The sequence below is a fragment of the Nonomuraea roseoviolacea subsp. carminata genome (assembly GCF_024172185.1).
GTDB lineage: Bacteria > Actinomycetota > Actinomycetes > Streptosporangiales > Streptosporangiaceae > Nonomuraea > Nonomuraea roseoviolacea.
In genome coordinates, this window is record NZ_JAMZEC010000001.1 from 3844641 (window position 1) to 3957292 (window position 112652).

The following is a 112652-nucleotide window of genomic DNA, read 5'->3' on the forward strand; positions in this document are numbered from 1 at the left end:
GCCGTCCAGCGCGCCCGGCGGGCGGGGGCCCGCTCCACCGAGGCCCGCTCCACCAGGGGCCGCTCCACTAGTCGCCCTCGTAGCGCTGCTCGCGCCACGGGTCGCCGTACTCGTGGTATCCGGCGCTCTCCCAGAAGCCGGGCCAGTCCTCGTTCAGCAGCCGGATGCCGCGCACCCACTTGGCGGACTTCCAGAAGTACAGGTGGGGGACGAGCAGCCGGGCCGGGCCGCCGTGGACGGGCGCCAGCTCCTCGCCGTCGTAGCGGTGGACGATCCACGCCTTGCCGTCGAGCAGGTCCTCGACCGGCAGGTTGGTGGTGTAGCCGCCGTACGAGTGGACCAGCGCGTACTCGGCGGCGCTCTCCACGTCCTCGAAGAGCACGTCGAGCGAGACGCCCTCCCAGTGGGTGTCCAGCTTGGACCACTTGGTGACGCAGTGGATGTCCACGGCCGGCCGCTCCTGCGGCAGCGCCATGAACTCCTCCCACGACCACCGGCGGGTCTCACCCGCCTCGGTGTCGATGGCGAACTCCCATCGGTCGGCCGGCACGCGGGGCGTCGGCCCGGCCGACAGCACGGGGAAGTCCTCGACGAGGTACTGGCCGGGCGGCAGCCGGTCGCCGCCGGCTCGGGGCCGGCCGCGAAAGCCGCGCGAGACGATGGCCACGGCGCCTCCTTCTGACACTCTCCCGCCATTCCATCACGGGCCCGTTCCAAGATCCGCAGGGGGCGCATAGCCTGGGTCGCGGGGCGCCGCCATCGGGAGGAGCAGGGCCGTGAGCGACCGCAAGCCGTACGGGGTGAACTTCGAGTCGTGGATCGACCGGCAGATCCGCGAGGCGGAGGAGCGCGGCGAGTTCGACGACCTGCCGGGCAAGGGCAAGCCCCTGCCCGATCTCGACAAGCCGTACGACGAGATGTGGTGGATCAAGCAGAAGCTGCGCAGCGAGGGGCTGTCCATGCCGCTGCCGCCGACGCTCCAGCTCCGCAAGGACGCCGAGGAGGCGCTGGCCGAGGCGCGCGCCGCCCGCTCCGAGCGGGAGGCACGGCAGGTGGTCGAGGAGATCAACGCCCGCATCCGCGAGGCCATCCGCACCGGGCTGTCCGGCCCGCCGCTCAACCTCCTCCCGTACGACGTGGAGAAGGTCGTGGCGGAGTGGCGCGCGGCCCGCTGAGACGCCTGCCGCCGGGTCCTGGACCGACCGCGCGACGGCGCTCACAATCGGGGCCATGGGCGTGGACGAGGGCAGGGACGAGGGCAGGGACGACGGCGGGCACGTGGGGGCGCGCGCGCCCCGCCGGGAGGACGCCCGGCTGCTGACCGGCCGGGCCAGGTACGCGGGCAACGTGCGGCTCCCCGCGACGGCCCACGCGGTCGTCGTGCGCAGCCCGATCGCGCACGGGCGGCTCGCCAAGTGCGACACCGACGCCGCGCGCGCGGCCGGCGGGGTGCTCGACGTCATCACGCCCGCCGACGCGGCGGACGTGCGGCTGCCGTGCGTGACGCTCGCCGTCGGGCAGCGCGACACCTCCTACCCGGCCATGGAGGAGACGGTCCGGTACGTGGGGCAGCCGCTCGCCGTGGTCGTCGCCGAGACGCCCGAGGCCGCCGCCGACGCCGCCGCGCTGCTGGACCTCGACCTGGACGAGCTGCCACCGGTCGTCGACGTGGAGCGGGCGCTGGAGGCGGACGCGCCGATCCTCCACCCCGACTGGGGCTCCAACGTGCTCACCGACTCGGTCCTCGGCGACGCCGACTGCGAGGAGGCCATCGCCGGCGCCGCGCACGTGGTCGAGCTGGCCTTCCGGTACGGCCGGGCGTCGCCGTACCCGATGGAGCCGCGCGCGCTCGTCGCCACGTACGCCGACGGGGAGCTGACGATCCGCACCTCGACGCAGGCGCCGCACCACGTGCGCGACCACGCGGCCGACGCGCTCGGGCTGACCCACGACCGGGTGCGCGTCGTCAGCGGCGACACCGGCGGCGGGTTCGGCGGCAAGGAGCACCTCTACCCCGACGAGGCGCTGGTCTGCCTGGCCGCGATGCGCCTCGGCGGGCGGCCCGTGCGCTGGACCGAGTCGCCCGGCGACCGGCTGGTCGCCACGCTGCCCGCCCGGGCCGCCCTGCACCGGGCGCGGCTGGCGCTGGACGCCGACGGCAGGTTCGTGGCGTTGCACGCCGACGTCGTCGGCGACATCGGGGCGCACCCGTCCAACGTCGGCATCTCGCCGTTCTCGGTGACCGCCATCCTGCTGCCCGGCCCGTACCGGTTCGACCGGGCGGCCGTACGGGTGCGCGGCGTCGTCACGACGACCACGCCGACCGGCTCCTACCGGGGGTTCGGCCAGCCGGAGGCCACGTACACGCGGGAGCGGCTGATCGACGAGGCGGCGCGGCGACTCGGTTTCGACCCGGTGGAGCTGCGGCTGCGCAACCTGCTCGGGCCGGAGGAGCTGCCGTGCGTGTCCCGGCTCTACCAGCCGTACGACTCGGGCGACTACCCGCGCGCCCTGCTCACGCTGCGCGACCTGGTGTCCGAGGGCGTCGGGAGCGGCCCGGCGTCCGCGCGGGGCGACGGGCGCAGGCGGGCCGTCGGGTACTCCTGCCACGTCGAGGCGACCGGGCTCGGGCCGTCGAAGGACATGAAGACCACGGGCCAGCTCGCGGGCGGGTACGAGATCGCGGTGGTGCGCATGGAGCCCGACGCCTCGGTCGTCGTCGCCTCCGGCGTGGCGGCGATCGGCCAGGGCATCGAGACGACGCTGGCCCAGCTCGCCGCCGACCGCATGGGCGTCGACCCCGGACGGGTGCGGGTGGTGCTGGGCGACACGGCGGCCACGCCGTACTCGCCGATCGGCTCGATCGCCAGCCGCTCGCTGGTCGTCGGCGGGGCGGCGCTCACCCAGGCCGCGACCCGCCTGCGGGACAAGATCCTGGCCATCGCCGCCCACCGCCTGGAGGCCGCGGCCGAGGACCTGGAGATCGCCGGCGGGACCGTACGGGTCAAGGGTGACCCGCGCGCCGCGCTGACGCTGCGCGAGGTCGCCACGTCGGCGTGGCGCGGCTGGGACCTGCCCGAGGGCGCCTCGCCGGGGCTGGAGGAGCGGGCCGTCTACGACCCGTCCGCCTACACCTACGCCTACGGCGCCCACGCGGCGGCCGTGGCCGTGGACCCGGAGACCGGGGCGGTCGAGGTGGAGGGCTACTGGGCGGTCAACGACTGCGGCGTGCAGGTCAACCCGGCCATCGTGGACGGCCAGCTCGCGGGCGGCATCGCGCAGGGCATCGGCATGGCGCTGACCGAGGAGATCGTCTACACCGACGACGGGCAGCCGATCACCGAGTACCTGCTGCCGACGACCAGGGAGGTGCCCGCCCTCGGGCTGGCGAGCCTGGTGACGCCCTCGCCCGTCACGCCCGGCGGCATGAAGGGCGTCGGCGAGGCCGGCACCATCGGCCCGCCCGCCGCCATCGCCAACGCGGTCGCCGCCGCCCTGCCCGAGGTCGCGGACCTGATCACGGTCACGCCGCTGACGCCGGAGCGGCTGTGGACGCTGCTGACGCATGTCCGCGCCGCTGCCGGGTAGCCGTCAGCGAATGGACCTCGCTGACTGGTTCCTCACGGACGAGGAACGCGGCAACCCGTCCACCCGGCTGGGCGCCTGGACCACGGGCAACCTGGTGCGTCCACTGATCCACGGGGCGGCCTACTTCGCCGAGCTCAAGGAGTGCCTGGAGAGCGCGCGCGAGGACGACCTGGTGCTGTTCGCCGACTGGCGCGGCGACCCCGACGAGCGGCTCACCGACGACGGGCCGCGGATCTCCGACGCGCTGGCCGGGGCGGCATCGAGAGGAGCGCTGGTCAGAGGGCTGATCTGGCGATCCCACCTGGACGCGCTGCGCTTCAGCGCCGAAGAGAACCGGCACCTGGGCGAGAAGATCGAGGCGGCCGGCGGTCAGGCGTTGCTCGACACCCGGGTCCGCCCCGGCGGCGCCCACCACCAGAAGTTCGTGGTCGTCCGGCGCCCCGGCGACCCCGACCGGGACGTGGCCTTCGTCGGCGGCGTGGACCTGTGCCACAGCCGCCGCGACGACGCCGACCACCACGGCGACCCCCAGGCCGCGCCCATGCCCGACGTGTACGGCGAAAGCCCACCCTGGCACGACGTCCAGGCGGCGATCCACGGCCCGGCGGTGGCCGAGGTGGAGACCGTGTTCCGCGAGCGCTGGGAGGACCCGGCCCCGGAGACCCGGCAGCCGTTGAGACGCCTGCGCGACCACCTGGAGCGGATGGACGACGTGCCCCCGCTGCCCCCGCCGGGCCCCGCTCCCGGCCGGGCCGGCACGCACGCCGTGCAGCTCCTGCGGACGTATCCGTACCGGCGGCGCCCGTACCCGTTCGCCCCGCGCGGCGAGCGGAGCGTCGCCCGCGCCTACCGGAAGGTGCTGCGCCGGGCCCGCTCGCTGGTCTACCTGGAGGACCAGTACCTGTGGTCCACCGAGGTGATCGAGCCGTTCGCGGAGGCGCTGGAGCGCGAGGACGAGCTGCGCATGATCGTCGTCGTGCCCCGGCACCCCGACCAGGACGGCTGGCTGGCCGGTCCGGCGAGCCTCATCGGCCGGGCCGAGGCCCTGGCCCGGCTCACGGAGGCGGGCGGCGACCGGGTCGCGGTGTACGACCTGGAGAACCACGCGGGCACGCCGGTCTACGTGCACGCCAAGGTGTGCGTGGTGGACGACGTGTGGGCGAGCGTCGGGTCCGACAACGTCAACCTGCGGTCGTGGACGTACGACTCGGAGCTGAGCTGCGCGGTGCTGGACGAGGAGCCCGACCCGCGCCCGCCCGCCGGTGGCCGCCGCTTCGCCCGGGACCTGCGGCTCGCGCTGTCCGCCGAGCACCTGGACCGCGACCCGGCCGACGTGGACGACCTGTGCGACCCGAAGGCGGCCTTCGAGGCGTTCGCCGAGTCGGCGCGGCGCCTGGAGTCCTGGCACCGCGGGGAGCGCCGGGGCGCCCGGCCGCCCGGCCGTCTCCGGCCGCACCCGGCTCCCGAGCTGGGGCGCTTCCGCAAGCTGCTGGCCATGCCGCTCTACCGGGCGGCCGTGGACCCCGACGGCCGACCGGCAGCCCTGCGCCGCTCCCGCCGCTTCTGACCCCGCCGCGACCCGAGCCCGCCGCTTCTGACCCGGCCCACCCGAGCCCGCCGCTCCGTGCGCCCGCGCGACTCCATTCCGCCTCCCGCCCCCACCGGGCTCGTGGTGACCGGCGCATCGTGGTGACGCGGGCGGAAACCGGGACGAGGAGGGGAGGGGGACGGCGCGCGACGCTAGGACGGGGAGGGGGTGGCGGCGCTGTCGAGGACGGCCTGGAGCTGGGCCGGGTCGGCGGCGCCACCGGCGGCGAGGACGGTGCCCCCGCGGTCGGTCACCACCGCGTACGGCGGCCACAGGATGTCGTTGCGGTCGTACACGTCCGGGTCCACCACCAGCGGCGGCCCGTCGGCGCCGAAGGACCCGTCCTTGGGAGCCGCGCTGACCAGCACGACCTCCATCCGGGCGGCCATGGCGGTGAAGTGGGGCAGCATCGTCGTGCACAGCCCGCACCCCGGCGAGACGAGCGCGTACAGGACCCGGTCGGCGGTCCGCTCCGGCGCGCCCTCCAGCGCGAAGGGCGTGCCGGGCCGGGGACCGTGTTCGAGCGGGCCTCTCGTGCCCGCGGCACCGGAGGCACGGCCGCCGCGCGGGCCGTGCCGTCCGCGTCCGGGCACCAGGAGCGGCAGCCCGAACGCGACTCCCAGGAGCGCGGCGGCCACGGGCACCTGGAGCGGCGCGAACGGCGCCGGCCCCGCCGCCACCGCCATGAGCGCGAGCACGAGGAGCACGCCCGTGCGCGCCATCGTGCCGGGCCCGACCAGGTCACGACCGCCGAAGCAGCCACAGCCCACGCTCAGCCCGCGCCGCAGCACCGACCCCATCGCGCCGAGGAACACCGCGAACAGCAGCACCGCCGCCACGGCCGCCCACAGGCGCGTCACCGGCACCATCAGCAGGGCCGCCGCCACCACCTCGACGACGAGCACGGCCACGGCGGCGGGCAGGGCCAGCCGGGCCGGCAGCACCCGGTAGCCCTCGATCGTCGCGGCGAACGCGCGGACGTCGCGGATCTTGCCGAGGGCCGCCCCCAGCAGCACGGCCGCCACCGCGAGCGGCGCCGACGCGAGGACGATCACGACACCTCCTGGTAGGCCGACGCCTGGAGCGCGTAGAGGTCGGCGTAGAGCCCGTCGCGCGCCATCAGCTCCTCGTGCGTGCCCTGCTCGGCCACGTGCCCGTGGTCGAGGACGTAGATCCGGTCGGCGTAGCGGACGCTGGCCAGCCGGTGGGTGATGAGCACGATCGTACGTCCGTCGGCATGCGACCGGATGCGCTCGAACAGGGCATGCTCGGCCCGGGCGTCCAGCGCCGAGGTCGGCTCGTCGAAGATGACCAGCGCGGCGTCGCGGTAGAAGCCGCGCGCCACGGCGATGCGCTGCCACTGGCCGCCCGACAGGTCGTGCCCGCCGCGGAAACGCCGGTCGAGCAGGGCGTCGTAGCCGTCCGGCAGCGCGGCCACCACCTCGTGCGCGCCCGACGCCCGCGCGGCGGCGGCCAGCCGGCGCTCGTCCACGGCCTCGCCCATGACGATGTTCTCGCGGACGGTCAGCGGCCAGCGCGTGTGGTCCTGCGCGATGACCGACACGTGGCGGCGCAGCGCGTCGGCGTCGAGCGTCGCGAGGTCGGCGCCGTCCCAGCGGACCGCGCCCGTGTCCGGCCGGTAGAGCCCGGCCAGGAGCTTGGCGAGCGTGGTCTTGCCCGAGCCGTTCTCGCCGACTAACGCGATGACCTCGCCGCGGTTCACGGTCACACTGACGCCCGACAGCGCGGGACGGCCGGCTCCCGGGTAGGTGAACGTGACGTCGTCGGCGGTCAGCCGGCGGAAGGGCGCGGGCGCGAGAGCGCCGCCCGAGGGGGCCGCGCGCTCCTCGGCCAGCTCGCGGAAGGTCAGGTAATCGCCGAAGTACAGGCCCGCCTCGTAGAGGCGGTTCATGGCCTGGATCAGGCCGGTCAGCGAGCCCTGCCCGGCGCGGACGGCGAGCACCGCGGCCCCGGCCACCGCCAGCGGGACGACACCGGCCGCGAGCAGCGCGCCGAGCGCGACGTAGACGCCGGCCGTGGCCACCCCGGTCATCAGGTCGCCGGCCGCCTTGGCGGCGGTGCGCCGGCGGGCCACGTCGAGCTGCACCTCCTGCTCCAGGTCGGCCACCTTGGCGTACTGGCCCAGCAGGAAGCCGCGCAGCCCGTAGGCGCGCACCTCGGCGGCCGGCAGCCGCTCGGCCATCAGGTCCGACAGCATGAACTTGCGCCGGCGCGCCGCGGAGAGACGGTAGAAGCCCTGGTAGCCGAGGCGGGCGGCCCGGACGGCGGCCCAGCCCGCGGGCAGGGCGGTGACCAGCAGCAGCGGCGTCAGGACCGGGTGGAGCAGGCCGAGCGCGACGGCGGAGGCCAGCACGCCGACGGCGGCGGTGAGCACGGAGACGGCCGTCTCGACCACGGTCGCGCTGTCGGGGACGCCGCTGTCGCGGGCGCGCCGCATCGCGTTGTGGAAGTCGTGGTCGTCGAACGCGGTGAGGTCGACGCGGGTGGTCAGCTCGAACAGCCTGGTCTCCGCGAGCCGTTCGACCAGGGGCTTCAGCCGGGCCTGGGCCCAGCCGGCGCCCGTCAGCAGCGCGCCGCGCAGTCCGGCCGCGCCGGCGACGAGCAGGAGCGAGGGGAGCGCGGCCCGCACCCGCTCGGGGGTGGGCCCGGCGGCGAACAGGGAGGCGAGCACGTCGGAGGTCGCCACCAGGCCGAAGACCGTGAACACGCCGGCCGCCAGAGCACCCGACACGGCCGCCGCCGTGTCGCGGGGGCTGGCCTCCCAGGCCAGCCGCAGCGCGCCGGTGACCAGCGAGGGGAGGCGGCGGGCGATCGTGGCGAGCGTCGTGGTCAGGAGATGCTCGTCGTGGCTCTCCCAGTAGGCGACGTCCAGCCCGGACCTGTCGTCCGGGACATCGGCGTCCCGTGCGGAGGATGGCGTGCGCTGACTCGCGCCCAGGCGCCGCAGCTTCAGCCTCACGCAGGGAGGCTCTTTCGTGACAACCGGCACGGCGGAGTTCCCCGAATCACGCAGTCAATCTAGGTGACGCCAGAAGCACTGTAAAGGGCGGAGTAAATACAATTAGGGCGATTCGGGAACCCTCTAGACATGTGTCCGGATATCTGCCCATAATGCGTCCGTTTGTGCGTGACCTTGGTCGCAAACGCGATTCCGGGCCACGCGCAGGGTGCGGGAGACGGCGCCCACCCAAGCGCCCTCCCAAGGCTGATCCCAACAGCGGTCGTCGATCGACGGCCAAGGAAGGAGCCCCCATGTCCGCTCTTGCTCTGGAGCCCCGCGACGCCGGTGTCCTCGAGTTCGAGGACCTCATGGTCGACTTCGAGGGTGAGCTCGGCAAGCTGCTTCACGGCCCGCAGGCCTGCGTCAACACCTGCAAGCGCACCGTCTGCAGCAGCTTCCCCTGCTGCCCGTCCATCGTCTGACATACCCACGGTCACGCCGTGACGCGTGACCGGCGCAATGCGCCGGGAAAGGCCGTCGGCGCAGTTCCGGCGGCCTTTTCCGGTGATGCCCGATGCGCTCCGCGATCGAAGGGTCACGATGGACGTCAATGTGCGCGACCGCCTCACCCAATTCGCCGACTCGTACGGTAGGGAGATCTACGAGGACGACACGTGGATCAGCGTCCACGACCCTGAGGCGAAGACTCCCACCCAAGGCTGGAAACTCCACGTCTCGGCGCGCCCGGGCACGCTGGGCGACACCCTCGATCGGGTCCTGCCCATCCTCGCCGCCGCCGACTGCGCCTTCAAGGTGGCCCGCTCCACGCACACGCTGATGGAGCTCAACACGGGCGACCTCGACGCCGGCGCCGTGGGCAAGGCCATCACGGTCTACCCCGCGCAGGAAGCGGTGGTCGAGATCGGGCACGCCCTCGCGAGCGCGCTGGCCGGGATGGCCGCGCCGCGCATCGTCAGCGACCGGCGGGTCCGCGCCGACGCGCCCGTCTACTACCGGTATGCGCCCTTCGCGCCGCAGTACCGGGTGGACGACAACGGAGACTTCGAGCTCGTCGTGGTCGGACCCGACGGCGAGCGCCTGCCCGGCGCGGCGGGCCCCGAGTACTCCTGCCCGCCCTGGGCCACCGACCCCTTCCGGCCGGACGACCCCGCCCCCGCCCCGGTCTCCTCGGACGCCGGCCGGTCCACCGCCTCCGGCCCGTCCCCGTCGTCCGGCTCCGCGGACGCGACCGGCAGGAAGACGATCGGCGGACGCTACCTCGTCACCTCCGGCGTGATGCGCGGCCCCCGCGGCAACGTCTACCGGGCCGTGGACAAGGCCGGCCGGCCGGTCATCGTCAAGGAGGCCCGCGCGTACGTCGGCGAGAACACCCAGGGCTGGGACCTGCGGATGTACCTGCGCAACGAGCTGCGGGTGCTCCGGGCGCTCGACGGCGTGCCCGGCGTGCCCGAGCCGATCGACCACTTCCGCCACGGCGACGACGAGTTCCTCGTCATGACGGACGCGGGCAGCCGGGACCTCAACCGGTTCGTGGCCGAGAACGGCACGTTCAACGGCGGGGCGGGCGAGCGCGACCTCGGCGCGCTGGCCTCCCGCCTGCTGGAGGTGCTGGACGCCGTGCACGCGCGCGGGGTGGTCGTCCGGGACCTGTCGCCCAAGAACGTCGTGCTCGGCGAGGACGGCCGTTGCACGCTCATCGACTTCGGCAACAGCAGGTACGACGGCCTCCAGCTCCCGGGCTGGAGCCGCGGCTACAGCGTGCCCGACCAGCACACCGACCGGGAGTCCGAACCCGCCGACGACTACTTCTCGCTCGGCGCCACGCTCTTCTTCGCCGCCGCCGGCATGAACCCGGTCATGATCGACCCCGACCCGGTGCGCAACCTGGAGCGCACGCTCATGTGCCTGGCGCGGATGTCGCCCGACGTCGCCGGCGGCGTGCGGGAGCTGCTGCCGTCGCTGCTCAGCCTCGACCCGGTCGAACGCGTCGAGGCCGCCGCGAGCCTGCGGAGCGGCCTGACCGGGCCGCACCGCCTGACGGAGCCGCACCTGACGGAGCCGCACCGCCTGACCGTGCCGCACCGCCCGTCCGGCTCCTCCACCGCCGGGTCCGGCTCCGCGGACGAGGGACCCGCGACCGCACGACACGGGCGGCCCGCCCCGATCGCGACCCCGAAGCTGACCGGCGACCTGCTCGCGAAGGTCCTCGACCACTCCACGCGCGAGTGCGTCGCCTTCGCCGAGCGCCTGATGGAGGCCCCCGAGGAAGCCCGCCGCGCGAGCCCTCCGGTGACCAACGTCTACGGAGGCTGCGCCGGCGTCGGCATGGAACTGCTGCACCATCCCGAGGCCAAGGCCGTCGCCGCCGACCTGGCCCGCTGGACGGCCCGGGTCATGCCGCCCGCCGCGCTGCCGCCGTCCCTCTACTTCGGCCGTACCGGGACCGCGCTGTTCCTGACCGCGGCCCGCCTGACCGCCGTGCCGGAGCTGGCCACGCCGGCGCCGGTCAGCCTCGACGGCCCCCAGCGCGCCGACCAGGCCCACGGCGTCGCCGGCATCGGCGCGGGGCACCTGGCCCTGGCGGCGATCGAGGACGACCCCCGCCACCTGGAGGTCGCGGCCGAGTGCGCCAGGCGCCTGCTCGCGGGCGAGGTCACCGCCCCGGAGGAGGACGTGCCGCCGCCGCCCGGGTCGGGCGTGGCCGTGGACGCCGCGTTCGCCCATGGCGCGGCGGGCTGCGCGGACTTCCTGCTCTCCTACCACGAGGCCACCGGCGACCCGGCGGCCGGCGAGGCGGCCAGGGAGCGGTTCGAGGAGCTGGCCGTACGGGCCGAGGCCATGCTGGGCGAGCTGGCGGGACCGGACGCGCGGCCGATGGGCGCGTCCTGGTGCCAGGGCGTGTCGGGCATCGCGAGCGCGCTCGCCCACGCGGCGACGGCGTACGGCGACGACGGCTACCTGGCGCTCGCCGAGCGCGGCGCGCTGGCCGGCCTGAAGGTCGCCCCCCACGCGTGGGTGGTCTCGCAGTGCTGCGGCCTCGCGGGCATGGGCGAGGCGCTGATCGACCTGGCCGTGGTCACGGGCGACGACCGCTTCTGGCGCGGCGCCGAGGAGGTCGCCGAGCTGATGCTGACGCGGGCCGGTGGCAAGCCGGAGGCGCCGGTGTTCCCGGGCAACGACCTGGACAAGGCCGGGTACACCTGGGCCACGGGCACGGCGGGAGTGCTGTCGTTCCTGCGCCGGCTGGACCGCCGCTCGGGCACCCGCCTGTGGACGGCCGCCTGGCGCCTGCCCGGATAGGCGTGGCGGCGTCCTACGTCCTGGTCGCGTGGTACAGGCCGTTGACGGCCAGGGCGTAGCCGTACACGCCGAAGCCCACCACGATGCCGCGCGCGACCGGCGACAGGTACGAGTGGTGCCGGAACTCCTCGCGCCGGTGGACGTTGGAGATGTGCACCTCCACCACGGGCAGCTCGGCGCCCTCGATGGCGTCGTGCAGCGCGATCGAGGTGTGGGTGTAGGCGCCGGCGTTGAGCACCGCGCCGATGCACCGGCCCGCCTTGACCTCCGCGCCCGCCTCCTGGATCCAGTCGACGAGCTGCCCCTCGTGGTTGGACTGCCGGAACACCGTGTCCAGGCCCAGCTTGCCGGCCTCCTGGCGGCACAGCTCCTCCACGTCGGCCAGCGTGGCGGAGCCGTAGATCTCCGGCCGGCGGGTGCCGAGCAGATTGAGGTTGGGGCCGTTGAGAATCAGAACCGAGGTCACAGCGGGAGACTAACGCGGGCGGTGAACCGGCGCGGCGGACGGCGCGTACCTCGGGGCGACGGGTCCGCCCGACCCGCACGCCCCCGACCCCTCCGAGGAGCGATCATGCCTCAGCAGCGCGTCGTGGCGGTTCTGGCCGTGCTGGGATTCCAGCTCGTCGCCGGATGCGCCGCGGTCTCCCAGGCCCGGCCCGCCCAGCCGGCTCCGCCCGCGGCGGCGGCCGGTGCGGCGGCGGAGGGCGGCCACGCGGAGTCCGACGTCACGTTCTCGCAGGAGATGATCGCCCACCACCGGATGACGATCATGCTGGCCGAGCCGGCGGTCGAGCGCGGCGGCAGCGCGTACGTGCGCGACCTCGCCCGCGAGCTGATCGACGGCGAGAAGAAGGACATCACCCAGATGACGTCGTGGCTGCGCTCGTGGAAGGCCGAGGTGCCGGAGGAGAGCCACGCGGGTCACGACATGCCGGGCATGATGTCGGCCAAGGACGTGGAGGCGCTGAAGGGCCTGTCCGGCTCCGCGTTCGACCGCGCGTGGCTGAAGGCGCTGGCCGACCACCTCGACGCGGGCGTGAAGATGGCCGAGGTCGCGCAGGCCATGGGCAAGCACGCGCCGACGGTCAAGCTGGCCCGCCGGCTCGTCGAGGAGCAGCGCGAGCAGGTCGCCGCCATCAAGGAGCACCTCGCCTGAGCCCGCGCCGATGACCGCGGGCCGGCGTACGGCGGTGTCGGCGTACGGCGGGCAGACGTACGGCGGTGTCGGCGTACGGCGGCGTAGCTCAGGCGGAGAAGCCGCTGAACAGCACCACGGCGAGCCCGAGGGCGACCAGCACGTTCACCACCGTCGCGCCGGCGAACACCGCCACCGGCCGCCAGCCCGCCTCCCGCAGCGACGACACCCGGAACTCCAGCCCGATGCTGACGAACGCCAGGATCAGGAACCAGGTGCGCAGGTCGTTGGCCACGCCCACGACCGCCTTGCCCTCGGCCGCGCTCACGGTGGTGAGCCACCAGGTGGTGATCACCGACGCGGCCACGAAGCCCAGCACGAACTTCGGGAACCGCCGCCACAGCTCGCCGAGCCCCGGCCGGGGCGCGTCGGGCCGCCGCTCGACCCGGAAGGCGAACCACGCGGTCAGCGCCACCACGACCACGCCGATGAGGGCGTTCTGGGTGACCTTGACGACCGTGGCGATGGCCAGGGCGTCCTCGCCGACGATCGTGCCCGCGGCGGTCACCGCGGCGGTGGTGTCGATGTTGCCGCCGATCCACGCGCCCGCCACCTCAGGGCTCAGCCCGAGCACCGAGGCGAGCGCGGGCAGCACGAAGATGGACGGCAGCGCGAACGCGATCACCAGGCTGGCGCTGTAGGCGAGCTGCTCGCGCCGGGCCTGCACGGCGCCGGCGGCGGCGATGGCCGCGCTCACCCCGCAGATCGACACGGCGGCCGACAGCAGCGCGCGCAGCCGGTCGTCGAGGCCGAGCCGGCCGCCCAGCCACCAGGTGAACAGGAACACCGTGCTGATCAGCACGACGCCCTGGACGACAGCGGGCCCCGCGGCGGTCGCGATGACCTTGAGGTTGATGGAGGCGCCGAGGAGGACCAGGCCGGTCTTGATGAAGAACTCGGTGCGGAACCCGCCGGCCAGCCGGTCGCGCAGCCCCGTCGCGGTGAGGACGGCGTTGCCGGCAGGGGTTCCTCGGGTGCTCATCGGTGTAGCTACTGTGGAGACCACGAGCTTCAGCCCTGGATGGAAACCGGAGCGCGGGAGGGCAGTCGGGCCCGAGCGGTGCAGTGACCATTCCTATGCCGCCTCACGCCAGCCTTCCCCTTGGTATGGTTCAGGTGTTCGGATGGGCTGGCGATGAGCAAGTCGGCCGTCCGGGCCTACCGCCGGGCTGGCGGGATGTGAAGCCTGTGGAGGCCGCGTAAGACCGGTCGCATGCCTTCGGGTGCGCGTGGGCAGTCGCCGGCGAAGCAGGAAGATCCGGCCTGTGAGGGCCGGAATCCCCGTGATTCAGCTGCGGGGAGGAGGCCAAGGGAGCGCCTTTCCGCGAAAAGGTCTAAGAGGTGCGGAGACGGGCGGAGGCACCCCCAGTCCCTCCGCCCGCTCATCGCCGATCCCGTCAGCGACCTCGATGATGCGCTATATTCCCCATGAAAGCAATAGGGAATATATGGATTAGTCAAGGATCTTGATCTCGACGCCAATGAAGGGCGAATCTGCATGAAGCTCCCGGTCCCGCCGCCTACCCTCGTGCCCATGCTGATCGATGAGGAGAACGCCCCCGCCGTGGCGGCGTTCCTTCCGTCCCCTGAGCGTTCGGTCGCCGCGATCGTGCCCGAGGCCCCCGGCGCCGGGCACTGGGTCGGCGCCCCCAGCGCGGTCGCCCACGACGGGCTGATCCATCTCGCGTACCGGCTGCGCCGGCCCATCGGGGAGGGGCGCGGCCACGCTGTCGTCGTGGCCCGATCCACCGACGGCGAGCGCTTCGAGCCGCTGCTGACGATCACGCGCGAGGAGATGGACGCGGAGTCGCTGGAGCGTCCCACGCTCGTACGCCTGCCCGACGGGCGCTGGCGGCTCTACCTGAGCTGCGCCACGCACGGCACCAAGCACTGGCGCGTCGAGGTCCTCGAAGCGGACGACCCCGCCTCCTTCGACCCGGCCGGGCGCGTCACCGTCCTGCCCGGCGATCCGAAGACCGGCGTCAAGGACCCGGTCATCGCCCGGCACGGCGGCACCTGGCACCTGTGGGCGTCCTGCCACCCCCTCGCCGATCCGGACGAGGCCGACCAGATGGTCACCGACTACGCGACCAGCGACGACGGCCTCACCTGGACCTGGCAGGGCACCGCCCTGAGCGGCCGTCCCGGCGTCTGGGACTCGCGCGGCACCCGGGTGAGCGCCGTGCGCTTCACGCCCACCGGAGTGCTCGCCTTCTACGACGGCCGGGCCAGCGCCGCCGAGAACTACGAGGAGCGCACCGGGGTCGCCTTCGGCGCCGACCCCGCGGCTCTGACGCCGCTGGGCGACGCCCCCGCCGCCTCCTCCCCGCACGGCGGCGGCGGGCTGCGTTACCTGGACGTGGTGGACCTGCCGGAGGGCGGGGTGCGGCTGTACTACGAGTACACCTGCGCCGACGGCAGCCACGAGCTGCGCACGGAGCTCCGCCCGGCCTGAGCCCGCGCCTCCCGCGTCGAGGCACGGACTCATGGCCGGGCGCGGCGGCCAAGAGCCGCTCAGAGCAGTCTCGGGCGGCTCAGGGCGGCTCAGGCTCAGGGCGGCTCAGGCTCAGGGCGGCTCAGGCTCAGGGCGGCTCGGAGCGGTCTCGGGGCGCTCAGAGCGGTTTCGGGCGGCCGTTGCGGGACTGGCGCTGGCCCGGCGGCCGGGCGCCCACCAGGCCGCCCGAGCGTTCCCGGGGCTGCAGCCAGTCGCTGAAGTCGGCCCCCGTCACCCGTTGCAGCAGCTCGACGTCCTCGGCGAAGTGCGGGATCAGGGCGCTGCGCTGCTCCCAGGTGAGCGGGCGACGTGGGTTGCCGTGGCGCTGGAGCAGGTGCTCCAGGCGGTGGTTCAGCGCCCGCTCCAGCTTGTGGGGCAGGACGCGCGCCGCCCGCGCCGTCGCCGACAGCAGGCGCTGCCGCCCGCCCTCCTTGGGGTGGGCCGTCACGTTCTCCCGGGGTACCTCCGTGAGCAGGCCCCGCTCGACGCCGAGGAAGCCGCAGATGCGGTCCAGCGTGTCGGCGGGCCGGTCCACGAGGTCGCGGTAGCGGAAGACGAGGACCTGGTCGCGAGGGAAGAGGGTGTACAGGTGCGCGAGCTGCTCGCCGTAGCGGCCGAGCCCGATGTAATGCCAGAAGTGCGCCCATCCGGCGGCGACGCGGCGGCGCTCGTCGGCGCAGGCCCGCACCACGTCGCCGATCGGTTCGAGCCCGGCCGACCACAGGTGGGTCCAGTTGGAGTGGGCCCGCTCGACGGGGTCGCGCAGGACGGCGATCAGCTTCGCGTGCGGGATGAGGGCGTGGATGCGTCGCTGCGCGTCGAGGTCGTACAGGTAGAACGGGGTGGCCTCGCCGAGCAGGGCGCCGGGGGGCGCGCCGGCGAACAGGGCCTCGTAGTCCTCCCTGCGCCAGATGTGCTCGCGGTAGGTGGGCGCGTCGCCGGGGCCGCCACGGGTGGGAGGCGGCCCGTCGGTGAGGAAGAACTTGGGCTCCTTGACGTGGGACAGGTGGAGCTGGGGGTGTTGCTGGAGCGCGGCGTGCAGGGCCGTCGTGCCGGCCTTGGGGGCGCCGATCACCAGGAAGTGGGGCAGCGGCATCGTCCTCGTCCTTCCTTCCCTCCGGTACCAAGTAATCCTTATTTTCCTACCAAATGTGTGGGATAATCTAGTCATGAGTCTGGACAGGACCCGTTCGCCGAGCGCCCGCGCGGAATCGCCGCTGACCGCCGCGATCCTGGCCGGCCGGTGGATCAGGTCGGCGGCGGTGGACGACGAGCACGGACGCCGCTGGCGGGCGAATCCCGACCCTCGCGGGCGGCCGGCGGCCACCCCCGAGGAGCCCTGGTCGCTCTACTCGGGCGGCGCGGGCATCGTGCTGTTCTTCTTGGAACTTGCCGCCGCCACCGGTCACGAGGCGTACCTCGACGACGCCCGGGCCGGGGCCCGGCGCCTCGCCGCCACCTGGCGTGACCAGGGCGACCTCTCCCTCTACCATGGCCTGACCGGCGTCATGATCGCACTCATGGAGGCCGGATGGGCGCTCGGTGAGGCCAGGTTCGAGGCTGAGGCGAGGGCCATCGCCGACCTGATCGTCAGCCGGGGGCGCACGGCCGACGGCGAGGCGGGCTGGTCGCCCGACCCGGCGCAGCGCGGCGACGGCGGCATCGTGCTCGGCCTGCTGCGCGCCGCCGCCCACCTGGGCGTGCCGGCCTACGAGGAGTTCGCCGTCGAGGCGGGCCTGCGCATCGCCCGGCTGCCCGTGCCCGGCCACCGCTTCGGCGACTGCGCCGACCTGCCGGTCGACGCCGTCACGCCGGGCTTCCTCGCCGGTACGGCCGGCACGGCGTTCCTGCTGGCCCGCCTGTACGGGGTCAGCGGCGACGACCGCTTCCTGCGGGCCGCCCGCAGCGGCGCCGACTTCGTGCGCGAGGTCAGCATCGTGAGCGGCGACTGCGCGGTCGTGCCACACCACGTGCCGCACGCCCGCGGCCTGCACTACCTGGGCTTCTGCTCCGGCTCGGCCGGGGTGGCGCGCATGTTCCACGAGCTGCACCAGGTGGCCGGCGACCCGCGCGACCTCGAATGGGTGGAGCGCCTGGCGCGCGGCATCACGAGCAACGGCGTGCCGTACCGGCAGACCGAGGGCTACTGGAACGTGGCCTGCCAGTGCTGCGGGGCCGCCGGGCTGATCGAGCTGTTCGTGGGCCTCTGGGCGGCGACCGGGCGCGTGGCGCACCTCGACTTCGCCCGCACGCTGGCCGGCAACCTCATCGGCCGCGCCACCGACCACGACGGCCACGGCTACCGGTGGTACCAGGCGTACCGGCGGCTGCGGCCCGAAGAGGTCAGCGCCGACACGGGCTACATGGTCGGCGCGGCCGGCATCGGCGCGGCGCTGCTCCATCTCGACGCCGCCGGGCAGGCGGCCCGGGCGCGCCGGGTGATCCTGCTGCCCGACAACCCGTTCCCCGCGATCCCGCTGCCCGCGACGGCCCTGACCCAGCCCGGCGAAGGCCGCTGACCGGCCGCTCCGCCGCCTGGGCCGGCCCCGTGGACCTCCACCTGGAGCACCTGCGGGACGACCGCGAGGAGCCGCGCGCATCGGGCCGTCGCCGCGCCGGAGTCGCCGGAGGACCGGCTCGCGGCACGGAGGTTCCTGCCCGGCGTCCGGGTCACCGAGGCGGACTCGCCGCCTCCTGGCGCCTCGATCCGGGTTACCCTTTCCTGCTTCCCGCGCGCGCCGGGCGGCCGGCGCGCCTGTCCTGGAGGAGTCCTCCGTGACCAGCACCAGACCGGCCCCCGTCCGGGGCCCGAACGAGCCGGAGGAGTTCCCCGGCGACGTCCACTGGTACGACCTGCCCGACGACGACGCCGAGCCCGACGACGAGGCATGGTCAGGCGAGAGCGCGGGGCCGCCCGCCCGGTGGGCCTGACGGTCAGGCGCCCACACCTTGGCGGACCGGTGCCCGTGTCCTCCGTGGAAGGCGGCCTCCACCAGGGCCACCGGTCCACCGCGCGACCATTCGCCCAACACCTCGTCGAAGGCCGGGGACAGCGAGGAGAAGGGCCGCTCCTGTGACGGGTCGGGGTTCCGGGTGGGTGCCGAGCCGCCCAGCTCCTCGACGAGGGACCGGTCGAGGGGGACCAGCCCCAGGCGCTGTTCGAGCGGTGCGACGAGCCCGGTCTCGCGCCTGAGCCGGTCGAACTCCCCGATGGCGGCCCAGAGGCGATAGGGCATGGCCGGATGCCAGCACCGGTGATCACCCGGCGGCTCCGTGCGGCCGGGGGCGACGTCCGCCGCTCCCGAGCCCTGACGCAGGCCCGTCTCAGCATGCGAGCCGTCCATATTGTCTACATATTAGGTAGGTTAATATGGTTTTTACGCCACGCAGGCTTCCCTGTTCCATGAAGGGCATCCCCATGTCATCGTCCGCACCCCGTCCCGTTCTCGCGTCCCTCGCCGTCGCCGCCGCCACCTGCCTGCTCAGCGCCTGTGGCGGCGGCGGGACGGCTCCGGCCGCCGGCGCGGCGGCCGCCGGCAAGCCGGTGTACGGGGGGACGCTGACCTACCTCGAACACCAGGCGCCCACCTGCCTCTACCTGCCGGCCGCCGGCTTCTATCCGAACGGCGGCGTCCTCAACCAGCTCACCGACAAGCTGACCTGGCAGAACCCCGAGACGCTGAAGATCGAGCCGTGGATCGCCACCTCCTGGGAGGTGAACGAGGACGCCACGCGGTACACCTTCCACCTGCGCGACGGCGTCACCTTCAGCGACGGCACGCCGCTCGACGCCGACGCGGTCGCCGCCAACTTCGACGTGTACGGCAAGGGCGACCCCAAGCTGAAGCTGCCCGTCGCCGAGTTCGTCAACAACTACGAGCGCAGCGAGGTCGTCGACAAGAACACCGTGCGCTTCCACTTCAGCAAGCCCTCGCCCGGCTTCCTCCAGGGCACTTCCGTCATCGGCGCCGGCCTGGTGTCGAAGAAGACGATCTCCCTGCCGTACGAGGAGCAGTGCCAGCTCAAGAACGTCGTCGGCTCCGGCCCGTTCACGGTCGCCAAGCAGGTCGTGGACAAGGAGATCGACCTGGCCGCCCGCAAGGACTACGACTGGGCGCCGAAGTCGAGCGGGCACCAGGGCCGCGCGTACCTCGACCAGATCAAGATCATCGTCACGCCCGAGGACAACGTGCGCGTCGGCGCGCTCACCTCCGGCCAGGCCGACTACGTCCGCTACGTGCAGGCCTACGACGAGCAGACCGTCAAGGACGCCGGGTTCGCCATCTACGCCGAGCCCACCCGGGGCGTCAACAACGGCCTCTACTTGCGCCCGGCCAACAGCATCCTCAAGGACGTGCGGGTCCGCCGGGCGCTGCAGAAGGGCACGAACGCCAAGGAGGTCGTCGACACCCTGTTCACCCCGAGCTACCCGGTGGCCACCTCCGTGCTCAGCCACCTCGCGCAGGGCTACGTCGACCTGTCCAAGGAGCTCGCCTACGACCCCGGGGCCGCCGCGAAGCTGCTCGACGAGGCCGGCTGGGTGAAGGGCGCCGACGGCGTCCGCGAGAAGGACGGCGTCAAGCTCCAGCTCGGCGTCTTCGTCTCCGGCCCCCAGCCGCTGTCGAAGCAGACCCTCGAACTGGTCGGCCAGCAGTGGGCCAAGCTCGGCGTCAAGCTGGAGATCCGCCCCGCCGACGCCGGCACCCAGGCCGTGGACATCAAGAACGCCGAGAAGACCGCCATCGCCCACTCCATGGTCGGCCGCGCCGACCAGGACGTCATCAAGAGCCACTTCCACACGAAGAACCGCGACGTCATCCTGTCGAACGACGCCAAGCTGGACCGGCTGCTGGAGGAGGAGTCGGCCCTGCCCGACGAGGCCGCGCGCAACGCCAAGGTCGCCGAGATCCAGCGCTACGTGGTGGACCAGGCGTACGCGATTCCGCTGTTCGAGGAGCCGCAGGTCTACGGCGTGGCCCCGAACGTCCACGGAGTCGCCTTCGAGGCGGTGGCCCGGCCCAGCTTCTACTCGGTCTGGAAGTCATGAGCGGATCCGCCAGGTACCTCCTGTCGCGGGCCGGGCAGGCGGCGCTCGTCCTGTGGGCCGCCTTCACCGCCGGATACGTCCTCCTCCAGCTCCTGCCCGGCGACGCCATCCTCATCAAGTTCCAGAACCCCGAGCTCGGCCTGTCACCCGAGCAGATCGCCGAGATCCGCTCCTACTACGGCACGGACGGCCCCGGCGCCTACCTGCACACGCTGCTCGGCTTCCTGCGGGGCGACTTCGGCTACTCCATCGACACGGGCACCCCCGTGGCCGAGCGGCTGGCCGAGGGGCTCCCTGCCACCGCGAAGCTGGCGGGGGCGGCGTTCGCGCTGGCCGTGCTGATCGCCGTGGCCGTCGCGTTCGCCTCCTGCCACACCCGGCTGAGCCGGCTCCGGGGGGCGCTCCAGGCGGTGCCGTCGCTGTTCGTCTCGGTGCCGGCGTTCTGGCTCGGCATCGTGCTGATCCAGGTGTTCTCGTTCCGGCTGCGGCTGGTGCCGGTGATCGGCGGCAGCGAGCTCCAGCAGCTCCTGCTGCCGGTGCTGACGCTGGCCGTGCCCATCTCCGCCCCCATCGCGCAGATCCTCGCGCGCAGCCTCGACCAGGTGCGGACGCAGCCGTTCGTGCCCGTCGTCGCCGCCAAGGGGGCCTCGCCGGGGTGGATCCTGTGGCGGCACGTGGCGCGCAACGCCCTCCCGCCGACCCTGACCGTGGCCGGGCTGACGTTCGGCGAGCTCATCGCCGGGTCGGTGGTGACCGAGACGGTCTTCGGCCGCAACGGCGTCGGCCGGCTCACCGAGCAGGCGGTCAACGCCCAGGACACGCCGGTGCTGCTGGCCGTCGTCGTGCTCGCCGCGACGGTGTTCGTGCTGGTCAACCTGGTCGTGGACCTGCTGTACCCAGTGCTCGACCCCAGGCTGAGGAGGGCCGTCGCGTGAGGCCCGGCCTGATCCTGTCGTGGGCGCTGATCGTGCTCGTCGCCCTGTGGGCGCTCGTGCCCGGCGTCTTCACCGGCTACGACCCCATCGCGGGCATCCCGGCGGAGAAGCTGCGCGCCCCCGGCCCCGGCCACCTGTTCGGCACCGACGCCGTGGGCCGCGACCTGTTCGCCCGGGTGGTCCACGGGGCCGTCAACTCGCTGTCGGGGGCGTTCGTCGCCGTCGCGGTCGGCCTGGTGCTCGGCACCCTGCTCGGCCTGGTCGCGGGCTCGGTGCGCGGCGCGCTGGACGAGATCGTCATGCGGGTCGTGGACGTGCTGCTCTCGGTGCCGGGGCTGCTCCTCGCGCTCACGGTCATCATCCTGCTCGGCCCCGGCACGGTGAACGTGGCCGTCGCCGTCGGGGTGGGGTCCGTGGCCTCGTTCGCCCGGCTGGCTCGTTCGGAGGTGGTCCGGGTCCGGCGCACCGACTACGTGGAGGCGGCGTTCGGCAGCGGCGGGCGGTTCGCGGCCGTGCTGTGGCGGCACGTGCTGCCCAACTCGCTCGTCCCGGTCGTCGCGCTGGCCGCGCTCCAGTTCGGCGTCGCGATCCTGGCCATCTCCACGCTCGGGTTCCTCGGGTACGGCGCCGAGCCGCCCACGCCGGAGTGGGGGCTGCTGATCTCCGAGGGGCGCAACTACCTGGCCACGGCATGGTGGCTGACCACGCTGCCGGGAACGGTGGTGGTGGCGGTCGTGCTCGCCGCCAGCCGGATCAGCCGGTCCATCGGGAGGGAGGACGGATGAGCCTGCTGGAGGTACACGACCTCACCGTGTCGTACACGAGGCGGGGCCGCTGGGGCAGGCCGCACGCCCGTCCGGCGGTCCACGGGGTGTCGTTCGCCGTGGAGCCCGGCGAGGTGGTCGCCGTCGTCGGCGAGTCCGGCTCGGGCAAGACCACCACGGCCCAGGCCGTCATCGGCCTGCTCCCGCCGAACGGGCGCCTCGACGGCGGGCGGATCCTGCTCGGCGGCACCGACATCGCCGGCTGGTCGCAGCGCCGGCTCCAGGCGGTCCGGGGCGCCCAAATAGGCCTGGTCCCGCAGGACCCGGCCAACTCCCTCAACCCGGTCAAGCCCGTCGGCGTCCAGATCGGCGAGGCGCTGCGCATCCACCGGCGCGGCGACCGGCGCACGATCACCCGCCGGGTCGTCGAGCTGCTGGAGCGGGTCGGGCTTCCCGATCCCGAGGTACGGGCCCGGCAGTACCCGCACGAGCTGTCCGGCGGCATGCGCCAGCGCGTGCTGATCGCCATCGCCGTCGCCCTCGCACCCCGGCTCATCATCGCCGACGAGCCCACCAGCGCCCTGGACGTCACCGTGCAGAAGCGCATCCTCGACCTCATCGACGACCTGCGCGCCGAGTCGGGCACGGCGGTCCTGCTCGTCACCCACGACCTGGGCGTGGCGGCGGACCGCTCCGACCGGATGGTCGTGATGAAGGACGGCCGCATCGAGGAGCGGGGCGCCACCCGGGCCGTGCTCGGCGCACCCCAGGCGGCGTACACGGCCCGGCTGCTGCGCGACGCGCCGGCGCTCCGGGCGCCGCGATTCCTCTCCACCGAGGTCACCGAGGCAGTCGAGGCAGTCGAGGCAGTCGAGGTCCCCGAGGCCGCCGGAGCCGCCAGGGCCGCCGCAGCCACCGGAGCCACCGGGCCCACCGGGCCCACCGGGACAGGCGCCGTCTGCGAGCCGCCCGAACCGGCCGTCGTGGTACACGACCTGGTCAAGGAGTACCGGGCCGGCGGGCGGCCGTTCCGCGCCGTGGACGGCGTCTCGTTCGAGGTGCCACGCGGCACCACCCACGCGCTCGTCGGCGAGTCGGGATCGGGCAAGACCACCACGGCCCGCATGGTCATGCGGCTCGCCGAGCCCACCTCTGGGTCGGTCGCCATCGGCGGCGCCGAGACGGCGGGGCTGCGCGGCGCGCGGCTGCGGGCCCTGCGCCGCGACGTCCAGCTCGTCTACCAGAACCCGTACGGCTCGCTCGACCCCCGGCAGAGCATCGCCGACATCGTCGAGGAGCCGCTGCGCAACTTCGGGCTCGGCGACCGGCCGGCCCGCCGCGAGCGCGTGCGCGAGCTGCTCGACCGGGTCGCGCTGCCCGCCGCCGTGCTCGGCCGCAGAGCCCGCGAGCTGTCCGGCGGCCAGCGGCAGCGCGTCGCCATCGCCCGCGCGCTCGCCCCCGGCCCCCGGGTCGTGGTGCTCGACGAGGCGGTCTCCGCCCTCGACGTCAGCGTGCAGGCGCAGATCCTCGACCTGCTCGGGGAGCTGCAACGCGACCTCGGGCTCACCTACCTGTTCATCTCGCACGACCTGGCGGTGGTGCGGCAGATCTCGCACACCGTCTCCGTCATGAGCAAAGGACGCATCGTGGAAACCGGAACGACCCGGCAGCTCTTCGAGAATCCCGGCCACGCCTACACCCGGGCGCTGCTCGCCGCGGTGCCGGGCACGGCACACCGGCCGGCCGGGCAGGACGGCACGGCCCACCGGCTCCCCGCGCGGGAGGGCGCGGCCCGCCGGCTCGCCGGGCAGGAGGCGGGCCGATGACCGCCCGCCGCCTCGGGTTCTTCACCCGGCTCCTCGACGACGCCCCGCCCGCCGAGCGCTACCGCCTGGCCGCCGAGCAGATCGCCCACGCCGAACGCCACGGCTTCGACACCGCCTGGGTCGCCCAGCACCACTTCAGCGAGACCGAGGGCGGCCTGCCCGCCCCGCTCGTGTTCCTCGCCCACGTCGCGGCCCGCACCAGCCGCATCCGCCTGGGCACCGGCATCATCACCCTGCCCCTGGAGCACCCGGTACGGGTCGCCGAGGACACCGCCGTGCTCGACCAGCTCTCCGGCGGCCGGCTGGAGGTCGGCGTGGGCGGCGGCGGCACGCCGTCGTCGTTCGCCGCGTTCGGCCGCGACAGCTCCGAGCGCGCCGCCCTGTACGCCGAGCACCTCGCGGTGCTGCTCGACGCCTGGTCGGGCGGCGACCTCGGCGGCGGCAACCACCTCTACCCGGCCGCGCCGCGGCTCCTCGACGCCGTCTGGGAGGCCACGTTCTCGGTCGGCGGAGGGGAACGCGCCGGACGGGCCGGCAACGGGCTCATGCTGTCGCGCACCCAGCCGCGCCCCAAGGACGCGCCCGCCCTGACGCTGGCCGAGATCCAGCGCCCCATCGTGGACGCCTACTACGAGCACCTGCCGGCCGGGGCCACGCCCCGGATCATGGCCTCGCGCACGGCCTTCGTGGCCGACACGCGCGAGGAGGCGCTGCGGCACGCGGAGGCCGGCCTGGCGCGGGCCGTGCGGCACTTCGAGCTGGGCGGCTTCCCGGTGCCGGCGGACGGCGGCGTCGAGCGGCTGATCGCCGCGTTCGACGTCCACGTGGGCACGCCCGACGACGTGATCGCGAGCCTGCGCGCCGACCCCACCCTCGACCGGGTCACCGACCTGGTCTTCCAGGTCCATTCCGTCGATCCGCCGCACCCGCGGATCCTGCGCTCGATCGAGCTGCTCGCGACCGAGGTCGCCCCCGCGCTCGGCTGGGCGCCCGACCCCACCACCGCATCCCCGACCGAACTGAGCGTGACATGAGCACCGACATCATCGACCGGCTGGCGGGCGTCGAGCCGGGATCGCCGCTCGACCGGCTCCGCCGCCGCCGGCCGGACGCCCGCGAGCACGCCCAGCGCGGCTACCTCGCCCTCTTCCCGCAGGACACCGGCAGCGACACGGGAGGCGGCGGCGCGGGGGAGGTGAGCCTGGTGGAGCGGTACGCGGTGGCGGCGTTCGTCGCCGGGCTGCACCGGGACCCCGCGTCCGCACGGCACTACGACGACCTGCTCGCCGCCCACGCGCCCGGCCTGGCGGCGGTGGTGTCGGCCGAGGTGGAGGCCGCCACCACCACGGGGCCGTACGGGATCTACCCGGAGGGCCCGCTGGCCGCCGAGAGCGTCCCGGGCCCCGCCCATCGCGTGGGCGACCGCGCCGCGCTCGGCGACCGGCTCGCCGCCGCGCTGGAGCACGCGCACCTGCTCGTCTTCCGGCCCCGCGAGGCGGACCCGGAGGCGCTGCGGGCGCTGGCCCGCGCGGGCTGGAGCACGACCGGCGTCGTCACGCTCTCCCAGCTCGTGTCGTTCCTGACGTTCCAGATCCGGATCGTCGCCGGACTGCGCCTCCTCCGTACCGCCCAGAAGGGAACTCGTCCTTGACCGCCGCACCACTCGCCTTCACCACGGACCGGATCGGCTGGGAGCCGTGGGTGGAGCCGCTCGCCGAGGCCGAGCTGACCGAGGCGCACCGCGAGGCGCTGGTCGACCGGGCCCGCGCCGCCTCGCCGTACTTCCGGCTGCTCGCCCGCGACCCCGGCATCCTGCACGCGCGCACCAAGACCGACCTCGACATCTTCCACAACGCCGACGGCGGCCTGCCGCGCGCCGAGCGGGAGCTGGCGGCCACCGCCACCTCCCGCCACAACGGCTGCGTGTTCTGCGCCTCGGTGCACGCCCGCTTCGCCGAGCACTACGGCAGGCGGCCGGACGACGTCCGGCGACTGCTGGACGAGGGGGTCGGGGCGCGGCAAGATCGGTTGTGGCGGGCGATCGTGGACGCGTCCGTGGCGCTCGCGGCCACGCCGCCCGCGCTGACCGGCGACCATCTCGACGCGCTGCGCGCCGCCGGCCTGGACGACCTCGCGATCAGCGACGCGCTGCACGCGGCGGCGTTCTTCAACTGGGCCAACCGGCTCATGCTCTCACTGGGCGAGCCGACCGCACCCGAAGCCCCTGTGAAGGAATGAGACGATGACGCACCTCGAACTGGACCACCTCGTCTACGCCGTGCCCGACCTGCTCGCGGGGGTCGAGGAGTTCACCGGGCGCACGGGTGTGCGGCCGGTACGCGGCGGCAGCCACCCCGGCGGCACGGCCAACTACCTCGTCGGGTTCGGCCCCGGCGCGTATCTGGAGATCATCGGCCCGGACCCGGAGGCCGGCCCGGACGCGCGGCCGCGGGCGTTCGGGCTGGAGACGCTCACCGTGCCGAGGCTGGCCGCCTGGGCGGTGCGGGCGAGCGACCTGGAGACGCGGGTACGGCTGGCGCGCGAGCGCGGCTACGACCCGGGCGAGGTCGCGCCGCTGTCGCGGGTCCGGCCGGACGGCGTGCGGCTCGACTGGGTGCTCACCCGCCGGGACGACCCGGCGCAGGTGCGCCTGGTGCCGTTCCTCATCGACTGGGGGCGGACGCCGCATCCGGCGGCCTCGGGCCTGCCACGGCTCGGCCTGGTGTCGTTCGCCGCGTCCCATCCCGATCCGGAGTCCGTACGCAAGGACCTGGCCGCGGTGGACGCCGAGCTGGAGGTGAGCGAGGGGCCCGAGCCGGCGCTGCGCGCGCACCTCGACACCCCGAACGGCCCCGTCACCCTCTCCTAGCCGGAAAGCACGTCATGACCACTCTGCGCGAATACCTGTCCCACAAGCGCGAGGCCCTGCTCGCCCGGCGCGCCGCCCCGTCGAGCGGGCCCGTGCCGCTGCACGCCCACGTCACCGCCGAGGGCCGCAGCGGCGTGCGCCGCATCAGGATCAGGGACTTCCAGATCATCAGCGACAGCGGCCCCGACCTCGCGGGCTACAGCCTCGGCCCGGGCTCGCCCGAGTTGCAGGCGGGGGTGCTCGGGAGCTGCGTCACCCACATCTTCCTCATCAAGGCGGCGGAGCTGGAGATCCCGCTCGACTCGCTCGACGTGGACGTCCAGGCGCAGTACGACCCGCGCGCCCAGGCCCCGGACAGCCCGGAGGCCGAAGGCGTGCCGGTCCACCCGTACGACTTCCGCTACGAGGTGCGGCTGTCCTCGCCCGCCTCCGACGCGGACCTGGCGCGGCTGCACGCCGAGGTGGAGCGGGTCTGCCCCATCCTCAACCTGATCAGGAACCCCGTGGCGATCAGCGGCTCCCTCACCCGCCTGGAGGGAGCCGCCTGACCTGCCCCGGCCGGGCGGTGCGGACGCGCATCCGGATGTCACTGTCGTGGCACCCGGCGTGACCGGGAGGCGAGAGACGCGGGAGAATGGGCATGCCGGCATCGTCGGCCGCGCATCGTCGTCGTGAGGTTTCCCGTGATGTCACCGCCCCCCGGAGAGTCCCCGGCCGGAGAGCCTCCGCCCGAAGAGTCCCCGTCGATCCGGTTGCTGCTGGTCGAGGACCACGACATGGTGGCCGAGGCGCTCGGCCTGGCCCTCGACCGCACCCACGACGTGCAGGTCGTGGCGCGCTCGGGGTCCATCGAGACGGCGGTGGCCGACACGCGGCGCCTCCAGCCGGACGTGGTGCTGCTGGACCGGCGGCTGCCGGACGGCGACGGGATCTCCGCGATCGGCCGGCTCACGGCCGCCGCGCCGCGCACGCGGGTGCTGGTGCTGACCGGCGAGGCGTCCTCGGCCTCGGCCACCCGGGTCGCCGAGGCGGGCGGGGCGGGCCTGGTGCTGAAGTCGGCGGCGCTGCACGAGCTGAAGGCGGCGGTCCGTCAGGTGGCCGCGGGCGGGGTGGTGTTCGCGCCCGAGCTGCTGGCCGGGGTGCTCGACCGGCTCACCGGGCGGACGGGGCTGGCGGGCGCCGAGCTGACCGCGCGGGAGCAGCAGACGCTGCTCCTGCTGGCGGACGGGGCCAGCACGGCGCTGATCAGCGAGCGGCTCGGCGTGGCGCACAACACCGCGCGCAACCACATCCAGCGCGTCCTCGAGAAGCTGGGCGCAGGGTCGAAACTGGAGGCGGTGGCGATCGCCCGCCGCGAGGGCCTGGTCGACTGACGCGCCCATGCCGACTCATGAGACTGATGCACATGCACTAGACGGGATGAAGCCGGTGAGTCTCGTCGCGCGGCCGTCCACAGGCGAGACTGAGAGGATGGGCACTGAGGGTTCGGTGTACGCGGTCGAGCACCACCTGGCGGAGGAGCTCGACAGCATCACGCTGGCCCGTGACCTGACGCGACAGGCGCTGATCGAGAGCGGCTACACGGGGCCGCACGACGACGCGCTGCTCGCCGTCTCCGAGCTGGTGACCAACGCGCTCGTCCACGGCGCGGGCGCGCCGGTGCTCCACCTGGTCGCCGGGCCCGTGCGGGTGCGCATCGAGGTCCGCGACTCCAGCACCCGGATGCCCGAGCCGCGCGAGCCGGGTCCGCGCAGCGGCTGGGGGCTCAACGTCATCGACCGGCTCTCCAGCCGCTGGGGCTGCCAGCCGTACGACGGCGGCAAGGTCGTCTGGTGCGAGCTGGCCGCGATTCCCGCCCCGAGTTGGGCCAACTGACAGCCGGACGTGCGAAGCTGCACTATGTCCGACGAGAGCCCCCGGCAGATCATCCAGGCCGACCACGAGCTGTTGGTGCAGAGTGTCGTCGACTACGCGATCTTCATGCTGGATCCGCTGGGCCGGATCGTGAGCTGGAACGCGGGCGCGGAGCGGATCAAGGGCCACCGCACGCAGGACATCATCGGGCGGCACTTCTCGGTGTTCTATCCGCCGGAGGACGTGGCGTCGGGCAGGCCGGCCCGCGACCTGGAGACGGTCGTGGCGGAGGGGCGGCTGGAGGACGAGGGCTGGCGGGTCCGCGCCGACGGCACGCGGTTCTGGGCGAACGTGGTCCTCACGGCGCTGCGTGACGACACGGGCCGGTTGCGCGGCTTCGGCAACGTCACCCGCGACATGACCGAGCGGGGCGCCGCCGAGCACACCCTGGGGGAGAGCGAGGAGAGCTTCCGGCTGCTCGTGCGGAGCGTCGTCGACTACGCGATCTTCATGCTGGATCCGCAGGGGCATATAGCGAGCTGGAACGCGGGCGCGGAGCGGATCAAGGGCTACCGCGCCGAGGACATCATCGGCCAGCATTTCTCGGTGTTCTATCCGCCGGAGGACGTGGCGTCGGGCAAGCCCGCCCGCGAGCTGGAGGTGGCCGCGGCGGAGGGGCGGCTGGAGGACGAGGGGTGGCGGGTCCGCGCCGACGGCACGCGGTTCTGGGCCAACGTGATCATCACGGCGCTGTTCGACGAGAGTGGCCGGCTGCGCGGCTTCGGCAAGGTGACCCGCGACATGACCGAGCGGCGCACCGCCGAACGCGCCCTGGACGACCGGAGCAGGCTGCTGACCCACCTGGTCCACGCCCAGGAGATGGAGCGGCGCCGCATCGCCTGGGACGTCCACGACGACACGATCCAGTCCATGGTGGCCGTGGGCATGCGCCTGCAACTGCTCGCCGACCGGCTGGAGGGGCCGGACGCCTCGGCGGCCCGGCGGCTCAACGAGACCGTGTCCGGGGCGATCCGCCGGCTGCGCGACCTCACCTTCCGGCTCCGGCCGCCCGGCCTCGACCGCGGCGGGCTGGTGGAGGGGCTGAGCACGTACCTGGACCAGGTGGTGACCGGCGCGGGGCTGGCGTACGAGCTGCGCCACGAGCTCGACCGGGAGCCGCCTTCCGAGACAGCGATCACGATATTTCGGATATGTCAGGAGGCGCTGACCAATGTCCGCAAGCATGCCCAGGCGAAGGCGGTGAACGTGTCTTTGTCGTCCAGCGGTCACGGTGTTCTGGTGCGGGTGGCCGACGACGGTGTCGGCGTCGGCGACCCGGTCGGCATCCTCGCGACGCCCGACCACTTCGGCCTCATCGAGATGCGCGAGCGCGCCGAGATGGCGGGCGGCTGGTGGAGCATCCGCGGCCGCCCGGGCGAGGGCACGACGGTGGAGTTCTGGGTGCCGGCTCTGGCCGCTGGCGGTGAGGGCGACCGCGGATGAGCGCACGGCACGACCGGGACACCGTGAAGGAGCTGCTGACCGTCCTCATCGGCGACGATGAGCCGATGATCCGCGACGTGCTCAGCGAGGTGCTCCAGGCCGAGCCCGACCTCAGCGTGGTCGCGGTCGCAGGTGACGCCGAGGAGGCCATCGCCCTCGCCGAGCGTCACGTGCCGCGCGTCGCCATCCTCGACGTCCGCATGCCCGGCGGTGGCGGCGCCCACGCCGCCCGCGTGATCCTCGACCGCTGTCCGGGCACCCGCGTCATGGCGTTCTCGGCCTACGGCGACGCGGGGTCCGTCGAGGAGATGCGGCGCGCCGGCGTCACCGAGTACCTCCTGAAAGGGCTGTCCAACAGCGACATCGTGGCCGCTGTGCGCCGCGTCGCGGCGAGCCGCTGAGTCAACTATGGGGGATTTTGAGATCTGAAATCCCTTTCGTACCCTGGTATGTGGAGGGGAGTACCCGAAACCGTCAGGGTCGTCATTACGGCGAGCCCCGAGGCCCGCCCGGTCCTGACGCCGTCCCGCGCGCGAGCGCCGCGGGAGGGCGGGGAGACCTCCGGCCGACGACATCGGACCGGAGGAATCTCGTTGGACGTCCCCTTCTGGGCCTGGCCCGCCGTGCTGGGCGTGATCGCGGTGATGCTCGCGATCGACCTGTTCTCCCATCGCCGCGCGCACGCGGTCGGCGTGCGCGAGGCCGCGCTCTGGTCGGCGCTGTGGATCGCGCTCGGCCTGGGCTTCGGCGCCGTGGTCTGGTGGCTGTGGGGTGCCGAGCTCGCCGGGCAGTACTACGCCGGCTACCTCATCGAGAAGTCGCTGGCGGTCGACAACGTCTTCGTCTTCGCGATCATCTTCGGCCACTTCGCGGTCCCGGCGCGCTACCAGCACCGCGTGCTGTTCCTCGGGGTGCTGGGCGCGCTGGTGTTCCGCGGCGTGTTCATCGCCGCGGGCTCCGTGCTCATCGCGAGCTTCTCGTGGATCCTGTACGTGTTCGGCGCCTTCCTGGTGCTGACCGGGATCCGGATGGCCCGTCACCGCGACGAGAGCGTGGACCCGGGCAGCAGCAGGACGCTGCGCCTGTTCCGCCGCCTGGTCCCGGTCACCGACGACTACCACGGACAGCGGTTCCTGGTGCGCCGGGGCGGGCGCTGGGTGGCGACGCCGCTGCTCGCGGTGCTCGTGCTGGTCGAGGTCAGCGACATCGTCTTCGCGGTGGACTCGATCCCGGCCGTCTTCGCGGTCACCTCGGAGCCGTTCCTGGTCTTCACCTCCAACGCCTTCGCCATCCTCGGCCTGCGGGCGATGTACTTCATGCTCGCCGGCCTGATGCACCGCTTCACCTACCTCAAGCTGGGCCTGGCCCTGGTGCTGGTCTGGGTGGGCGTGAAGATGCTCCTCCTGGACGTGTACAAGATCCCGACGGCCCTCTCGCTGGGAGTGGTCGCCGCGATCCTCGTCACCGCGGTCACGGCGAGCCTGCTCCGCTCCCGTCGGCTGGACCGGGCCCAGGAGGAGGCGGTCAGCGAGGCGGCGGAACGGTGAACGGCTCACCCCGCAGCAGCCGCTCGAAGTTCTGCCGCATCGAGTCGGCGTCGTTCAGGCGGGGGAACGGCTCGGTGGGGGTCTCGACGCCGAGGAAGGCGCACAGCGGCCCCCACCCCTCCCGCACGTCGAAGACGAGCAGCCGATCCGCCGGGACGCCGGCCTTGACGGCGGCGACGTGCCGCTCGAACACCTCGACGGCCAGCTCCTCGCTGGGGATGCCGTGCCCGGAGCTCCAGTCGGGGCCGAAGTAGCACCGCCCGATCGCGTCCAGGGCCGGCCGCATCCGGACCATGCCCGTGAAGATCTCGCGGGCCTGCTCGGGCAGCTCCTCCAGGGACCGGCCGTCGCGGGCCGCCGCGGAGGCGGCGGGGCCGGACATGAGCATGTTGATGCTGGGATACCACGAGCGCGGGTCGCGCACGGTCAGCACCACCTTGGCATCCGGATAGGTCTCGGCCAGCTCGCGCCAGTAGTGGCTGGCCGGCCAGTCGGTCGCCGAACGGTACCCGTCGAACACCTTGTCCCAGCCCTCGCGGCCGTGGACCTCGCCGGCCGTGGCCGCGAGCCACCGGTCCACGTGGTCGGGATGGGTGATGACCTCGAACATGTGATAGCAGGGGCCGAATCCCAGCCGCTCCAGCGCGGCCTTCATGGACATCGTCCCGGTACGCGGCAGTCCAGCCCCGATGACTTCCAGCATGTCGCTCCTCACCGTCGCCGTTGACGTGACGATCTCCACGTTAGGATGACCGGCGGTTGAATTCAACGGTTGGAGATTTTCGGCCGACCTGAAACTTTCAACCACCGGCGACGCCCCGCCAACCCCGCCGAACAGGACAAACACCTCCCGCACCGCCCGCGCCCAGGCGGCCGGGAGACCCGCGTTCCTACAGCTCAGAGCGGCTCCGTTGATACCTTGCCCCGGATCGCGCGCACCCCTTCCGCAGCACGCCCGCGCGATCCCCCCGCCGGCCCATCGGACGCGAAAGGCCACCACCGTGACGTTGCTCCCACGCCCGCTGCGCGGACGTGCCGCTCTCGCGATCGGCGCCGTCGCCGCGCTCACCCTCGGGGCGGTGGCGGTCAGCCCCGCCGTCACCGCCGCGGCAGCCACCGGCTGCGCCGTCACCTACACGGCCAGCACCTGGCAGGGCGGCTTCAGCGCCAACATCTCGATCAAGAACCTCGGCGACCCGGTCAACGGCTGGACGCTCGGCTTCACCTTCCCCGACTCCGGCCAGAAGGTCGTCCAGGGCTGGTCGGCGACGTACAGCCAGACGGGCGCCGCCGTGACCGCGCGCAGCATGAGCTACAACGGCGCGCTCGGCACCAACGCCTCGGCCACGATCGGCTTCAACGGGAGCTGGACGGGCGCCAACCCGGCGCCGACCTCCTTCACCCTCAACGGCGTCACCTGCACCGGCTCCACGACGCCCGGCCCCACGCCCACCGTGACCCCGACGGTGACGCCGCCCACCGACGGCACCCCGGTGGGGATCAACGGCCAGCTCCACGTGTGCGGCGTCAACCTCTGCAACCAGTACAACCGGCCCATCCAGCTACGCGGCATGAGCACCCACGGCCTGCAGTGGTTCGCCAAGTGCTACAACGCCGCCTCCCTCGACGCGCTGGCCGGCGACTGGAAGGCCGACCTGCTGCGGATCTCCATGTACGTCCAGGAGGACGGCTACGAGACCAACCCGCCGGCCTTCACCGCCCAGGTCAACAACCTCGTGGACATGGCCGAGGCGCGCGGCCTGTACGCGCTGATCGACTTCCACACGCTGACGCCCGGCGACCCGATGTACAACCTCGACCGGGCCAAGACCTTCTTCGCCGCCGTCGCGACCCGCAACGCCGCCAAGAAGAACGTCATCTACGAGATCACCAACGAGCCCAACGGGGTGAGCTGGTCGACCATCAAGAGCTACGCCGAGCAGGTCATCCCGGTCATCCGCGCCCACGATCCCGACGCCGTCATCGTGGTCGGCACCCGCGGCTGGTCGTCGCTCGGCGTCTCGGACGGCGGCAACGAGAGCGAGGTCGTCAACAACCCGGTCAACGCCGCCAACATCATGTACACCTTCCACTTCTACGCCGCCTCCCACACCGACACCTACCGGGCGGCGCTGACCAGGGCGGCCACGCGCATCCCGATGTTCGTCACGGAGTTCGGCACCGTCACCTACACCGGAGGAGGCACGGTGGACCTCGGCAGCACCACGACATGGCTCAACCTGCTGGACCAGTACAAGATCAGCTACGCGAACTGGACCTACTCCGACGCCGACGAGAGCAGCGCCGCCTTCAAGCCCGGCACCTGCAACGGCGGCACGTACGCGGGGACGGCCGTGCTGACGCAGTCGGGCGTCTACATGCGCGACCGCATCCGTACCCCGGACAACTTCCCGACCGGCTGACCCCGCCGGCCGGAGACCACCGGGCCCGAGACCACCGGGCCCGCGGTGCGGGAGGCGCGCCGCGGGCCCGGTCTCCATGTGTCCGAGGCCCACGCCCGCCTTCAGGCCGGGCGGATCCGCTCCAGGGCCGCGCGCATCTCGGCGGCCGTCTCCGGCGACAGCGCGGGGTGGGAGTGGAGGTCGAGGATCACGGTCGCCAGCAGGTGCGCCCCCTCGGGGCTGGCCACGTCCACGCCGAGGCTCCTGGAGACGTGCCGGTGGAGGATCGTGACGGCCAGCGCCATCGCGGTGCTGACCGTCGCGCGCGCCTTCCGGTCGGCGAAGGGCGGGTCGGCGCGCTCGGCGTCGGCCTCCGCCAGCCACTGCTCGCCCGCGCGCACCATCTCGTCGAACAGCGGCTCGGCCCGGCCCTCGACGAGGGCCCGCACGAGGTAGGGCTGGTAGGGCCCGAAGGCGGCCTGGGCCATGGCGACCGGGTTGGCCCTGGTGAGCATGGGGTCGTCGAAGGTCGCGTCCCTGACCCGGCGCAGCGTCTTGACGAGGAACTCGTCGCACGCCTCGCGCAGCGCCTCCTTCGAGCCGAAGTGGTGGCGCACCAGCCCCGAGGAGACTCCCGCGGTCTCCGCTATGCCGCGGATCGTGGCCCGCTCGAACCCGAGCTCGCCGAACTGCCGCAGCGCGGCCTCCCTGATCCGGGCGCGGGCGGTCAGATCCTCAAGGTCCGCCTCGATGCTCGCCACCAGCCACCCCTCCAGGCTTCGCGCATACGTACGGGATGAAGACTACACGCGCTGGACGCCTACTACACAAGCGTGTAGCTTCCTTCTCATCAGGGTAGTCCGCTTCACATGCGGACAGCCGCGGCTCTCTTCAGGAAGATCACCATGACTGACGCCATCTCGGTGTCCGGGCTCACCAAGGCGTTCGGCTCGGCCCGGGCGCTCGACGGCCTGGACCTCACCGTGCGCACGGGCGAGACCCACGGGTTCCTCGGCCCCAACGGCGCGGGGAAGAGCACCACGATCCGCGTCCTGCTCGGCCTGCTGCGCGCCGACGGGGGCCGCGCGCGGCTGCTCGGCGAGGACCCGTGGACCCGCGCCACCTCCCTGCACCGCCGCCTGGCGTACGTGCCCGGCGACGTCACGCTGTGGCCCGGCCTGACCGGCGGGGAGGTGATCGACCTGCTCGGCGGGCTGCGCGGCGGCCTCGACCGCGCGCGCAGGCGGGAGCTGCTGGAGCGCTTCCACCTTGACCCGCGCAAGCGCGCCCGCGCCTACTCCAAGGGCGACCGCCAGAAGGTCGCCCTCGTCGCGGCCCTGTCCGGCGACGCGGAGCTGCTGATCCTCGACGAGCCGACCTCCGGGCTGGACCCGCTGATGGAGGAGGTCTTCCGCGAGACGCTGCGCGAGGAGCTGCGCCGCGGCGACCGCACCGTGCTGCTCTCCAGCCACATCCTGTCCGAGGTCGAGGCCCTGTGCGACCGGGTCACCATCGTCCGCGACGGGCGCACGGTCGAGACCGGCACGCTCGCCGACCTGCGGCACCTGACCCGCACCTCGGTCCAGGCCGACCTCGCCGGCCCGCCGCACGGGCTCGCCGCCCTGCCCGGCGTCCACGACGTCCGCGTCCACGGCGGCCGGGTGGTCTTCGACGCCGACGCCCCCGCCCTGGACGCGGCGCTGCGCTGCCTGGCCGAGGCGGGCGTGCGCGGTCTGGTCAGCAGGCCGCCCAGCCTGGAGGAGCTGTTCCTGCGCCACTACAGCCACACCACCGAGGCCGCCGGGGCGGTCGGGTCCGCGGGGGCGGCCCGATGAGCGCGCTCGCCGGCACCCGCACGCTGGCCGGGCTGGCGCTGCGCCGGGAGCGGGCCGTCGCGCCCTGGTGGATCGCGCTGAACATGTCCATGGCCCTGCTGCTGATCGGGTACATCCAGCGGGTCATGCCGACCGACGCCGTCAAGGCGGCCTACACCGCCGTCATCTCCAGGAACACCTTCTTCCAGGCGCTCGGCGGCGGCTTCGTCGAGCCGCGCCTCGACGTCCTCGCGACCTGGCGCAGCGGCGGGTTCCTCTACGTGGCCAGTGCCTTCGCGGCCGTCATGTGCGTCGTCCGGCACACCCGCGCGGAGGAGGACGCGGGCCGGGCCGAGCTGCTGCGCGCGGCCGGAACCGGCCGCCGCGCCCCGCTGACGGCCGCGCTGCTCGTGGCCGCCGGGACCAGCCTGCTCGGCGGCCTGCTCACCGCGCTCGCGCTGGTCGCGGCCGGCCTCGAACCCGTCGGCTCGGCCGCCTACGGCGCCGCGATCACGGCGGTGGGATGGGTGTTCGCCGGCGTGGCCGCGGTGGCCGTCCAGCTCTCGCGCACCGCCCGCACCGCCACGACGATCGGCCTGTTCACGCTCGGCGTCGCCTACGTCATGCGGTACATCGGGGACGCGACGCGGCAGTACTGGCTGAAGGCTCTGTCCCCGATCGGCTGGGGCCACCTCGTGCGGCCCTACCAGGACGAGCGGTGGTGGCTGCTCGGCCTGTCGGCCGGGGTGGCCGCCGCGCTGTGCGCCCTCGCGTACGCGCTGCTCGACCGGCGCGACCTCGGCGCGGGCATGGTGCCCGAACGGCTCGGCCCCGCCTCCGCCCCCGGACCGCGCGGCCCGGTGGGCACGGCCTGGCGGCTGCACCGCGGCCTGCTCGCGCGCTGGGCGGCCGGCGTCGCGGTCCTTGCCATCGCGACGGCCGGGGCGGGCACCCTCGCCGGCCAGCTCGCCGCCATGCCCGGGATCGCCCAGGGCCTGCTACGGAACATGGGCGGGCCCACCGGGGGAGCGCTCGACGTCTACCAGCGGTACATGACGCTGATCTTCGCCCACGTGATCGCGCTCTACCCGGTGCTCATGGTGCGGCGGTTGCGTTCGGAGGAGACCTCCGGCCGGGCGGAGACCCTGCTGGCCACGCCGCTGACCCGCCTGCGCTGGGCGGGCGGCCACCTGGCGCTGGCCGGGCTGGGCTCCGCCGCGCTGCTCGCCGTCGCCGGGGTCGTCCACGGCGTGCTCTACGGGCTCCTCGTGGGCGACCTCGCCGCCGACCCGCCACGGGTGCTGGCCGGGATGCTGAGCCACGTCCCCGCGGTGTGGTCCGTCGGCGCCGCGGGGGTGCTCGCGTACGGGCTGCTCCCACGGGCGAGCGTGGCGGTCTCGTGGGCGGTCTGGATCCTGACCGCCGTGCTCGGCCAGCTCGCCGGCCCTCTGTACGGGATGTGGGCCGGCACGCCGCTGGAACCGTTCCACTACGTCCCCGACGTGTTCGGGGACGGCTCCTTCGACGCCGGGCCGTACCTGCTGCTGTTCGCGCTCACGGCGGCCCTCGTCGGCGGCGGCCTGCTCGCCCTGCGCCGCCGCGACCTGGGCTGACGGGGCTCCGGTCAGGCGGTGAGGGCGGTCTCGGCCGGGCCGGTGTGGCCGACGCGGCGGTACCACTCGGTGCCGAGGAGCTGGGCGCGCGCCGGCTCGGGCAGGGCGGTCAGCAGGGTCATCGACGCGCCCCGCTCCAGCTCCGACCGGTGCGCGTGCATGGCCGCCCACTTGTGCTCGCCCCACGGCGCGATGTCGAGCGTCGTCGTGACCCGGTCGTCGGGCACGCCCGGCAGCGTCTGCCCCGGCTCGGGGTCCGCGCCGAACACCGCACGCCAGTGCGACACCACCACCGACCGGGGGATGACCGCCAGGTAGAGGGCCCGCGGCCACCAGGGCTCGCCCGCGTCCGGGTAGAGCTGGTCGTACCCGGCCGCCTCCACCGCCGCCAGGGTGACGCGGTGGACGTGGACGTGGTCGGGGTGCCCGTAGGCGCCGTACCCGTCGTAGGTCAGCACGACGTCGGGCCTGAACTCCCTGATGTGCCGCACCACCCGGCCGACGGCCTCGTCGAACGGCGCGTCGAGGAAGCGCGGGGCGCCGGGCGCCGACTCGGGCTTGTTCGCGTCGGCGTAGCCCAGCAGCCGCGGCTCGCCCGCGCCGAGGATGTCCAGCGAGCGCTCCAGCTCGCCGGCCCGCACGGTGCCCGCCGTCCAGGTGCAGGTGACGACCGCGGTGCGGGCGCCCTCGGCGGAGCACCTGGCCAGCGTGCCGCCCGTCCAGATCGCCTCGTCGTCCGGATGGGCGTGGACCGCCAGCACCCCGAACCCCGCCACGATGCCCTCCTTCAAGATCGCTGGACGGCCATCGTAGCGGCGGGTTCAGCGCAGGGACGACCAGTGGCAGGCGTCCTCCAGGGAGCCGTAGGGCGGGAACTGGTCGACGAGCTGCGTGATGGTCAGCAGCCGGGCCAGCACGCCGCGCACGCCGACCAGGCGCAGGCCGCCGCCGCGGCTCTCCGCCCGGCGCTGGCTGTCGATGAGCTGCCACAGCCCGCTGGAGTCGCAGAAGCGCAGCCCGGCCGTGTCGAGGACGATCCGGGGCCGCTCCGAGGCCAGCGGCCCGGCCAGGGCCGCGATCAGCAGGTGCTGGGAGCTCATGTCCAGCTCACCGGTCAGGCGAACCACGTCGACGTCGCCGTGCCGCTCCATATCGATCACCAGGCGTGCCATGGCACTGCCTCTCCGTCGCCGTGTCGATGCCGTCGCCACCCTTGACCAGCGGGGATAGCGTCCAGCTTATCCGCACACCTCCGCCCGGCTCCACGGCTTGCCGGAAACGGTCACGAGGATCCCTCCGGTGTCGGGCGCGGCGGGCGTCCCGGGACCCTACCGCAGGCCCCGGGACGCCCACCGGCCCCGGCCGTCAGACGCCGACCGCCCGATCGTCGGCGCGAGGGCCCGCCTCCTCGAAGATCTCCGCGCGGGCCGCCACCGCCGACACGTCGTCGGGCTGCAGCTCCGCGGACATCTCCGCGTGCACCATGGTCCGGTAGCGCTCCGTCTCGCGCCGCACGTCCTCCTCGTCCCAGCCGAGCACCGGGGCGACGATCGCGGCCACCTCGGCCGCCGCGGCCACGCCGCGGTCGCGCTCCTCGATGGAGATGCGGGTACGGCGCACCAGCACGTCCTCCAGGTGCAGCGCACCCTCGTGCGTGGCCGCGTACAGCGCCTCGGCCCGCAGGTAGTCGGCCGCCCCGGTCAGCGGCTCCCCGAGGGACGCGTCCTCCTCGATCAGGCCGAGGACGTCCTCGACGGCCGAGCCGTAACGCCCGAGCAGGCGCTCGACGCGGGCGACGTCCACCCCGGCGCGCGCGGCCAGCCGGGCGCGGCCGTTGCGCAGCGCCTCGAACCCCTCGGCCCCGAGCAGCGGCAGCCGGTCGGTGACCGAGCGCGGCACGGCCGAGCCCAGCTCGCGCGCCGCCACGTCCACGGCGTCCTTGGCCATGACCCGGTACGTCGTGTACTTGCCGCCGGCGATGACGACGAGCCCCGGCGCGGGCCGGGCGACGGTGTGCTCCCTGGACAGCTTGGCGGTGTCGGAGGCGTCACCGGCGAGGAGCGGGCGCAGGCCCGTGTAGACGCCGTCGATGTCCTCGTGGGTGAGGGGCGTCGCGAGCACCTTGTTGACCTGGTCGAGCAGGTACTCGATGTCGGCCCGGCTGGCCACGGGACGGCCCTTGTCGAGGTTCCAGTCCGTGTCGGTGGTGCCGATGATCCAGTGCCGGCCCCACGGGATGGTGAAGAGCACGCTCTTCTCCGTACGCAGGATCAGGCCGGTGTGCAGGGTGATCCGGTCGCGCGGGACCGTGATGTGGACCCCCTTGGACGCCCTGACCCGCAGGCCGCCCTTGGTGCCCGCCATCCGCGCGGTCTCGTCGGTCCAGACGCCGGTGGCGTTGATCACCTGGCGGGCGCGCACCACGATCTCGCGCCCGTCCTCCAGGTCCGCCACCCGGGCCCCGGTCACGCGCTCGCCGTCGCGGACCAGCGCGGTCACGCGGGCCCTGGTCGCGACGGCCGCGCCGTACTGCGCGGCGGTGCGCGCCAGCGTCATCGCGAACCGCGCGTCGTCCACCTGGGCGTCGTGGTACTGGACGGCGCCGACGAGCGCCTCCGGGCTGAGCGAGGGCGCGGCGGCCAGCGCGCCCCGCCGGCTCATGTGCCGGTGCCGCGGCAGGATCCGCCGGCCGTCGAGCATGTCGTACAGCGCGATGCCGGCGCCCACGTAGAACCGCTCCCACAGCCGGTGCTTCAGCGGGAACAGGAACGGCACCGGGCGCACCAGATGGGGCGCGAGCCGGGTCAGCAACAGGCCGCGCTCCTTGAGGGCCTCCCTGACCAGCTTGAAGTCGAGCTGTTCGAGGTAGCGCAGACCGCCGTGGACGAGCTTGCTCGACCGGCTCGACGTGCCGGCGGCCCAGTCCTGCGCCTCCACCAGCGCGACCGACAGGCCGCGGGACACGGCGTCGAGCGCCGCGCCGGCGCCCACGACGCCACCGCCCACGACCAGCACGTCGAACTCGTCGTCGCCCAGCCGCCGCAGCGTCTCCGCGCGGTACGCGGGTCCCAGCGGTACAGATGTCACAGTAGAGCTCCTTCTCGAAAAGTCAGGCGGGCCCTGGGCCGCGATCCGCGCGGCCGTGCGCGGACCGCGGCCCGGGTGGTCGGCCGGCTCAGCCGACGTCGACCCAGTCGAGCGTGCGGGTGACGGCCTTCTTCCAGGTGGCGTAGCCGCCGTCGCGCTGCTCCTGCGACCAGGCGGGCTGCCAGCGGCGGTCCTCCTGCCAGTTCTGCTTGAGCTCGTCGGTGGACTTCCAGAAGCCCACGGCGAGCCCCGCGGCGTAGGCGGCGCCCAGCGCGGTCGTCTCCGCCACGACGGGCTTGGAGACCGGGACGCCGAGGATGTCGGCCTGGATCTGCATGCACAGGTCGTTGGCGGTGACGCCGCCGTCCACCCGCAGCACGTCGAGGGTGACCCCGGAGTCCTGGCGCATCGCCTCGACCACGTCGCGGCTCTGGTAGCAGATGGACTCCAGCGTGGCGCGGGCGATGTGCGCGTTGTTGTTGTAGCGCGACAGGCCGACGATCGCGCCGCGGGCGTCGGAGCGCCAGTACGGCGCGAACAGGCCGGAGAAGGCGGGCACGAAGAACACGCCGCCGTTGTCCTCGACCTGCCGGGCCAGCGACTCGCTCTGCTCGGCCCCGGAGATGATGCCGAGCTGGTCGCGCAGCCACTGCACGGCCGAGCCGGTCACCGCGATGGAGCCCTCCAGCGCGTACACCGGGGCCTCCGCGCCGAACTGGTAGCACACCGTGGTGAGCAGGCCGTTCTTCGAGCGGACCGGGGTGGTGCCGGTGTTGAGCAGCAGGAAGTTGCCCGTGCCGTAGGTGTTCTTGGCCTCGCCGACCTCGAAGCACACCTGGCCGACGGTGGCGGCCTGCTGGTCGCCGAGGACGCCGCCGAGCGTGACCTGCCCGCCCAGCGGGCCGCTCTCCCGGGTGCGCCCGTACGCCTCGGCGTGCGAGGACGGGACGATGGCCGGCAGCATCCGCCGCGGGATGCCGAAGAACGACAGCAGCTCGTCGTCCCAGTCCAGCTTCTCCAGGTCCATGAGCATGGTGCGGCTGGCGTTGGTGACGTCGGTGACGTGCAGGCCGCCGTCGGGGCCGCCGGTGAGGTTCCACAGCAGCCACGTGTCGGTGGTGCCGAAGATCGCCTCGCCGGCCTCGGCCGCCTCGCGCACGCCTTCGACGTTCTCCAGGATCCACTGGATCTTCCCGGCGGAGAAGTACGTCGCGGGCGGCAGTCCGGCCTTGGCGCGGATGACGTCGCCCCTGCCGTCGCGCTCCAGCGCCGAGGCGATCCGGTCCGTGCGCGTGTCCTGCCAGACGATGGCGTTGTAGTACGGCCGGCCGGTGGTGCGGTTCCAGACCACGGAGGTCTCGCGCTGGTTGGTGATGCCGAGCGCGGCCAGGTCGGAGGCCACGAGGTTCGCCTTGTTCAGCGTGGTCTGGATGACCGCCCGGGTGCGCTCCCAGATCTCCGTGGGGTTGTGCTCCACCCAGCCGGCGCGCGGCAGGATCTGCTCGTGTTCGAGCTGGTGGCGGGCGATCTCGTTGCCGCCGTGATCGAAGATCATGAAGCGGGTGCTCGTCGTTCCCTGGTCGACGGCGCCGACGAAGTCCGGCATGGAATCGTGCCTCCTCGGATGGGGGGTGGGGTGGTCAGACGGTCTCGTAGGACTCTTTGGCCGGCACGCGGCCGGGCTCAGGCTCATCTTCGATCGGCAGGAACCGCCCCACCAGGGCCTGGTAGAGGCCGGCGCCGACCAGGCCGCCGATGACGGGCGCCACGATCGGCACCCAGAAGTACAGCTGGCCGTACTGGTCCCGCCAGGCCGTGTGGTAGCCGGTGAGGAACGACGCCAGGCGCGGGCCGAAGTCGCGGGCCGGGTTGATGGCGTAGCCGGCGTTGGTGCCCCAGGCCATGCCGATGGCCACGACGAGCAGGCCGACGACGACCGGGGCCAGGTTGGCGAGGGGCGCGTTGTTGCGCACGTCGGTGATGGCGAGGATCAGGAACAGCAGGATCGCGGTGCCGATCACCTGGTCGCGGAAGGCGCCCCAGGTGTCCACCGGGAGGGTGCCGTTGCCGGGGAGGGTGGAGAAGACTCCCTGGGTCTTGATGGTGTGGCCGGGGTCGATCTTGGCGAGCACCTCGGCGTAGTTGAAGCGGACGATCAGCGCCGCCACGAACGCCCCCGCGGTCTGCGCCAGCGCGTACGGTCCGACCTTGCGCCAGGAGAAGCCCTTGAACGCGGCCATGGCGATGGTGACGGCCGGGTTGAGATGGGCGCCGGTGATCCGCGCCGCGACGTAGACGCCGAGTGTCACGCCGAGCCCCCAGGCCCAGGCGATGCTGTCGTGGTCGCCGATCCCGCCGGCGACCACCTGGGCCACCACGCCGACCCCGAACAGGATCAGGATCATCGTGCCCGCGAACTCGGCGGCCAACTCGCCGAGCATCCCACGGGCTTTCAGTCGCTCCGCCATGTCTTCCTCCTCACACTGCCTCACCACGCTCCGGTCCTCGGGCGGGAACAGGTGTCGTCGCAGGCAGGGCCTCCGGTGAAGCTCCCAGTGCTTCACGGCTGTTTGGAAGCTAAGTGAGGAAAACCACAGGGTCAACGACGGGGTGCCGACAATGTCGAACACTAGTCAGCTATGGCATCCGGGATTATGGTCTGAGCCTACGACCCGGCGCACATTCTGAGTGGTATGAGGTGATATGTGTAGATCTTTCTTTGAGCAGCGCCGACATTGTCGAACGAGCGCCGCCCGACTAGGCTCGATGCCGTGCCAGGTCCAGTGCAGTCCATCCAGCGGGGAGCGGCCATCCTGCGCCTCCTCGCGCGCAGCTCGGGCAAGCTCGGCGTGGGCGAGATCGCCACATCGCTCGGCCTGCCCCGCGGCACGGCGCACGGCCTGCTGCGCACCCTGCAACTGGTCGGCTTCGTGGAGCAGGACAGCGCGACCGGCAAGTACCAGCTCGGCGCCGCCCTGCTGCACCTCGGCACCAGCTACCTGGACGTCAACGAGCTCCGCTCCCGCGCCATCAACTGGGCCGACGCGCTCGCGGCGCGCAGCTGCGAGTCCGTCAAGATCGGCACCGTTCTCGACGGCCAGGTCCTCGTGGTCCACCACGTCTTCCGCCCCGACGACACCCTGCAGACCCTCGACGTCGGCTCCCTGATGCCGATGCACGCGACCGCCCTCGGCAAGGTGCTGCTCGCCTTCGACTCCGGCGCCGGCGCCGCGCTCGGCAACGGCCCGCTGGAGGCCTTCACCCGCCGGACGATCGTCGCTCCCAAGGACCTGACCCGCAGCCTCGCGGGCATCCGGGAGGTCGGGTGGGCCGCCCAGGTCGAGGAGATGACCGTGGGCGAGGCGGGCATCGCCGCCCCCATCCGGGGCCACGGCGGCCTGGTGGTCGGCGCCATCGGCATCTCCGGGGCCGTCGAGCGGATCTGCGACGCCAAAGGCCAGCCCAACACCGCCCTGGTGACGTTTGTGCGCGACGCGGCGCGCGCGGTCTCCCGGGACCTCGGTGCCGCGCGCTGGTGACACCCACTTCCCACATACCGAGGTGAACGCCATGGCCACGCGCTATGTGATGTCCATCGACCAAGGTACGACGTCGACGCGGTGCATCATCTTCGACCAGCAGGGACGCCTGGTGTCGGTGACGCAGCGGGAGCACCGCCAGCACTTCCCGCAACCCGGATGGGTCGAGCACGACGCCGTCGAGATCTGGCGCAACCTTGAACGCATCGCACCGGAGGCGCTCAGACAGGCCGGGGTCGGCCTGGAGCAGGTCGCCGCGATCGGCATCGCGAACCAGCGCGAGACCACCCTCGTGTGGGACCGCCACACCGGCGTGCCCCTGCGGCGGGCCATCGTGTGGCAGGACACGCGCACGACGGCTCTGGTCGACGAGCTGGCCGCCCGCCCGGAGGCGTCGATGGTGCAGAAGCGCTGCGGCCTGCCGCTGGCCACGTACTTCTCGGCGCCGCGCATCCGCTGGCTGCTCGATGAGGTGCCGGGGCTGCGCGAGCGCGCCGAGCGGGGCGAGGTGCTGTTCGGCACCATGGAGTCCTGGCTGATCTGGAACCTCACCGGCGGACCGGACGGCGGCCTGCACCTCACCGACGTCACCAACGCCAGCCGCACCCTGCTGATGGACCTCACCACGCTGGAGTGGGACGACGACCTGCTCGACTTCTTCGGCGTCCCGCGCGCCATGCTGCCGCAGATCCGGCCCTCGACGGAGACGTACGGCGTGGCCAGGACGGTCCTGCCGGGCGTCCGCATCGGCGCCGCGCTGGGCGACCAGCAGGCGGCGCTGTTCGGCCAGACCTGCTTCGCCCCCGGCGAGGCCAAGTGCACCTACGGCACCGGTGGCTTCCTGCTGCTCAACACCGGCAAGGACCCGGTCCGCTCCACCCACGGCCTGCTCACCACCGTCGGCTACCAGGTGGGCGCCGAGCCCGCGGTGTACGCCCTGGAGGCGCCGATCGCCGTCACCGGCGCGCTCGTGCAGTGGTTCCGCGACGGCCTCGGCCTGATCAACAGCGCCCCGGAGATCGAGACGCTGGCCAAGACCGTGGACGACAACGGCGGGTGCTACATCGTGCCCGCGTTCGCCGGGCTGTTCGCCCCGCACTGGCGCAGCGAGGCGCGCGGCGTGATCGTGGGGCTGACCTCGTACATCACCAAGGGGCACCTGGCCCGGGCGGTCCTGGAGGCCACCGCCTGGCAGACCCGCGAGGTCGTGGACGCCATGAACGCCGACTCCGGGCTCGCCCTGCGCGGTCTCAAGGTGGACGGGGGCATGACGGCCGACAACCTGCTCATGCAGTGCATCGCCGACGTGCTGGACGTCCCGGTCGTGCGGCCCATGGTCGCCGAGACCGTGTCGCTCGGCGCCGCGTACGCCGCCGGGCTGGCCGTCGGCTACTGGCCCGACCTGGAGGGCCTGCGCCGCAACTGGCACCGGGCCGCCCAGTGGCTGCCGGCCATGGATCCGGCCCGCCGGGAGTCGGAGTACGACAACTGGCGGCGGGCCGTGGAGCGCACGTTCGGCTGGCTGCAACCCCGTCGCTGACCGCTCGGGCGCCCGCTCCGGCGGGCGCCCGGCGGGGGCGCGTCAGAGCCGTTCGAGGATCTTCTTCATCTGGTCGATCTCGGCCTGCTGGGACGACTGGATGCTCCGCGCCAGCTTCCGCGCGTCGGGGTTGCGGCCCTGGGCCAGCTCGGTTCCGGCCATCTGGATCGCGCCCTCGTGGTGGGCGATCATCATGCGGACGAACTGCCGGTCGAACGCGGTGCCCTTGGCGTCCTTGAGCTTGTCCATGTCCTCGGCGGACATCATGCCGGGCATGCCGTGGTCCATGTGTCCCATGCCGGTGGGCTCGGGCTTGCCCCAGTCCTTGAGCCAGCCGCGCATGGTCGTGATCTCGGGGTCCTGGGTCGCCTTGATGGTGGCGGCCAGCTTCCTGACCTCGGGATCGCTCGCCCGGGTCGCGGCCAGGTCGGCCATCTCGACGGCCTGCCGGTGGTGGGGGATCATCATCTGCGCGAACATTGCGTCCGCGTCGTCGAACGAGCCTCCGGGCGCGGAGGGGGACGTCGTGGCCGCGGCGGTGGCGGCGGCAGTGGCGGCCGGCGCGCCGCGCTCCGGCGTGGAGGCGGTGCCGGCGCCGCCGCAGGCGGTGAGCAGGACGAGCGCGCCGGCTCCGGCGGCGGCCGTGAAGGTGAGGCGTGCGAATACGGAACGGTTCGTGGACATGGTGGAGTGACTCCTGTCGTGGTGTGCGTGCATGGCCGTGGTCGCGCGGCGACCGGCCTATATGCGCAGCACCGACAGACGAGCGAGCCGGAGCGACAGGGGGCGGGGCGGCGGCCGGGCGGTCCGGCCCGCGACCTGCCCGGCGGCGTCGGGGGTCCGCCTCCCCCGGCCGGCGCGGGCCCGCGCCGCCGCAGCCAGGAACAGCAGGAGCGAGGTCAGGACGGCCAGGCACACGCTTCCGGGGTCGAGGTCGGGCAACTGCCCGCCGGCGGAGGACGCCGCGCCGGCGGCGTGCCGCCCGGTTTGACCCGGGCCGGTGCGATCCGGGCCGGTGCGATCCGGGCCGGTGTGACCCGGGCCGGTGTGACGCGGGCTGGTGCGATCCGCCCGGATGTGATCTGGCCGGTTGTGATCGGAGCGGTTGAGGTCCGGCCGGTCGCCGGCCGGCCGCGTGTGGTCCGGCCGGTCGCCGGCCAGCCGGGTCTGGTCCGTCCAGGTGCGGTCCGGCCGCGTGTGGCCGGGCCTGGCGCGGTCCGGCGGCGTGGGCGCCGCGGTGGCGCCGTGCGACCGCTGGGGCGGCGTGGTGGCGCCGTGCGCCCGCTGGGGCGCCGCCGTGCCGCCGTGCGAGCGGTGGAGGCCGACGTGGCCGAGGGTGTGCATCCCGCAGACCCCGAGGACGAGCAGCACGAGCAGCGCCAGCCGCGAGCCGCGGCGCCACTCGCCCCCTGCTCCCCGCACCGCCCGCCCCCCGCGTCGATGTCCCCGTCCCCTAAGCACCATAGTAGAAGCGGCGGCGGCCAGCCGTTAGCATGGGGTGGCCTGGCCGTCTGGAGGGTTTCGCATGGTGCGCGGTCTCGGGGAACTGGAGTCCACGATCATGGACCGCATGTGGTCCTACCGCCGGCCGGCGTCCGTGCGCGACGTGCTGGAGGACCTCCGCCGCGAGCGCGAGATCGCCTACACGACCGTGATGACCGTGATGGACAAGCTGCACACGAAGGGCCTGCTCACGCGGGAGGCCGTCGGCAAGGCGTACATCTACCGGCCGGTCTCCTCCAAGGAGGCCTACACCGCCGACCTCATGCGCGAGTCGCTGGCCCGCAGCGGCAACCAGGCCGCCACCCTCGTCCACTTCCTGGAGCGCCTGACGCCCGAGGAGGCCGACGCCCTGGAGGCGGCGTTGAAGGTCTACCCGCCGAGGGGCCGCGCGTGACCGTGGCGGCCGTCCTGGCCGCCGGGCTGACGATCTACGCGGTCGTCGCCGTGGTGGCGCTTCCCCGGCTGCTGGGACGGGCGTCCTGGACCGGGCGCGCTCCCCGGCTGGGGATCATGGTGTGGCAGGCGGCCTGCGTGTCGGTGGTGGTCTCCGTGCTGTCGGCCGTCTTCGTGCTGGCCGTCCCGGCGCCGGTGGTCGGTCACGGCCTGGCCGAGCTGTTCGCGCAGTGCGCGGAGGTGCTGGCCGACGGGCCCGGCCTCACCGCGGCGACCGCGCTCGCCGGCGTGGGCGTCGCCGGCGCGCTGATGGCGCGCCTCGCCTGGTGCGCCGCCGCCGTCCTGGCCGGGGCCCGCGCCGAGCGGCGCCGCCACGCCGAGGCGCTCGCGCTGCTCGGCCGGCACGACGGCGCGCTGGACGCGATCGTCGTGGACTTCGACGAGCGGCTCGCGTACTGCGTGCCCGGGCGGCAGGGCAAAGCGGTGATCACCACCGCCGCGCTGCGCGAGCTGAGCCCCGACGAGACCGCGGCGGTGCTCGCCCACGAGCGGGCGCACCTGCGCGGCCGGCACCACCTCGTGCTCGCCTTCGGTGAGGCGTTCGCCCGGGCGTTCCCCGGCATGCCGCTGTTCGAGCGGGGCCGGGCGGAGCTCGCCCGGCTGGTCGAGCTGCTGGCCGACGACCTGGCGGCGCGCCGCCATCCCCGCGTGCTCATCGCGTCGGCGCTGGTGCGCCTGGCCACCGGCCGCGCGCCCGCCTTCACCCTGGGGGCCGGTGGCGAGAGCGCGCTGGCCCGTGTGCGGCGGCTGCTCGCCCCCGCGCCGCCGCTCGGGCGGGGCGAGCGCGTCACCGGGGCGCTGGCGGTCGGCCTGCTGCTCGCGGGACCGGCCGTGACCGGCCTGGCCCCGGGCCTGACGTCGCTGCTCGCCCACCACTGCCTCGACTTCCTCTCCTTCTAGCCAGGCGACCTAGCCAGGCGTCCTTCCAGCCGGGCGCGAGGCGGGCTCCTTGCAAACCCCTGGGGGGTATGTTAGCTTCCTCGGCGTCGGACATACCCCCCATGGGTATTGGATGGATCGCACCGTACGGTGCGAGGAATCAGGAGTGCGGCATGAACGCCGTCAATCCCCGCAGGTGGTGGGCACTCACCGTGCTGGCCGCCGCGCAGTTCATGGTCATCATGGACACCTCCATCATCGGCGTCGCGCTGCCGGAGATGCAGCGCGACCTCGGCTTCACCCAGGGCGGCCTGCAGTGGGTGTTCAACGCCTACGTGATCGCCTTCGGCGGTCTGCTGCTGCTCGGCGGCCGGCTGTCCGACCTGCTGGGGGCCCGCAGGGTCTTCGCCGCGGGCTGGGTCGTCCTGGTCGCCGGCTCCGTGGTCGCCGCGGCCGCCGGGACGGCCTGGGTGGAGATCCTCGGCCGGGCCGTCCAGGGCGTCGGCGGCGCGCTGATCGCCCCCGCCGCGATGACCCTGCTCATGATGCTCTTCGGCCACGACTCCCGGGAACTGGGCAAGGCAATGGCGTTGTACGGCGCGGCCGCCCCGGCCGGCGGCACCGCCGGGGTGTTCCTGGGCGGCGTCGTCACCGAGTACCTGAGCTGGCCCTGGGTGTTCGTCGTCTACATCCCCATCGGCCTCGCGACCCTCGCCGCGGTGCCCGCGCTGCTGCCGGCCGTCCAGGGCAGGCGCGGCTCGGTCGACCTGCTCGGGGCCGCCGCGGTCACGGGCGGCATCGCCCTGGCCGTGTTCGCCGTCGTGCGCGCTCCCGAGCAGGGCTGGGGCGCCCCGGCCACCCTCCTGGAGCTGGCCGGCGCCGCCGTGCTGCTCGCGGCGTTCCTCGTCGTCCAGCGCACGGTCAAGCAGCCGATCATGCCGCTCGGCATCTGGCGCACCCCCGGGCTGGCCACCGCCAACCTCGCGATGGCGCTGCTCGGCGCCGCGTGGATCCCGATGTGGTACTTCCTCAACCTCTACCTGCAGCAGGTCCTCGGCTACGGCGCGTTCTCCAGCGGCGCGGCGCTGCTGCCGATGACGGTCGCCATCATGATCTTCATGATCGGCATCACCGCCCGCCTGCTCGGCCGCTTCGGCGCCAAGCCGCTCATCGTGATCGGCATGCTCGTGCTCGCGGCCGGGGTCGGGGTGCTCTCGCTGGTCCGGCCCGACGGCGCCTTCGCCGCCGACGTGCTGCCGGCCTCGCTGATCGCCGCCGTGGGCATGTCGCTGGCCTACATCCCGGCGATGATGTCCGCCATGTCGGGGGTGCGGCCGGAGGAGAGCGGCCTGGCCTCGGGCATCGTCAACACCACCTACAACGTGGGCTCGGCGCTCGGCCTCGCGGTCATGACGGCCGTCGCCACCTCGCGCGGGGCCGCCGAGCTGGGCGACCTGTCCCAGCTCACGGGCGGTTTCCGGGCGGCCTTCGTCGGCGCCGCCGTGGTGGCGGCCGCGGGCGGGGCGCTGACCCTGGTCCTCATGCGCGGCCGGAAGGCGTCCGTCGCGGCGGACGCCCGGCCCGAGAAGGCCCGGGCCTGACCGGTTGGGGTCGCGCGGGGACGGCGGCGACGTCCCCGCGCGACATACCCCTACCCCCTACACATACCTGTTATCTACTATCGGTCATAGGTGAGCGGGCCTCCACGGAGGAGGCCCGCTGAGCCGTTTCAGAGGACGCGACCGCTCCAGGCGGCGGCCGCGGCGCGGAAGACGTTGTACAGGCCGCTGTCGAAGTACGGGGAGACGCCCGTGTCGTAGCGGCCGTCGCCGTCGGTGTCGGAGACGCCGGTCGTGATGCCGTTGAGGTAGCCGAGGCCCTGGTCGTCGCCGTAGCTCTCCAGCCAGGAGGAGCCGAGTGAGCCTTCGCCCGTGAACGGGGAGTCGACGCCGGCGGGCTGGTCGGCGGGAGGGGTGTCGAGCCTCATGGCGAACGTCGGTCCGGTGGACCGTTCGAGGGTCTGGCCGGTGTAGGGCCGGGTCCCGTCGGGATGCGGGCCGGCGGGGTAGCCGAAGACGTCGACGGTCGGGGATGTCGCCTGGTTGAAGGCGAGGCCCTGCCCGCCGACGATGTCGACCAGCCTGCCGTTGCTGGTCAGCGTGCCCGAGGAGGAGACGAGGCCGTGGCGACGAGGTTGCGGTACTGCGACTGCACGGCCGTGCCCGAACACCAGCGGGGCTGACCGTCGGCGCCGACGAAGAACACCTTGCCCGAGGTCCGCGCCGGCTCGCCTTCCGCCTCCGGTGGATCCGGAATGACCTGGCCGGGCTTGCCGGGTGGGACGAAGGCGTCGGACGTGCGTTCTCCGCGGATCTCGCTCGGCGGGGCGTAGGGTGTGGCGCTCTTGAGGTTGGCGCCTTCGTCGGCCAGCCAGAAGTTCGCGACCTGCAGGGCGGCCGTCGTGCTGGAGGCCAGCGGGGCCGACACCACGTCCGCGGCCTCGGCGGGCACGGCGACGGCGGTGGCTCCCGCCAGTCCCAGGCCGATGCCCAGCGCGAGCAGCCTGCGTCTCATCATCGATCTTCCTCGTTCCGTCGTGGGTGTCGTCGTGACGGTCCCGTCGGCAGGACAATTCCGGTCGGGTGTCGGCCGGCAGGAAGATCGTAATTGTCGCGAGGCGCTCCGTGAAGAGAAGATCCGAATTGGTGTTCGGAAACCGCGATGCGGTTACGACGCGTCGTAGCGCGCGCGGGAGGCGGCCACATAGTCGCGGTGCTGCCGCGCCCAGACGATGAGCCCGGAGACCTGGGACGACAGCGTCCGCCCCACCGGGGTCAGGGCGTAGTCCACCCGCGGCGGCGAGGTGGGGGTGACGGTGCGCTCCACCAGGCCGTCGCGCTCCAGGCTACGCAGGGTGAGCGTGAGCATGCGCTGGGAGATGCCCGCGATGGAGCGCTGCAGCTCGGAGTAGCGCTTGGGGCCGTCGCCGAGCAGGTCCATCACCAGCACGCTCCACTTGTCGCCGACGCGGTCGAGGACGTCGCGCAGCCGGCAGGTGGGGTGGTCGTCGCCGATGGTCTCGCGCACATCGGTGTGCCTTGCGCGGGTCAAAGTGCCTTCTTCCGCCATGGCGGCATTGTGGACCAGACTCGGCCATACGCACAAGAAGTAACCAGCGCACAGAAAGTGCTGTTGCGATGACCATCGACCTGACCGACCCCCCATCCCGTTCCGGCCCTCGCCCGCGGACCACGGGCCTGGAGATCCCGCACGATCAGCTCGACCAGTTCTCCCCGCCGCACATCAGGGCCGCCCTGGTGGCGGAGGCGCAGACGCTGGCGGGCGTGTTCACCGGCCCCAGCCAGGTCTCCGAGCCCGCCTCCCTGGCGCTGCGGCTGCACGAACCGGCGGGGCCATGGGCGGCGTTCCTGCACCCCAGCCGCGACGAGTTCGGGCACATCCACCGCGCTGGATTCCTCCATCTCACGGTGCCGGGGCCGCTCATCGAACCGTTGGAGCGGGCCGGGTGGGTCGAACCGCATCCGATCAGCCGGCGCCCCGAGTGGCCCGACACGATCGTGATGCTCTACGCCCCCCGGGACGAGGCCGAGCTGGCCCTCGCCATCGCCGTCCTGCGCGCCTCCTGGCGCCAGGCCGCCGCGTCTTCCGCGACTTCTTCTGCGACACCTTCCACGGAAACGGAGTGACCACCATGCGTGCCATGGCTTTCCCCGAATTCGGCGCCGAACTGGCGCCCGCCGACCTGCCCGTGCCGGAGCCGGGCCCGGGCGAGGTGCTGGTCCGGGTGGCGGCCTCCTCGGTCAGCGGCTTCGACCTGGGCGTGCTGGGCGGCTACCTCAAGGGCGTGTACGAGTACGAGTTCCCGGTCGTGCTCGGCAAGGACTTCGCCGGCACCGTGGCGGCCGTCGGCCCGGACGTGAGCGGCCTGACCCCGGGCGACGACGTGTTCGGCGTGGTCATGCGCCCCACCCTCGGCCAGGGCGGCTTCGCCGAGTACGTCGTGGTGAGCGAGGGCTACGGCGTGGCCAGGATCCCCGACGGGCTGGGCCACACCCGCGCGGGCGTGCTCGGGCTGGCCGGGACCGCGGCGATCGACGCCGTGGACGCCGTCGCCCCGGCGCCGGGGGAGACCGTCCTGATCTCGGGGGCGACCGGCGGGGTGGGCGCGTTCGCCGTCCAGCTGGCCGCCGCGCGCGGCGCCAGGGTGATCGCCACCGCCCGCCCCGGGGCCGAGGCCGCCTTCGTCACCGGGCTGGGCGCCGCCTGGGCCGTGGACCACACGGACCTGACGGCGCAGGTCCGCGCGATCGCGCCCGGCGGGGTGGACGCCGCCCTGCACCTGGCGGGCGACGGACCGGCCGTCGCCGCCCTGCTGGCCGACGGCGGGCGGCTGGCCTCCACGATCCACTACGTGCCCGACGAGCCGGGCCGCGACATCAAGGCCACGGCCGTGATGGCCGACCCGAACCGGGACACCCTGTCCCGGCTCGCCGCCGACGCGACCGAAGGACGCCTCCGGGTGCCGGTCGCCCGCACGTACCCGCTGGCCGAGGCGCCGCGCGCGCTGGCCGACTTCGCCGGCGGAACCGTCGGCAAGCTCGCCGTCACGATCGGCTGAAAGCGCGCCCACAGGGGTGGCGGCGAGCCACCTGGCCGGTCGAGCGCCGCGCCCGCAGAGGTGCCACCTGGCCGGTCGAGCGCCGCGCCCGCAGAGGTGGCGGCGAGACACCCGGTCGGTCGAGCGCCCTCCTCAGCCGTCGAGCAGCCGCCAGGCGGTGAGGGCGAGGCGGGCCCGGGTCAGGCCGGTGGGATCGGCGAGTTCGACGCCCAGGATCCTCGCGATCTGGTCGAGGCGGCGCGAGACGCTGCTGTGGTGCAGGTGGAGCAGGTCGGCGGCCTGCCGCAGGGAGCCGGTGGCGCAGTACGCGTCCAGGGTCTCCAGGTCCTCCGCGTTCTGCGCCAGGCGGGCGATCGCCGCCACGTCGGGGTTGTCCCGTACGGCGTCGGCGGGTATCCGGGCCAGGAGCGCCAGCGCGCCCAGGTCGTCGTGGCGGACGACCGGCCGGCGCGAGGTGGTGAAGCGCAGAGCGGTGCGGGCCTGCTGCCAGGACCGGCCGGGGCTCTCGGCGGCGCCGATACCCGCGCGCACGCCCGCCGGGAAGCGGGCCGGGTCCACGGTGGTGGCCAGCAGGACGCCCACGTCCGCGAGCGGCGCCGCCTTGACCGGGCGGCCGGGGCAGATCAGGCCGCCGAGCTGGTCGAGCGGAACCTGGGAGCGTACGGCGACGACGCGGACCGGCAGCTCGGCGGCGAACCCCAGCAGCCGCAGCGCCCGGGCCCTGGCCGCCTCGTCGCTGTCGGCGCTGATCACCAGCTCGACCAGGGCGGGGTCGGCCATCGTGGTGCGCGCCGGGCCGTACCGTTCGACGATCGCCGCGGCGGCGATCGCGAGCCGGTCCAGCAGCACCTCGTCCAGCGGGAGAGGCGGGCCGGGGCGTTCCAGCCACACTGTGCCGATCTCCTCCTCGTCGAGCGTGATGGGCGCGGTCGTGGAAGCGGGAGACGTCGGGCCGGACGCGGCACCGTTCCCGGACGCGGCGCCGTTCCCGGGAGTGGCGCCGTTCCCTGACGCGCCGCCGCTCGCAGAACCGGCGCCGTCTCCGGACCCCGCGTCGTTCCCGGACAGGGCGCCGTTCCGGGACGCGTCGGGCAGCTCGCGGCCGTCGGGCGACATGCGCAGCACCCGCCCCGTGCCGTGGAGCCGGATCCCCGCCGCGCACCCGGCCAGCCCCGCCGAGGCCCGGGCGAGCGCCGGGAGGTCCACCCGCCGGCGCATCAGCGTGTCGTAGAACGCGACGACGCGGATCACGCTCTCGATGTCGGAGTCGAGGTGCGACAGCCGTTCGGCCAATGCCTCCATAACAGGAGGATAGGGCGGGTGGGCGCGCCGTTCGGTGCGTGATCCGGGCGAAATGTACGACGGATGGCGGATGAACCCGCGGATGCCGGCCATGAGGATGGTCGCGTGAATCCCGAACTCGAACCGTTCGTCCCGTTGATCCCACGGCTCGACCTGGCCGACCCCGTCGCCGCGCGCAAGCACTATGCCGAGGCGGCCGCCGCGCGACCCGCGCCGGACACCACGGGCCTGGAGATCGAGGACCGCCTGGTGCCCGCCGACCCGGACGTGCCCGTGCGGATCTACCGCCCGCACGGGGCCCAGGGCGCCGTGGTGTGGATGCACGGCGGCGGGTTCGTCATGGGCGACCTCGACACCGAGCACCTCTGGGCCGCCCGGATCGCGGAGGGCTCCGGCGCGGTGGTGATCTCGGTGGGCTACCGGCTGGCCCCCGAGCACCCGTTCCCGGCCGCCCTGGACGACGTGTACGCCGTGCTGACCTGGACGTTCGAGCACGCCGCCGAGCTCGGTGTCGACCCGGAGCGGATCGCGGTCGGCGGTCACAGCGCCGGCGCGGGGCTGGCGGCCCAGGCGACGCTGCGCGCCCGCGACCGGCAGGGGCCGCCGATCCGCTTCCAGCTCCTCAACGAGCCCGAGCTGGACGACCGGCAGGAGACGTGGTCGGCGCGGAACTTCACCGGCACGCCCTGGGTCGGCCGCGAGGCGGTCGCCGCGTCATGGCGGTACTACCTGGGCTCGACCCCCGCCACGCCCGCCGCCGCGCCGGCCAGGGCCGCTGACCTGTCCGGCCTGCCGCCCGCCTACATCGCCACCGCGGAGTTCGACCCGAACCGCGACGACGACATCCTCTACGCGCTGCGCCTGCTGCAGGCCGGGGTCTCGGTCGAGCTGCACCAGTGGCCCGGCACCTTCCACGGGTCGCAGGCGATCCTGTCCGCCGAGATCTCCCAACGTCAGACGGCCGCGCTCGCCGCGGCCCTGCGCCGCGCCCTGACCGAATAGGAACGCCATGACAACCCCCGTCTGGATCGCCGGCGTCGGGATGACGCCGTTCGGCAGGCATCCCGGAAAGAGCGTCAGCGACCTCACCCGCTGGGCGGTCACCGACGCGTTACGGGACTGCGGCGCCAACCCCGCCGCCCTGGGCGCCGCGTTCTTCGGCACCGCCACCCAGGGCGCGCTGGAGGGCCAGCACATGATCGCGGGCCAGATCGCGCTGCGCGCGATGGGCGTCCAGGGCATCCCGGTCGTGAACGTCGAGAACGCCTGCGCCACCGGCGCCTCCGCGTTCACGCTGGCCGTGAACCAGGTCCGGGCCGGAGCCGCCGAGATCGCGCTGGCCGTGGGGGTCGAACGCATGAACGTCGGCGACCCCGAGCGGACCATGGCCGTGTTCGACAGCGCCTACGACGTGTCCGATCCCGCCGCGCTCACCCGCGCCCTGAAGGACCTCGGCGGCGAGATCGACGAACCCGATCTCGGGCATCGCTCGATCTTCATGGACATCTACGCCGCGCTCGCGCGCAACCACATGCGCCTGTACGGCACCACCCAGGAGCAGCTCGCGGCGGTCGCGGCCAAGAACCACGACCACGCGACGGTGAACCCGCGGGCCCATTATCGCAAGCCGATGACGGTCGACGAGGTGCTGGCGGCGCGGAGGCTGTCGTACCCGCTCACCGTGCCCATGTGCGCGCCGGTCACCGACGGGGCCGCAGCGGTCGTCGTGTGCGGCGAGGCCGGGCTGCGGCGGCTGGGCGCGCCGGCCCGCGTCGAGGTCCTGGCCGCCGTGATGGGCACCGGGACCGACCGCGACCCGCGTGACTTCGAGGGACACCAGAGCCGCGTCGTGTCCGCGCGCGCCTACGAACAGGCCGGGGTCGGCCCGGACGACGTGGACGTGGCGGAGGTCCACGACGCCACGGCCTTCGGCGAGATCCTACAGACCGAGCTGCTGGGCCTCGTCCCGCCCGGCGAGGGCGGTCCCGCGGCCCTGCGGGGCGAGACCAGCCTGGGCGGCCGCGTGCCGGTGAACCCCTCCGGCGGCCTGGAGTCCAAGGGCCACCCCATCGGGGCGAGCGGGCTCGGCCAGATCTTCGAGCTCACCGAGCAGCTGCGCGGGACCGCCGGTCTCCGCCAGGTGGACGGGGCCCGGATCGCCGTCGCCGAGAACGGCGGGGGATTCCATCGCGGCGAGGAGGCCGTCACCTCCGTGATCATCCTGAGGAGGGCCTGACGTGGCCGTCATCGACTTCTTCGACCGCGGCCGGGCGATCAACCCGACCGGCGTCGCCTACCGGACCGACGACGAGACATGGACCTTCGACGAGGCCGGCGCGCTGTCGTGCCGGATCGCGCACGCGCTGCTCGGCGCGGGAGCGCGCCGCGAGTCGAAGATCGCGGTCCTGTCGCCGAACACACCGCCGGCGTGGATCTGCGTGCTCGGGGCCTGGCGAGCCGGCGCGGCGTGGGTCCCGCTCAACCCCGCCAACCCGGTACACGAGAACGTCCGGCTGCTGCGGCGCTTCGACGTGGAGGTGCTCTTCTACCACCCCGACCTCGCCGACCAGGTCGCGGAGATGAAGTCGGCGGCGTCGGGGGTCGGCCGCTACGTGGCGCTGGAGGCGGGCGCCGACGACGTGGCCCTGCGGGACTGGACCGCCGGCCATCCGGACACCCCACCGCCCGTCCGCTTCGCCATGGACGACGTGGTCGCCGTCGCGCCGACCGGCGGGACGACCGGCGAGCCGAAGGGCGTGATGAACACCCATCGCAGCCTCTCGGTGATGGTGGCCCACCAGATGATGGCGCTCGCCTACCCCGCGGGCGCCCCCGTCGTCAACCTCGCCGCCGCACCGATGACCCACACGGCCGGGCTGTTCAGCCTGCAGACCACCGCACGCGGCGGCACGGTCGTCATCGTCCCGCGCGCGACGCCGGAGAGCGTCCTCGACGCCGTCGAACGGCACGGGGTCACGGAGCTGTTCCTGCCGCCGACCGTGGTCTACCGCCTCCTCGACACGCTGGAGCGCCGGAGCGTGGACACCACGTCCCTGCGCTACCTGGCGTACGGCGCGGCGCCGATGTCGACCGAGAAGCTGCGCGCCGGCATCGACCGGCTCGGGCCGATCTTCCTGGGCGGCTACGGGCAGATGGAGGCGCCCGCGGCGATCTCGTTCCTGCGGCCCGACGAGCACCTGATCGACGGCGAGGTGGCGCCCGACGAGCGGCTCAGCTCGTGCGGACGCCCCTACCCGCTGGTCACGGTGGCGATCCTCGACGAGGACGGCGCGGAGCTGGCGCCGGGCCGGACGGGCGAGATCTGCGTCCGGGGCGACCTGGTGATGAAGGGCTACTACAAGGACCCCGAGCGCACCGCCGAGACCGTCGTGGACGGGTGGCTGCACACCGGCGACCTCGGGCATCGCGACCCGGAAGGCTACCTCCACATCACCGACCGGAAGAAGGACCTCATCATCTCGGGCGGCTTCAACGTCTACCCCAGCGAGGTCGAGCAGGTCATCTGGAGCCATCCCGCGGTCCAGGACTGCGCCGTGGTCGGCGCCCCCCACCGCGACTGGGGCGAGATCGTGACGGCCGTGGTCGAGCTCAGGGCCGGCCAGGACGTCGCCGAGGCCGAGCTGATCGCCCTGTGCCGCGAGCGGCTCGGCCCGGTCCGGGCGCCGAAGCGGGTGGTCTTCGTCGACCGGCTCCCGCGCAGCGGCAACGGCAAGGTCCTCAAGCGGGAGGTCCGGGAACCGTTCTGGGCCGATCACGACACGAAGATCTGAGGAGAACCATGAAAGAGCTGACCGGCAAGGTCGCCCTCGTCGTCGGCGCGGGCTGCACGGGCGAGGGCATGGGCAACGGCCGCGCGACGGCGCTGACGTTCGCCCGCGCGGGAGCCACCGTGATCTGCGCCGACGTCGACCACGCGTCGGCGCGCGAGACCGTCCGCCTGATCGGGGCCGAGGACGGCGCCGCCTACGCGGCGGAGCTCGACGTCACCAAGGAGGCGCAGGTCCGCGCCCTGGTCGAGACCGTCATCGAGGAGCACGGGCGCATCGACGTGCTCGACAACAACGTCGGCATCGGGACCGTCGGCGGCGTCACCGACCTGGACGAGGCCGACTGGGACCGGGTCCTCGCGGTCAACGTCAAGGGGGCGTACCTGACGATGAAGCACGTCATCCCCCGCATGGTCGAGCAGGGGGGCGGCTCCATCGTCAACATCTCCTCCATCGCCGGGATCCGCTGGAACGGCGTGCCGTACGCGAACTACTACGCCAGCAAGGCCGCGCTCAACCACCTGACCCGGATGACCGCGAGGGAGTTCGCCGCGCGGCAGGTCAGGGTCAACGCGGTGCTCCCCGGCCTGATGAAGACCCCGATGGTGGCCCTGGCCAGCGGCCTCGCCGACGCGTACGACAGCCCCGACACCGAGGCCATGTGGGCCAAGCGGGACGCGCAGGTGCCGATGGGCCACATGGGCACGCCGTGGGACGTGGCGGAGGCGGCCCTGTTCCTCGCCGGCGACCGGTCGAAGTACATCACCGGGATCGAGCTCATCGTGGACGGGGGGATCTCTCTCGGCGCCGCGTGAACAGCCCGGAAATCCACCCACTCAGCAAGAGAAGGAAACCCATGTCCGACCAGACGCACACCGCCACCGCCGAGCACTCCCGGCTGACCGCCTTCGGCGACCACCTGATCGCCCTGCACGACGAGCTCCGGCGCGACATCGCCGCCCTGCGCGAGGAGGCGTCACGCCTGCCCGCCGACGGCGAGAGCCCCGACCCGCTCGTCCTGCCCGCCCGCCTCCACAGCCACTGCCTGTCCTTCTGCGAGGCCCTGGACGCCCACCACACCACCGAGGACCGGACGATCTTCCCCTTCCTGGCCGGCGAACACCCCGAGCTGGCCGAGGTGCTGGAGCGGCTGGCCGCCGACCACCGCGTCATGGCGACCCTCCTGTCCGGACTCCGCGAGGTCGCCGCGACGCCCTCCGCCCCCGGCTTCCGCGCGGAGCTGGAGCGCCTGTCCGTCGAGCTCCTCACCCACCTCGACCGCGAGGAGCACTACCTCGTCCCGGTCCTCAACTCCGTGACGCACTTCCCCGAGCACTGACGCGTCACCCGCTCCAGGGCGTCAGAGCCGCACGAAGGCGATCGCCGCGCCGCGGGCCTCGCCGGCCCCGACGAAGAACCCGTCCGGCAGCTCACGGACGGTGAACCCGTTGCCCTCCACCAGGTCACGGGCCGCGCGGAGGTCGCCGACGGCCACGGCCTGCCCCGCGAGGTAGGGGAGCGCGGGCACCGGCTCGCCGGGCAGCACCTCGTCGAAGGCGGACATCGCGACGATCTCCATCCGGCCCACCTGGAGGGCGAGCACGTGCCGGGGCCCCTCGGTCGTCGGCGGGACGCCCAGGGTGCGGGCGTAGCGGGCGACGGTGGCCTCCAGGTCGGCGTCGTCCACGACGAGCAGCACGCTGTGCAGGTGGGTGGCGCCGTTGGCGTGCTTCAGGTAGCGGGGCTGGTGGATCAGCTCGGGCGTCAGGTGGCGGGCGATGTGGACCAGCCCCTCGGGGGTCCGCGCGCGGTCGAGGTGGATCGCCTCGAACCGCGCCGTCGCCACCCCCTCAGGGGTCTCCACGTCGCGCTGCAACGGCAGCACCCCGGACGACGACAGCCCCGCCGCGCGCAACCGCCTCTCGACGGTCACGGCGTCCTCGCAGCCGAACGAGCAGCCGTGCAGGCCCTCGTACTGGGCGATCAGCGGGCGGATGTTCCACGGGTCGACCGAGCCGTCCCCGAACAGGCCGAGCAGTTCCAGGTACGTCGCGCCGAACAGCGCGCACCGGTTGCCGGCGCCCATCGGCCTGCGCTCGCCGCCGGGGCGGTCGGAGCCGAGGTGCATGGACAGCGGTGTGAGCGTGAAGCCGAGCGCCTCGTAGGTCGCGGCGGTGGTGTCCATGTCGGTGGTGTAGAGGACGGAGTGGTCGATTCTGTCGATGTCGCAGGCGTTCATGCGGCAAAGGCTGCTGTCGCGGCGCGGTTCACTCCAGTCAGGGACGTCCGGATGACGGATTTCGACAGGTGATAGCGGGATTTAAGGGGAAATCTTCCATTCGATGGGTGGCGGACGAACTCGTCGGTGGCGACCCGGAAGGATGGTCGTCATGAAGCCCTTGATCGCCGACCTGGTGACACTTGCCCGTGTGCCCTCCGCGGTGCCGCTCGGCGCCGACACGTTGATCGAGCCGGACCACCCGACGCTCCGGCACTACGTCCAGGAGTGCCTGCGGCCGATGTTCCTGGGCCTCGGGGCCTTCGACATCATCGACCTGCCCCGCAACCAGTTCGCGGTACGGCTCGGCGACGGCGACGGGCCCTGCCTCGCGCTCATGGCGTACACGCCGACGCAGCACCACAACCTGATGGCCGAGCCGTGGTCGGGACGCATCCGGACGCCCGTCGAGCTCGGCGTCGACGAGCCCTGCGTGTTCGGCCAGGGGATCACCCAGAACAAGGCCCACCAGGCGTGCCTCCTGGACCTCGCCCGGTGGGTCGTCACCGAGCGCGTGCCGCTGCACGGCACCCTGCTGCTCTGCGTCAACAACGAGGGACGCAGCACCCATGACTGCTCGAACGCCATCCTCGACGGCCTCCCGCGTACGCCGGACCTGCTCGTCCAGCTCTTCCCCACCGGCTTCGACGTGACCGTCGGCAACCGCGGGCGCGTCGACGTGCTGGTCGAGATCGAGGGGACGGCGGCCCACTCCTCGTCCCCGCCGGCCGCCGGGCGGGTCATCGACGCGGCCGCCGACGTCGTACGGCGGCTCGCCGAGCTCGACGCGGTCGTGGGCACGCGCTCGCACCCGGAGCTCGGGCGCGAGCAGGTCGTCCCGTACCAGGTGCGCTACGAGCCGCTCGCGCCGCACACCCTCCCGGGCACGGCCCGGATCACGGTGGACCGGCGGCTGCTGCCCGGCAGCGACCCCGGTGCGGCCGTCGCCGAGATCCGCGCGGCCGTCGAGGGAGCGGGCAGCGGCTGCGAGATCCGGGTCCGGCAGGGGGTCACGATGCTCCCGGCGTACCTGCCACCCGAGCGTCGTGGCGTCCTCGACCCCCTGACCGCGTCGATCCGGGAGCACGTGGGCGAACCCCGTCACACGATCTACGGCGGCAGCTTCGACGCGGGCGGCCCGTCGTCGCGGGGGATCCCGACGGTGATGTTCGGGGTGCCGGAGGAGGGGGACATGCTCGGCGACGACTTCGTCCGCCTGTCCGCGGTACGCCGGGAGGCCGACGTCCTGCGCGACACCGTCACCCGCTTCTTCCAGAAGCAGGACCGGTAGGGAGGGGCAGGCCCCTCGTCACCTGGTCGAGCGCGTCCTGGAGCAGCTCGCCGTACGACGCCGGAGGACCGAGGCGCAACCACAGCTCGGTCGAGGCGGAGATGGCGACGCCGACCGTCCCCGCCACCAGCCGCGGATAGAGGTCGCGCTCCAGGTCGGCGTCGGGCAGGGGCCCTCCGATTCGGTGACGAGCGGCGCCCCGATGAGCGCGGCGTTGCCGATCGCCTTCCAGAGGGGCTCGCCCGGCGGGCGGGCGCGCACCCATGCGGCAGAGCATAGCCAAAACTTTCTTAACCAGAAATCTTTCTCGTTCAGAAAGTTTTGGCTATGCTGGTGGCGTGACCACCGAACGCACCCCGGCAGACGGCCGGCGCCCCGGACTCCGTGAGCAGAAGAAGCGCGCGACCCGCGAGGCGCTGACCCTCGCCGCCCTGCGGCTGGCGCTGGAGCGGGGGCTGGACAACGTCCGGGTCGAGGACATCGCCGCCGAGGTGCAGGTCACGACGCGGACGTTCAACAACTACTTCTCCACCAAGTACGAGGCCCTGGTCGCCCGCCACGTCGACCGCGTACGGCAGTCGGCCGAGGCGCTGCGGGCCCGCCCGGCCGGTGAGCCGCTGTGGGAGGCCGTCACCCAGGCGGTGCTCTCGCCGCTGGTCGAGGCCGACCGGGCGCACGAGAGCCCGGACCCGGAGGTGCTCGGCGGCATCCGGTTGATCGCCACCGAGCCCGCGCTCCAGGCCGAGGCGCTCAAGGCCGCCCTGACGGCCGACGGCGAGCTCGCCGCGGCGGTCGCCGAACGCACCGGCACCGATCCCGGCCGCGACATGTATCCGCGCCTGGTCGCGGGCTCGGTCGCCACCGCCGTCCACGTCGCCACCGACCAGTGGCTGCGCGCGGATCCGCCCGTCCCCCTGGTCCTGCTGCTGCGGGAGGCGCTGCGGCAGGTCGCCGCGGGGCTCCCGGCCCCGCCGGCCGGCCCGTCGCACTAGCGAGCCACCCGACCACCACCACCTGTCCCGAGCGGCCTCGCCGAGGCCGCTCCATCCCGGCATGCCCTCGATCGGCCGGCCGGACGCGGAGGGGAGATCCCTGATGACGATCCCGGAACGGACCCGCCCGGCGAACGACCTCACCTGGTTGATGATCGCGGTGGTCCTGGGCGCGATCATGATGCAGCTCGACGCGACCATGACCAACATCGCCTACGGCACGCTGCTGCGGGAGTTCCCCTCCTCGCTGCTGACGATGCAGTGGGTCGGCACCGGTTACCTGCTGGCGATGACGGTCGTCATGACGTTGTCGGGCTGGGCGCTGGAGCGCTACGGCGGCCGGGCGACGTGGACGGTCTGCATCGCCCTGTTCCTGGCCGGCTCGGTGCTGTGCGGGGTGGCCTGGTCGGCGCAGAGCCTGATCGTGTTCCGCGTGGTCCAGGGCCTGGGCGGCGGCATGATCCTGCCCCTGGGCATGGCGGTGCTCGCCCAGGCGGCCGGGCCGAGCCGCCTGGGGCCGGTGATGAGCGTCATGGGTGTCCCGGCGGCGCTGGCGCCGGTGCTCGGCCCGGTGCTCGGCGGCGTCATCGTCAGCGATCTGGGCTGGCGCTGGATCTTCTTCGTCAACGTCCCGGTCTGCCTGGCCGCGATCGCGGTGGCCTGGCGGGTCATGCCCCCGGCCGCGGGCCGGGCGCGGCCGGGGGACGTCCCCTCGGGCACGGCCCCGCGGCTGGACGTCCTCGGGCTCGCGCTGCTGGCACCCGCGTGCGCCGTCATCGTCTACGGCCTGAGCGAGGCGGGCCGCTACGCCACCTTCGCCGACCCCCACGCCTCCTTCCCGCTGGCCGCCGGCGTCCTCCTGCTCGCCGCCTTCGTGGTCCACGCGCTGCGTACCCGCTTCGAGCCGATCCTCGACCTGCGGCTGCTGCGGATCCGCGGCTTCGCCACCTCCTCCATGGTGCTGTTCATGGGCAGCGGGGCGCTGTTCGGAGCGGCGGGGCTCCTGCCGCTGTACCTCCAGCAGGGCCGCGGCCACAGCGTGCTGGAGACCGGCCTGCTGCTCATCCCGCAGGGGGTCGGCATGGGGATCTCGCTGTTCCTGGCGGGCCGGTTCACCGAACGCGTCGGCCTGCGGCTACTGGTGCTGGCCGGGCTCACGTTCACCGGCCTGGGAAGCCTCGGCCTCACCCAGCTCGACCAGCACACCAGCGAGACGCTGCTCGGCGCGCTGCTGCTGATCAGCGGAGCCGGCGTGGGAGCCGTCATGGCGCCGGCCATGGCCGCCGCCATCCACGACGTCGAGCCCGCTGCGATCCCGCGCGCCAGCGCCGCCAACCGGGTCATCATGCAGCTCGGCGCCTCGCTCGGCAGCGCGGTGACCCTCATCGTCCTGCAGGGCCGGTTCGACCTCCTGCCCGACCCGCACCGGCCGACCCCGGCGGGACTGGCCGACGCCTACGCCACCACGTTCGGGTGGATCCTCGCGTTCGCCGTCACAGCTCTCCTCATCGCACTCGCCATGCCGGGCCGCCGGCCCGGCCGGCACCACACCCGGAAACCGGCATCCGCCGACAAGAACAAGAAGGAGACGACCCCATGACCACGACCCGAAGCGTCCACACCGAAGGCGCCGACATCGTCTACGACCACGAGGGCACCGGCCCGCTGCTGCTGATGATCTCCGGTGGCGGCGGCGCCTCCGAGCACTACGCGCGGATCTCCGGCTTCCTCGCCGAGCACTACACGGTCGTCCGTTACGACCGCCGCGGCAACTCCCGCAGCACCGGCGACACCACCGTCGACCTGGACATGGCGCAGCAGGCCCGCGACGCGGTCGCCGTGATCCGGGCGATGGGCGGCGACGAGGCCTACGTGTTCGGCAACAGCGGCGGCGCCAACATCGCGCTGCAGCTCGCCGCCGATCACCCCGGGATCATCCGGGCGATGGTCGCGCACGAGGCGCCCACCTCGCCGCTGCTGCCCGACGCCGACGCCTGGCTCGCCTTCGCCGACCGCGTGTACGGCACGTTCACCGCCGAAGGCGCGGAGGCGGCCTGCAAGGTCTTCGCCACCGAACTCGTCGGCTTCGACACCGCCAACCCTCAGCAGGCCCGTGTGGCCGAGGGGGAGATGACGAGTAACGCCGAGTTCTGGCTCGCTCGCGAGTACCTCCCGCTCGCCACGTTCGACCCCGACCTCGACACCATCCGCGCCAACAAGGTGGCGATGGCCACCGCCGCCGGGCGGGAGAGCGCGGGCGCCTACTACGCCCGCACCGCCCGCATCCAGGCCGAGCGCCTCGGCTGCCCGTACGTCGAGTTCCCCGGCAACCACCTGGGCTTCATCTTCGAGGCCGCGAGCTTCGCCGCCGCGCTCCGCCGCGCCCTGGACGATCTCACGCCCGCAACGGCGTCCTGACCCCGGCCGGCGACGCGCGCGCTCAGTCGCGGGAACCGCGGCGCCGTACGACGGCGTCGCTGATCCGCCGGGCCGCTTCGAGCTCGGGCGCCACCCAGCGCAGGGCGGCGTCCTCCGCGCTCGACGGCTCGGCGATCGCCTGCGGCAAGGGACTCTCGTCCCGTCCGGAGCGCCACGTCGCCGGGTCCGGCCGTTCCGGCAGCTCCTGGAACCGGTTGGTCCGCGTCTCGTCACTCACGTAGGACAGGACGATCCGGCCCTTCCCGGAGTTCCTCCTACGGCTCAGAAGGGGGTGTTCTGGTCGTGGACGAGCAGCCACCGCCCGTCGGTCCGGGTGAAGTACAGCGTCAGGTAGAAGGTCTTCCGGTACGGCTCGCCCTTCGGGTCCACGTCGTCGTACACCACCGACAGCAGGGCGAACGCGGCTTCGCCCGCCGTCTCCACCCGTACGGGTTCGGCCCGCATCGACCAGTCGGTGTCGGCGAACCAGTCGGCGTGGAACTCGCCGATCGCCTCCCTGCCGCGCAGGAGCGTGCCGTTCGGCAGGATCAGCGAGGCGTCCTGGTGGACGGTGGCGAGATAGCCGTCCAGGTCACGCGCCTGGATGGCCGCCAAGTGCGCGTCGAGCGCCGGTGCGAAGTCCATGATCGTTCACCATCCCAGAAGTCGGCGGGCTCGTTCAACCGCCGGGCAGCAGGTCGTGGGTGGTGGCGATGGCGGTCAGGGCCTCGCGGAGCGCGCCGCGCTGATCCGGGGAGAGCCCGCCCAGCAGGTCGGCGTCCACCTGGGCGGCCGCCTTCGCGGCCGAGCGGCTCAGCTCGCGCCCCTCGTCGGTGAGCTCGACGAGCTGCCGGCGCCGGTCGGCCGTGTCGCGCACCCGCCGTACCGCGCCCACGCCCTCCAGCTCGTCGAGCATGTCGACGACCACGCTGGGGGTGACGCCGATGGTTCTGGCCAGCGCCAGCTGGCCGAGCGGGGCGGCCTCCAGCAACTGCAGTACCGCGCAGTGCCGGGGGCGCAGGCCGAGCGGCGCGAGCCGGTCGGCGAACCGCTCGGCGGTCGCCTGGCCGAGTTTGCTGAGCAGGAAGGCCAGGCTGTCGGTCACTTGCGACGTCATGACCGCAATGCTAGCTTGCCCGTATGATTAGGGTACCGAATGATATGGCTCCCGGACGATCGGTGCGCGTGTTCGCGACCGCCGTGGCCGTGCTGACCGTCCTCTCGTCGGGCTACTTCACCGTCTCGGGCCTGCTCGCGCCGGGGATCCTCGTCCCCGGCGGCGACGCGGCGGCGCCACGCGCGTTCGCCGCCTACATGGCCGCGCGGAGCATCGTGCTGCTCGGCGGGCTGGCCCTGTTCGCGGCGCTGCGGGCGTGGCGGCCGCTGGCGTTGGTGCTCGCGCTGAACGCGGGCGTGCAGCTCGTGGACACCGTGATCGGGGCGACCCGGCACGAACTGGCCCAGACCCTCGGCCCCGCCTGCTTCGCCCTCCTGCTCGGCGTGGCCGCGTGGTCGCTGCTGCGCGCCCCGCTGCCGCGCCACGCCGCCTGACCGGCCTCCGATCACCGGGTACGGCAGGCGCTGCCGTACCCGGTGATGGTCCTTCACGCGAGCGGCGCCGCCTTCGCCGGCGGCCGTTTGCCGAACGCGCCGACGTGCGCGTGGAAGACGCCCATGACCAGCACCCCGATCGCCCCCGAGACGGCGGCGGGCCACGGCCGGGCGGCCACGTCGGCTCCCGCGAGCAGGAGGGCGGCGATCACGTACATCCCCCAACCGGCCACGAGGTTGATCAGCGGCGTGTAGCCGAAGGGCGTCGGGAAGGGCTCCTTGGTGATGCCCTTGACGAAGTGGGGCGTCGCGTTCGCCGCGAAGACGCCGGCGAAGAAGGTGAGCAGTGCCGTCGTCCACATGTCAGCGGTCCCACTTCTGGCCGTAGCTGTCGTTGCACGTCCACTGGATCAACTCGGCTCCGTTGGCCGTGGTGCTGGCGGGGACGGCCACGCACTTGCCGCTTCCCCAGTTGACGAACTGCTCGTCGAAGCGCCTCCAGAGCTGGCTGTCGTGACCGTTGCAGGTCCACTGGATGATCGCGGCCCCGTCGCTGCCGCTGCCGTTGGCGACGGCCAGGCACAGTCCGCTGTGCCTGTTGACGATCTCCATCGCGCCCGGGCGCACCCGGTCCTCCCGGAGCTGCCAGAACTGGCCCGGGCTGCTGCTGAGGCACTGCCACTGGATCGCCCGCGCGCCGTTGGCGGTGCTCGAGTTCCCGATCGCCAGGCACTTGCCGGTGCCCCAGTTGACGAGCTGCCCGACCATGGCGGCCTGGGCCGGTGCCGCGGCGGCGGTCATGACGACTCCGGCGGCGACCGTGGCGACGAGCTTGGTGATGAGCTTCATGCCGATGTCCGTCCTCTTCTGTACTGATGGCTGACGTTCTGACAATATAGACATATAACGTCAGAAGGGAATGACGGTGGGTCGCCATCTGCTACGGTCGCCCTATGATTAGGAGCCCATATAATTCGGCGACCATCGGCCGCCGCGCCCTTCTGGTCGGAGCCGCCGGGCTCGCGATCGGCGCCGGGCGGTCGTCATCCGGCTACGTGAGCGGCTCGGCGATCCAGCGGCTTCTCGACGCGGCCAGGGACGGCAAGGGGCCGCGTGACTCCGCCGGCCGGCACATCGCCAAGGTCCCGAAGGGGACCTACCTGCTCACCGAGCCGCTGATCGTCCACCGCGACACGCATCTGGACGCCACCGACGCCAGGATCGTGGCGCGCTTCCCCGCGGTGGGCGTCAAACGCACCATGGTGCTCAACGCGGTCGCCGCCGGCACCGGCGGGTACGCGGGAGCGGGCAACATCGCCATCACCGGCGGAAGCTGGGACCCGGTGTGGGACTTCGTCCAGCGCGGCAAGGCCGACGAGGCGCCCGCGACGAACGTCATCACGATCATCCACTCCAGCGACGTGCTCATCCAGCGCGCGACCATCTGGAACGTCAAGTGGTGGCACGGCATCGAGCTCAACGCGGTCCGCCGCGGCACGGTGAGCGGATGCGTGCTCAAGGGCTGGATCGCCGACCCCGGGCAGGGGCTGTGGCACGGCGAAGCCGTTCAGCTCGACCTGCCCACGGGGGACAACACCTGGGCGGGCGCCAGTGACATGACCCCGTGCCGTGACATCCTGATCACCGGCAACACCTGCGACGCCTCCGGCTCCCAGGGCGGATGGGGCCAGTTCACCGGCTCGCACACCACCGATCCCGCACATCCGCATGTGGGCGTGCGCATCGAGCACAACACCGTGCGCGCCACCCGCTGGGACGGCATCGCCACCGTCAACGCCCTGGACGTCCGCATCAAGGGGAACGTGCTGGACGGCTGCGAGGGGGGCGTCTACGTCAAGTCGGTGGCCGGACGCCCGCTCAAGGCCGTCGAGATCACCGGCAACCGGGTGACCGGCGGTGGCTCCAGGGACTGGCTGGCCGTCCGCGCCGACGCCACGGGCCCGATCACCGACGTGGTGGTGACCGGCAACGCCGTACCGTGCCAGAAGGTGCGCTACTACGGCACCGTCACGCCACGGCCGGGCACCACGCTGAGCTGCCCGCCCGCCTAGCCCGATTACCCTGCCGGCCGGCTGCCGGTGAGGCCCCGCACTGCGAGCTCCACGAGCTGACGCAGGCGCAGCCGCAGGACGGCGGGGTCGGCCTTCTGCCGCGCGATCCCCGCCACCGCGTCCACCAGGACCGCCGCGACGTCGCCCGCCGGAAGATCGACGCCGAGCAGGTCGAGCTCTCCGGCGGCGTCCTCCAGCGCCGCTTCGACCACGGACAGATACTCGGCCTCGAACGCGACCATCACGTCCTCCACGAGGACCTCGGCCTCCGCGAACAGTTCCGCCCGGTACTCCGCCTCCACCGTGCCGACGAAGGACTCCACCTTGATCGCCAGCACGTCGTAGAGCCGATCCGTGATCGGCCGCCCGGAGCGTCGCGCCCTCTCGGCGGCCGCGACGATGTCGCCGGCGAACCGCTGCGCCACCGCCCTGAAGACGTCTTCCTTGCTGCTGAAGTGCAGGTAGACGGCCGGGCGGGACATGCGGGCCGCTCGCGCGATGAGGTCCATCGAGGTGCGGCGGAAGCCGTAGCGGCCGAACACCTCGAGCGCGGCGCTCACGACCTGGTCACGCTTCGCGTCGGCGGCGTCTGTCATTCTGACATCATAAACATGACCCGTCAGCGCGCCGGGCGCTCGGTATATTCTGAATACAGAAATCATGTTCTGTATGCAAGAGGGCGGAAGAGTGGACCAGACGACCACGACGGCTCCCCTGCGGCGCGACATCGCCGAGCAGGTCACCGCTCGCGTCCTGGACGGCCGGCTGCCGGCCGAGGCGCGGATCAACGAGGTCCGCCTCGCGGCCGAGCTGAAGGTCAGCCGCACCCCGCTGAGAGAGGCGCTGGTCGAGCTCACCGACCGCGGCCTGCTGGTCGCCGAGCCGAGGCGAGGCTTCCGCGTGCCGCCCCTGAACCTCGACGAGGCCCGCAAGCTGTATCCGCTCGTCGGTGAGCTGGAGGCCCTTGCCCTGCGCTGGAGCGCTCCCCAGGACCTGCTCGGGCTCACCGACCCGCTGGAGCGGCAGATCGACGACATGCGGGCCGCCCTGGACGACGGGCGCGGCCTGGCCGAGCTGGACGACCGGTGGCACGCGCTGCTGCTGTCCGCCTGCGGCAACGCCCACCTGATGCGGATCATCGACCAGACCAAGCCGCTGCTCAAGCGGTACGACGTGCTCTACTTCGGCGGCCCCGACCGGGCCCGGCGCAGCATCGACGAACACCGCGACATCCTGGCCGCCATCCGCGACGGAGACCTCAACCAGGCAGCGCGCCGGCTCGTCCAGAACTGGGTCAACGGAGCCGCCTACCTCGGCCAGGCCCCCCGGCGATCCGGCCGGTAGCGCGCACGACGAAAGAGCGGACCATGAACGAACCGGCTCCGGCCCCCGGCCCGGGCACCGACCTGACCGGACACGTCGCCATCGTCACCGGCGGTTCCTCGGGCCTGGGGCACGCCATCGCCCTCGCCCTGGCCCAGGCCGGCTCGGCCGTCACACTCGTCGGCCGACGGCGGGAGGCCGGCGAACGGGCCGCGGCGCGGATCACGTCACTCACCGGACGACCGGCCACGGCGCTGACCTGCGACGTCAGCGACGAGGACGGCGTCCAACGGGTCGTGGGCGAGGTCGCCGACCGGTCCGGCCGGCTGGACATCCTGGTGACCAGCGCGGGGATCCAGGCCAGAGGCGAGATCGGCCGGCTGGGCGCGGCCGAGTTCCGGCGCTGCCTGGAGGTCAACGTCGTCGGGACGTTCCTGGCCTGCCAGGCGGCCGTCCCGGTCATGCGGGCCGCCGGATACGGCCGCATCGTCACCCTCGCCAGCGCGCTCGGCCTGGTGGGCGCCGCCGGACGGGCGGGATACGCCGCCAGCAAGGGCGCCGTCGTCCAGCTCACCCGCAGCCTGGCCGTCGAACTGGCCGGCACCGGCATCTGCGTCAACGCCCTCGCGCCGGGGCCGTTCCACACTCCGCTGAACGAGGGCGCCGACGACGACCCCCGCGTGCGCGACTTCCTCGACCACCAGGTGCCCGCGCGCCGCTGGGCGCAGCCCACCGAGCTGGCCGCGGCCGCGCTCCTGCTGGCGAGCCCCGCCGCCTCCTACATCACCGGCGCGATCCTGCCCGTCGACGGCGGCTGGACGGCCCACTGACAGGTCGCGTCCATGTGCGCGATCCCGGGTCCGGAGAGGGCGGGCGAGCACACGGCGGCGTTCCCTGTCGCCGTGTCAGCGGTGGCGTCAGCACGGCGACGGTCGGATGTCAGGGCGGTCGGCGATCGTCAGAGCCGTCGCTCGGACACCCGGCTTCACGCCACTGACATACAGGAGCACGCCATCATGTCCATCACCCTCACCGACCAGGACAAGCTCACCCTGCGCGTCGCCGCGTGGGGAGCCGTCTCCCTGATGTCCGCCGCCGGCGCCGCCGGCTCGGCCCACCGGGCCGGCACCGAGGGCTCCATCGCCCTGACCTCCGCGACCGGCCTCGTCGGGCACGTGCTCAGCAAGGCGCCCAAGGGCGTGAAGTACGGCAAGACCGTGGCCGAACTGGCCGACCAGGTGCTGCCGGCCTTGACCGCGTCGATGAGCCTGCTCGGCGAGCAGGACCCGGCGGAGGCCGACAACTTCCGCCGCACCGTCCTCGTCGCCGTCGAGGCGGCCGGCCGGGGCCAGAAGGGCGAGCCCAGCCCCACCATGGCCGAGATGGCCCGCAAGATCGGCGCGGCCCTCGACGCCGCTTCGGCCACACCTGCCGAGGGCAGCGGGACCCTCGCCGGGCAGGATCGGCCGGAGCTGCGCAAGGTCCTCCAGGAGTTCGTCGACGCCGGTTTCGCCGGGATCCAGCTGCGCCTGCGCGACGAGCGGGGCGAGTGGGTCGGCAGCGCCGGCGTGCGCGAGCTGGGCCAGGACGCCGCGCCGCCGACCAACGGGTCGTTCAGGATCGGCAGCGCCACCAAGACCTTCGTCGCGACCCTGGTGTTGCAGCTCGTGGCCGAGGGCAAGGTCGGGCTGGACGACCCGGCGGCCGACCACCTGCCCGAGTTCGGGCTGGACCGGCGGATCACGGTGCGGATGCTGCTGCAGCACACCAGCGGGGTGTTCAACTTCACCGGCGAGTACTACGAGGACGGGACGATCGCGCCGGGCATCCCCTGGGCGGGCCAGGAGTGGGTGGACAACCGGTTCAAGACCTACGCGCCGGAGGAGCTGGTGCGGTTCGCGCTGGCCAAGCCGGCACGGTTCGAGCCGGGCACGGACTGGAGCTACGCCAACACCAACTACGTGCTGGCCAGGCTGCTGATCGAGAAGGTCACCGGCCGCTCGTTCGCCGAGGAGCTGCAGCGGCTGATCCTGGGTCCGCTCGGGATGTCGGACACCATGGCGCCGGGCACCTCGACCGAGATCCCCGAGCCGCACGCCCACAGCTACTACCGCTACGAGGAGGACGGCCAGGACAGGACGGTCGACGTCACCCGCCAGAACCCCTCCTGGATCTCCGCCGGCGGTGACCTGATCTCGACCACCCAGGACCTGGCCACGTTCTTCTCCGCGCTGAACGGTGGCAAGCTCCTGCCGGCCCCGCTGCTGGCCGAGATGCGCGACCCGCACCCGAAGATCGGCTACGGCCTGGGCGTGTTCGCGCAGGACCTGGGCCAGGACAGCGGCACCGTCTACCACCACAACGGCGGCATCGCGGGCTACGGGACGCTGATGTACAGCACGCCCGACGGCGGCACGACCCTGACCGCCTCGGTGAACTATGTGGACGACGCCGCGATGTCCTTGGCGGGGGAGTTCCAGACGGTCCTGGTGAAGCTCATCGACCAGGTGTTCGCCGGCGAGCAGGCCGGGCGATGACGCGCTCCGAGGTCCTGCGGCGAGTGGCGGTCACGGCGCTGACGGCCGCGCTGCTGGCCGGAGCCGCCGCACCCGGCATGGCGGCCGCGGACACCGGCCGGGCCGCCGCCGGGCAGAATCGCCCTGAGCTGCAGAAGGCCACCCAGGCGTTCGTCGACGCCGGATTCCTCGGGATGCAGGTGCGCGTGCACGATCAGGAAGGCGAGTGGGTCGGCAGCGCCGGGGCGCGCAAGCTGGGCCAGGCCGCCAAGCCGCCGACGAACGGGTCGTTCTGGACGGGCAGCGTCATCAAGACCTTCACCGCGACCCTGATGCTGCAACTGGTCGCCGAGGGCAGGATCGGCCTGGACGACCCGGTGGCCGGCCACCTGCCCGAGCTCGGCCTGGACAAGCGGATCACCGTGCGGATGCTGCTGCAGCACACCAGCGGGTTGTTCAACTACGCGGGCGGCGAGCTCTACGACGACGGGACGTACGTGCCAGGGCTCCCCGCCACCGGCGACGAGTGGCTGGCGAACCGGTTCAAGAGCTACCAGCCCGAGGACCTGGTGCGGTTCGCGCTGTCCAAGAAGCCGCGCTTCGAGCCGGGCGCCGATCAGAACTACTCCAACACCAACTACACCGTGGCCCTGCTGCTGATCGAGAAGGTCACCGGCCACTCGTACGCCGAGGAGCTGAAGCGGCGGATCGTGCGGCCGCTCGGGCTGCGGGGCACCATGGTGCCGGGCGACCGGACCGAGCTGCCCGGCCCGCACGCCCACGGCTATTACCGCTACCAGGAGGCCGGCCGGCCGAAGGTCGTCGACATCTCCCGCCAGAACCTCTCCCTGCTGGCCGGCGCGGGTGACCTGATCTCGACCACCCAGGACCTGGCCACGTTCACCTCCGCTCTGAACAGCGGCAAGCTCCTGCCGGCCGCGCTGCTGACCGAGATGCGCACGCCGTACCCGGGAGGGAAGCTCGGCTACGGCCTCGGGCTGTTCGTGCAGGACCTGGGCCCGGGGTGCGGCGTCGTCTACCAGCACAACGGCAGCCCGCCGCACGGCTACGGGACGCTGATGTACAGCTCGCCCGACGGCGGCAAGACCCTGACCGCCTCGGTGACCTGGGTGGACGAGGTCACGAGGGGCCCGGCGAAGGACTTCCAGAAGCTGGTGGACACGCTCGTCAAGGACGTGTTCTGCGGTGGGCGGGCCGGGACGACCGAGGACACCGAGCCGGCCCGGTAGGGCGGAGCCCGCCGGACCCCGGATCAGGTGGCGGCGTAGTCGGACAGTGCGGGTTCCAGCAGGTCGAAGGCTTGGGCGGCGTCGGCGGCGATGGTGTCGGCGATCCGGTCGTTGGGGAGCCCGGCGATCGTGAGGGCCTGGATGCGCTGGAACAGCAGGCGGTGGACGGTGCCCAGCAGTCCGGCGGCGGTCTGGACGGTGATGTCGTCGGGCTGGGCGCCGGTGGCCTCGGCGAGCGCCCTCGCCAGGTGGTGTTCGCGCTGGTCGTGCAGGCCGCGCAGGCAGACGGTCAGGGTGGGGCTGTCGGCGATCATGCGGGCGAACTCCTGACCGGAGAACCCGGCGACCGGGTCCTGGGCGGCGACGGCTTCGGTGAACGCGCGGCGCAGCGCGGCCAGCGCCGACTCCCCTGGTTGCCGTGCGGTGACGGCGCGGGCCAGGGAGGCGGCGAACTCCTCCTGGTGATCGCCCCTCTCGCTGCTTCAGCAGTTCTTGTAGTCGTAGCGGGCGCTGTTGTAAGAGCACGAGTGGACGAGCCGGCCTCGGGCGTCGCGGAGGTAGCCGGTGTCGTTGCTCTGGTTCCAGATGTAGGCGAAGGTGCCGCCGCCGCTCCTGCCCCAGTACAGGGTGGTGGAGGTGTCGCGGCCCCTGCCGGTCCGCAGGGTGACCGTCTTCCCGGCCCTGAGACTGAACGTGCCGAACGTATAGACGTGGTCCGCCCGGGCCGTCCTGTCGCGGACGGTCCAGCCGCTGAGGTCGACCGCGCTCCGGCCGGTGTTCTTGATCTGCACGTACTCGCCGTTGAGGCTGCTGTTCGCGCCGGAGTCCGGCGAGCCGGGCGAGTCGTACCAGATCCGGGAGATCTTCACCGTGGGGGCGGCGGCCTGAGCGGGAACAGCCGGTGTGAGAGCGGCGGCGGTCGCCACCAGGGCGGCGACGGGGGCGGCAAGACGCACGTGTGGTCCTTCTGGGGCTGGGGTGTGTGGGCCGTGTGTATGACGCCTCACGAGGGCTCGGCGTTCACCTGAATCCGGGCCGGTCCCCGAGTGTCACGGCGTGGAGAACAGACCAGGCCCCGGAGGCGAGGAGCCGTCGTGGGAGACGCCGTTCGTGACCCGCAGGAACTCCAGCCTCTCCGCATCGACGGAACCCGCGGCCACCGTGTAGACGACGAGCCGGATGTCGCAGCCCGGCACGGTGAGCACGTCGCAGTCGCACGTCACCTCGCCGACCTGGGGATGCACGACGGTCTTGCGAGCCGACACATGCGGACCGACCGCGCCCTCGTCCCACAGCCGGGTGAACTCCGCGCTGCTGGAGCGCAGTTCCGCGAGAAGGCCGGCCAGTTCACGGTCGTGGGGGTAGTTGACGAGAGCCGTGCGCAGATCGGCGACGAGGGCGGGGCCCAGCGTGTCGTCCTCCTGGATCACGGGCCAGGTCGCGAGCCCTGTGGGCCCCGTGGCGAAGACCGCCCGCACCAGGTTCCGCTCGACGTGCGTCCGTCCGCTGGGATCGCCCAGCAGCGCCGCCCATGCGGGAGTCCAGGACAGCAAGGTCCAGTCGGCGCTGAACACGCCCACGGGAAACTCGCCGAGGCGAGCCAGCATCCGTTGGACCCCCGCCGGAACATGCGTGGAGATCGTCCCCTCCGGTGGCGGGAGGAGGCCGGCCAGCCGGTAGGCGTAATCGCGCTCGACGGGTTCCAGTTGCAGTGCCCTGGCCAGGCTCGCGACGACCTGCGCCGAAGGGCTCGTGGCGCGTCCCTGCTCCAGCCGCACCACATAGTCGACCGACAGCCCGGCGAGCTCGGCCAGTTCCTCGCGCCGCAACCCCGCCGCACGTCGTCCGGGCCGTGAAGTCCGGCCGACGTCGATGGGAGAAAGCCGGTCGCGCCAGCGGCGCAATGCCGTGCCAAGGGTCTCCTCCACCCGACCAGTATGTCCGCCGGGCAGCCGTTCTGCCTGGTACTGGCCGTCCCACCGTCGCAGAGGGCACTGGTTGTCCTCCGGCCGCCGGCCGAGAGTGGATATATGACCACGACATTCATCACAGGGGCCAACAGATCTCTCGGGTACGAGACCGCCCGCCGATTGATCGAGGCCGGCCACACCGTCCTCATCGGCGCTCGGGATCTCGAGCGCGGCCAGGCGGCCGCGGAGAAACTGGGTGCCCGTTTCGTCCAGATCGACGTGACGGACGACGCGTCGGTGGCCGCGGCCGCCGCCGACGTCGAGGCTCGCGAGGGGGCCATCGACGTCCTCGTCAACAACGCGGGCATCCTGGGGACGCACAACCCCGCCGACCAGATCACGGCCGCTGACGCCCGCGCGGTGTTCGAGGTCAACGTCGTGGGGATCGTCCGGGTGACCCACGCGTTCCTGCCTCTGCTGCGCAAGTCCGCGAACCCGGTCATCGTCAACGTGTCGAGCGGCATGGGATCGTTCGCGGCGACCCACGACCCCGAGCGCGTCGAGTCCAGGCTCGTCGCGCCGCTCTACACGTCCTCGAAGGCCGCCGTGACCATGCTGACCACGCAGTACGCGAAGGCCTTGCCGGACGTGAAGGTGAACACGGCCGACCCGGGCTACACCGCGACCGACTTCAACGGGCACAGCGGCCCGCAGACCGTGACCGAGGGCACCGACGCGATCGTCGAACTCGCCACCATCGGGGCGGACGGACCGACCGGAACCTTCCGTGACCGTCACGGCGAGATGGCCTGGTGATCCACCTCTGAAATACTAGCCGCCGAAAGAAACGTGGTCACCGCGCCAATCGGTCGCACGAAGGAACTTCTCCCAGTTCAGCGCGCCGGAGTCGATGCTTCGACTCCACTGCGTGTCACGGTCGTCCCGGTAATACCCGAACTCCACCGCGTACTCGGCCATGCCGATGATCTCGTCGACCAGAAGAGGGTTCTCCCCCAGCTCCGGGAAGTATGCGAGCAGTCCTTCCCGAGAATACGTGCTCCGATACTCGGCCTTGAGTCCAGTGACATGGGAGAAGACATCGACCATTTCCCCGGGGGAGATGACGTCGCCGATCACCGGCAGGGAGGCGCCAAGGTAGGCGTGGGGGTTGGAAAACACCTCAAGCACAGCCGGCCCGGTCGCGGTGAGCGGGTCGACGAACGGAGCGCGGAAGTCTTCGGGCAGGTAGAAGGGCATGAGTACCGTGTCGCCATCGATTCGAGGCGTGTAGTATTCCAGCGCGTTCGTGTAGAAGAACGCGAGCATGACGAAGGTGTGCGCGACGGGCAGAGTTCGAATGTAATCTGCGATGAGTGCCTTATCGGTGAAGTGCGGAGCATACTTGGTGCCCGACGACCTCTCCTGAACATTTTCGAGCGCACTGAAAACGATGTGCCCCACACCGGCCTCGACCGCCGCATCGGCGAGCTGGCGACCAAGGGGGAGTTCGTCAACCGACGGCGGCGCGACGGGCGGCGTCATGAGGAAAGCCCCGTCGGCCGATCGGAATGCTTGCACGAACTCACGCTGGTGACCTGGCTCCAGGGGAGCCGCGAAGATCTCCGCGCCCATCCTGGCCAGGTTCCGAGCTTGGGACGAGCCGGCGTTTCGCGTCAGGGCGCGCACGCGAAACCTCCCGCTCTCAAGCAGGGAGGTGGCGACACTCCTGCCCTGCTTGCTGGTTGCGCCCGAGACGACGATCAACGGCTTGCTGTCGGCGGACATCACGCACTCCTTCCTCAGGGGCCCGACGCTGGTGAGCGGCAGCCGGCAGGAGCGCCGGCCACGCCGGCGTCAGGCGGCGACTGAAACCCGATAATATCGACACATCGCGATGTGTCAATGTGTTGTGGGAGCGGGCATCCAGGCTTGGCTCACCCGACTCGGCGTGTCGTATCGAGATATAGTGGTACGTGGGTGCGAGAGAGGAGCCGTCATGGCGAAGTCGCGCGCGACGGACGCAGGGCGAGGTGACCTCGAGGGCGCGGTCGAGGCCCTGAAGGCCCTGGCGAACCCGACGAGGTTGCAGATCATGAACTGGCTTCAGGACCCTCATGAAGCGTTCGCGCAGTGGGAGCCGATAGCCGATCGGGACGAATTCGGGGTCTGTGTCAGCCATCTGCAGGCGAAGTCGGGGCTGGCGCAATCGACGGTCTCGTCGTACATGGCGACCTTGGAGCGCGCCGGCCTCGTACGGTCCACGCGCATCGGCAAGTGGACCCACTACAAGCGCGACGACGACATGGTGTCCCGGCTCGCGGAGATGCTCCGCGGTACGCAGTGACGCATCACGAAATTCACCCGCGCCGCCTACCCGGCGGAGCGGTGGGCACCGCGGAGATCTAATGGAACTGGCTCTGGGCCGCGAAGGCCGGCGCTACGGAGTGAGGACCACCTTGTTGCACTCGTCCTGCTTGTTCTTGAACAGCTCGAACCCGCGCGGCGCCTCGCTGAGCGGCATCCGGTGCGAGATGACGAAGCTCGGGTCGATCTCGCCCGCGCGGATCCGGTCCAGCAGCGGCTCCATGTAGCGCTGCACGTGGCACTGGCCGGTGCGGATGGTCAGGGACCGGTTCATGACGGTGCCCATCGGGAACTTGTCCACGAAACCGCCGTAGACCCCGATGACGGACACCACGCCGCCGTTGCGGCAGGCCATGATGGCCTCGCGCAGCACGTAGGGGCGCTCGGTCTCCAGCCGGGCGGCCTGCTTGGTGCGGTCGTAGGCGTACATCGCCGGGGTCGGGTGGTGGGCCTCCATGCCGACGGCGTCGATGCAGGCGTCCGGGCCACGCCCGCCGGTCATGTCGCGCAGCGCGTCCAGCACGTTCACCTCCTCGTAGTTGAGGACCTCGGCGCCGGTCCGCTGGACCCGCCGCAGCCGGTACGGGAACCGGTCGATGACGATGACCCGGTCGGCGCCGAGCAGGAACGCGCTGGCCGCGGCGAACTGCCCGACCGGCCCCGCGCCCCAGATCGCGATCGTCTGGCCCGGCTTGATGTCGCACATCTCCGCGCCCATGAAGCCGGTGGGGAAGATGTCCGACAGGAACAGCACCTTCTCGTCCGGCAGGTCGTCCTCGATCTTGATGGGGCCGACGTCGGCGAACGGGACCCGGGCGTACTCGGCCTGCCCGCCGGGGAAACCGCCCAGCATGTGGGAGTAGCCGAAGATGCCGGCGGGCGAGTGACCCATGAGCTTCTCGGCCATCCCGGCGTTGGGGTTGGAGTTCTCGCACAGCGAGTACAGCTCGGCCTCGCAGGCGAAGCAGGCGCCGCAGGCGATCGGGAACGGCACCACGACGCGGTCGCCGGCGCGCAGGTTGCGCACGCCGGGGCCGACCTCGACGACCTCGCCCATGAACTCGTGGCCGAGCACGTCGCCCTTCTTCACCGTCGGGATATAGCCGTCCACGAGGTGCAGGTCGGAGCCGCAGATCGCGGTGGAGGTGACGCGGACGATCGCGTCGCGCGCGTTGAGGATCCGCGGGTCGGGAACGTCCTCGATCTCCAGGCGGTTGCGGCCCGCCCACACGTTGGCCTTCATGCCCGTCCTCCGATCGGTTGTGCGGGACGCTGGCGGAGCTGGCGCAGGGCGCGGTGGCCCTCGGGGCTGCCCTCGGAGCGGACCACCTCGCCGGTCTCCATGACCTGCTTGAAGCGGCGCAGGTCGTCGCGGACCTGCTGCTCGGGGTGCTCGCCGAACATCCGGGCGACGGCGGCGGCGAGCTTGCGGCCGGGCGCGCCGTACTCGAGTGAGACGTCCACGACGGTGCCGCGCCCGCCGGGCCCCTCGGTGAAGCTGACCAGGCCGGCGGTGGAGATTCCGGTGCCGGGCACGGACCGCCAGGCGATGAGGTCGCCGGCCCGCTCGTCGATGATCTCGGCCTCCCACTCCAGCCTGACGATCGGGCCGTTGGCCTTCCAGTGGGAGCGGCGCTGGTCGAGGGTGCGCACCGAGTCCAGGTGGATCATGAAGGAGGGCAGGTTCTCCAGGTCCCGCCAGAAGCGGTAGACCTCCTCGCGCGGCTTGTTGATGGTGATGGAGGCGCGCACCTGCAGCGGGCCCTTGGCCTTGGCGGTGCCGCGCCGGGCGCAGGCGGCGTCGAGGGCGGCGATCCCGGCGACCACGCCGAGAGCAGCCAGCGCGCGGGCGCGGCGCGTGCCCGTGCGGTTGGCGGCGGCCCTCCCGAGGACACCGAGGTCCATCGTGTCGCCGGCGACCCTGGTCCACGCCCACTGGGCGGGGTTCTTGGCGCCGAGCAGCAGCGCGGCGTGCAGGAGCTCGCGCCCGCCGACGAGCCTGGCGACGGTCGTGGCTCCGGGCGCGTCGTCGACGCCGCACAGGCGGGCCACGGCCTTGGGCGCCGCCAGGTGCGCCGTGCCGAGCATGAGGCTGGTCCACCCGAGCGCACGGGCGAATCTGTCGGTCATCATGCGTCCTAACAAAGGTTGCGGTGGAATGTGCGTACGCCGCAGGCGGCCCCCCGATCTGCTGGCACCCCCGCGTTCTCAGTCCCGTGCCCCTGACAGAACCGCTGACACCAGCGCGTCCAGGCACGAAGGTGCACGTCGCCTGGATCGCCATCCACGACGGGCCGCACATCCCGCGCCCGGCCCCGCCCTCCCGCAAAGGCCGCATCATCACCGGGGCGGCGCCATGGCGCCTGAGGTCTTCCGGCAGCCGTCGCGCTCAGCGGCCCGTCCACGTCGAGGCGCATGGCGGGCCGCTTGACGGTCGTACGAGCATGACCCGATACACGAGGCGCATGTGGCGCGCGACCGCGGGTAGTAAGCGCTGGGACTTCGCCCGGCTACCGGCGAGGAGCACCCATGGCCACCAGCGAACAGCATCGGCCGGAGATCGTCGTCGGACTCGTGGCGACCCCGCCGGACTACCCGGCGCAGGTGGTTGCGCGGCTCACCGCCGAGCTGGCCGACCGGCTCGCCGAGCGGGTGGACGCGGACGTGCGGTGGACCGTCCGGGAAGGCTGGGGTGACGTGGCTCCCCGCCGCGACGGCGGCGTTGAGGCGCTACTCGACGATCTTGCCAACCGGCGTGCCGACGCCGGGTGGGACGTCGCGATCTGCCTGACCGACCTGCCGCTGCACACCGAGCGGGTGCCGCTGGTCGCGCAGACGTCCGCCCGGCGCCGAGTCGCGGCGGTGTCCCTGCCCGCGCTGGGGCTGCGCCAGCTGCGAGCGGTCCGCGCAGCCGTTCCGGATCTCGTGGGCCGGCTACTCACGGACGCTTCCGAGGAGCGGGTACCGGCGGCCGGCTGGGCACCGGCTGAGCTGGCCGGCCGGATCGCCGCCATTCACCGGGTGGTCGGCGAGGTCGATGCCGGGGAGCTCGGCTACGTCGCCTCGCGGCTGATCGGCCGGGTGCGGCTGCTGACCGGAATGGTTCGGGCCAACCGCCCGGGGCGCGCCCTGCTGGGCCTGTCCAAACTGCTGGTCGGCGCCTTTGGCGCGGCCGCGTTCGCGCTCACCACCAACACCATCTGGCAGATGGGCGATGCGCTCGGCGGACTCCGCCTCACCGTGATCATGCTTCTCGGGCTGACCGCGCTGGTGACCTGGCTGATCGTCGCGCACGACCTGTGGGAGAAACCGGACCGGGAGACATCGGCTGAGCTGGCCCGGCTGTTCAACCTGGGCACGATTCTCACCCTCGCCCTGGCCGCCGCGGTGTCCTATCTGGTGTTGTTCGCCGGAACGACACTCGTCGCGGCGCTGCTGATCGACACATCCGTGCTGGAACAGAACCTGCAGCGGCCGGTCGGTTTCACCGACTACCTGATCCTGGCCTGGATCATCAGCTCGCTGGCCACCGTCGGCGGCGCGATCGGCTCCGGGCTGGAGGACGAGGACACGGTGCGGGCCGCCGCTTACGGCTACCATCCCGAACCCGGCGGCTGGCGGGACGAGAAGGACGCGTAGTTCCCGCCCCCCGGGGCCAGGGCCCGTCCACACTGCCGGGCGGGCAACCCGATGCCCCGGCCACGGAATGGGTCGGCGACCGCCGGCGAGGCACCAGCAACGCGCCGAATCTCGTCATAGCAGCAGGTCGAAGACGCGGATGGTGCGTGTCCACTCCTCGCTCGCCGGGTTCTTGCGAGCCGGCTCCATGACTCTGATCGCCCTGGCGAGCGCCACGGAGAGCCCACCCGACACGGCCGGCAGCCGGGCCTCGGTCTCTTCGCTGAGCGTCAGATCGAGCGGAGGCAGCGCCGCGAGCTCCGCCAGGATCGATGCCAGGTCCAGTTCCTCGTCCAGGTCCCGGAAGTCGTGCATGCTCTCCTGCAGTCCTTTGGTGATGGGCAGGTCCCAGGGCTGGATGACGTCCCGCCGGTTCGACTTCGCGGCGGCCTCGGCGACGACGAGCATGTCGTACAGTTTGCGGTTGACGAAGTCGCTGTAGCGCTTGAGGTCGGACTTGTCCACGTCGAGTCCCGCGGCGGCGCGAAAGAAGTGCTCGAACCTGGAAACTGCGATCACGGGCATGTGGATCACCGTCTTTCCTGTTGATTCCCTGTGGCAGTGAATCTTTCGTGCACCATGCGGACCGCCATCGCGCCTTCACCGACCGCGGAGGCGACTCGTTTGACGGAGCCGCTGCGAACGTCGCCGATGGCGAATACGCCGAGGTGTTCGGTTTCCAGGGGCAGGAGGGCGCCCAAGGGCGACGTGCCCTGGCCTGTCACGACGAAGCCGCGGTCGTCCAGCGGGAGAGTTCCCCTGAGCCATGCGGTGTGCGGGTCGGCTCCGATGAAGGTGAACAGCGCGCGGGTCTGGATCTCCAGGAGTTCCCCTGTTCGCGTGTTCTGCGCGCGGACGGCCCGTAGCGTGCGATCTCCGAGTAGTTCGCGTACCTCGGTGTAGTACCTGATTTCGATGCTGGGAGCTCGTTCGATCTCGTCGACGAGGTAGCGGGACATGCTCGCGCGTACGTCGCCGCCGCGCACGAGCATGCATACCGAGGAGGCGTTCCTGGCCAGGTAGAGCGCCGCCTGCCCGGCGGAGTTCCCCCCGCCGACGATGACCACGGGCGACCGCCGGCACATGCGCAGCTCGAACGGTGTCGCCGCGTAGTAGACCCCGGATCCTTCGAACTTCTCCAGGTGGGGAACGTCGAGCTTCCGATAGCGGGCGCCGGTGGCGATGATCACGGCGTGGGCCTTCGCGGCGCATTCGCCCTCCACGATGATGCCGTAGTGGCCCTCAAGCGGTTCCAGGCTGCTCACCTCGGCGGGGACGGTCAGGCGGGCGCCGAATTTGCCTGCCTGGATGACGGCACGCTCGGCGAGCTCGGCGCCCGAGATGCCGGTGGGAAAGCCGAGATAGTTCTCGATGCGGGACGAGGTGCCCGCCTGGCCGCCCGCGGCTACGGCATCGAGCACGACGGTGGTCAGGCCCTCGGAGGCCGCGTACACGCCGGCGGTCAGGCCCGCGGGGCCCGCGCCTACGACGATCACATCGCATACGGCGTCGCTCGACGCGGGGGCAGGCAGGCCGATGGTCTTCGCCAGTTCGGCCGGGGTTGGGTTGCGCAGCACCTGGTCGCCGTGCCAGATCACCACCGGGGTGTCGTGCGGGGAGATGCGCAGCTCGCGCAGGAGCGCGTCCGCGGCTTCGTCCTCCTCCAGGTCGATCCACCGGTGAGGGATCCTGTTGCGTGCGGCGAATTCGAGAAGTCGCCGGGCATCGGGTGAGTATCGGGAGCCGATGATGCGGAACCCGACGTCCAGACCGATCAGCAGGGTGCGGCGGGTCAGGTAGGCCCGCAGGATGAGGTCACCGAGCGCCGGGTCGCCCGCCACGAGCGTCCGCACCTCGTCGGCCGGTACGGCCAGCACCTCGCCGGGCTCCCGCACGACCGCGGTGAGGAATCCGGCCTGGCCGGTGAGGAGGCCGAGCTCGCCGAGGAATCGTCCAGGGCCGTGGACCGCGATCGTCCGCTGTTCCGCACCGTCCCCCTCGACCATGGCCACCTTGCCCCGCAGGATCACGATGAACTCGCGGATAGGCTCGCCCTCCCGGTAGAGGATGTCGCCCGGCGACACGGACCGCCGCTCGCCGTGCAGGGACAACTTGGCGATCTGCCCCTCGTCCAGCCGCGGATAGGCCCCGCACAGGTCCGGTGTTTCCACGCTGGAGTGCTCTGTCATGACGGAGCTCGCATTGCGTCCTCGACCCACTCGCGCAACTGCGGCGCCGGCGCCGCGCCCGCGCGTTGCGCCACGACGCGGCCCTCGTACAGCACCATGAGCGTCGGGACGGCCGTGATCGTGTATCGGCGGGCGAGGGCCGGAGAGCCGTCCACGTCGACTTTGACGAGTTTGAGCCGTCCCGCCATCTCGCGGGCGAGCTGTTCGAGTGCCGGGGAGACCATCCGGCACGGCCCGCACCACTGCGCCCAGAAGTCGACCAGGACGGTCAGGTCGGCGCGCTCGGCGACCTCGGCGAAGGTGTTGTCGTCAGCCTCGGCGATCCACGGCAGCGGTCGGTGGCACACCCCGCACAGGGGCTTGCCTCGGTAGGCGTCCGGGACCCTGTTGGGTCTGCCGCAGTTGGGGCAGTTCACGGTGTGCATGTCAGGTCCTGGGCGGATAGAAGGTGACGTTCAGCTCACCCTTGTCGGCGCCGACCGTGATGGTCGACCCGTCGGGCACGTCGCCGGCGAGCAGCGCGCGTCCGATCCTGGTCTCCACCTCGCGGGCGATGAACCGACGCAGTGGCCGGGCACCGAAGACGGGGTCGTAGCCCTGGTTGGCGATGAGCCGGCGCGCGTCCTCGGTGACCTCCAAGGTGAGCCGGCGGGCGGCCAGGCGGTTTCTGATGTCGGCGAACATCAGGTCCACGATGCGCTCGATCTCGGCCTCGGTCAGCGGCTTGAACAGCACGATGTCATCGACCCGGTTGAGGAATTCGGGCCGGAAGTGCATGCGCAGCTCCCCCATCACGCTCTCGCGGGCCTGGGGCTTGATCTCCCCGTCGGCGGTGACCCCGTCCAGCAGGTGCTGGGAGCCGATGTTGGAGGTCATGATGACCACGGTGTTGCGGAAGTCGACCGTGCGGCCCTGCGCGTCGGTCAGCCGCCCGTCGTCCATGACCTGCAGCAACGTGTTGAACACGTCCGTGTGGGCCTTCTCGATCTCGTCGAACAGCACCACCGAGTACGGCTTGCGCCGCACCGCCTCCGTGAGCTGACCGCCCTCCTCATAACCGACGTAGCCCGGAGGAGCACCGACGAGCCGGCTGACCGTGTGGCGTTCCTGGTACTCGCTCATGTCGATGCGCACCATGTTGTCCTCCGTGTCGAACAGGGCCTCCGCGAGGGACTTCGCGAGCTCGGTCTTGCCGACCCCGGTGGGTCCGAGGAACAGGAACGATCCGATGGGGCGCCGAGGATCCTTGACGCCGGAGCGAGCGCGGATGACGGCGTCGGCCACGAGCCGCACGGCCTCCTCCTGCCCGATGACACGTTCGTGCAGGATCTCATCGAGCTTGAGCAGTTTGTCCCGCTCCCCCTCCTTCAGCCGGGTCACGGGGATGCCGGTCCAGCGGGAGACGATGGACGCGATCTCGTCCTCCGTGACGACCTCGCGCAGCAGCCGGCGGCTGTTCTGCCGGGATTCGAGCCGCTCCTCCTCGGCGCGAAGCCGGCGTTCCAGTTCGGGGAGCCGGCCGTGGCGGAGCTCGGCGGCACGGTTGAGGTCGTAGGCGCGTTCGGCCTGTTCGGCCTCCCGCCGCACGCTCTCCAGCTCCTGCCGCAGGCTCTGCACCCTGCGCAGGGCCGACCGCTCGGCCTCCCACTGCGCCCGCATCGCCTCGGCCTCGGCACGCGCGGCGGCCAGCTCCTTGCGCAGCTCTTCCAGGCGGGACCGGCTCGCGGGGTCGTCCTCCTTGGCCAGCGCGGCCTCCTCGATCTCCAGCCGCATCACCTTCCTGGTGAGCGCGTCGAGCTCGGCCGGCATGGAGTCGATCTCGGTGCGGAGCATCGCACACGCCTCGTCGACCAGGTCGATGGCCTTGTCCGGCAGGAACCGGTCGGCGATGTAGCGGTGGCTCAGCGTCACCGCGGCGACGAGCGCGCTGTCCTGGATCTTCACACCGTGGAAGACCTCCAGCCGCTCGCGCAGGCCGCGCAGGATCGAGACGGCGTCCTCGACCGAGGGCTCGTCGATCAGTACCGGCTGGAACCGCCGCTCCAGGGCGGCGTCCTTCTCGATGTGCTGGCGATACTCCTGCACCGTGGTCGCGCCGATCATGTGCAACTCGCCGCGCGCGAGCATCGGTTTGAGCATGTTGCCCGCGTCCATGGCGCCCTCGGTCGCCCCGGCGCCGACCACCGTGTGAAGCTCGTCGACGAACAGCAGGATCTGGCCCTCAGCCGCTTTCACCTCGTTCAGCACGGCCTTCAGGCGTTCCTCGAACTCCCCGCGGTACTTGGCTCCCGCGACGAGCGAGCCCATGTCCAGGCTGAAGATGGTCTTGTCGCGCAGCCCCTCCGGGACGTCGCCGCGGGTGATCCGCTGGGCGAGCCCTTCGACCACGGCCGTCTTGCCGACGCCGGGGTCGCCGATCAGCACGGGGTTGTTCTTGGTCTTGCGGGACAGGATCTGGATCACGCGGCGGATCTCCTCGTCGCGGCCGATCACGGGGTCGAGCTTGTCCGCGCGGGCGTCGGCCACCAGGTCGCGCCCGTACTTCTCCAGCGCCTCGTAGGCGACCTCGGGCATGGCCGAGGTGACCCGCTGGTTGCCCCGGACGGCGGTGAGCGCCTGCAGGAACCGGTCCCTGGTCACGCCCTGGCCGTGCAGCAGCCGCCCCGCCTCGGTCGCGGAGCCCTCCTCGATCAGGGCCAGCAGCAGGTGCTCGACCGAGACGTACTCATCCTTGAGCCGGCCGGCCTCCCGGTCCGCGGCGTCGAGCACCCGGGAGAGGCGCTGGGTGAGGAACACCTGGCCGGGCGCGGCGCCCGGGCCGCTGACCCTGGGCCGGCGCGCCAGCTCCGCTTCCAGTTCGGCGCGAAGAAGCTGCGTGTCGGCACCCGCCTGTTGCAGCAACCGGGGCGCCAGCCCCTCGGGCTGGTCGAGCAGGGCCAGCAGGAGATGCTCCCCGTCGACCTCGGTGTGACCGTACCGCAGCGCCTTGGTCTGGGCGTCGTGCAGGGCCTCCTGCGTCTTCTGCGTCATCCTGTTCGGGTCCACTCCGAGTCTCCCTAGCGTCGTGGCGAAGGGCCGCGCAGGGCGGCCTCGAGCTCCGCGATCCGATCGAGGAGGTCGATCACCACACCGATCGCCGCGTAGTTGATGGACAGGCCCTCGTGCAGCCGCTGAATGCGGGCGGCCGCCGTGACCTTGGAGGGGGCGAAACACAGCTCCCCTCTGGCGTCCCTGTCGGGCTCCAGCAGTCCGAGGGTCACCAACCGACGGACGACCTCCGGGTGCAGCCCCGTGGCCCGCGCGTAGGAATCGAGGTCGAGCCGGGCGGGGCGTACCAGTGCGTAGATCACGAGCGCCTCCTCGGGTCGAACCGCGATGCGGCGGCGAGCTGTTCGAACAGGCGTCGCTCCGTGTCGGTGAGCGTGGCCGGGACCATGATCCGGACTTCGGCGAAGAAGTCACCCGCGGGGCCGCTCGGGGGGCGCATGCCGCGCCCTCGCAAGCGCAGGCGACGGCCGCTGGACGTGCCCGGCGGCACTCTCAGCTTCGCCTCGCCGCCTGGCGTGTCGATGGGCACCGTGGCGCCCAGGGCCGCCTCCCAGGGAGTGAGCGGCAGGGTGGTGTGGATGTCGCGGCCCTCCACGCGATACCGGGGATGGTCGGCGATCTGCACGATCAGGTGCAGATCGCCTGCCGGCGCTCCATCGCTTCCTCGCCCGCCCTGCCCGGCGAGCCTGATGCGCTGCCCGTTCGTGACCCCGGGCGGGATCGTGACGTCCAGCCGCCTGCCACCGGGCAGGGTGATTCCGCGACGGCCACCGCGGTAGGCCTCCTCGACGGTCAGCGTGAGCCGCGCCTCCTGGTCCGCACCCGGCACAGGGCCCCAGCGTCGCCTGCCACGGCCGCCGAACATGCCGCTGAGCAGGTCGTCCAGGTCAAGGTCGGCGCCGAAATCAACGCCCTCGTCAGGCGCCGACCGCCATGTGCCGCCCGATCCGGCGCGCGTGCCCGCGCGGGCGCGAGCGTAGTCCGCGGGGTCCACGTCGGGCGGCACCTGGCGGAAGTCGTGGCCGAAGGCGTCGTAGCGGCGACGCTGCTCCGGGTCGGAAAGCACAGCGTAGGCCTCCGAGATCTCTTTGAACCTGTCCTCCGCCCCCGGATCTTTGTTGACGTCCGGGTGGTAGGTGCGCACGAGCTTGCGGTAGGCGCGCTGGATCTCGTCGGCGTCGGCGTTCCTGTCCACGCCGAGTACCTCGTAGAAGTCCCGCCGTGCGACCATCACTCCGCCTTCTTCGCGACGGCGACTCTTGCGGGCCGAAGCTGCCGCTCGCCCTCGCCATAGCCGGGCCGCAGCACCTCCACGACGGTGCCGGGCTCGGCATCAGTCCGTTCGACGGCTGCCACCGCCTCGTGGCGCGCCGGATCGAACATCACGCCCGTCTCGTCGTATCGCGGGTAGCCCAGGCTGGACAGGACGGAGACGGCCTGGTCGCGCACCGCTCGCACGCCGTCGAGCACCGCCTTCGCGTCGCCGTCGCCGTCGCCCGCATGGCTCAGCGCGAGCTCGAGATTGTCCAGGACGGGCAGCCACGCGGCGGCGACCCTGGCGCGTTCCTCGGCCCGCAGCCGCTCGTTGTCGCGGGTGATCCGCCTGCGGAGGTTGTCCAGGTCGGCGACGGCGCGCAGCCATCGGTCCTCCAGCTCCGCGAGTTTGGCGTCCGTCTCCGCGGACGCGGCGGCGGCCTCCTCAGGGGGCTCCTTCCGGCCCTCGGGTACGTTCTCGTGCATGTCAATCGGGCTCCGAGGTGGTGAACTCCGCGTCGATCACGTCGTCGTCGGCGCCCGGGGCGCCTTCCGCCCGGACATCAGGCGGCACCTCAGGCGTATCCGGCCGGACACTGGCGCCGAGTCCCTGGTACACCTGCTGGAGCTCGGCGCTGAGCGCCCGGAGCCGGTCGATCGGCACCTCTTCCTTGATCGCCTGGCGGGCCTCCTCGACGAGCTGCTCCGCACGTGCCTTCTCGTGCACGGGTACGGCGTCCCCGAGCTCCTGTAGCCGGCGCTCCACCTGGTAGGCGACCGAGTCCAGCTCGTTCCGCGCGTCGATGGTCTCCCGGAGCCGGGTGTCCTCGGCACGGTGCTGCTCGGCGTCCGCGACCATCCGCTCGATCTCCGACTTGTCGAGGTTGGAGCTCTCACTGATGGTGATCCGCTGCTCGGCCCCGGTGTCCTCGTCCCGGGCGGAAACGTTGAGAATGCCGTTGGCGTCGATGTCGAAGGTCACCTCGATCTGCGGCACCCCTCGGGGCGCGGGCCGGATGTTCTCCAGCCGGAAACGCCCGAGCACCCGGTTGTCGGCGGCGCGCTCCCGCTCACCCTGCAGAATCACGATGTCCACGGCGCTCTGGTTGTCCTCCGCCGTGGAGAACGTCTCGGTCCGGCGGGCCGGGATGGTGGTGTTGCGCTCGATGACCTTGGTCATGAGCCCGCCGAGGGTCTCGACACCGAGGGAGAGCGGCGTGACGTCGAGCAGCACGACGTCCTGCACCTCGCCCTTGATGATGCTCGCCTGGATCGCCGCTCCGATGGCGACCACCTCGTCCGGATTCACCGTCATGTTGGGGTCCTTGCCCCCGGTGAGCCTGCGGACCAGGTTCTGGACGGCGGGGATCCGCGTGGATCCGCCGACGAGGATGACCTCGTCGATGTCCGCGGGCCTGAGCTTGGCGTCCTCCATCGCCTGCTCGACCGGATGGATGCAGCGTTCGACGAGGTCGGCGGTGATCTGCTCGAAGGTGGACCGCATGAGCGTGGTGTTGAGGTGCTTGGGTCCGGAGGCGTCCGCCGTGATGAACGGCAGGCTGACCGTGGTCTGGGTCACCGACGACAGCTCGACCTTGGCCTTCTCGGCCGCCTCGAAGAGGCGCTGCAGCGCCTGCGGGTCCTTGCGCAGGTCGATGCCCTGGTCTCGCTGGAACTCGTCGGCCAGATGATCGACGATCCTGCGGTCGAAGTCGTCGCCGCCGAGATGCCCGTCGCCGGAGGTGGCGCGGACCTCGACGACCCCCTCGCCGATGTCCAGGATGCTGACGTCGAACGTACCGCCGCCCAGGTCGAAGACCAGCACGGTCTCGTTGGACTTCTTGTCCAGCCCGTACGCCAGGGCGGCGGCGGTCGGCTCGTTGATGATGCGCAGGACCTCGAGGCCGGCGATGCGCCCCGCGTCCTTGGTGGCCTGGCGTTGGGCGTCGTTGAAGTACGCCGGTACGGTGATGACCGCCTCGGTCACTTTCTCGCCGAGATACTTCGCCGCGTCAGCGGCCAGCTTGCGCAGGATGAGCGCCGAGACCTCCTCCGGCGCGTACTGCTTCTCGCCGACCTGGAAGCGGACGTCTCCCTGCGGCCCTTCGACGACGTCGAACGAGACAGCGTGGATCTCGCTCTCGACCTCGTTGTAGCGACGGCCGATGAACCGTTTGGACGAGTAGATCGTTCCCTTCGGGTTCAGGATGGCCTGGCGCCGCGCGAGCTGGCCCACCAGGCGTTCACCCTCGGGGGTGAAGGCCACCACGGACGGGGTCGTGCGTGACCCTTCCGCGTTGGGGAGCACGGTGGGGTGACCGTCCTCGGTAGCGGCGATCACCGAGTTCGTGGTCCCGAGGTCGATGCCTACTGCTTTCGCCATTGCTCGTTCACCTTTCCCATGAGCTCATGGGCCCTGGCCGCGTGCTCGGAGTCGACGAGGACCTCGTACTTGTCGGCCACCAGGCCGGTCTCGGAGACGAAGTCCCGCCGTCCGCCGTGCGCCGCGTGCGCGATCACGCCGAAGATCGCCCCGGCGACCGCGCCCCACAGCAGCCCCCACAGGACCAGCGCGACCAGGGACCCGGCCATGTTCGAGAAGATCCCGAAGAACAGGCCGACGAGCAGGCCGAACCAGCCCCCGCTCAGCGCGCCCCGGCCGGCCGCGCGGAGATACGTCATGCGCGCGAGGACTTGCTCCACCGAGCGCAGGCCCACGCCCACGATCAGCGTCCCGTGTACGGGGAACCCGTGATCCGACAGATAGTCGACGGTCTTCTGCGCCTCTTGGTACGTGTGGTAACTGGCGAGCCGTTCCTTGCCGGCGGTGACGGAACCGGTCGGCGCGACGGTCATGGCTCCTCATCTCCCCGCCTCAGGCGGTCACCTCGATGTGCCGGGGCTCGACCCGTTCGGCGTTCATCAGCTGCCCGAGCCGGCCGTAGACGTCCTCGAACTCGCGCATCAGGGCATGACTCGCCGCCCCTGCGGCGTATTGCCGGCAATGCCATCGGTCCACCTACTGGGATGGGGGTTCGGGTTCAGTACTTACTGTTCTGACCCTTGTCGGCGCGCAGGGCGGTCACATCCCCCACACGGGTAGTTTCGGCGCCTCAGCTTTGCCTCTCGTCGTGCGACCGGTCGGGGCCGACACGTTCCTGCGCCACCGCGAGGCGGGTGAGCTCGACGCGGGAGCCGACGCTCAGCTTGCGGTAGACATGCCGCAGATGGAACGCGACCGTATGGACGCTGAGGAACATCTGCTCGGCGATCTGCCGGTTGGTCCATCCGTCGACGGCGAGCAGCGCGACGGCATGCTCGGTTTCCGTGAGGCTGCCCCAGCCGGAGGCGGGCCGCTGAGTGTGGTGCCAGTGGTGGCGGCGCACACCCAAGTCGCGCAATCTCCGGCGGACGCGTGCCGCGTCCCTGGTGGATCCGATGTCATCGTAGATCGCCAAGGCCCGGTCCAAACCGGTGACCGCCTCCTGCCGCTCCCCGAGAGCCTTCAGCACCATGCCGAGATCCTCCACGGCCGAGGCCTGCGCCCATTTGTCCTCGATCTGCTCGGCAGCGAGGGAGAGAGCCTCGCGATCGCCATCGAGCAGGCCCCGGGCGTGCGCGGCGGACGCGGCCAGCATCGGAAGGCCCAGGCTGGCGTGACTGAGGGCCTCCGCCGTGGTGACGATGGACTCGGCCGTTGAACGGTCTCCCGCGCCCATGGCGACCCGGACCATCCACGCGCTCACCGTCGAATCCATGGCGAGCAGCGAGGACAGCTGCTGGAGCGGGCCGGAGAGAGCCGTGAGCAAGGTCATCGCGCTCCGGGGACCGTCGCACGCCTCGGTGACCTGGGCTGCCAGCAGGGTGTGCCGCGAGTGTGCCTCGCTCGGTCCCTCGGCGGGGGCCGCGAGACGTCGCATTGCTTCTCGCAGGTCGCCCCGCCGGAGAGCGACGGCGGCGAGTACGCCGCTGGCCACCTCGGCGGCCAGCGGCATGTGGTGAACGGCGGCGAGGCTCAGAGCCCTTTTCCCTGCGGTGACGGCATCGTCGAACCGGCCTGCGGCGAACTCGGCGCGAGCCTCCAATGCCGCGACGTCCGCCGCCCAGGCCAGATGGCCATGAGCGAGCATGTCCGTGCGTGCCTGCTGGAGCACTGCCCGCGCCTCGTCGAGGCGGCGCACATCGATGAGCAGCGCCGCGATGGTGAGACAGGATTCGTAGCGGCGTTCGTCCGGCGGGTCCCTGCTGGCCAGCCGCCAGGCGTCCTCGGCCAGCGCAAAGGCGTTGGAGAGCCTGCCCTCGTCCCGCTCGATCGTGGCGAGGGCGGTCAGCGCGGCGACCGTGACTGTTGGACCGTGCCCGGATTCGCCCTCGATGATGTCATCCGCGTATGCACCTACGTAGTCGTCATGCCGGCGGGTCATGGCATACAGCCTCACCACGACCGCGCGGTCGCGCACGTGATGCCAGCGGGCCGGGAGGGCCAGCACACGGTCGGCCTCGTGGATCGCCTCGTCGTCCCTGCCGGTCCGGTACATGATGTCCGACAGCAGGCATCGTAGTTCCGCCACGCTCTGTGCGGAGCGATTGTCGGCGAGACGTTCCTGGACCATGCTCTCGGCCTCCTCCAGGCGGCCACCGGTGACCGCCACGTGGACGGCAGCGGCCGAAGCGGTGAAAACGCCGCCCGCCGGTTCCAGGTCTGTGAGAGCGCCGAGCTGGCTCAGCAGCGCATCGCGTACTGGCGGAGGAACCGATGTGGCGGTGACGGTCCCGACCAGCTCGTAACGGAAGGCGAGCCCACGCCCGGTGACGTCGAGAATGCCCGCCGCCATGGCTTCCTCGATGGCGGAGAGCAACCCGGCCGGCGTGGTGCCGAGCAGCGACGCGGCCTGCTCGATCGGCAGCGGCCCGCCGAGCACGGCGGCGGTCTCCACCAGGCTACGGGCCTCCCCGCTCAGGGCGTTGGTCCAGCGTCGCACCACCCTTCGCAGCCGGACAGGCAATTGGGTATGTGACATGGCACCAGGGGGCGCGTCGAGCCGGCCTTCGTCGCGCAGGCCGGTGAGCAATTCAATGATCAGCAGAGGATTGCCCCCGGCACCGGCCATCAGCACACTCGTCGTCGGATCGGGAGGCCTCCCGAGCATGTCCGTTGCCAGCTCCGCGACGGCTTCCGGCGAGAGCGGCGCGAGCGTCACCCGCGCGGCGCCGTTCCGCTCCAGGAGGCCGAACAGGGAGGCGGCCCGGCCGTCGTTCTCGGCGGTCGAGCCGCTCAGCAACCAGCCGACGGGCCGGGCCGTCAGCCGGTCGTGCAGGACACGGACAATCTTCAGCGTCGCCGGTTCGGCCCGGTGCAGGTCGTCCAAGACGGCCAGCACCGGCGCTCCGGCCCGCTCTTGGAAGGCCTTCGTCAGTCGGTCCAGCAGGTGCGTCGGTGAGCCGGCGGACTGTGCCTCGAACGGGAGGCCGAGGGACTCCAGCAGGAAGCCGCACGAAACGAGTTCGCCCAGTTCCTCCACGCCGCCGCGGATCAGGCCGACGCCGTGATGGGCGGCGACATCGGCGGCTTCGTCCAGCAGCCTGCTCTTGCCCACCCCGGGTTCACCGTCTACGAGTAGCGTGCCGGTCCCGCCTTGTCGCAGCGTGCGAAGCAGCCCCTCGACCTGGCGCCATTCCCGTTCGCGACCCCGCATCTCGTTCCCTCCAAACCGAGCGCTATCCAGCGCCGGAGCGGCGAATCCCCTGCCTGTGGAGATCTTTTGTGCTCGGTCCGTTGTAGTACCGCGAGAGAACGCGAAGCTACGGCTTCTTGAGCAGGGACAACGATGGCTTGAGCTCGATCAGGAAGAGCCGACGGTTTTACAGCGCGTGACTGTTGCGGTGCCCACTTTGTCATGATCGCCTGCCTCTGCTTATGTGTTCGGAGTGAGTCGTGATTCCGATATGGGCGGGCGTCTCGAACCTGTTCCGGCGAAGGCTGACCCGGCGGGTGGGAGGATGAACCACATCCCCCTACTCCTTGTCCTAGGCACGGTCCCCCTTCTGCTTACCAACTGGTTCATCGCTGCTGTGATCCTCGGGCACGGCTGCACCCTTTTATACGAGGGCGGCAACATTACGGAATGTGCCGGCGGGCTGTCAGAGGAAGAGATGACCGCAACATCGGGACTGATCGCGCTGGTGCTCCTTGCTATCCAGATGGGGCTGATCGTCCTGGTGCGCCGACGCGCCCGCGGATCGTGGCGAGGCGCATGATCGGCGACGCGCTGGACGAGCCACCGGTCCAGGGCCTGTACGGACTGCAGATCTTCAGAGGGGTCGAAGGATTCGGATCCAGCGAGGATCAGGGGGCGGGGCGCGTCGGGACACCGCCTATCGCGGCGAGCACGGACCTCGCTGCCTGATTGCCTTGGCCCACCCAATGCGGGTCAGACCTGGTGCCCTGCTTGATCGACCAGTACCACTGCACCTCAGCCAACAGCGTGCCGCGAACCGCGACCACCGTCGCCGTCGTCCCCACATCGCCGGCGTCCGAGCTGCCCGGCTCGGTGACCAGTACCTGAACCGCGCGCCATCCGGGCGCCGCGAAATCGAGGAGCGTGCTGCCCGTCTCGTCGAGATCCCCGAAGCCCGTCACAACGCCCTCCGGTTGTCGCGTGCACTGGTCGGCTGCCCGCATCGAGGCGTCCAGCAGGACGCTCGCCTTCGCGGGCGACGTCACCCAGAACCTGGCGGACAGCCGCCCCGGGAGCTCAGCCACCCGCAGCTCGGCCGCGTACGCGGGGACACCCTGCGGCGGGAGCCGCGCCTCCGTTCCGGTTTCTGTACGGCACGGCGCCAGCAGTTCGAGAGATGGATCTCTCCTGTATGCCTCGTCGAAGTTGGCCCGCAGGCGCTCAGCGATCTCCTCGGCAGAGGACGCGGCGTTCGAGGGATAGCGAAGGGCGAAGGCCGGGCTGCAACCGAAAGCGATCAGCAGAAGGAGGGCTGCTGCCGCCGGTCTGAGCCGTTTGAGGCGATCCATATCGGTAGGACGTGACAGGCTTCGTCCAGGTTCGATCAACTTTGTGCCCTACTGGGACCGGCGAGCACCACGCAGGCGGATCCGTAAACGCATGATCCGAACTCAGAACAGGCCCTACTTCATGTTGCAAAGGCCCTGAACCTTCGATCGCCCCCAACCATGTCCGGCGACCAGCCATGCCGTGGCGATCGTTGGGCTGCATCTGTGCGGTGGCGCGGCAACCCCGGCCGGAGCGTTCGGCAAGTACGGCGAGGCTGGCGGGCGGAGGGCCGGGGGTACGGCGGCGCGCCGCGCCGCCGCTTGATCCTTAAGAGGGTAATTCGGCAATGCTTGCGCAGTGCTAGGCCGACTCCGGTACCTGACCGATGAGCGTGAAGAGGTCGGCAACGAGTGCCGGACCGGCTGCGATGGTGGCTCTGGACGTTGTGGTGTGGGGGCTGCCGTCGAGGTCGAGGACTGCGGCTCCGGCTTGGCGGGCGATGATGATGCCTGCGGCGGTGTCCCAGGGGTTGTTGCTGAGCATGATGAGGGCGTCGGTCTTGCCGTGGGCGACCCATGCCAGGTCGATGGCGGCTGAGCCGAACATGCGGATGCGTTGTACCCGGGCGGCGAGTTCGTGGGTGAGGGCGAGACGCGGGCGGTTGCGTTCTTCGGCGTTGGTGCCGACGGCGTAGTCGCCGATGGCCACGATGGCGGCGTCCAGGTCGCGGGTGTCGCTGACATGGATCGGCGTGCCGTTGGCGTGGGCGCCTGCTCCTTCGGCTGCTGTGTAGCACGTGCCCAGGAACGGGAGGTCGATGACGCCCAGGACGGAAGTGTTGTCCTGGATCAGGCCCAGGGAGACGGCGCACAGGGGGAGGCCGTGCAGGAAGTTCACCGTGCCGTCGACGGGATCCAGGGCCCAGAGCAGGCCCTTGCCGGCGTGGCTGAGTCCTTCCTCCTCGCCGAGGAATCCGATCTCGGGAGTCTCGCGGGTCAGGAAGTCCCGGACCGAGTCCTCGACGGCGTAGTCCACCTCCGTAGCCATGTCCCGGTCGCCCTTCGCGGTCACCACGCCGGGAGCCTTGGTGCGGATGATGTCGGCGGCGATGGTGACGGCCTGCTCCGCGATGGACAGTAGAGAGCGGGCGTCGATGCTCATCTGAGTGTGCTCCGCTCCCACATGTCGGTGAAGACCTGGTCGAAGACGGGGAAGAGGCCGTCTGCGGCGGTGTTGTCCGCGATCACCAGCGTAGGGGAGTCGACTCCGCGGGCCTGTGGCAGGTAGGGCTGGACGATGCAGAGTCCGCGGTCCACGATCAGGATGTTGAAGCGGATGGTCTCGTCGTAGACGCGTAGTTCGAGGCGCTTGGTCGCTTCGGGGTCGAGGCGGTCGCGCAGCCTGGTCAGCGTGGTGATGTCGAGGGTGGTCAACATCGTCAGTGTCCCGTCGGCGTGGCCTTCGTCGGGCTTCGCGGGCGCGGATGGCCTGCCCGTCCGGGTCGAGGAAGAGGCAGCGGATCCGCGTACCTGTCTCCAGCAGGCGCTTGAGCGGTGGTCCGGGTAGCTCTGGCAGACGACGTTGAGGGACAAGCCTGCGGCGCTGATCTCCTTGGCCTACAGACTCGATCACTGGCTGGGACGTCTGTTCACTCCGTCGAACATGGACCGCACCTTGGATCTCCTGGTGGCAGCGCACGAAGCGCCATCCACGGAGCTGCATGAGACTGAGGCCATCAAGCGGCAGATGGCCGAATGCGATCGGAAGCCGGCTCGCCACCGCGCGGCTCTGGGGGCCCGCGCCGACCCGGTGCTCATCGCGAGCTGGATGAGGGAGGAGCAAGGTCGAAAGACTGAGCTGCAACACAGGCTCACGCGGCTCCCCGGGGCCCGGCCCCGTCTCTTGGACCGCGACAGCCTGGCCGCGTCCCTGCGCGGTCTGGGGAGCCTCGTGGAGGTCCTGGGGAGAGCCGACCCGACCCGGAAAGCCAAGATCTACGCCAATCTCTGCCTGGAGCTGGTCCACCACCCCTCACAACACAAAGTCCTGGTCGCCGTCTCCAGCGACCAGGACCATATGGGGTACGGGTCTGTGTCCGAGGGGCGACTGTCACCGGCCGCACATGGCCAAGCGCTATTCCTGTCCTGATACATCACATTCGCGCGGTCTGAGCACTGCTACTTGTGCCCGATTTGGCGAATAATCAGGTGCACAACACTCCGGATAGCGTCAGAGCTTGAGGTCATTCCAGACGCGAGTTCAGGCGGAGCAGGACCTGAGCGAGGAGCGGACGCTTGGTGGGCCGCGCGGGGTCGGCGTATGTGACGGTTCCCTAGAGATATCAAGCAGGTTGCTCGCTATTACTGGCTGTCCGTGATGCGCGCTGGCCGTACTCTGTCAGGAGATTCTGTGTTCTGGGGAGTGTTCGCGTCCCCGCTGCTGTCAGCCGAGGCTGGAAACTGGACATGGAAGGCCCTGCTGTATGTCCTTCGCCGAGCAGATTATGCCGATCCTTCGCGTCACGTTGGAGGTGCTCCGTGAGGCCGGGGCTCCGATGGCGCCCGGCGACGTGCGAGAGGCGGTCGCCAAACACGTTGAAATCCCTCGCGACCTGCGGATTCCTGACGCACATGGCGAGACTCGCTGGTGGTCTCAAGTGATCTTCCGGACTGGTGAGGCGGCGTCCCTGGGATGGATGGCCAAGAGGAACGGTTGGTCGATCACCGCTGTCGGGATCAAGACGCTGGAGGACTTCCCGGACGTAGCCATATATCGGGAGTTGCAACGCCAGTACCGTGAACGACGGCTGTTCCGTGCAGGTGATTTTCCGGGGGCCTTCGAGCAATATCAACGTAACCTCGGCTATGCGCGGCAGCTCGTGCGCGGCGGTCGCAACCTGGAGAGGCTGGGCGTCGGTGCTTTCGACGTCACTGATCTCTACCGAGCGGCGTGGACTCAAGCGGTTGCAGCCCTTGACCACTGGGTCACGCAAGAAATCATCGATCGGGCAGTGGCCCTGGCCCAGAGGCCAGGGGCTCCGCGGCCGAGCAATTTCAGCAAGTTGTCCATGCCGGTCGAGTTGGTGGAGAAAGTTCACCGTAACGCCGAGCCGTTGGAAGACGCATTCCGTGCCGCGATGGAACGGTTCTTCGAGTTCAAGACCTTCCAGCACCCGGACAAGATCGCGGAGGGCTTCTCTCACGTCAGCAAGGTCAAGCTGTGGAAAGTCGTCGCCGACAGGCTGACCGACCAGGACCCGAGCAAGCCGATTACGGCCGATGAGATCCGCACACAGCTCACCGGGATCGCCAGGCGCCGCAACAACATCGCGCACACTGCCGACCATGACCCGGACAGCTTCCGCCGCAAGAAAAGGATCACCGCCGGGGAGGTTGAGCAGACCATCGACGTACTGGAGTCGGTCGCTATCGCAATACTCCAGTCGCTCGGTGACCTGCCGCCAGCCACGGATCACAGTGTTCCCCCAGAGGAAGTCGGCTCCCTCGGAGCTACTCCGGCTCAGATCGATGCCAAGCGAAGGGGCGTGATTCGGGGTCTGTCGAAGTGGACCGAGGAGAGCCTTCTTCACGCCCTTGACGAGTACTGTCCTCCTGACGTGGCCGACACACTTCTCGCCGTGTACCGGCACGCGGAGAGCCACCCCGCCTTCCGCGGCTACATCTTCGGGGATGGCGTCCATCCCTCAGTCACCGCCTGGTTCAGTACTGGCCAGGACGAGGCAGCGATGTGGAGCATCTACACCGGCGAGAGCAAGTCAGTGCTGTCGATCAATTTCGAATGGATGCGCAACAGGGGCGTGCCGGCGGATCGCCTGGAGCGATTTGCTCATGCCCTTTCTGTACTCCCCGGATGGACCGACCTGCCGGCACGACTCGCTATCACCAACTACGCCAAGAGGCCCTCATCCACCCCAGCTGCCCTGGCATTGCCGGACGCCTCGCAGATCATCCTTCGGGCGCTGAACGACCTGCTGGCCGCCAGCGCCACACCTCGAGCATGGATGGTACGCGGTGGCCGGGAGGGGGAGCGCGAGCCGCGAGCGTTGGATGAGGGACTGATCGTCGTCGGTTGGCATGAGGTGGGGGATCTCAGCTGCTATACGACTCGGGACGAACTTGCCGAGGCTCTACGCAGTGCTTTCCCGACGGCCAGTCCCAACACCATCGCCAACTGGAGAGGCCAGCTCTGGAGATTCACCACCGAGATCCAACGGGGAGACCTCGTGGTCATGCCGCTCAAGTCACACCCCGGCCACATCGCCATCGGCGAGGTCACAGGGCCGTACGAGCACCGCCCACAGGAGCCCGTTGACTTTCAGCAAGTGCGTGAGGTCGGCTGGCTACGTCGGGATGTTCCTCTCGACGTGGTCAAGGACGACTTGCGCACCGGCCTGAGCTCGATGCTCACGATATGCAGACTGGTTCAGGATGACGCCGCGCGCCGGATCGCCACGATCGCCGCAACCGGGACCGACCCTGGCGCGGCAGCGGAGGGCGCCGTCATCGCCGATGACCTGTCAGAGGCGACAGACCCTGGAGTATGACGGCGATCCGCGGCCACTGACGGCGTACGACGAGGGAAGTTCTGCGTCCGCAGACGCGAGGCATTGGACTGCGCAGAGACGGCAGCATATCGGGCGTGGGTGGTACGGCTGTAGAGAGCGCCCGCAGAGGTGCCGGTCGTTATCGCTGCTTGGGCATCGAGGCCATGAAGGTGCGGGCGAGGCGATCGATCTCGTCGTCCCGGGAAGCCTCGTCAACGCGCTGATCTCGGTCGATCCGGCTGCGTTCGGCTTTGAGACGGCGCTCCTCCTCCCGCAGTCTGATTTCGTACTCGCCGGTGGTCTGCCGGGTGGTGAAGTTCAGTTCGGCTTCGTGACAGGCCGAGCCCGCGCGCAACTCCTGAGTGAGGAGGCGGTCGTACTCGGTCTTGCCGTTCAGCATCTTGGAGATGATCGGCATGCAGTCGAGCAGGACGAAGATGATGCGCAGCAGCCAGTGGGCGAAGTTGACCATGCCGCTCTGACCTGCGACGGTGCCCAGGGCTTCCCACCGGTCAAGCAGCCCGATGTCGGTGTAGGCCTGCTTTTTATCTTCAACGCGCTTGGTGATCTTTTTGCTGAGTGCCGCCGCGCGTTCCTTTTCGGCACTGGCGCGATCGGCCGCGAGCGAGCCGAGCTCCGCCCGCAGCTTCCCTACCTCTGCTTGCTGCCGCGGGAGGTCATGGTTGGCGAGAAAGGTCGCAAGATCCCTCTTTCGCGCTCTGCACTCGGGCCCGTCGCCGGTCACGCCCGTGGTCTGGTTGAGAACCTTGACGCCAAAGCACTCCCGGTTGCTGCGGCCCACCAGGTCTTCGTGCTCTTTCATATCCGCCGCCAAGCGATCTTCTGCGGCCTTGAGGATGGCCTGCCTCTGCGTCATGTTGCCTTCGACCGCGAGCGCCTCGTCGCCGCCGTCGAGAAGGAAACCGGTGCAGTCGACACCCGCGGGAGCAGGCCCTTGCAGGGGGTTGCACTGCTTGTACCGGCTCTCCGTCAGGCTGATCGCCTGGTCGCGTTCCAGCATGATCTGCCGATCGAGCCGCTCCTGAAAGATCTTCAGAGTCAGCGGTTCGGCGATGAAGACCCCGATGACGACGGCGAGAGCGAGGCGGACCAGCACATTGCCCCAGCGGGTCCAGCCATCGTTGTCACCGTGAAGACTGGTGATCAGAAATCGATCGACATTGGCGATGATCAGCCCCCACAGCACCGCGGCCGGCACCAGATAGAGCAGGGACGCTTGTGACAGCAGTGTCAGCGCGCCCAGCATAGAGGTGCCCGCAATGAGCGCGGTGCTGATCACGAGTCCGCCGAGACTGGTGTAGCGGGAGCGTTCCTGCGGGACACTTGCCAGGATCTTCTCGTCGACTCCCGTGAACCGGCGTAGGAGCATTCCGAGGGTGAGCTTCCCTCGGCGGCGCCGGGGGTGCCGTCCGTGCTGCTCAGACACCTTCGATCCGTGGAGAATGTCAACCACGGACGTCCTCCTCCGGGAAGAAGTCGTCGTCGGCGTCGCCTGCTGTCACCTCGGCGCGAGCCTCGTACGCGGGTCCTTCGAGACTCTCGGACTCCGCTTCCGGTTCGACTTCGTCGAAGGATGCGAGCAATTCCTTGCCGGTTGTTTCGTTGAACAGACCTTGGGCGATCGCCGTCCGAACGACCTCAGCCCGTGCTCGGGCCTGAACGACTTGCAGGTCGTGTTCGAGCTGGGCCCTGCGCTGGATGGCGTTGTATTCACGGTCGCCCAAGGCGGCGTAACGGTCCGCGATCTGCTGATCACTCAGGCCGCGAACGGTGACGAACAGGCCGTCGGCGGCGCCGGGACCGCTGTTAAGAAGATCCCTGATCTTCGTGGCTTCGGTGATCTGGTGATCACGATATAGCGCCGCCTCCTGCCGGGTGAAGTCGTTCGCACTGTGGCCCTTGGCGTGCAGGAAATCCTGCTCATCGAGTTCAAAGTCACGGTCGAGCTTGCGCTTGACGTCGCGGAGACCGTGTTCGCCCTGAATGTTGTGCAGGCTGGTCTCGTAGCGTCGCCGTCCCTGAGCGATCTCGTCGGGGGCGTACACGTTGAGGCCGGCGAACTCGGCCGTCATGCCGGGCAGCACACACGGCACCACGGTTGTGTAAGCCTTCACCTGGGCATGCACGAGCGTCCACAACTCGTGGACCTCGTGCAACCTCTTGTTACGGCCGAGTTCGAAGAGCTTTGGATAGCCCTGAATATAGGTGATCAGGTGCTCGGTGACGTCGGTGAGGCCGGCGCGTACCACCTCGATCGGTTCGTCGACCGTGCAGCGGAACTGAATCGCGACGGTGAAGTCATGGGCGCCGGAGGAGTTGATCGGCACCTGGATGGTGGTCGGGTGATCCCTGGCCACGTCAACGACGCTTACGCTCGCTGCGTGCAGGACGTGCGGCTCGTCGCCGCGCAGCCGTCGGTCGCCCAGCACGAACGTGCCGTCGTACTCGAAGACCAACCGCTGATGCGGAAGCTGGCGAGGGAGACTGGAAATCAGGCGCCGGGGCTTGCTCAAGAACCCCTGCTTGGCGACAGGGTCAAGGGGAATCTGGCTGATCACGGGGTAGCTCATGGATGCTTTCCGATGGTGTCGAGGGACAGAACGGCCGGGCTCAGGAAGACCCGGAGGAGCGACAGGAGAATTTCCAGCCGGTTCTCGTCGGTGTTGCGGGAGATGGCGTAACGCCGCAGATCATGAGCCAGTAGAGGCCTTTCCTTCGCTGGGAGCGCCTCCACTAGTGCTGCGAACAGGGCACGAACGTGATCGCGGTCGTCATCGTCGCGCTCATCGAAGGCGCAGACCGCGTCGTACAGTGCGGCCAATGCATCCCTGCGGTGAGGGCGCTTGACCAGAACCGCCGACCAGAGCTTGGCGAGAGGGACAGCAGAATCAGGGCGAGTGCGCAGATGAGCGGTGACTGTGGGAATGCCGACGCCGTCGGCGCGGGCAGACAGGACACTCAGGATCGCTCGAATCAGCGGGTCGATCGCACGGCCGATTCGCTTGTCATTGCTGATCTGCCGCGCCACCCAGTCGAGCATCGGAAGAGCGTTGCCGGTAGCCTCGGTCAGCGCGGCGAACAGACGGGCCAGCGCGATCTCAGCATGCCGGACAGGCTTCTCGCTGTTTCTGATCTGTAGCCACAGCATCCGGACCGCTTCCAGCGGGAACCGGATGCCCAGCTCGCCGGACCAGGCAAGGGTGGCGGTGAATTTGGGCCGCGCGGCCGATGCCCTCGTCCACGAGCTGACCGTACGCAGTACCTCCGAACGGGTCGTCTCGTCCAGGCACAGCCATGAGACGGCCATCGCGGCGGTGGCTTGGCTGCGCATGACGCCGTTCCCGCGGGCCCAGGGGGTGAGAAAGGTGCTATCGACGTACGAGTAGTCCGAGACCGAGGCCAGAATCGCCACGCCTCTGGCGACTTCGGCCTGTGCGCTCGGGTTGTCGCGTAGAGCGGCGCACTCATGCAGCCATTCGATGACCGGCTCCCACAACCGCATGCCATGTCGTTGGTACAGCTCCCGCATCACATGGGTTCGATGACTTGCCACCTTGAATTCCAACCTGCGCCCCGGTGACAGGCTGAAAAGCGAACCCTCTGCCACTCGGAGCAGGCGGCGGCTCGGCATCGGATCATCCGCCGAGACGGCATCCGCCTTTTCCATGCCGATACCGGCGATGGACTCCAACCGGGCGAGGAGCGACTCGAAACTGGCCTCCGGGAGACCAGCGGTGAACGCCATGGCGGCCATCTCGAAGAGCTCCCCGCGAGAACGCGGGGCATCGAACCAGGCGACCACGTCACGCCGTCCGGCAGACTCCAGCCTGCCGAGCGCCTGGTCGAGGGGCGCCCCTGCGGCCAGGTCACGCGCCAGTGCCACCACGTCGGCCATGGCATGTTCGGGGGTGATGTGAGCGGCCGCCTCCGCAGCGATCTCTGGTGCCACCTGATAGGCCAGCAGGACGTCTCGGGCCGGCGGTGGCTGCCAGAGGATCTGGTCTCCTGCGGGCAGCGAAGTAGCCGTCGCTGTGATCACCAGATATGCCCCGGCGTCGCGCACGCGGCGCCTGATCTCCCGTAGATGAAAGTCGGCGATACTCCCGTCGACATCGTCCTTGGGCCAGTCGCACAGCAGGTAGCCGTGCGCCTTCCGGTATTCGCGGGTGGCCAGCTTCTCCAAGGTGTAGGCCGGGCTCAGTTCCACCACCACCTCGCGCCGTCCTCCGACGAAGTCGTGAAGCAGGTTGAGCGCCGCCGTCCGGCGGCCGGTGCCGGCGGTGCCGATGAGGGCCACCATGTTGCACCTGCCCAACTGCTGGGCGGCGGCCTCGTAACTCTCGTGACGCTCGTAGCGGGTGCGGGCCTCCGCCATCTCGTGTCCGGACACGGGTCCTGACGTGCGACGGGACTTGGTGCGGGAACCGGAGATGCCGAAGGAGGCTCCTCCGATATCGCCGTGGATGTGGTTGATGACGGTCTGGACCTGGGAGACCTGCGCGAAGCTCGCGTCCGCCACCTCGGCTTGCTCGGTCAGGTCGATCGGCGTGGCCTCCTCGCCGATCAGGACACCATCGACCGGCGCGTCAGTTTCGGATGCCAAAGTTGATCTCCTCGCCGGAAATGGGGGCGGTGATCAGGTTGACGGTCATCTGCTCGGCGTTGAACTGCTGCGCGAACTGCTCCACAGCGCGGTCGACGCGCACCAGCTTCTCCAGGGACTCCAGCAAGTCGTCGCGCGACTCCGGGTCGGCCGGCCGGCCCTGCTCGGACCGGAACTCCTTGATCTTCGCGAGCAGTCTCCGGGCACCGCCGAGTCCGGTCTCGGTGCCGTAGGCGCCGAGACGCTCGAGGGCGCCACCGGCGATCAAAGCCCACAAGGTGTCGGCGACCGCGGGCAGATTGTCCATGTCGAGAGGTCCTTTCTGATCCAGGTCTTCTGAGGGAATCCACATCCAGGCGATCTCGGTGCGCTCTTTGGTCGGTACCTCCAGCCGGGTGAAGGACTCCGGCCGGTAGGAGGTGTGGAGCTGCCGGACGACGTCCTCGTAGAGCCGATCGGTGAGGATCAGCACCAGATCGGCCCGGGGGTTCACCTTCAGGGCGGTACGAGCGGCCGTCGCGTCGAGCAGCCGACAGGTGGTCACCACGACTTGTCCGACGAAGCCCATGGCGCCCCGCTTCACGACCCCGTGGCCGATCGAGATGCGAATGCGCAGGCGGGCGTCGTCCCGGCGCTCGCGATTGTGGTCGTGGAGCGCCTTGCGAAGGCGACGGACGAGGTCGTCGATGACTCGGAGCTCTGGCTCCCCTTCGGGAAAGACGATGACTTCGCCGTCGCCGGCTTCCTGGCGGGCCCAGGTCTCGCGGCACAAGCCGGCCTCTCGTGCGCTACGGTCCATGACCTGGGCCAGACCGGACTGGATCGAGTCGTGCCGCAGGTCGTCGCCGCGGCCGTATCCCTCCGCATCGACCGCCATGACCAAGCGGCGGCTGAAATCAGAGTCAAGCATCACGTCACCTTGTGGTTGCGAGGAAGATCGATCAGAGTGATGGGGAGATCGCCGGGATAGAGTCTGGCGAAGATCACATCGCCTCAAGACGTACCAGTACGCTTTAGCGGAAAGTCGCCAGACCGATTGGATCAATGACCAGCTTCCGGCGATGACTGGGATCGATCAGTTTGAGTTCCTTGAAACGTCGGATGGCTTTGAAGACAGCGTCTTTTCTCGCACCGACGAGATTGGCGATCTCCTCATGGGTAAGATCGACTCCCAGCTCTCGTTTTCCGTCGGCCCTGTCGGCTCCGTGTCTGTCAGAGAGCTCCACGAGCACGTTCGCGACCCTTACGGGCACGCTGAACTGGGCAAAGTCGGTTCTTCTCCGGTTGGCCCAGTCGAGCCGGTCGGCGATCATCCTGGCCAGCGCATTCCATGCCGCCGGGTGGCGATCAAGGAAGTCGATGAACGCCTGCGCGCGGATGGCGTGCACCAACATCGGACTGCACGTGGTCACCATGGCCGATCTCGGCTCCCTGCGCAGAGCTGCCAGTTCTCCGACCACATCGCCGCTGACGCGGATGCCCAACATGGCCGCTCCACCGGATTCCAGGTAGGCCGTCACCTTCACGCATGCCGTGAGCGGCTGACCTGGGATGGACCTCAGTAGATAGACCTCGGATCTGTCTCGATCTCCTTGGTATATGAGTGGTTCGCCGGCCGGCTTAGGGGACGACGGTGCGAGGGCCAGTAGCTCCGTTCGCTCTTCTGGGCTGAGCCTGTCCATAAGGGTGCCAATGGGCCAACTGGCAGGAATCTGACCATTTATCACTGATTAAGCGCCTTGGATCATCGATGTGAAGCTGTTAGAAGTTACACCCTGGGATATCTGGAGGCCAGGTCCAGATGGTCATCACAGCACAGATATAGGGCTTTTGTCCGGCTTATCCCCGAAGGTGCTGCGAGTTTTTCGGGATAACGGAACATTGTTCCTATGGTTGGCGCGACCTGGTGATCATCGGCGTGTCGACGTGTCGCTTATGCGCTAGGGGGCACGTTTATTCGGTACTGCGATATATGTACTTATCGGATAGTGGCTCCAGGCGCAGCATGTTGTGGGCACTGGTGTCCAGCGCTGTGCGCGCGAACGGCGAGCGCCTGGATCGAACGGCTTGTTCGCGCTGTCCTCGTGTAGGCCTGCGCAGGATGGGCGAGGCGGTCAGGACGCCTTCGTGCAGGTGAGCACGATGGTTGTGCCGACTTCGACTTCGCTGCCGGCCTTGTGGGACTGCTTGGTCACCGTCCAGTTCTCCGGCAGGACAACCATGGTCTCGTAGCGGTCCTGAGAGCCGAGCTTGATGTCGCTGAATTCGTTCCAACCTCGGTCCACCAGCCACTGGCGGGCGATTGCGGCGTTCTGCCCCTTGAAGTTGGGCAGCTTCACCAGACGGCCCTTCTCCTCCTCAGCGGGAGGCAGACCGGTGTCCTGCAACGCCTCCACGGCGGCTGTCCGGGTGGGGGACGTGACGGCGGCCGGCGTGCTGCTGATGCTTCCTACGGCCACGCCGCCGACACAACCGGCACCCAACGCGAGAACGGCGATCAGAGCGACCGCCGGGCCGGAGAACCCGCGACGCGCAGGAGGTGGCATGAGGGGCAGGTGGGTCATGGGAATTCCCTGCAATCAGGCGGCCAGCACCGCGTCGAGGTAAGTGATGTCGCGGACTGCGACGTAGAGACGCCAGCTGAGCAAGCCAGTGCGGGACACCACCGTGACCTGCACGTCGTGAGCCGTCAGCCAGGTGGCCAGGTCGGCGAAGTAGCCGTCGCCGGAACCGATGACCACCCGCTCGAACCGGAGGTCGATCCGGTCGTTGACGGCCATCTCGGTGAGCACACTGTCGGCGCCGTCAGGGCCGGAGCGGGTGAGGATCTGAGCGCCGTGGATCACCCGGCCCACCTCGGCCAGCGATCGTGGGTTGACTCCGACGACGAACTGGTCCAGAGGGCCGACCGGAACCCGTCGCAGGTAGTCCGACATGGTGTGCGCGATCTCCGTCGCGGCGGGCGTCGGCGACGCCGCCAGGTTCTCGATGTCCAGTAAGTGGATGGCTCGTCCTGCTCGCAGAGTACGCATCACAGCTCCCTCGTATCTCTCGTACAAAGAGAGTAGGACGTGTGAACTTAGTATGCAAGCATTTCTAGCGTGATAGCAGCAGAAGTAGTTGTGATGCCGTTGGGCGTTCATACGGAGTCTTGCGTAGGGCCTGCTGGACGAGATAGCGCAGAGGTGGGGGGACCATGCGGAGGTCCGGGTCGGAGTTGATGATCTGGTTCTCGACGGCCCAGACGGACGGACCGTCGAAGGCCAGGCGGCCGGTTGCTGCGAAGTACATGGTCGAGCCCCAGCTGAAGATGTCCGAGGCCGGACTTGCCTGACGGCCTTCGACCTGTTCGGGCGACTTGAAGGCCGGTGTGCCCTTGGTGCCCCCCGATGTGGTGAGCCGTTCGGCGGCACGTGCTATCCCGAAGTCGATCACCCGCGGGCCGTCGGGGGCGAGCAGGACGTTGGCAGGCTTGAAGTCCCGATGGACGATGCCCGCCTGGTGGATCCCGTTGAGGGCGGCGGCTGTGGCGATGGCGAGCCGGACCAGGCTGTCAGGAGAACGCGGGCCCTCGCGACGGATGAGCTGGTCGAGCGAGGGCCCCTGGACGTACTCGCTGACGATGTACGGCCGGCCGTCGTCGACGCCGATGTCGATCACCCGCGCGGTCGCGAACCCCGGCACTCGGCGGGCCGCGCTGGCCTCGGCGAGGAAGTCGTCCCGCTCGGTGAAGGCCACTCGTGCGTGCAACAGCTTGACGGCGACCTGCCCGCCGTCCGGAGAGCGAGCCAGGTAGACCTCGCCCTGGCCTCCTTGGCCGATCTTGGACAGGAGTGCGTACGGCCCCACCCACGCTTGCGTCGGTCTGGATGCCCGACTCGGCGTCGCCCGTCCGGGCCGGGTTCTCGGAACGGTCGCCGCAGGCGGGCTCTTCTGGGGCAGGACCCGCTTGGCCAGGACGAAGAGGTGCGCCGCGCCGCCGAGATAGGTGCCCATCCAGATCATCGACGTCAGGGTCCAGCGAGCATCCTCCTTCGGAACGTTCTCGAGGGCCCAGGAGGCCGCGAACACCGCTCCCTCGACCGCGAGATACGCCGCGGCGAAGATCCACAGTGTTGCGTTGCGGAGCCGGTAGGCGGCGTACCCGATCATGAACGGGATCGGTAACCCGCCGCAGCAGCAGACCGGTATCAGCGCCCAGGCCAGGCTCTGACGGAGGCTCGTCTGGAGGGCGGCCCCATCGGGCCTGGCAGTCATGAACCGCATGATATGTAGGCATTCCACGCCAGCGTTTGCATTCGCGAGGAGCCGACATAATGGTCGGGCGGTTGCCCGTCACTGCCCCAGAGCGGCCTCCACGGACGGGCCGGCCCAGCCCGTCTCGGTCTTCCAGATGATCGAGACTTCGAAGAGGGTCTTGATGATGTCGACCGCCCACAGATCCTGCGGCTCCTTCGGCAGGACGAGGAAGAGGCGGTCGATCTCCTTGTACTTGCCGCTGGCCCATTCGGCTTCCAGGAGCTTGGGCGCCACGGCACGGAGCTCGGCATAGGTGTCGACGTGCTGCGCTGAGATCACGTAGAACCCGAGCCCGCGCTCGTCCTCACAGATGATGTCGGCGTACTCGGTATCCAGCAGGGGCTCGCGTTCATTGCCGTACAACTCGGCTGCGAGCATGTGCTTGAGACGGGCGTGAGCTGGTTGTTTCCGCCTGGCAGCCGCCTGTTCCTTGAGGAAGGCTCGAAACTCATCCCCGTCGGCGAACCGCTCACTCCGGGACGAAGAGGCAGCGTCAGTCTTCTTGATCTCGGTCACAGGCACCTTGACAGGCCCGCCTAGTTCAGCAGGCAGAGGGGACGAATGGAGCACCGTCAGGGACTGCGTGCACCGGGTCAGAGCGACGTAAAGCTGCCGAAGCCCCGTCGAACCCTGTTCGGCGAACAGATGCGGTTCTACCACCACGACGTGGTCGAACTCCAGACCCTTCGCCATGTGCGCGGGCATGACGGTGATTCTCTGTCCCATTCCCGGCAACGCCGACTCCTGGAAAGTGGCGATCCGATGGACGAGTTCGGCATGGAACTCGTCCTGCGCCGGAGTCAGGACCGCGACGGAACGTGCGTGGTCGCCATCCTTCATGGCCAGCTGCTGGGCCCTGGTGACCGTCTCGGTGATAATGCGTTGCCGGGAGACCAGCATGATCGCCAAAGTGCCCGGCGATGACGGTCGCACCGAGGCCGGGATCGCCGTGGAAGGCGAGATCTTCGTTCCCAGCATCGCGGCGAAGCTCATGACGTCGGCCGGCACCCGGTAGCCGATGCCGAGTTCGGCGATGTGCCAACCGTCGGTGCTGGCCAGGATGTCGGCCAGGTGCTCCCAGACGTCGTACTGGCGAATTCCCGTGCTCTGCGCCACGTCTCCGAGTACCGTCATGGAGCCGGACGGGCACCAGCGGGCCAGCGACTTGGCCTGCATGGGCGTCAGGTCCTGGGCCTCGTCGATGACCAGGTGGTGGTAGCGCCGTTCGTCTTCCCCGGTCAGGAGCCATCGGAGCTCCCCCAGGCAGACGAGGTCCTCGGCCGACCAGGGTTCGTCCGCGACTCGTTTCGCCTGGGGGCGGACAAGCGCGGCCTGCTCGTCGAGGGTGAGCACGCCGAAGGCCGCGGCCGCGAGGCCGTCCTTGTCGGCGAGCAGTTGCCGATAGATCTGCTCGGCGCTGGACGACGGCCAGACGCGATTGATGAGCGTGGAAACGGCCGCGACCTTCTCCAGTTGGGTACGGAGCCGGTCGTCGGTCTTCTTGACCCGAGTCGCGTCGGCGTACTGGGTCAGCAGCCAGTCGACGGTGGTGTCGATGAAGCGGCGGCGGCGTACCTGGTAGGAACCCCTTGCCGCACGAGCCGCCGAGGCCAGCCGGACGAGCCCGACCCTGTCGATCTCCAGCCGCGCACCACGGAAGTTGAAGCCCTCCCCGGCGGCGAGATCTTCTCGAATGAGGTTCTCGACGGCGTTGTGCAGCACCCAGGCCATCCGGTCGTCCGACTTGACCAGGCGGGCGGGGACCGGATCGGTTCCCCGGACGTTGCCTGGCCAGAGCTCGGCGATGTCCACGGTGGCGACACCGCGGCTGCCCATGCGCGGCAGGACATCACGAACGTACTGCAGGAACGCCTTGTGTGGGCCGATGACGAGCACCTGGTCAGGGGTGAAGTGCTCATTGTCCAGCAGCCAGGTGACGCGGTGCAGCCCGACCGCGGTCTTGCCTGTACCCGGACCGCCCTGGATGACGAGCACGCCCTTACGTTCGTCGGCGACCAGCCTGAGCTGGTGGCGCTGGATCGTTTCGACGATGTCACGCATGACGCCGTCACGCGCGAGGTCCAGGTCGGCGAGGAGGAACAGGTCGGGCTCGTCGTCGATGACCGGAGCCGGGAGGGTCTCCCCCTCGGCGTTGATCACCTGGATCTCGGTGTCGCTGTAGTCGAGAACCTTGGGGCCGTCGCAGCGGAGCTGACGCTGCCGCCGTACGTCCGCAGGGTTTTCGGGAGTGGCCAGGCGCCAGGCGGTCGCCGCCTTGGAGGTCCACTTCACCAGCACCCGGTCGCCCTGGGGGTCCCGTACGGTGGCGCGGCCGATGTACCAGGTGAGCTTGTCGTCGGGATCCTCAAGGAGGTCGATCCGGGCGATCACGAGGGGATGGCGGCCGGGATCCTCACGGCGTCCGTACTCCTTCGGCAGGTCCGGATGAGAGGACAGTCCCGCGTCCGGGCAATCCCCGAGGGTGCTCGACCGGAAGCTTTCGATGGCCTTCCGGTCCTGGTCGACGCAGTCGTAGATGTGATCCACGGCTAACTGTTCCTCAGCGATCACCGCATTCCGATCGACCGTGCTCATGTGACCTCCGGGGGAAGCATGGATGCCGGGTGTTGAGAGCGGTCCAACGACGGCATGTCGAGTCGATCTATCAGTTCTTGTGGCCCATGTCACTAGGCGGAAAACCGGTGGGTGCCCTCCGGGATTTAGTCTAGACCATTGTGGCGTCGGTACACAGGCGCAATGTTAGGTGTTGACGAAAACGGCGCGTGGTCTCTAGAGTCTGGTCCACAAGACTGTTCACGCCCGCAGCCCGGACGAACTGCGCAGACCCACGGTCGCTGGGAGACTGGCCTCGGCACCCCGACGCAGACTGACCGATCCAGAGAGGCCACCACGTGGCGAAGTTGACGTTGCCGCAGCTTGAGCGGCACCTGTTCGGCGCGGCCGACATCCTCCGCGGCAAGATGGATGCCTCGGAATTCAAGGAGTACATCTTCGGGATGCTCTTCTTGTAGCGGGCCTCCGATCAGTTCGAGGTGGTCCGCAGCGAGGTCGTCGAGAAGCGGGTGGCCGAAGGCAAGAGCCGCGAGGAAGCCGAGCGGATGGCCGAGATGCGCGGCTTCTACCGTGGTGACAAGTTCTACGTGCCACCGGAAGCCCGCTGGAGCCACATTAGGAACGAGTCGCGCAAGAAGAACGTCGGCGACATGCTCAACAAGGCGCTCGGCGCCCTGGAGGAAGAGAACGTCGCCGCTCTCGAAGGCGTCCTGGAGCACATCGACTTCACCCGCAAGGTCGGCCAGTCCACCATCCCCGACAAGCGACTGCAGCAGCTAGTCGACCACTTCTCGCGTGTGCGGCTCCGCAACGAGGACTTCGAGTTCCCCGACCTGCTCGGCGCGGCCTACGAATACCTGATCGCCCAGTTCGCCGACTCCGCCGGCAAGAAGGGCGGCGAGTTCTACACGCCGCGTGGCGTCGTCCGCATGATGGTCAGCCTGGTCAAGCCCAGACCGGGCATGGCCGTCTACGACCCGTGCGCCGGCTCGGGCGGCATGCTCATCCACGCCAAGGAGTACATCGACGAGCACGGCCTCGACTCGCGCGACCTGACTCTGGCGGGGCAGGAGTACAACGGCGGCACCTGGGCGGTGTCGAAGATGAACATGATCCTCCACGGCGTGCTCAACGCGCTCCTGGAGAACGACGACACCCTGGCCGAGCCCAAGCACCTCAACGGCGGCGAGCTCGCCCGCTTCGACCGGGTGCTCACCAATCCGCCCTTCTCCCTCAACTATTCCGCGACCGACATGAAGCACAAGGAACGCTTCAAGTACGGCTACGCCCCGGAGACAGGCAAGAAGGCGGACCTCATGTTCGCCCAGCACGTGCTCGCCGTCCTCACCCCGGACGGGATCGGGGCGACTGTCATGCCGCACGGCGTGCTGTTCCGCG

General features: G+C 71.2%; 110 protein-coding genes and 1 pseudogene (2 of these 111 cut by a window edge). 55 read left to right on the forward strand and 56 right to left on the reverse strand.

What is annotated here, in order from left to right; all coding sequences use genetic code 11:
- Both HD595_RS17995 and HD595_RS18000 read right to left on the reverse strand, forming a co-directional pair.
- A protein-coding gene (locus HD595_RS17995) for a ferredoxin reductase (protein WP_253770475.1) crosses the window boundary here: on the reverse strand, positions 1-68 show its start. 703 nt of this gene lie to the left of the window's left edge; the window shows 68 of its 771 coding nt (coding positions 1-68); its start codon is at positions 66-68; its stop codon lies beyond the left edge, outside the window.
- Complete coding sequence (locus HD595_RS18000) at positions 68-667, reverse strand: sulfite oxidase-like oxidoreductase (protein WP_253770476.1); 600 nt, start codon at positions 665-667, stop codon at positions 68-70. The genes HD595_RS17995 and HD595_RS18000 overlap by 1 nt, the downstream gene beginning before the upstream one ends.
- A gap of 109 nt (positions 668-776) precedes the next feature.
- Between HD595_RS18000 and HD595_RS18005 the strand changes: the two genes are divergently transcribed.
- From HD595_RS18005 to HD595_RS18015, 3 genes are read left to right on the forward strand one after another with little or no spacing between them, the layout of a single operon-like run.
- Entirely contained in the window at positions 777-1175 is a 399-nt protein-coding gene (locus tag HD595_RS18005; RefSeq protein ID WP_253770477.1) for a DnaJ family domain-containing protein, read from the forward strand.
- A gap of 55 nt (positions 1176-1230) precedes the next feature.
- A complete protein-coding gene (locus HD595_RS18010) occupies positions 1231-3588 on the forward strand; it encodes a xanthine dehydrogenase family protein molybdopterin-binding subunit (RefSeq protein WP_253770478.1) in 2358 nt (785 codons plus the stop codon).
- 10 nt (positions 3589-3598) lie between these two features.
- Positions 3599-5155, forward strand: a complete 1557-nt coding sequence (locus tag HD595_RS18015) for a phospholipase D family protein (protein WP_253770479.1) — start codon at positions 3599-3601, stop codon at positions 5153-5155.
- A gap of 173 nt (positions 5156-5328) precedes the next feature.
- On the opposite strand, the gene HD595_RS18020 is transcribed toward HD595_RS18015, so the two are convergent.
- Both HD595_RS18020 and HD595_RS18025 read right to left on the reverse strand, forming a co-directional pair.
- The gene (locus HD595_RS18020) at positions 5329-6231 is read right to left on the reverse strand and encodes a MauE/DoxX family redox-associated membrane protein (protein ID WP_253770480.1); all 903 of its coding nucleotides are present in this window, start codon (positions 6229-6231) and stop codon (positions 5329-5331) included.
- A complete protein-coding gene (locus HD595_RS18025) occupies positions 6228-8156 on the reverse strand; it encodes an ABC transporter ATP-binding protein (RefSeq protein WP_253770481.1) in 1929 nt (642 codons plus the stop codon). Before HD595_RS18025 ends, HD595_RS18020 begins: the two co-directional genes overlap by 4 nt.
- 293 nt (positions 8157-8449) lie before the next feature.
- Between HD595_RS18025 and HD595_RS18030 the strand changes: the two genes are divergently transcribed.
- Entirely contained in the window at positions 8450-8620 is a 171-nt protein-coding gene (locus tag HD595_RS18030; protein WP_253770482.1) for a hypothetical protein, read from the forward strand.
- Between the two features lie 118 nt (positions 8621-8738).
- On the forward strand, positions 8739-11459 hold the full coding sequence (lanL, locus tag HD595_RS18035) for a class IV lanthionine synthetase LanL (protein WP_253770485.1): 2721 nt from the start codon (positions 8739-8741) through the stop codon (positions 11457-11459).
- Between the two features lie 13 nt (positions 11460-11472).
- Here lanL and aroQ read toward each other — a convergent pair whose 3' ends face one another.
- A complete protein-coding gene (aroQ, locus tag HD595_RS18040) occupies positions 11473-11925 on the reverse strand; it encodes a type II 3-dehydroquinate dehydratase (protein WP_253770487.1) in 453 nt (150 codons plus the stop codon).
- A 105-nt stretch (positions 11926-12030) separates the two neighbouring features.
- Here aroQ and HD595_RS18045 point away from each other — a divergent pair, with 105 nt between their 5' ends.
- On the forward strand, positions 12031-12615 hold the full coding sequence (locus HD595_RS18045; RefSeq protein ID WP_253770490.1) for a DUF305 domain-containing protein: 585 nt from the start codon (positions 12031-12033) through the stop codon (positions 12613-12615).
- 88 nt (positions 12616-12703) lie between these two features.
- On the opposite strand, the gene HD595_RS18050 is transcribed toward HD595_RS18045, so the two are convergent.
- Positions 12704-13636 carry a YeiH family protein gene (locus HD595_RS18050; RefSeq protein ID WP_253770492.1) on the reverse strand — a complete coding sequence of 311 codons (933 nt, stop codon included), beginning with the start codon at positions 13634-13636 and terminating at the stop codon, positions 12704-12706.
- A gap of 552 nt (positions 13637-14188) precedes the next feature.
- Between HD595_RS18050 and HD595_RS18055 the strand changes: the two genes are divergently transcribed.
- Complete coding sequence (locus HD595_RS18055) at positions 14189-15109, forward strand: glycoside hydrolase family protein (protein WP_253770494.1); 921 nt, start codon at positions 14189-14191, stop codon at positions 15107-15109.
- A gap of 157 nt (positions 15110-15266) precedes the next feature.
- On the opposite strand, the gene HD595_RS18060 is transcribed toward HD595_RS18055, so the two are convergent.
- Positions 15267-16244 (reverse strand): sulfotransferase family protein, encoded by a 978-nt coding sequence (locus tag HD595_RS18060; RefSeq protein WP_253770496.1) that lies wholly within the window; start codon positions 16242-16244, stop codon positions 15267-15269.
- A gap of 73 nt (positions 16245-16317) precedes the next feature.
- On the opposite strand from HD595_RS18060, the gene HD595_RS18065 reads away from it, so the two are divergent.
- From HD595_RS18065 to HD595_RS18140, 16 genes are all read left to right on the forward strand, one after another.
- Positions 16318-17667 carry a lanthionine synthetase LanC family protein gene (locus HD595_RS18065; protein ID WP_253770498.1) on the forward strand — a complete coding sequence of 450 codons (1350 nt, stop codon included), beginning with the start codon at positions 16318-16320 and terminating at the stop codon, positions 17665-17667.
- A 256-nt stretch (positions 17668-17923) separates the two neighbouring features.
- Entirely contained in the window at positions 17924-18079 is a 156-nt protein-coding gene (locus HD595_RS18070) for a hypothetical protein (RefSeq protein WP_253770500.1), read from the forward strand.
- A 487-nt stretch (positions 18080-18566) separates the two neighbouring features.
- The gene (locus tag HD595_RS18075) at positions 18567-20195 is read left to right on the forward strand and encodes a TIGR04028 family ABC transporter substrate-binding protein (RefSeq protein ID WP_253770502.1); all 1629 of its coding nucleotides are present in this window, start codon (positions 18567-18569) and stop codon (positions 20193-20195) included.
- Positions 20192-21130, forward strand: a complete 939-nt coding sequence (locus HD595_RS18080) for an ABC transporter permease (RefSeq protein ID WP_253770504.1) — start codon at positions 20192-20194, stop codon at positions 21128-21130. Before HD595_RS18075 ends, HD595_RS18080 begins: the two co-directional genes overlap by 4 nt.
- Positions 21127-21915, forward strand: coding sequence for an ABC transporter permease (locus tag HD595_RS18085; RefSeq protein ID WP_253770506.1), 789 nt, complete (start codon positions 21127-21129; stop codon positions 21913-21915). The genes HD595_RS18080 and HD595_RS18085 overlap by 4 nt, the downstream gene beginning before the upstream one ends.
- Positions 21912-23720 carry a dipeptide ABC transporter ATP-binding protein gene (locus HD595_RS18090; RefSeq protein WP_253770508.1) on the forward strand — a complete coding sequence of 603 codons (1809 nt, stop codon included), beginning with the start codon at positions 21912-21914 and terminating at the stop codon, positions 23718-23720. Before HD595_RS18085 ends, HD595_RS18090 begins: the two co-directional genes overlap by 4 nt.
- The gene (locus HD595_RS18095; protein WP_253770510.1) at positions 23717-24754 is read left to right on the forward strand and encodes a putative FMN-dependent luciferase-like monooxygenase; all 1038 of its coding nucleotides are present in this window, start codon (positions 23717-23719) and stop codon (positions 24752-24754) included. Before HD595_RS18090 ends, HD595_RS18095 begins: the two co-directional genes overlap by 4 nt.
- Complete coding sequence (locus HD595_RS18100) at positions 24751-25371, forward strand: CMD domain protein (RefSeq protein WP_253770512.1); 621 nt, start codon at positions 24751-24753, stop codon at positions 25369-25371. Before HD595_RS18095 ends, HD595_RS18100 begins: the two co-directional genes overlap by 4 nt.
- Entirely contained in the window at positions 25368-25958 is a 591-nt protein-coding gene (locus HD595_RS18105; protein ID WP_253770515.1) for an alkylhydroperoxidase domain protein, read from the forward strand. Before HD595_RS18100 ends, HD595_RS18105 begins: the two co-directional genes overlap by 4 nt.
- Positions 25959-25962: 4 nt before the next feature.
- Positions 25963-26589, forward strand: a complete 627-nt coding sequence (locus tag HD595_RS18110; RefSeq protein WP_253770517.1) for a VOC family protein — start codon at positions 25963-25965, stop codon at positions 26587-26589.
- A gap of 14 nt (positions 26590-26603) precedes the next feature.
- On the forward strand, positions 26604-27137 hold the full coding sequence (locus HD595_RS18115) for an OsmC family protein (RefSeq protein ID WP_253770519.1): 534 nt from the start codon (positions 26604-26606) through the stop codon (positions 27135-27137).
- A 138-nt stretch (positions 27138-27275) separates the two neighbouring features.
- A complete protein-coding gene (locus HD595_RS18120; protein WP_253770521.1) occupies positions 27276-27962 on the forward strand; it encodes a response regulator transcription factor in 687 nt (228 codons plus the stop codon).
- Positions 27963-28059: 97 nt separating this feature from the next.
- Positions 28060-28464 carry an ATP-binding protein gene (locus tag HD595_RS18125; RefSeq protein WP_253770523.1) on the forward strand — a complete coding sequence of 135 codons (405 nt, stop codon included), beginning with the start codon at positions 28060-28062 and terminating at the stop codon, positions 28462-28464.
- Positions 28465-28488: 24 nt separating this feature from the next.
- Positions 28489-29946 carry a PAS domain-containing sensor histidine kinase gene (locus tag HD595_RS18130; protein WP_253770526.1) on the forward strand — a complete coding sequence of 486 codons (1458 nt, stop codon included), beginning with the start codon at positions 28489-28491 and terminating at the stop codon, positions 29944-29946.
- Entirely contained in the window at positions 29943-30347 is a 405-nt protein-coding gene (locus HD595_RS18135; protein ID WP_253770529.1) for a response regulator, read from the forward strand. Before HD595_RS18130 ends, HD595_RS18135 begins: the two co-directional genes overlap by 4 nt.
- Before the next feature lie 192 nt (positions 30348-30539).
- Complete coding sequence (locus HD595_RS18140; RefSeq protein ID WP_253770531.1) at positions 30540-31493, forward strand: TerC family protein; 954 nt, start codon at positions 30540-30542, stop codon at positions 31491-31493.
- On the opposite strand, the gene HD595_RS18145 is transcribed toward HD595_RS18140, so the two are convergent.
- A complete protein-coding gene (locus HD595_RS18145) occupies positions 31471-32196 on the reverse strand; it encodes a sulfotransferase family protein (RefSeq protein ID WP_253770532.1) in 726 nt (241 codons plus the stop codon). The two genes, HD595_RS18140 and HD595_RS18145, sit on opposite strands and share 23 nt — an antisense overlap.
- Positions 32197-32494: 298 nt before the next feature.
- Between HD595_RS18145 and HD595_RS18150 the strand changes: the two genes are divergently transcribed.
- On the forward strand, positions 32495-33916 hold the full coding sequence (locus HD595_RS18150) for a cellulase family glycosylhydrolase (RefSeq protein WP_253770534.1): 1422 nt from the start codon (positions 32495-32497) through the stop codon (positions 33914-33916).
- A gap of 101 nt (positions 33917-34017) precedes the next feature.
- Here the strand turns inward: HD595_RS18150 and HD595_RS18155 are convergent, their stop codons facing one another.
- On the reverse strand, positions 34018-34656 hold the full coding sequence (locus HD595_RS18155; protein ID WP_253770536.1) for a TetR/AcrR family transcriptional regulator: 639 nt from the start codon (positions 34654-34656) through the stop codon (positions 34018-34020).
- 144 nt (positions 34657-34800) lie between these two features.
- Here HD595_RS18155 and HD595_RS18160 point away from each other — a divergent pair, with 144 nt between their 5' ends.
- Both HD595_RS18160 and HD595_RS18165 read left to right on the forward strand, forming a co-directional pair.
- Positions 34801-35730, forward strand: a complete 930-nt coding sequence (locus tag HD595_RS18160) for an ABC transporter ATP-binding protein (RefSeq protein WP_253770538.1) — start codon at positions 34801-34803, stop codon at positions 35728-35730.
- The gene (locus HD595_RS18165) at positions 35727-37322 is read left to right on the forward strand and encodes an ABC transporter permease (RefSeq protein ID WP_253770540.1); all 1596 of its coding nucleotides are present in this window, start codon (positions 35727-35729) and stop codon (positions 37320-37322) included. The genes HD595_RS18160 and HD595_RS18165 overlap by 4 nt, the downstream gene beginning before the upstream one ends.
- A gap of 11 nt (positions 37323-37333) precedes the next feature.
- Here HD595_RS18165 and HD595_RS18170 read toward each other — a convergent pair whose 3' ends face one another.
- The 5 genes from HD595_RS18170 to HD595_RS18190 all read right to left on the reverse strand — a co-directional run bounded on the left by HD595_RS18170 (position 37334) and on the right by HD595_RS18190 (position 42877).
- Positions 37334-38098, reverse strand: a complete 765-nt coding sequence (locus HD595_RS18170; protein ID WP_253770542.1) for a PIG-L family deacetylase — start codon at positions 38096-38098, stop codon at positions 37334-37336.
- A gap of 45 nt (positions 38099-38143) precedes the next feature.
- The gene (locus tag HD595_RS18175) at positions 38144-38494 is read right to left on the reverse strand and encodes an STAS domain-containing protein (RefSeq protein ID WP_253770544.1); all 351 of its coding nucleotides are present in this window, start codon (positions 38492-38494) and stop codon (positions 38144-38146) included.
- Between the two features lie 193 nt (positions 38495-38687).
- Positions 38688-40409 carry a glycerol-3-phosphate dehydrogenase/oxidase gene (locus HD595_RS18180; RefSeq protein ID WP_253770546.1) on the reverse strand — a complete coding sequence of 574 codons (1722 nt, stop codon included), beginning with the start codon at positions 40407-40409 and terminating at the stop codon, positions 38688-38690.
- A gap of 88 nt (positions 40410-40497) precedes the next feature.
- Entirely contained in the window at positions 40498-42015 is a 1518-nt protein-coding gene (gene glpK / locus HD595_RS18185) for a glycerol kinase GlpK (protein ID WP_253770548.1), read from the reverse strand.
- Between the two features lie 34 nt (positions 42016-42049).
- Positions 42050-42877 (reverse strand): MIP/aquaporin family protein, encoded by an 828-nt coding sequence (locus HD595_RS18190; RefSeq protein ID WP_253770550.1) that lies wholly within the window; start codon positions 42875-42877, stop codon positions 42050-42052.
- 303 nt (positions 42878-43180) lie between these two features.
- Here HD595_RS18190 and HD595_RS18195 point away from each other — a divergent pair, with 303 nt between their 5' ends.
- Entirely contained in the window at positions 43181-43948 is a 768-nt protein-coding gene (locus tag HD595_RS18195; protein ID WP_175590089.1) for an IclR family transcriptional regulator, read from the forward strand.
- A 31-nt stretch (positions 43949-43979) separates the two neighbouring features.
- On the forward strand, positions 43980-45488 hold the full coding sequence (gene glpK / locus HD595_RS18200; RefSeq protein WP_253770553.1) for a glycerol kinase GlpK: 1509 nt from the start codon (positions 43980-43982) through the stop codon (positions 45486-45488).
- Between the two features lie 42 nt (positions 45489-45530).
- On the opposite strand, the gene HD595_RS18205 is transcribed toward glpK (HD595_RS18200), so the two are convergent.
- Positions 45531-46172 carry a DUF305 domain-containing protein gene (locus HD595_RS18205; protein WP_253770555.1) on the reverse strand — a complete coding sequence of 214 codons (642 nt, stop codon included), beginning with the start codon at positions 46170-46172 and terminating at the stop codon, positions 45531-45533.
- A 57-nt stretch (positions 46173-46229) separates the two neighbouring features.
- Positions 46230-46910, reverse strand: coding sequence for a hypothetical protein (locus tag HD595_RS18210; RefSeq protein WP_253770558.1), 681 nt, complete (start codon positions 46908-46910; stop codon positions 46230-46232).
- Positions 46911-47013: 103 nt separating this feature from the next.
- Here HD595_RS18210 and HD595_RS18215 point away from each other — a divergent pair, with 103 nt between their 5' ends.
- The 3 genes from HD595_RS18215 to HD595_RS18225 all read left to right on the forward strand — a co-directional run bounded on the left by HD595_RS18215 (position 47014) and on the right by HD595_RS18225 (position 49924).
- Complete coding sequence (locus tag HD595_RS18215) at positions 47014-47385, forward strand: BlaI/MecI/CopY family transcriptional regulator (protein ID WP_301309534.1); 372 nt, start codon at positions 47014-47016, stop codon at positions 47383-47385.
- Complete coding sequence (locus tag HD595_RS18220) at positions 47382-48344, forward strand: M56 family metallopeptidase (protein WP_253770560.1); 963 nt, start codon at positions 47382-47384, stop codon at positions 48342-48344. The genes HD595_RS18215 and HD595_RS18220 overlap by 4 nt, the downstream gene beginning before the upstream one ends.
- A gap of 152 nt (positions 48345-48496) precedes the next feature.
- Complete coding sequence (locus tag HD595_RS18225; protein WP_253770562.1) at positions 48497-49924, forward strand: MFS transporter; 1428 nt, start codon at positions 48497-48499, stop codon at positions 49922-49924.
- Between the two features lie 128 nt (positions 49925-50052).
- Here the strand turns inward: HD595_RS18225 and HD595_RS18230 are convergent, their stop codons facing one another.
- The 3 genes from HD595_RS18230 to HD595_RS18240 all read right to left on the reverse strand — a co-directional run bounded on the left by HD595_RS18230 (position 50053) and on the right by HD595_RS18240 (position 51434).
- The gene (locus HD595_RS18230) at positions 50053-50553 is read right to left on the reverse strand and encodes a hypothetical protein (RefSeq protein WP_253770563.1); all 501 of its coding nucleotides are present in this window, start codon (positions 50551-50553) and stop codon (positions 50053-50055) included.
- Positions 50478-50900 (reverse strand): hypothetical protein, encoded by a 423-nt coding sequence (locus HD595_RS18235; protein ID WP_253770565.1) that lies wholly within the window; start codon positions 50898-50900, stop codon positions 50478-50480. The genes HD595_RS18230 and HD595_RS18235 overlap by 76 nt, the downstream gene beginning before the upstream one ends.
- Before the next feature lie 150 nt (positions 50901-51050).
- Positions 51051-51434: a winged helix-turn-helix transcriptional regulator gene (locus HD595_RS18240; RefSeq protein WP_253770567.1), complete on the reverse strand. Its 384-nt coding sequence runs from the start codon at positions 51432-51434 to the stop codon at positions 51051-51053.
- Between the two features lie 86 nt (positions 51435-51520).
- On the opposite strand from HD595_RS18240, the gene HD595_RS18245 reads away from it, so the two are divergent.
- Positions 51521-52030, forward strand: coding sequence for a luciferase domain-containing protein (locus HD595_RS18245; RefSeq protein WP_253770570.1), 510 nt, complete (start codon positions 51521-51523; stop codon positions 52028-52030).
- Positions 52031-52044: 14 nt separating this feature from the next.
- Entirely contained in the window at positions 52045-52962 is a 918-nt protein-coding gene (locus HD595_RS18250) for an NADP-dependent oxidoreductase (RefSeq protein WP_253770572.1), read from the forward strand.
- Between the two features lie 132 nt (positions 52963-53094).
- On the opposite strand, the gene HD595_RS18255 is transcribed toward HD595_RS18250, so the two are convergent.
- The gene (locus HD595_RS18255; protein ID WP_253770574.1) at positions 53095-54264 is read right to left on the reverse strand and encodes a PucR family transcriptional regulator; all 1170 of its coding nucleotides are present in this window, start codon (positions 54262-54264) and stop codon (positions 53095-53097) included.
- Between the two features lie 105 nt (positions 54265-54369).
- On the opposite strand from HD595_RS18255, the gene HD595_RS18260 reads away from it, so the two are divergent.
- Genes HD595_RS18260 through HD595_RS18280 form a run of 5 tightly spaced genes read left to right on the forward strand, consistent with a single transcriptional unit; the run spans position 54370 to position 59391 of the window.
- Positions 54370-55266, forward strand: coding sequence for an alpha/beta hydrolase (locus HD595_RS18260; protein ID WP_253770576.1), 897 nt, complete (start codon positions 54370-54372; stop codon positions 55264-55266).
- A 7-nt stretch (positions 55267-55273) separates the two neighbouring features.
- Entirely contained in the window at positions 55274-56500 is a 1227-nt protein-coding gene (locus HD595_RS18265) for a thiolase family protein (RefSeq protein ID WP_253770578.1), read from the forward strand.
- A gap of 1 nt (position 56501) precedes the next feature.
- Positions 56502-58055: a class I adenylate-forming enzyme family protein gene (locus HD595_RS18270; RefSeq protein WP_253770580.1), complete on the forward strand. Its 1554-nt coding sequence runs from the start codon at positions 56502-56504 to the stop codon at positions 58053-58055.
- An 8-nt stretch (positions 58056-58063) separates the two neighbouring features.
- Positions 58064-58867, forward strand: a complete 804-nt coding sequence (locus HD595_RS18275; protein ID WP_253770582.1) for an SDR family NAD(P)-dependent oxidoreductase — start codon at positions 58064-58066, stop codon at positions 58865-58867.
- Positions 58868-58908: 41 nt separating this feature from the next.
- Positions 58909-59391, forward strand: a complete 483-nt coding sequence (locus HD595_RS18280) for a hemerythrin domain-containing protein (RefSeq protein ID WP_253770584.1) — start codon at positions 58909-58911, stop codon at positions 59389-59391.
- Positions 59392-59412: 21 nt separating this feature from the next.
- Here the strand turns inward: HD595_RS18280 and HD595_RS18285 are convergent, their stop codons facing one another.
- Entirely contained in the window at positions 59413-60291 is an 879-nt protein-coding gene (locus HD595_RS18285; protein WP_253770586.1) for a VOC family protein, read from the reverse strand.
- Between the two features lie 151 nt (positions 60292-60442).
- On the opposite strand from HD595_RS18285, the gene HD595_RS18290 reads away from it, so the two are divergent.
- On the forward strand, positions 60443-61621 hold the full coding sequence (locus tag HD595_RS18290; protein ID WP_253770588.1) for a M20 family metallopeptidase: 1179 nt from the start codon (positions 60443-60445) through the stop codon (positions 61619-61621).
- Here the strand turns inward: HD595_RS18290 and HD595_RS18295 are convergent.
- Positions 61590-61886: an acyl-CoA-like ligand-binding transcription factor gene (locus HD595_RS18295; protein ID WP_253770590.1), complete on the reverse strand. Its 297-nt coding sequence runs from the start codon at positions 61884-61886 to the stop codon at positions 61590-61592. The two genes, HD595_RS18290 and HD595_RS18295, sit on opposite strands and share 32 nt — an antisense overlap.
- 73 nt (positions 61887-61959) lie before the next feature.
- On the opposite strand from HD595_RS18295, the gene HD595_RS18300 reads away from it, so the two are divergent.
- The 3 genes from HD595_RS18300 to HD595_RS18310 all read left to right on the forward strand — a co-directional run bounded on the left by HD595_RS18300 (position 61960) and on the right by HD595_RS18310 (position 65031).
- On the forward strand, positions 61960-62613 hold the full coding sequence (locus tag HD595_RS18300; protein WP_253770592.1) for an acyl-CoA-like ligand-binding transcription factor: 654 nt from the start codon (positions 61960-61962) through the stop codon (positions 62611-62613).
- Positions 62614-62716: 103 nt separating this feature from the next.
- On the forward strand, positions 62717-64213 hold the full coding sequence (locus tag HD595_RS18305; RefSeq protein WP_253770594.1) for an MDR family MFS transporter: 1497 nt from the start codon (positions 62717-62719) through the stop codon (positions 64211-64213).
- Positions 64210-65031 (forward strand): alpha/beta fold hydrolase, encoded by an 822-nt coding sequence (locus HD595_RS18310; RefSeq protein WP_253770596.1) that lies wholly within the window; start codon positions 64210-64212, stop codon positions 65029-65031. Before HD595_RS18305 ends, HD595_RS18310 begins: the two co-directional genes overlap by 4 nt.
- 22 nt (positions 65032-65053) lie before the next feature.
- Here the strand turns inward: HD595_RS18310 and HD595_RS18315 are convergent, their stop codons facing one another.
- The 3 genes from HD595_RS18315 to HD595_RS18325 are packed head-to-tail and all read right to left on the reverse strand — an operon-like array spanning position 65054 to position 66148.
- The gene (locus HD595_RS18315) at positions 65054-65269 is read right to left on the reverse strand and encodes a hypothetical protein (RefSeq protein ID WP_253770598.1); all 216 of its coding nucleotides are present in this window, start codon (positions 65267-65269) and stop codon (positions 65054-65056) included.
- A 44-nt stretch (positions 65270-65313) separates the two neighbouring features.
- The gene (locus HD595_RS18320) at positions 65314-65676 is read right to left on the reverse strand and encodes a YybH family protein (protein ID WP_253770600.1); all 363 of its coding nucleotides are present in this window, start codon (positions 65674-65676) and stop codon (positions 65314-65316) included.
- A gap of 34 nt (positions 65677-65710) precedes the next feature.
- Entirely contained in the window at positions 65711-66148 is a 438-nt protein-coding gene (locus tag HD595_RS18325; RefSeq protein ID WP_253770602.1) for a MarR family winged helix-turn-helix transcriptional regulator, read from the reverse strand.
- 44 nt (positions 66149-66192) lie between these two features.
- On the opposite strand from HD595_RS18325, the gene HD595_RS18330 reads away from it, so the two are divergent.
- Positions 66193-66582 carry a hypothetical protein gene (locus HD595_RS18330; RefSeq protein WP_253770603.1) on the forward strand — a complete coding sequence of 130 codons (390 nt, stop codon included), beginning with the start codon at positions 66193-66195 and terminating at the stop codon, positions 66580-66582.
- A 53-nt stretch (positions 66583-66635) separates the two neighbouring features.
- Here HD595_RS18330 and HD595_RS18335 read toward each other — a convergent pair whose 3' ends face one another.
- Positions 66636-66944 carry a hypothetical protein gene (locus HD595_RS18335; RefSeq protein ID WP_253770604.1) on the reverse strand — a complete coding sequence of 103 codons (309 nt, stop codon included), beginning with the start codon at positions 66942-66944 and terminating at the stop codon, positions 66636-66638.
- Position 66945: 1 nt separating this feature from the next.
- Positions 66946-67431, reverse strand: coding sequence for an RICIN domain-containing protein (locus HD595_RS18340; RefSeq protein ID WP_253770605.1), 486 nt, complete (start codon positions 67429-67431; stop codon positions 66946-66948).
- Between the two features lie 104 nt (positions 67432-67535).
- On the opposite strand from HD595_RS18340, the gene HD595_RS18345 reads away from it, so the two are divergent.
- Positions 67536-68654, forward strand: a complete 1119-nt coding sequence (locus HD595_RS18345; protein WP_253770606.1) for a right-handed parallel beta-helix repeat-containing protein — start codon at positions 67536-67538, stop codon at positions 68652-68654.
- 5 nt (positions 68655-68659) lie between these two features.
- Here HD595_RS18345 and HD595_RS18350 read toward each other — a convergent pair whose 3' ends face one another.
- Positions 68660-69250, reverse strand: a complete 591-nt coding sequence (locus tag HD595_RS18350) for a TetR/AcrR family transcriptional regulator (RefSeq protein ID WP_253770607.1) — start codon at positions 69248-69250, stop codon at positions 68660-68662.
- A 91-nt stretch (positions 69251-69341) separates the two neighbouring features.
- On the opposite strand from HD595_RS18350, the gene HD595_RS18355 reads away from it, so the two are divergent.
- From HD595_RS18355 to HD595_RS18370, 4 genes are all read left to right on the forward strand, one after another.
- The gene (locus tag HD595_RS18355; protein ID WP_253770608.1) at positions 69342-69998 is read left to right on the forward strand and encodes a GntR family transcriptional regulator; all 657 of its coding nucleotides are present in this window, start codon (positions 69342-69344) and stop codon (positions 69996-69998) included.
- 23 nt (positions 69999-70021) lie between these two features.
- Positions 70022-70807 carry an SDR family NAD(P)-dependent oxidoreductase gene (locus HD595_RS18360; RefSeq protein ID WP_253770609.1) on the forward strand — a complete coding sequence of 262 codons (786 nt, stop codon included), beginning with the start codon at positions 70022-70024 and terminating at the stop codon, positions 70805-70807.
- A gap of 186 nt (positions 70808-70993) precedes the next feature.
- Positions 70994-72514, forward strand: a complete 1521-nt coding sequence (locus HD595_RS18365) for a serine hydrolase domain-containing protein (protein WP_253770611.1) — start codon at positions 70994-70996, stop codon at positions 72512-72514.
- Positions 72511-73743, forward strand: a complete 1233-nt coding sequence (locus HD595_RS18370) for a serine hydrolase domain-containing protein (protein WP_253770613.1) — start codon at positions 72511-72513, stop codon at positions 73741-73743. Before HD595_RS18365 ends, HD595_RS18370 begins: the two co-directional genes overlap by 4 nt.
- Positions 73744-73766: 23 nt before the next feature.
- Here HD595_RS18370 and HD595_RS18375 read toward each other — a convergent pair whose 3' ends face one another.
- From HD595_RS18375 to HD595_RS18385, 3 genes are all read right to left on the reverse strand, one after another.
- Positions 73767-74057: a hypothetical protein gene (locus HD595_RS18375; RefSeq protein ID WP_253770615.1), complete on the reverse strand. Its 291-nt coding sequence runs from the start codon at positions 74055-74057 to the stop codon at positions 73767-73769.
- A 168-nt stretch (positions 74058-74225) separates the two neighbouring features.
- Entirely contained in the window at positions 74226-74699 is a 474-nt protein-coding gene (locus tag HD595_RS18380; RefSeq protein ID WP_253770618.1) for a lamin tail domain-containing protein, read from the reverse strand.
- A gap of 93 nt (positions 74700-74792) precedes the next feature.
- Positions 74793-75671 (reverse strand): helix-turn-helix transcriptional regulator, encoded by an 879-nt coding sequence (locus HD595_RS18385; RefSeq protein ID WP_253770619.1) that lies wholly within the window; start codon positions 75669-75671, stop codon positions 74793-74795.
- Positions 75672-75773: 102 nt separating this feature from the next.
- On the opposite strand from HD595_RS18385, the gene HD595_RS18390 reads away from it, so the two are divergent.
- The gene (locus HD595_RS18390; protein ID WP_253770621.1) at positions 75774-76469 is read left to right on the forward strand and encodes an SDR family NAD(P)-dependent oxidoreductase; all 696 of its coding nucleotides are present in this window, start codon (positions 75774-75776) and stop codon (positions 76467-76469) included.
- Between the two features lie 15 nt (positions 76470-76484).
- On the opposite strand, the gene HD595_RS18395 is transcribed toward HD595_RS18390, so the two are convergent.
- On the reverse strand, positions 76485-77438 hold the full coding sequence (locus HD595_RS18395) for an NmrA/HSCARG family protein (RefSeq protein ID WP_253770623.1): 954 nt from the start codon (positions 77436-77438) through the stop codon (positions 76485-76487).
- 211 nt (positions 77439-77649) lie between these two features.
- On the opposite strand from HD595_RS18395, the gene HD595_RS18400 reads away from it, so the two are divergent.
- The gene (locus HD595_RS18400) at positions 77650-77997 is read left to right on the forward strand and encodes an ArsR/SmtB family transcription factor (protein ID WP_253770626.1); all 348 of its coding nucleotides are present in this window, start codon (positions 77650-77652) and stop codon (positions 77995-77997) included.
- Positions 77998-78090: 93 nt separating this feature from the next.
- Here HD595_RS18400 and HD595_RS18405 read toward each other — a convergent pair whose 3' ends face one another.
- Both HD595_RS18405 and HD595_RS18410 read right to left on the reverse strand, forming a co-directional pair.
- On the reverse strand, positions 78091-79260 hold the full coding sequence (locus HD595_RS18405; protein WP_253770628.1) for a zinc-dependent alcohol dehydrogenase: 1170 nt from the start codon (positions 79258-79260) through the stop codon (positions 78091-78093).
- Complete coding sequence (locus HD595_RS18410; RefSeq protein WP_253770630.1) at positions 79257-80150, reverse strand: SRPBCC family protein; 894 nt, start codon at positions 80148-80150, stop codon at positions 79257-79259. The genes HD595_RS18405 and HD595_RS18410 overlap by 4 nt, the downstream gene beginning before the upstream one ends.
- Positions 80151-80546: 396 nt before the next feature.
- Here HD595_RS18410 and HD595_RS18415 point away from each other — a divergent pair, with 396 nt between their 5' ends.
- Positions 80547-81656 (forward strand): hypothetical protein, encoded by a 1110-nt coding sequence (locus tag HD595_RS18415; protein ID WP_253770632.1) that lies wholly within the window; start codon positions 80547-80549, stop codon positions 81654-81656.
- A gap of 114 nt (positions 81657-81770) precedes the next feature.
- Here HD595_RS18415 and HD595_RS18420 read toward each other — a convergent pair whose 3' ends face one another.
- From HD595_RS18420 to HD595_RS18465, 10 genes are all read right to left on the reverse strand, one after another.
- Positions 81771-82220, reverse strand: a complete 450-nt coding sequence (locus HD595_RS18420) for a DUF1931 family protein (RefSeq protein WP_253770634.1) — start codon at positions 82218-82220, stop codon at positions 81771-81773.
- A gap of 5 nt (positions 82221-82225) precedes the next feature.
- A complete protein-coding gene (locus tag HD595_RS18425) occupies positions 82226-83884 on the reverse strand; it encodes an FAD-dependent oxidoreductase (protein WP_253770635.1) in 1659 nt (552 codons plus the stop codon).
- Complete coding sequence (gene trxA / locus HD595_RS18430; RefSeq protein ID WP_253770637.1) at positions 83881-84309, reverse strand: thioredoxin; 429 nt, start codon at positions 84307-84309, stop codon at positions 83881-83883. Before trxA ends, HD595_RS18425 begins: the two co-directional genes overlap by 4 nt.
- Position 84310: 1 nt before the next feature.
- On the reverse strand, positions 84311-86914 hold the full coding sequence (clpB, locus tag HD595_RS18435; RefSeq protein ID WP_253781224.1) for an ATP-dependent chaperone ClpB: 2604 nt from the start codon (positions 86912-86914) through the stop codon (positions 84311-84313).
- Positions 86915-86940: 26 nt separating this feature from the next.
- Complete coding sequence (locus HD595_RS18440; RefSeq protein WP_253770639.1) at positions 86941-87234, reverse strand: chaperone modulator CbpM; 294 nt, start codon at positions 87232-87234, stop codon at positions 86941-86943.
- Positions 87231-88163 carry a DnaJ C-terminal domain-containing protein gene (locus HD595_RS18445; protein WP_253781226.1) on the reverse strand — a complete coding sequence of 311 codons (933 nt, stop codon included), beginning with the start codon at positions 88161-88163 and terminating at the stop codon, positions 87231-87233. The genes HD595_RS18440 and HD595_RS18445 overlap by 4 nt, the downstream gene beginning before the upstream one ends.
- Positions 88163-88672: a nucleotide exchange factor GrpE gene (locus tag HD595_RS18450; RefSeq protein WP_253770641.1), complete on the reverse strand. Its 510-nt coding sequence runs from the start codon at positions 88670-88672 to the stop codon at positions 88163-88165. Before HD595_RS18450 ends, HD595_RS18445 begins: the two co-directional genes overlap by 1 nt.
- Position 88673: 1 nt before the next feature.
- Positions 88674-90569 carry a molecular chaperone DnaK gene (gene dnaK / locus HD595_RS18455; protein WP_253770644.1) on the reverse strand — a complete coding sequence of 632 codons (1896 nt, stop codon included), beginning with the start codon at positions 90567-90569 and terminating at the stop codon, positions 88674-88676.
- Entirely contained in the window at positions 90554-91042 is a 489-nt protein-coding gene (locus tag HD595_RS18460; protein WP_253770647.1) for a general stress protein, read from the reverse strand. Before HD595_RS18460 ends, dnaK begins: the two co-directional genes overlap by 16 nt.
- 257 nt (positions 91043-91299) lie before the next feature.
- Positions 91300-93882, reverse strand: a complete 2583-nt coding sequence (locus tag HD595_RS18465; RefSeq protein ID WP_253770649.1) for a LuxR C-terminal-related transcriptional regulator — start codon at positions 93880-93882, stop codon at positions 91300-91302.
- Between the two features lie 304 nt (positions 93883-94186).
- Here HD595_RS18465 and HD595_RS18470 point away from each other — a divergent pair, with 304 nt between their 5' ends.
- On the forward strand, positions 94187-94444 hold the full coding sequence (locus HD595_RS18470) for a hypothetical protein (RefSeq protein WP_253770651.1): 258 nt from the start codon (positions 94187-94189) through the stop codon (positions 94442-94444).
- A gap of 88 nt (positions 94445-94532) precedes the next feature.
- Here the strand turns inward: HD595_RS18470 and HD595_RS18475 are convergent, their stop codons facing one another.
- From HD595_RS18475 to HD595_RS18485, 3 genes are all read right to left on the reverse strand, one after another.
- Positions 94533-95213, reverse strand: a complete 681-nt coding sequence (locus tag HD595_RS18475; protein WP_253770653.1) for a hypothetical protein — start codon at positions 95211-95213, stop codon at positions 94533-94535.
- A 340-nt stretch (positions 95214-95553) separates the two neighbouring features.
- Positions 95554-96354: an inositol monophosphatase family protein gene (locus HD595_RS18480; protein ID WP_253770655.1), complete on the reverse strand. Its 801-nt coding sequence runs from the start codon at positions 96352-96354 to the stop codon at positions 95554-95556.
- Complete coding sequence (locus tag HD595_RS18485; RefSeq protein ID WP_253770657.1) at positions 96351-96785, reverse strand: DUF5919 domain-containing protein; 435 nt, start codon at positions 96783-96785, stop codon at positions 96351-96353. Before HD595_RS18485 ends, HD595_RS18480 begins: the two co-directional genes overlap by 4 nt.
- A gap of 890 nt (positions 96786-97675) precedes the next feature.
- On the opposite strand from HD595_RS18485, the gene HD595_RS18490 reads away from it, so the two are divergent.
- Positions 97676-99757: a restriction endonuclease gene (locus tag HD595_RS18490; RefSeq protein WP_253770660.1), complete on the forward strand. Its 2082-nt coding sequence runs from the start codon at positions 97676-97678 to the stop codon at positions 99755-99757.
- Positions 99758-99896: 139 nt separating this feature from the next.
- On the opposite strand, the gene HD595_RS18495 is transcribed toward HD595_RS18490, so the two are convergent.
- From HD595_RS18495 to HD595_RS18535, 9 genes are all read right to left on the reverse strand, one after another.
- Complete coding sequence (locus HD595_RS18495; protein ID WP_253770662.1) at positions 99897-101231, reverse strand: DUF4407 domain-containing protein; 1335 nt, start codon at positions 101229-101231, stop codon at positions 99897-99899.
- Positions 101224-102348, reverse strand: a complete 1125-nt coding sequence (locus HD595_RS18500) for a hypothetical protein (protein ID WP_253770663.1) — start codon at positions 102346-102348, stop codon at positions 101224-101226. The genes HD595_RS18495 and HD595_RS18500 overlap by 8 nt, the downstream gene beginning before the upstream one ends.
- Positions 102345-104381, reverse strand: a complete 2037-nt coding sequence (locus tag HD595_RS18505; RefSeq protein WP_253770665.1) for a hypothetical protein — start codon at positions 104379-104381, stop codon at positions 102345-102347. The genes HD595_RS18500 and HD595_RS18505 overlap by 4 nt, the downstream gene beginning before the upstream one ends.
- Positions 104365-105291 carry a hypothetical protein gene (locus HD595_RS18510; protein ID WP_253770667.1) on the reverse strand — a complete coding sequence of 309 codons (927 nt, stop codon included), beginning with the start codon at positions 105289-105291 and terminating at the stop codon, positions 104365-104367. Before HD595_RS18510 ends, HD595_RS18505 begins: the two co-directional genes overlap by 17 nt.
- Positions 105292-105394: 103 nt before the next feature.
- On the reverse strand, positions 105395-106063 hold the full coding sequence (locus HD595_RS18515; protein WP_253770669.1) for a Crp/Fnr family transcriptional regulator: 669 nt from the start codon (positions 106061-106063) through the stop codon (positions 105395-105397).
- Between the two features lie 432 nt (positions 106064-106495).
- The gene (locus HD595_RS18520; protein WP_253770670.1) at positions 106496-106945 is read right to left on the reverse strand and encodes a PASTA domain-containing protein; all 450 of its coding nucleotides are present in this window, start codon (positions 106943-106945) and stop codon (positions 106496-106498) included.
- Between the two features lie 15 nt (positions 106946-106960).
- Complete coding sequence (locus HD595_RS18525; RefSeq protein WP_253770672.1) at positions 106961-107413, reverse strand: PIN domain-containing protein; 453 nt, start codon at positions 107411-107413, stop codon at positions 106961-106963.
- A gap of 64 nt (positions 107414-107477) precedes the next feature.
- A complete protein-coding gene (locus HD595_RS18530) occupies positions 107478-108638 on the reverse strand; it encodes a serine/threonine-protein kinase (protein WP_253770673.1) in 1161 nt (386 codons plus the stop codon).
- A 78-nt stretch (positions 108639-108716) separates the two neighbouring features.
- The gene (locus tag HD595_RS18535; RefSeq protein ID WP_253770675.1) at positions 108717-111275 is read right to left on the reverse strand and encodes a HelD family protein; all 2559 of its coding nucleotides are present in this window, start codon (positions 111273-111275) and stop codon (positions 108717-108719) included.
- A gap of 317 nt (positions 111276-111592) precedes the next feature.
- On the opposite strand from HD595_RS18535, the pseudogene HD595_RS18540 reads away from it, so the two are divergent.
- Positions 111593-112033: pseudogene (locus tag HD595_RS18540) on the forward strand (type I restriction-modification system subunit M N-terminal domain-containing protein); the annotation flags it as partial.
- 18 nt (positions 112034-112051) lie between these two features.
- Positions 112052-112652: the beginning of an N-6 DNA methylase gene (locus tag HD595_RS18545; RefSeq protein ID WP_253781228.1), read on the forward strand. 1385 nt of this gene lie beyond the right edge of the window; 601 of the gene's 1986 nt are visible here — the first part of the coding sequence; the start codon lies at positions 112052-112054; the stop codon falls past the right edge of the window.

What these genes read in the sequence shown, in the direction of transcription:
- HD595_RS18010 (WP_253770478.1), top strand. Translation starts at nt 1,231, where the DNA reads ATGGGCGTGGACGAGGGCAGGGACGAGGGCAGGGACGACGGCGGGCAC.
- HD595_RS18015 (WP_253770479.1), top strand. Translation starts at nt 3,599, where the DNA reads ATGGACCTCGCTGACTGGTTCCTCACGGACGAGGAACGCGGCAACCCG.
- HD595_RS18030 (WP_253770482.1), top strand. Translation starts at nt 8,450, where the DNA reads ATGTCCGCTCTTGCTCTGGAGCCCCGCGACGCCGGTGTCCTCGAGTTC.
- lanL (WP_253770485.1), top strand. Translation starts at nt 8,739, where the DNA reads ATGGACGTCAATGTGCGCGACCGCCTCACCCAATTCGCCGACTCGTAC.
- HD595_RS18045 (WP_253770490.1), top strand. Translation starts at nt 12,031, where the DNA reads ATGCCTCAGCAGCGCGTCGTGGCGGTTCTGGCCGTGCTGGGATTCCAG.
- HD595_RS18050 (WP_253770492.1), bottom strand. Translation starts at nt 13,636, where the DNA reads ATGAGCACCCGAGGAACCCCTGCCGGCAACGCCGTCCTCACCGCGACG.
- HD595_RS18055 (WP_253770494.1), top strand. Translation starts at nt 14,189, where the DNA reads ATGCTGATCGATGAGGAGAACGCCCCCGCCGTGGCGGCGTTCCTTCCG.
- HD595_RS18060 (WP_253770496.1), bottom strand. Translation starts at nt 16,244, where the DNA reads ATGCCGCTGCCCCACTTCCTGGTGATCGGCGCCCCCAAGGCCGGCACG.
- HD595_RS18065 (WP_253770498.1), top strand. Translation starts at nt 16,318, where the DNA reads ATGAGTCTGGACAGGACCCGTTCGCCGAGCGCCCGCGCGGAATCGCCG.
- HD595_RS18075 (WP_253770502.1), top strand. Translation starts at nt 18,567, where the DNA reads ATGTCATCGTCCGCACCCCGTCCCGTTCTCGCGTCCCTCGCCGTCGCC.
- HD595_RS18080 (WP_253770504.1), top strand. Translation starts at nt 20,192, where the DNA reads ATGAGCGGATCCGCCAGGTACCTCCTGTCGCGGGCCGGGCAGGCGGCG.
- HD595_RS18090 (WP_253770508.1), top strand. Translation starts at nt 21,912, where the DNA reads ATGAGCCTGCTGGAGGTACACGACCTCACCGTGTCGTACACGAGGCGG.
- HD595_RS18095 (WP_253770510.1), top strand. Translation starts at nt 23,717, where the DNA reads ATGACCGCCCGCCGCCTCGGGTTCTTCACCCGGCTCCTCGACGACGCC.
- HD595_RS18100 (WP_253770512.1), top strand. Translation starts at nt 24,751, where the DNA reads ATGAGCACCGACATCATCGACCGGCTGGCGGGCGTCGAGCCGGGATCG.
- HD595_RS18110 (WP_253770517.1), top strand. Translation starts at nt 25,963, where the DNA reads ATGACGCACCTCGAACTGGACCACCTCGTCTACGCCGTGCCCGACCTG.
- HD595_RS18115 (WP_253770519.1), top strand. Translation starts at nt 26,604, where the DNA reads ATGACCACTCTGCGCGAATACCTGTCCCACAAGCGCGAGGCCCTGCTC.
- HD595_RS18120 (WP_253770521.1), top strand. Translation starts at nt 27,276, where the DNA reads ATGTCACCGCCCCCCGGAGAGTCCCCGGCCGGAGAGCCTCCGCCCGAA.
- HD595_RS18125 (WP_253770523.1), top strand. Translation starts at nt 28,060, where the DNA reads ATGGGCACTGAGGGTTCGGTGTACGCGGTCGAGCACCACCTGGCGGAG.
- HD595_RS18130 (WP_253770526.1), top strand. Translation starts at nt 28,489, where the DNA reads ATGTCCGACGAGAGCCCCCGGCAGATCATCCAGGCCGACCACGAGCTG.
- HD595_RS18135 (WP_253770529.1), top strand. Translation starts at nt 29,943, where the DNA reads ATGAGCGCACGGCACGACCGGGACACCGTGAAGGAGCTGCTGACCGTC.
- HD595_RS18145 (WP_253770532.1), bottom strand. Translation starts at nt 32,196, where the DNA reads ATGCTGGAAGTCATCGGGGCTGGACTGCCGCGTACCGGGACGATGTCC.
- HD595_RS18160 (WP_253770538.1), top strand. Translation starts at nt 34,801, where the DNA reads ATGACTGACGCCATCTCGGTGTCCGGGCTCACCAAGGCGTTCGGCTCG.
- HD595_RS18165 (WP_253770540.1), top strand. Translation starts at nt 35,727, where the DNA reads ATGAGCGCGCTCGCCGGCACCCGCACGCTGGCCGGGCTGGCGCTGCGC.
- HD595_RS18175 (WP_253770544.1), bottom strand. Translation starts at nt 38,494, where the DNA reads ATGGCACGCCTGGTGATCGATATGGAGCGGCACGGCGACGTCGACGTG.
- glpK (WP_253770548.1), bottom strand. Translation starts at nt 42,015, where the DNA reads ATGCCGGACTTCGTCGGCGCCGTCGACCAGGGAACGACGAGCACCCGC.
- HD595_RS18190 (WP_253770550.1), bottom strand. Translation starts at nt 42,877, where the DNA reads ATGGCGGAGCGACTGAAAGCCCGTGGGATGCTCGGCGAGTTGGCCGCC.
- glpK (WP_253770553.1), top strand. Translation starts at nt 43,980, where the DNA reads ATGGCCACGCGCTATGTGATGTCCATCGACCAAGGTACGACGTCGACG.
- HD595_RS18205 (WP_253770555.1), bottom strand. Translation starts at nt 46,172, where the DNA reads ATGTCCACGAACCGTTCCGTATTCGCACGCCTCACCTTCACGGCCGCC.
- HD595_RS18215 (WP_301309534.1), top strand. Translation starts at nt 47,014, where the DNA reads ATGGTGCGCGGTCTCGGGGAACTGGAGTCCACGATCATGGACCGCATG.
- HD595_RS18225 (WP_253770562.1), top strand. Translation starts at nt 48,497, where the DNA reads ATGAACGCCGTCAATCCCCGCAGGTGGTGGGCACTCACCGTGCTGGCC.
- HD595_RS18235 (WP_253770565.1), bottom strand. Translation starts at nt 50,900, where the DNA reads ATGATGAGACGCAGGCTGCTCGCGCTGGGCATCGGCCTGGGACTGGCG.
- HD595_RS18245 (WP_253770570.1), top strand. Translation starts at nt 51,521, where the DNA reads ATGACCATCGACCTGACCGACCCCCCATCCCGTTCCGGCCCTCGCCCG.
- HD595_RS18250 (WP_253770572.1), top strand. Translation starts at nt 52,045, where the DNA reads ATGGCTTTCCCCGAATTCGGCGCCGAACTGGCGCCCGCCGACCTGCCC.
- HD595_RS18255 (WP_253770574.1), bottom strand. Translation starts at nt 54,264, where the DNA reads ATGGAGGCATTGGCCGAACGGCTGTCGCACCTCGACTCCGACATCGAG.
- HD595_RS18265 (WP_253770578.1), top strand. Translation starts at nt 55,274, where the DNA reads ATGACAACCCCCGTCTGGATCGCCGGCGTCGGGATGACGCCGTTCGGC.
- HD595_RS18275 (WP_253770582.1), top strand. Translation starts at nt 58,064, where the DNA reads ATGAAAGAGCTGACCGGCAAGGTCGCCCTCGTCGTCGGCGCGGGCTGC.
- HD595_RS18280 (WP_253770584.1), top strand. Translation starts at nt 58,909, where the DNA reads ATGTCCGACCAGACGCACACCGCCACCGCCGAGCACTCCCGGCTGACC.
- HD595_RS18285 (WP_253770586.1), bottom strand. Translation starts at nt 60,291, where the DNA reads ATGAACGCCTGCGACATCGACAGAATCGACCACTCCGTCCTCTACACC.
- HD595_RS18290 (WP_253770588.1), top strand. Translation starts at nt 60,443, where the DNA reads ATGAAGCCCTTGATCGCCGACCTGGTGACACTTGCCCGTGTGCCCTCC.
- HD595_RS18295 (WP_253770590.1), bottom strand. Translation starts at nt 61,886, where the DNA reads ATGGGTGCGCGCCCGCCCGCCGGGCGAGCCCCTCTGGAAGGCGATCGG.
- HD595_RS18305 (WP_253770594.1), top strand. Translation starts at nt 62,717, where the DNA reads ATGACGATCCCGGAACGGACCCGCCCGGCGAACGACCTCACCTGGTTG.
- HD595_RS18310 (WP_253770596.1), top strand. Translation starts at nt 64,210, where the DNA reads ATGACCACGACCCGAAGCGTCCACACCGAAGGCGCCGACATCGTCTAC.
- HD595_RS18320 (WP_253770600.1), bottom strand. Translation starts at nt 65,676, where the DNA reads ATGGACTTCGCACCGGCGCTCGACGCGCACTTGGCGGCCATCCAGGCG.
- HD595_RS18325 (WP_253770602.1), bottom strand. Translation starts at nt 66,148, where the DNA reads ATGACGTCGCAAGTGACCGACAGCCTGGCCTTCCTGCTCAGCAAACTC.
- HD595_RS18330 (WP_253770603.1), top strand. Translation starts at nt 66,193, where the DNA reads ATGGCTCCCGGACGATCGGTGCGCGTGTTCGCGACCGCCGTGGCCGTG.
- HD595_RS18335 (WP_253770604.1), bottom strand. Translation starts at nt 66,944, where the DNA reads ATGTGGACGACGGCACTGCTCACCTTCTTCGCCGGCGTCTTCGCGGCG.
- HD595_RS18340 (WP_253770605.1), bottom strand. Translation starts at nt 67,431, where the DNA reads ATGAAGCTCATCACCAAGCTCGTCGCCACGGTCGCCGCCGGAGTCGTC.
- HD595_RS18345 (WP_253770606.1), top strand. Translation starts at nt 67,536, where the DNA reads ATGATTAGGAGCCCATATAATTCGGCGACCATCGGCCGCCGCGCCCTT.
- HD595_RS18350 (WP_253770607.1), bottom strand. Translation starts at nt 69,250, where the DNA reads ATGACAGACGCCGCCGACGCGAAGCGTGACCAGGTCGTGAGCGCCGCG.
- HD595_RS18360 (WP_253770609.1), top strand. Translation starts at nt 70,022, where the DNA reads ATGAACGAACCGGCTCCGGCCCCCGGCCCGGGCACCGACCTGACCGGA.
- HD595_RS18365 (WP_253770611.1), top strand. Translation starts at nt 70,994, where the DNA reads ATGTCCATCACCCTCACCGACCAGGACAAGCTCACCCTGCGCGTCGCC.
- HD595_RS18370 (WP_253770613.1), top strand. Translation starts at nt 72,511, where the DNA reads ATGACGCGCTCCGAGGTCCTGCGGCGAGTGGCGGTCACGGCGCTGACG.
- HD595_RS18375 (WP_253770615.1), bottom strand. Translation starts at nt 74,057, where the DNA reads ATGATCGCCGACAGCCCCACCCTGACCGTCTGCCTGCGCGGCCTGCAC.
- HD595_RS18390 (WP_253770621.1), top strand. Translation starts at nt 75,774, where the DNA reads ATGACCACGACATTCATCACAGGGGCCAACAGATCTCTCGGGTACGAG.
- HD595_RS18395 (WP_253770623.1), bottom strand. Translation starts at nt 77,438, where the DNA reads ATGTCCGCCGACAGCAAGCCGTTGATCGTCGTCTCGGGCGCAACCAGC.
- HD595_RS18400 (WP_253770626.1), top strand. Translation starts at nt 77,650, where the DNA reads ATGGCGAAGTCGCGCGCGACGGACGCAGGGCGAGGTGACCTCGAGGGC.
- HD595_RS18405 (WP_253770628.1), bottom strand. Translation starts at nt 79,260, where the DNA reads ATGAAGGCCAACGTGTGGGCGGGCCGCAACCGCCTGGAGATCGAGGAC.
- HD595_RS18410 (WP_253770630.1), bottom strand. Translation starts at nt 80,150, where the DNA reads ATGATGACCGACAGATTCGCCCGTGCGCTCGGGTGGACCAGCCTCATG.
- HD595_RS18415 (WP_253770632.1), top strand. Translation starts at nt 80,547, where the DNA reads ATGGCCACCAGCGAACAGCATCGGCCGGAGATCGTCGTCGGACTCGTG.
- HD595_RS18420 (WP_253770634.1), bottom strand. Translation starts at nt 82,220, where the DNA reads ATGCCCGTGATCGCAGTTTCCAGGTTCGAGCACTTCTTTCGCGCCGCC.
- HD595_RS18425 (WP_253770635.1), bottom strand. Translation starts at nt 83,884, where the DNA reads ATGACAGAGCACTCCAGCGTGGAAACACCGGACCTGTGCGGGGCCTAT.
- trxA (WP_253770637.1), bottom strand. Translation starts at nt 84,309, where the DNA reads ATGCACACCGTGAACTGCCCCAACTGCGGCAGACCCAACAGGGTCCCG.
- clpB (WP_253781224.1), bottom strand. Translation starts at nt 86,914, where the DNA reads ATGACGCAGAAGACGCAGGAGGCCCTGCACGACGCCCAGACCAAGGCG.
- HD595_RS18445 (WP_253781226.1), bottom strand. Translation starts at nt 88,163, where the DNA reads ATGGTCGCACGGCGGGACTTCTACGAGGTACTCGGCGTGGACAGGAAC.
- HD595_RS18450 (WP_253770641.1), bottom strand. Translation starts at nt 88,672, where the DNA reads ATGCACGAGAACGTACCCGAGGGCCGGAAGGAGCCCCCTGAGGAGGCC.
- dnaK (WP_253770644.1), bottom strand. Translation starts at nt 90,569, where the DNA reads ATGGCGAAAGCAGTAGGCATCGACCTCGGGACCACGAACTCGGTGATC.
- HD595_RS18460 (WP_253770647.1), bottom strand. Translation starts at nt 91,042, where the DNA reads ATGACCGTCGCGCCGACCGGTTCCGTCACCGCCGGCAAGGAACGGCTC.
- HD595_RS18465 (WP_253770649.1), bottom strand. Translation starts at nt 93,882, where the DNA reads ATGCGGGGTCGCGAACGGGAATGGCGCCAGGTCGAGGGGCTGCTTCGC.
- HD595_RS18470 (WP_253770651.1), top strand. Translation starts at nt 94,187, where the DNA reads ATGAACCACATCCCCCTACTCCTTGTCCTAGGCACGGTCCCCCTTCTG.
- HD595_RS18475 (WP_253770653.1), bottom strand. Translation starts at nt 95,213, where the DNA reads ATGGATCGCCTCAAACGGCTCAGACCGGCGGCAGCAGCCCTCCTTCTG.
- HD595_RS18480 (WP_253770655.1), bottom strand. Translation starts at nt 96,354, where the DNA reads ATGAGCATCGACGCCCGCTCTCTACTGTCCATCGCGGAGCAGGCCGTC.
- HD595_RS18490 (WP_253770660.1), top strand. Translation starts at nt 97,676, where the DNA reads ATGTCCTTCGCCGAGCAGATTATGCCGATCCTTCGCGTCACGTTGGAG.
- HD595_RS18500 (WP_253770663.1), bottom strand. Translation starts at nt 102,348, where the DNA reads ATGAGCTACCCCGTGATCAGCCAGATTCCCCTTGACCCTGTCGCCAAG.
- HD595_RS18510 (WP_253770667.1), bottom strand. Translation starts at nt 105,291, where the DNA reads ATGCTTGACTCTGATTTCAGCCGCCGCTTGGTCATGGCGGTCGATGCG.
- HD595_RS18515 (WP_253770669.1), bottom strand. Translation starts at nt 106,063, where the DNA reads ATGGACAGGCTCAGCCCAGAAGAGCGAACGGAGCTACTGGCCCTCGCA.
- HD595_RS18520 (WP_253770670.1), bottom strand. Translation starts at nt 106,945, where the DNA reads ATGACCCACCTGCCCCTCATGCCACCTCCTGCGCGTCGCGGGTTCTCC.
- HD595_RS18525 (WP_253770672.1), bottom strand. Translation starts at nt 107,413, where the DNA reads ATGCGTACTCTGCGAGCAGGACGAGCCATCCACTTACTGGACATCGAG.
- HD595_RS18530 (WP_253770673.1), bottom strand. Translation starts at nt 108,638, where the DNA reads ATGACTGCCAGGCCCGATGGGGCCGCCCTCCAGACGAGCCTCCGTCAG.
- HD595_RS18535 (WP_253770675.1), bottom strand. Translation starts at nt 111,275, where the DNA reads ATGAGCACGGTCGATCGGAATGCGGTGATCGCTGAGGAACAGTTAGCC.